Annotated in this window: 111 protein-coding genes and 1 tRNA gene (1 of these 112 only partly in view); 57 read left to right on the plus strand and 55 right to left on the minus strand. The window is 50.0% G+C overall.

Going from position 1 to position 114,129, the window contains the following annotated elements; all coding sequences use genetic code 11:
- The coding region (locus tag ACTJJS_RS28445; protein WP_440666901.1) for a non-ribosomal peptide synthetase at positions 1-2,586 on the minus strand (2,586 nt) is incomplete at its 3' end.
- A gap of 730 nt (positions 2,587-3,316) precedes the next feature.
- Positions 3,317-4,366 (minus strand): DUF6340 family protein, encoded by a 1,050-nt coding sequence (locus tag ACTJJS_RS28450; RefSeq protein ID WP_440666903.1) that lies wholly within the window; start codon positions 4,364-4,366, stop codon positions 3,317-3,319.
- Positions 4,367-4,461: 95 nt separating this feature from the next.
- On the opposite strand from ACTJJS_RS28450, the gene ACTJJS_RS28455 reads away from it, so the two are divergent.
- Entirely contained in the window at positions 4,462-4,860 is a 399-nt protein-coding gene (locus tag ACTJJS_RS28455) for a DUF5946 family protein (RefSeq protein ID WP_440666905.1), read from the plus strand.
- A 75-nt stretch (positions 4,861-4,935) separates the two neighbouring features.
- Here ACTJJS_RS28455 and ACTJJS_RS28460 read toward each other — a convergent pair whose 3' ends face one another.
- The gene (locus ACTJJS_RS28460; RefSeq protein WP_440666907.1) at positions 4,936-5,391 is read right to left on the minus strand and encodes an N-acetyltransferase family protein; all 456 of its coding nucleotides are present in this window, start codon (positions 5,389-5,391) and stop codon (positions 4,936-4,938) included.
- Between the two features lie 115 nt (positions 5,392-5,506).
- Between ACTJJS_RS28460 and ACTJJS_RS28465 the strand changes: the two genes are divergently transcribed.
- Together ACTJJS_RS28465 and ACTJJS_RS28470 are read left to right on the plus strand one after the other, a co-directional pair.
- A complete protein-coding gene (locus ACTJJS_RS28465; RefSeq protein ID WP_440666908.1) occupies positions 5,507-6,103 on the plus strand; it encodes a Crp/Fnr family transcriptional regulator in 597 nt (198 codons plus the stop codon).
- 60 nt (positions 6,104-6,163) lie between these two features.
- Positions 6,164-6,532 (plus strand): DoxX family protein, encoded by a 369-nt coding sequence (locus ACTJJS_RS28470; protein WP_440666910.1) that lies wholly within the window; start codon positions 6,164-6,166, stop codon positions 6,530-6,532.
- 373 nt (positions 6,533-6,905) lie between these two features.
- Here the strand turns inward: ACTJJS_RS28470 and ACTJJS_RS28475 are convergent, their stop codons facing one another.
- The 5 genes from ACTJJS_RS28475 to ACTJJS_RS28495 all read right to left on the minus strand — a co-directional run bounded on the left by ACTJJS_RS28475 (position 6,906) and on the right by ACTJJS_RS28495 (position 9,877).
- Entirely contained in the window at positions 6,906-7,667 is a 762-nt protein-coding gene (locus tag ACTJJS_RS28475; RefSeq protein ID WP_440666912.1) for a PIN domain-containing protein, read from the minus strand.
- A 13-nt stretch (positions 7,668-7,680) separates the two neighbouring features.
- A complete protein-coding gene (locus tag ACTJJS_RS28480) occupies positions 7,681-7,998 on the minus strand; it encodes a DUF6804 family protein (RefSeq protein ID WP_440666914.1) in 318 nt (105 codons plus the stop codon).
- A 402-nt stretch (positions 7,999-8,400) separates the two neighbouring features.
- A complete protein-coding gene (locus ACTJJS_RS28485) occupies positions 8,401-8,787 on the minus strand; it encodes a hypothetical protein (protein ID WP_440666915.1) in 387 nt (128 codons plus the stop codon).
- Between the two features lie 132 nt (positions 8,788-8,919).
- Positions 8,920-9,549 (minus strand): hypothetical protein, encoded by a 630-nt coding sequence (locus ACTJJS_RS28490; RefSeq protein WP_440666917.1) that lies wholly within the window; start codon positions 9,547-9,549, stop codon positions 8,920-8,922.
- Positions 9,533-9,877, minus strand: coding sequence for a hypothetical protein (locus ACTJJS_RS28495; RefSeq protein ID WP_440666919.1), 345 nt, complete (start codon positions 9,875-9,877; stop codon positions 9,533-9,535). Before ACTJJS_RS28495 ends, ACTJJS_RS28490 begins: the two co-directional genes overlap by 17 nt.
- A gap of 605 nt (positions 9,878-10,482) precedes the next feature.
- Between ACTJJS_RS28495 and ACTJJS_RS28500 the strand changes: the two genes are divergently transcribed.
- On the plus strand, positions 10,483-11,976 hold the full coding sequence (locus ACTJJS_RS28500) for a P-loop ATPase, Sll1717 family (protein ID WP_440666920.1): 1,494 nt from the start codon (positions 10,483-10,485) through the stop codon (positions 11,974-11,976).
- Positions 11,977-12,365: 389 nt separating this feature from the next.
- Here ACTJJS_RS28500 and ACTJJS_RS28505 read toward each other — a convergent pair.
- The 3 genes from ACTJJS_RS28505 to ACTJJS_RS28515 form a co-directional block, all read right to left on the minus strand.
- Positions 12,366-12,438, minus strand: a tRNA-Lys gene (locus ACTJJS_RS28505).
- 93 nt (positions 12,439-12,531) lie between these two features.
- Positions 12,532-13,275, minus strand: a complete 744-nt coding sequence (rluF, locus tag ACTJJS_RS28510) for a 23S rRNA pseudouridine(2604) synthase RluF (protein WP_440666922.1) — start codon at positions 13,273-13,275, stop codon at positions 12,532-12,534.
- A 27-nt stretch (positions 13,276-13,302) separates the two neighbouring features.
- Positions 13,303-14,217, minus strand: coding sequence for an SAM hydrolase/SAM-dependent halogenase family protein (locus tag ACTJJS_RS28515; RefSeq protein ID WP_440666924.1), 915 nt, complete (start codon positions 14,215-14,217; stop codon positions 13,303-13,305).
- 105 nt (positions 14,218-14,322) lie between these two features.
- Between ACTJJS_RS28515 and ACTJJS_RS28520 the strand changes: the two genes are divergently transcribed.
- The 4 genes from ACTJJS_RS28520 to ACTJJS_RS28535 all read left to right on the plus strand — a co-directional run bounded on the left by ACTJJS_RS28520 (position 14,323) and on the right by ACTJJS_RS28535 (position 17,701).
- Complete coding sequence (locus ACTJJS_RS28520; RefSeq protein ID WP_440666926.1) at positions 14,323-15,192, plus strand: hypothetical protein; 870 nt, start codon at positions 14,323-14,325, stop codon at positions 15,190-15,192.
- A 140-nt stretch (positions 15,193-15,332) separates the two neighbouring features.
- A complete protein-coding gene (locus tag ACTJJS_RS28525) occupies positions 15,333-16,286 on the plus strand; it encodes a quinone oxidoreductase family protein (RefSeq protein WP_440666928.1) in 954 nt (317 codons plus the stop codon).
- Positions 16,287-16,377: 91 nt separating this feature from the next.
- A complete protein-coding gene (locus ACTJJS_RS28530) occupies positions 16,378-16,866 on the plus strand; it encodes a DinB family protein (RefSeq protein WP_168873803.1) in 489 nt (162 codons plus the stop codon).
- 115 nt (positions 16,867-16,981) lie between these two features.
- A complete protein-coding gene (locus ACTJJS_RS28535) occupies positions 16,982-17,701 on the plus strand; it encodes an SDR family NAD(P)-dependent oxidoreductase (protein ID WP_440666930.1) in 720 nt (239 codons plus the stop codon).
- Positions 17,702-17,765: 64 nt separating this feature from the next.
- On the opposite strand, the gene ACTJJS_RS28540 is transcribed toward ACTJJS_RS28535, so the two are convergent.
- A complete protein-coding gene (locus ACTJJS_RS28540; RefSeq protein WP_440666932.1) occupies positions 17,766-18,380 on the minus strand; it encodes an NADPH-dependent F420 reductase in 615 nt (204 codons plus the stop codon).
- Positions 18,381-18,467: 87 nt separating this feature from the next.
- Complete coding sequence (locus ACTJJS_RS28545; protein WP_440666934.1) at positions 18,468-19,052, minus strand: Crp/Fnr family transcriptional regulator; 585 nt, start codon at positions 19,050-19,052, stop codon at positions 18,468-18,470.
- 244 nt (positions 19,053-19,296) lie between these two features.
- Between ACTJJS_RS28545 and ACTJJS_RS28550 the strand changes: the two genes are divergently transcribed.
- From ACTJJS_RS28550 to ACTJJS_RS28560, 3 genes are all read left to right on the plus strand, one after another.
- A complete protein-coding gene (locus tag ACTJJS_RS28550; protein WP_440667443.1) occupies positions 19,297-20,019 on the plus strand; it encodes an AraC family transcriptional regulator in 723 nt (240 codons plus the stop codon).
- Between the two features lie 73 nt (positions 20,020-20,092).
- On the plus strand, positions 20,093-20,473 hold the full coding sequence (locus tag ACTJJS_RS28555; protein ID WP_440666936.1) for a VOC family protein: 381 nt from the start codon (positions 20,093-20,095) through the stop codon (positions 20,471-20,473).
- A 103-nt stretch (positions 20,474-20,576) separates the two neighbouring features.
- Positions 20,577-21,068 (plus strand): hypothetical protein, encoded by a 492-nt coding sequence (locus ACTJJS_RS28560; protein WP_440666938.1) that lies wholly within the window; start codon positions 20,577-20,579, stop codon positions 21,066-21,068.
- 53 nt (positions 21,069-21,121) lie between these two features.
- On the opposite strand, the gene ACTJJS_RS28565 is transcribed toward ACTJJS_RS28560, so the two are convergent.
- A complete protein-coding gene (locus ACTJJS_RS28565) occupies positions 21,122-21,673 on the minus strand; it encodes a GNAT family N-acetyltransferase (RefSeq protein ID WP_440666939.1) in 552 nt (183 codons plus the stop codon).
- 86 nt (positions 21,674-21,759) lie between these two features.
- On the opposite strand from ACTJJS_RS28565, the gene ACTJJS_RS28570 reads away from it, so the two are divergent.
- Complete coding sequence (locus ACTJJS_RS28570; protein WP_440666941.1) at positions 21,760-22,908, plus strand: tetratricopeptide repeat protein; 1,149 nt, start codon at positions 21,760-21,762, stop codon at positions 22,906-22,908.
- On the opposite strand, the gene ACTJJS_RS28575 is transcribed toward ACTJJS_RS28570, so the two are convergent.
- Together ACTJJS_RS28575 and ACTJJS_RS28580 are read right to left on the minus strand one after the other, a co-directional pair.
- Complete coding sequence (locus ACTJJS_RS28575) at positions 22,890-24,086, minus strand: exo-beta-N-acetylmuramidase NamZ family protein (protein ID WP_343746025.1); 1,197 nt, start codon at positions 24,084-24,086, stop codon at positions 22,890-22,892. The genes ACTJJS_RS28570 and ACTJJS_RS28575 overlap by 19 nt on opposite strands.
- A gap of 176 nt (positions 24,087-24,262) precedes the next feature.
- Positions 24,263-25,267 (minus strand): lipase family protein, encoded by a 1,005-nt coding sequence (locus tag ACTJJS_RS28580; RefSeq protein ID WP_440666944.1) that lies wholly within the window; start codon positions 25,265-25,267, stop codon positions 24,263-24,265.
- 188 nt (positions 25,268-25,455) lie between these two features.
- Here ACTJJS_RS28580 and ACTJJS_RS28585 point away from each other — a divergent pair, with 188 nt between their 5' ends.
- Positions 25,456-26,091 (plus strand): hypothetical protein, encoded by a 636-nt coding sequence (locus ACTJJS_RS28585; protein ID WP_440666946.1) that lies wholly within the window; start codon positions 25,456-25,458, stop codon positions 26,089-26,091.
- A 17-nt stretch (positions 26,092-26,108) separates the two neighbouring features.
- Here the strand turns inward: ACTJJS_RS28585 and pdxR are convergent, their stop codons facing one another.
- Positions 26,109-27,557: a MocR-like pyridoxine biosynthesis transcription factor PdxR gene (pdxR, locus tag ACTJJS_RS28590; RefSeq protein WP_440666948.1), complete on the minus strand. Its 1,449-nt coding sequence runs from the start codon at positions 27,555-27,557 to the stop codon at positions 26,109-26,111.
- Between the two features lie 116 nt (positions 27,558-27,673).
- On the opposite strand from pdxR, the gene ACTJJS_RS28595 reads away from it, so the two are divergent.
- The 7 genes from ACTJJS_RS28595 to ACTJJS_RS28625 all read left to right on the plus strand — a co-directional run bounded on the left by ACTJJS_RS28595 (position 27,674) and on the right by ACTJJS_RS28625 (position 37,362).
- Entirely contained in the window at positions 27,674-28,141 is a 468-nt protein-coding gene (locus tag ACTJJS_RS28595; RefSeq protein ID WP_343746021.1) for a cupin domain-containing protein, read from the plus strand.
- 31 nt (positions 28,142-28,172) lie between these two features.
- The gene (locus tag ACTJJS_RS28600; protein ID WP_440666950.1) at positions 28,173-29,063 is read left to right on the plus strand and encodes a dihydrodipicolinate synthase family protein; all 891 of its coding nucleotides are present in this window, start codon (positions 28,173-28,175) and stop codon (positions 29,061-29,063) included.
- 221 nt (positions 29,064-29,284) lie between these two features.
- Complete coding sequence (locus ACTJJS_RS28605) at positions 29,285-29,854, plus strand: RNA polymerase sigma factor (RefSeq protein WP_440666952.1); 570 nt, start codon at positions 29,285-29,287, stop codon at positions 29,852-29,854.
- Between the two features lie 118 nt (positions 29,855-29,972).
- Complete coding sequence (locus tag ACTJJS_RS28610) at positions 29,973-31,142, plus strand: FecR family protein (protein ID WP_440666954.1); 1,170 nt, start codon at positions 29,973-29,975, stop codon at positions 31,140-31,142.
- A 342-nt stretch (positions 31,143-31,484) separates the two neighbouring features.
- Positions 31,485-34,823 carry a TonB-dependent receptor gene (locus ACTJJS_RS28615; protein WP_440666956.1) on the plus strand — a complete coding sequence of 1,113 codons (3,339 nt, stop codon included), beginning with the start codon at positions 31,485-31,487 and terminating at the stop codon, positions 34,821-34,823.
- Positions 34,824-34,841: 18 nt separating this feature from the next.
- Positions 34,842-36,635: a RagB/SusD family nutrient uptake outer membrane protein gene (locus tag ACTJJS_RS28620; protein ID WP_440666958.1), complete on the plus strand. Its 1,794-nt coding sequence runs from the start codon at positions 34,842-34,844 to the stop codon at positions 36,633-36,635.
- Between the two features lie 19 nt (positions 36,636-36,654).
- The gene (locus ACTJJS_RS28625; RefSeq protein ID WP_440666959.1) at positions 36,655-37,362 is read left to right on the plus strand and encodes a DUF3823 domain-containing protein; all 708 of its coding nucleotides are present in this window, start codon (positions 36,655-36,657) and stop codon (positions 37,360-37,362) included.
- 163 nt (positions 37,363-37,525) lie between these two features.
- Here ACTJJS_RS28625 and ACTJJS_RS28630 read toward each other — a convergent pair whose 3' ends face one another.
- From ACTJJS_RS28630 to ACTJJS_RS28655, 6 genes are all read right to left on the minus strand, one after another.
- Positions 37,526-37,927 carry a hypothetical protein gene (locus ACTJJS_RS28630; RefSeq protein WP_440666961.1) on the minus strand — a complete coding sequence of 134 codons (402 nt, stop codon included), beginning with the start codon at positions 37,925-37,927 and terminating at the stop codon, positions 37,526-37,528.
- A 30-nt stretch (positions 37,928-37,957) separates the two neighbouring features.
- Positions 37,958-38,770, minus strand: a complete 813-nt coding sequence (locus ACTJJS_RS28635) for a ferritin-like domain-containing protein (protein ID WP_440666962.1) — start codon at positions 38,768-38,770, stop codon at positions 37,958-37,960.
- Positions 38,771-38,804: 34 nt separating this feature from the next.
- Complete coding sequence (locus ACTJJS_RS28640) at positions 38,805-39,515, minus strand: ferritin-like domain-containing protein (protein WP_440666964.1); 711 nt, start codon at positions 39,513-39,515, stop codon at positions 38,805-38,807.
- Between the two features lie 149 nt (positions 39,516-39,664).
- A complete protein-coding gene (locus ACTJJS_RS28645; RefSeq protein ID WP_440666966.1) occupies positions 39,665-40,465 on the minus strand; it encodes an anti-sigma factor in 801 nt (266 codons plus the stop codon).
- A gap of 1 nt (position 40,466) precedes the next feature.
- On the minus strand, positions 40,467-40,964 hold the full coding sequence (locus tag ACTJJS_RS28650) for an RNA polymerase sigma factor (RefSeq protein WP_440666968.1): 498 nt from the start codon (positions 40,962-40,964) through the stop codon (positions 40,467-40,469).
- 217 nt (positions 40,965-41,181) lie between these two features.
- Entirely contained in the window at positions 41,182-42,444 is a 1,263-nt protein-coding gene (locus tag ACTJJS_RS28655; protein ID WP_440666970.1) for a hypothetical protein, read from the minus strand.
- A gap of 360 nt (positions 42,445-42,804) precedes the next feature.
- Between ACTJJS_RS28655 and ACTJJS_RS28660 the strand changes: the two genes are divergently transcribed.
- Genes ACTJJS_RS28660 through ACTJJS_RS28670 form a run of 3 tightly spaced genes read left to right on the plus strand, consistent with a single transcriptional unit; the run spans position 42,805 to position 43,989 of the window.
- A complete protein-coding gene (locus ACTJJS_RS28660; protein WP_343746011.1) occupies positions 42,805-43,128 on the plus strand; it encodes an ArsR/SmtB family transcription factor in 324 nt (107 codons plus the stop codon).
- 6 nt (positions 43,129-43,134) lie between these two features.
- Positions 43,135-43,602, plus strand: a complete 468-nt coding sequence (locus ACTJJS_RS28665) for an SRPBCC domain-containing protein (protein ID WP_440666973.1) — start codon at positions 43,135-43,137, stop codon at positions 43,600-43,602.
- Between the two features lie 6 nt (positions 43,603-43,608).
- Complete coding sequence (locus tag ACTJJS_RS28670; protein WP_440666975.1) at positions 43,609-43,989, plus strand: DoxX family protein; 381 nt, start codon at positions 43,609-43,611, stop codon at positions 43,987-43,989.
- Between the two features lie 75 nt (positions 43,990-44,064).
- On the opposite strand, the gene ACTJJS_RS28675 is transcribed toward ACTJJS_RS28670, so the two are convergent.
- The 5 genes from ACTJJS_RS28675 to lpdA form a co-directional block, all read right to left on the minus strand.
- Entirely contained in the window at positions 44,065-44,697 is a 633-nt protein-coding gene (locus ACTJJS_RS28675) for a class I SAM-dependent DNA methyltransferase (protein ID WP_440666976.1), read from the minus strand.
- Between the two features lie 78 nt (positions 44,698-44,775).
- Entirely contained in the window at positions 44,776-45,831 is a 1,056-nt protein-coding gene (locus ACTJJS_RS28680) for a linear amide C-N hydrolase (protein WP_168873775.1), read from the minus strand.
- Between the two features lie 61 nt (positions 45,832-45,892).
- Complete coding sequence (locus tag ACTJJS_RS28685; protein ID WP_440666979.1) at positions 45,893-46,981, minus strand: DNA alkylation repair protein; 1,089 nt, start codon at positions 46,979-46,981, stop codon at positions 45,893-45,895.
- A gap of 1 nt (position 46,982) precedes the next feature.
- Positions 46,983-47,885 carry a hypothetical protein gene (locus ACTJJS_RS28690; protein ID WP_440666981.1) on the minus strand — a complete coding sequence of 301 codons (903 nt, stop codon included), beginning with the start codon at positions 47,883-47,885 and terminating at the stop codon, positions 46,983-46,985.
- A 40-nt stretch (positions 47,886-47,925) separates the two neighbouring features.
- Complete coding sequence (lpdA, locus tag ACTJJS_RS28695) at positions 47,926-49,332, minus strand: dihydrolipoyl dehydrogenase (protein WP_440666983.1); 1,407 nt, start codon at positions 49,330-49,332, stop codon at positions 47,926-47,928.
- Between the two features lie 420 nt (positions 49,333-49,752).
- Between lpdA and ACTJJS_RS28700 the strand changes: the two genes are divergently transcribed.
- Positions 49,753-52,428, plus strand: coding sequence for a hypothetical protein (locus ACTJJS_RS28700; RefSeq protein ID WP_440666985.1), 2,676 nt, complete (start codon positions 49,753-49,755; stop codon positions 52,426-52,428).
- A gap of 54 nt (positions 52,429-52,482) precedes the next feature.
- On the opposite strand, the gene ACTJJS_RS28705 is transcribed toward ACTJJS_RS28700, so the two are convergent.
- Positions 52,483-53,613 carry an RtcB family protein gene (locus ACTJJS_RS28705; protein ID WP_440666987.1) on the minus strand — a complete coding sequence of 377 codons (1,131 nt, stop codon included), beginning with the start codon at positions 53,611-53,613 and terminating at the stop codon, positions 52,483-52,485.
- A 155-nt stretch (positions 53,614-53,768) separates the two neighbouring features.
- On the opposite strand from ACTJJS_RS28705, the gene ACTJJS_RS28710 reads away from it, so the two are divergent.
- Positions 53,769-54,344 (plus strand): Crp/Fnr family transcriptional regulator, encoded by a 576-nt coding sequence (locus ACTJJS_RS28710; protein WP_440666989.1) that lies wholly within the window; start codon positions 53,769-53,771, stop codon positions 54,342-54,344.
- A 66-nt stretch (positions 54,345-54,410) separates the two neighbouring features.
- Positions 54,411-54,755 (plus strand): darcynin family protein, encoded by a 345-nt coding sequence (locus tag ACTJJS_RS28715; RefSeq protein ID WP_168873768.1) that lies wholly within the window; start codon positions 54,411-54,413, stop codon positions 54,753-54,755.
- On the opposite strand, the gene ACTJJS_RS28720 is transcribed toward ACTJJS_RS28715, so the two are convergent.
- The gene (locus tag ACTJJS_RS28720) at positions 54,756-55,538 is read right to left on the minus strand and encodes a hypothetical protein (RefSeq protein ID WP_440666992.1); all 783 of its coding nucleotides are present in this window, start codon (positions 55,536-55,538) and stop codon (positions 54,756-54,758) included.
- 103 nt (positions 55,539-55,641) lie between these two features.
- Entirely contained in the window at positions 55,642-56,232 is a 591-nt protein-coding gene (locus ACTJJS_RS28725; protein ID WP_440666994.1) for a hypothetical protein, read from the minus strand.
- A 126-nt stretch (positions 56,233-56,358) separates the two neighbouring features.
- On the opposite strand from ACTJJS_RS28725, the gene ACTJJS_RS28730 reads away from it, so the two are divergent.
- The 5 genes from ACTJJS_RS28730 (at position 56,359) to ACTJJS_RS28750 (ending at position 61,284) form a co-directional block, all read left to right on the plus strand.
- A complete protein-coding gene (locus ACTJJS_RS28730) occupies positions 56,359-58,350 on the plus strand; it encodes a tetratricopeptide repeat-containing sensor histidine kinase (protein WP_440666996.1) in 1,992 nt (663 codons plus the stop codon).
- A gap of 75 nt (positions 58,351-58,425) precedes the next feature.
- Positions 58,426-58,830 (plus strand): ester cyclase, encoded by a 405-nt coding sequence (locus tag ACTJJS_RS28735; protein ID WP_168873764.1) that lies wholly within the window; start codon positions 58,426-58,428, stop codon positions 58,828-58,830.
- A 4-nt stretch (positions 58,831-58,834) separates the two neighbouring features.
- Positions 58,835-59,179 (plus strand): YciI family protein, encoded by a 345-nt coding sequence (locus ACTJJS_RS28740; protein ID WP_440666998.1) that lies wholly within the window; start codon positions 58,835-58,837, stop codon positions 59,177-59,179.
- Positions 59,176-60,447, plus strand: coding sequence for an RNA polymerase sigma factor (locus tag ACTJJS_RS28745; RefSeq protein ID WP_440667000.1), 1,272 nt, complete (start codon positions 59,176-59,178; stop codon positions 60,445-60,447). The genes ACTJJS_RS28740 and ACTJJS_RS28745 overlap by 4 nt, the downstream gene beginning before the upstream one ends.
- A 45-nt stretch (positions 60,448-60,492) precedes the next feature.
- Positions 60,493-61,284 (plus strand): hypothetical protein, encoded by a 792-nt coding sequence (locus ACTJJS_RS28750; RefSeq protein ID WP_440667002.1) that lies wholly within the window; start codon positions 60,493-60,495, stop codon positions 61,282-61,284.
- 2 nt (positions 61,285-61,286) lie between these two features.
- Here ACTJJS_RS28750 and ACTJJS_RS28755 read toward each other — a convergent pair whose 3' ends face one another.
- Positions 61,287-62,366 carry a DUF1266 domain-containing protein gene (locus tag ACTJJS_RS28755; protein ID WP_440667003.1) on the minus strand — a complete coding sequence of 360 codons (1,080 nt, stop codon included), beginning with the start codon at positions 62,364-62,366 and terminating at the stop codon, positions 61,287-61,289.
- A gap of 131 nt (positions 62,367-62,497) precedes the next feature.
- Positions 62,498-63,781: a TCR/Tet family MFS transporter gene (locus ACTJJS_RS28760; RefSeq protein ID WP_168873759.1), complete on the minus strand. Its 1,284-nt coding sequence runs from the start codon at positions 63,779-63,781 to the stop codon at positions 62,498-62,500.
- 23 nt (positions 63,782-63,804) lie between these two features.
- Between ACTJJS_RS28760 and ACTJJS_RS28765 the strand changes: the two genes are divergently transcribed.
- Positions 63,805-64,236 carry a hypothetical protein gene (locus ACTJJS_RS28765; protein ID WP_440667006.1) on the plus strand — a complete coding sequence of 144 codons (432 nt, stop codon included), beginning with the start codon at positions 63,805-63,807 and terminating at the stop codon, positions 64,234-64,236.
- A 61-nt stretch (positions 64,237-64,297) separates the two neighbouring features.
- On the opposite strand, the gene ACTJJS_RS28770 is transcribed toward ACTJJS_RS28765, so the two are convergent.
- Positions 64,298-65,206 carry a hypothetical protein gene (locus tag ACTJJS_RS28770; protein WP_440667008.1) on the minus strand — a complete coding sequence of 303 codons (909 nt, stop codon included), beginning with the start codon at positions 65,204-65,206 and terminating at the stop codon, positions 64,298-64,300.
- A gap of 177 nt (positions 65,207-65,383) precedes the next feature.
- Here ACTJJS_RS28770 and ACTJJS_RS28775 point away from each other — a divergent pair, with 177 nt between their 5' ends.
- Both ACTJJS_RS28775 and ACTJJS_RS28780 read left to right on the plus strand, forming a co-directional pair.
- Positions 65,384-67,321, plus strand: coding sequence for a sensor histidine kinase (locus tag ACTJJS_RS28775; RefSeq protein WP_440667010.1), 1,938 nt, complete (start codon positions 65,384-65,386; stop codon positions 67,319-67,321).
- The gene (locus tag ACTJJS_RS28780) at positions 67,318-67,941 is read left to right on the plus strand and encodes a response regulator (RefSeq protein ID WP_440667012.1); all 624 of its coding nucleotides are present in this window, start codon (positions 67,318-67,320) and stop codon (positions 67,939-67,941) included. The genes ACTJJS_RS28775 and ACTJJS_RS28780 overlap by 4 nt, the downstream gene beginning before the upstream one ends.
- A 33-nt stretch (positions 67,942-67,974) precedes the next feature.
- On the opposite strand, the gene ACTJJS_RS28785 is transcribed toward ACTJJS_RS28780, so the two are convergent.
- The gene (locus ACTJJS_RS28785; RefSeq protein ID WP_440667014.1) at positions 67,975-68,406 is read right to left on the minus strand and encodes a VOC family protein; all 432 of its coding nucleotides are present in this window, start codon (positions 68,404-68,406) and stop codon (positions 67,975-67,977) included.
- 113 nt (positions 68,407-68,519) lie between these two features.
- Between ACTJJS_RS28785 and ACTJJS_RS28790 the strand changes: the two genes are divergently transcribed.
- Entirely contained in the window at positions 68,520-69,497 is a 978-nt protein-coding gene (locus tag ACTJJS_RS28790; protein ID WP_168873754.1) for a GlxA family transcriptional regulator, read from the plus strand.
- A gap of 21 nt (positions 69,498-69,518) precedes the next feature.
- On the opposite strand, the gene ACTJJS_RS28795 is transcribed toward ACTJJS_RS28790, so the two are convergent.
- From ACTJJS_RS28795 to ACTJJS_RS28810, 4 genes are all read right to left on the minus strand, one after another.
- Entirely contained in the window at positions 69,519-70,007 is a 489-nt protein-coding gene (locus ACTJJS_RS28795) for a hypothetical protein (RefSeq protein ID WP_440667016.1), read from the minus strand.
- A gap of 247 nt (positions 70,008-70,254) precedes the next feature.
- The gene (locus ACTJJS_RS28800) at positions 70,255-71,658 is read right to left on the minus strand and encodes an OmpA family protein (protein ID WP_440667017.1); all 1,404 of its coding nucleotides are present in this window, start codon (positions 71,656-71,658) and stop codon (positions 70,255-70,257) included.
- A 502-nt stretch (positions 71,659-72,160) separates the two neighbouring features.
- Entirely contained in the window at positions 72,161-73,147 is a 987-nt protein-coding gene (bioB, locus tag ACTJJS_RS28805; protein ID WP_168873751.1) for a biotin synthase BioB, read from the minus strand.
- Between the two features lie 37 nt (positions 73,148-73,184).
- On the minus strand, positions 73,185-73,796 hold the full coding sequence (locus tag ACTJJS_RS28810) for a hypothetical protein (RefSeq protein WP_168873750.1): 612 nt from the start codon (positions 73,794-73,796) through the stop codon (positions 73,185-73,187).
- Between the two features lie 239 nt (positions 73,797-74,035).
- On the opposite strand from ACTJJS_RS28810, the gene ACTJJS_RS28815 reads away from it, so the two are divergent.
- Complete coding sequence (locus ACTJJS_RS28815; protein WP_440667020.1) at positions 74,036-75,529, plus strand: PLP-dependent aminotransferase family protein; 1,494 nt, start codon at positions 74,036-74,038, stop codon at positions 75,527-75,529.
- Between the two features lie 51 nt (positions 75,530-75,580).
- Here the strand turns inward: ACTJJS_RS28815 and ACTJJS_RS28820 are convergent, their stop codons facing one another.
- Positions 75,581-75,853, minus strand: coding sequence for an RNA recognition motif domain-containing protein (locus tag ACTJJS_RS28820; RefSeq protein ID WP_168873748.1), 273 nt, complete (start codon positions 75,851-75,853; stop codon positions 75,581-75,583).
- 231 nt (positions 75,854-76,084) lie between these two features.
- Between ACTJJS_RS28820 and ACTJJS_RS28825 the strand changes: the two genes are divergently transcribed.
- Positions 76,085-76,462, plus strand: a complete 378-nt coding sequence (locus ACTJJS_RS28825) for a glyoxalase superfamily protein (RefSeq protein WP_343746116.1) — start codon at positions 76,085-76,087, stop codon at positions 76,460-76,462.
- Here the strand turns inward: ACTJJS_RS28825 and ACTJJS_RS28830 are convergent, their stop codons facing one another.
- The 8 genes from ACTJJS_RS28830 to ACTJJS_RS28865 all read right to left on the minus strand — a co-directional run bounded on the left by ACTJJS_RS28830 (position 76,463) and on the right by ACTJJS_RS28865 (position 83,791).
- A complete protein-coding gene (locus ACTJJS_RS28830; RefSeq protein ID WP_168873746.1) occupies positions 76,463-76,831 on the minus strand; it encodes a YccF domain-containing protein in 369 nt (122 codons plus the stop codon).
- Between the two features lie 40 nt (positions 76,832-76,871).
- A complete protein-coding gene (locus tag ACTJJS_RS28835; RefSeq protein WP_440667023.1) occupies positions 76,872-77,648 on the minus strand; it encodes a hypothetical protein in 777 nt (258 codons plus the stop codon).
- A 54-nt stretch (positions 77,649-77,702) separates the two neighbouring features.
- Positions 77,703-78,374: a GDSL-type esterase/lipase family protein gene (locus ACTJJS_RS28840; RefSeq protein WP_440667025.1), complete on the minus strand. Its 672-nt coding sequence runs from the start codon at positions 78,372-78,374 to the stop codon at positions 77,703-77,705.
- 63 nt (positions 78,375-78,437) lie between these two features.
- The gene (locus ACTJJS_RS28845; protein ID WP_440667027.1) at positions 78,438-79,598 is read right to left on the minus strand and encodes a T9SS type A sorting domain-containing protein; all 1,161 of its coding nucleotides are present in this window, start codon (positions 79,596-79,598) and stop codon (positions 78,438-78,440) included.
- A 210-nt stretch (positions 79,599-79,808) separates the two neighbouring features.
- Entirely contained in the window at positions 79,809-80,894 is a 1,086-nt protein-coding gene (locus tag ACTJJS_RS28850) for a Gfo/Idh/MocA family protein (RefSeq protein WP_440667029.1), read from the minus strand.
- Positions 80,894-82,258, minus strand: coding sequence for a Gfo/Idh/MocA family protein (locus ACTJJS_RS28855; RefSeq protein WP_440667030.1), 1,365 nt, complete (start codon positions 82,256-82,258; stop codon positions 80,894-80,896). The genes ACTJJS_RS28850 and ACTJJS_RS28855 overlap by 1 nt, the downstream gene beginning before the upstream one ends.
- Before the next feature lie 11 nt (positions 82,259-82,269).
- A complete protein-coding gene (locus tag ACTJJS_RS28860; protein ID WP_440667032.1) occupies positions 82,270-83,160 on the minus strand; it encodes a sugar phosphate isomerase/epimerase family protein in 891 nt (296 codons plus the stop codon).
- Positions 83,161-83,299: 139 nt separating this feature from the next.
- Positions 83,300-83,791, minus strand: a complete 492-nt coding sequence (locus tag ACTJJS_RS28865; protein WP_440667034.1) for a hypothetical protein — start codon at positions 83,789-83,791, stop codon at positions 83,300-83,302.
- 133 nt (positions 83,792-83,924) lie between these two features.
- Between ACTJJS_RS28865 and ACTJJS_RS28870 the strand changes: the two genes are divergently transcribed.
- The 11 genes from ACTJJS_RS28870 (at position 83,925) to ACTJJS_RS28920 (ending at position 94,743) form a co-directional block, all read left to right on the plus strand.
- Positions 83,925-84,500 carry a DUF1579 domain-containing protein gene (locus ACTJJS_RS28870; RefSeq protein ID WP_440667036.1) on the plus strand — a complete coding sequence of 192 codons (576 nt, stop codon included), beginning with the start codon at positions 83,925-83,927 and terminating at the stop codon, positions 84,498-84,500.
- Between the two features lie 185 nt (positions 84,501-84,685).
- On the plus strand, positions 84,686-85,192 hold the full coding sequence (locus ACTJJS_RS28875; protein ID WP_440667038.1) for a hypothetical protein: 507 nt from the start codon (positions 84,686-84,688) through the stop codon (positions 85,190-85,192).
- A gap of 153 nt (positions 85,193-85,345) precedes the next feature.
- Positions 85,346-85,774 (plus strand): hypothetical protein, encoded by a 429-nt coding sequence (locus tag ACTJJS_RS28880; protein WP_440667040.1) that lies wholly within the window; start codon positions 85,346-85,348, stop codon positions 85,772-85,774.
- A 144-nt stretch (positions 85,775-85,918) separates the two neighbouring features.
- On the plus strand, positions 85,919-86,662 hold the full coding sequence (locus ACTJJS_RS28885) for a LytR/AlgR family response regulator transcription factor (protein WP_168873735.1): 744 nt from the start codon (positions 85,919-85,921) through the stop codon (positions 86,660-86,662).
- A gap of 10 nt (positions 86,663-86,672) precedes the next feature.
- Positions 86,673-88,571: a tetratricopeptide repeat-containing sensor histidine kinase gene (locus tag ACTJJS_RS28890; protein WP_440667042.1), complete on the plus strand. Its 1,899-nt coding sequence runs from the start codon at positions 86,673-86,675 to the stop codon at positions 88,569-88,571.
- 282 nt (positions 88,572-88,853) lie between these two features.
- On the plus strand, positions 88,854-89,642 hold the full coding sequence (locus ACTJJS_RS28895; RefSeq protein ID WP_168873733.1) for a hypothetical protein: 789 nt from the start codon (positions 88,854-88,856) through the stop codon (positions 89,640-89,642).
- Positions 89,643-89,659: 17 nt separating this feature from the next.
- Positions 89,660-90,463 (plus strand): PhzF family phenazine biosynthesis protein, encoded by an 804-nt coding sequence (locus ACTJJS_RS28900; protein WP_440667044.1) that lies wholly within the window; start codon positions 89,660-89,662, stop codon positions 90,461-90,463.
- 92 nt (positions 90,464-90,555) lie between these two features.
- Positions 90,556-90,975, plus strand: a complete 420-nt coding sequence (locus ACTJJS_RS28905; protein ID WP_440667045.1) for an SRPBCC family protein — start codon at positions 90,556-90,558, stop codon at positions 90,973-90,975.
- A 38-nt stretch (positions 90,976-91,013) separates the two neighbouring features.
- A complete protein-coding gene (locus ACTJJS_RS28910) occupies positions 91,014-91,502 on the plus strand; it encodes a MarR family winged helix-turn-helix transcriptional regulator (protein WP_440667047.1) in 489 nt (162 codons plus the stop codon).
- 355 nt (positions 91,503-91,857) lie between these two features.
- On the plus strand, positions 91,858-93,675 hold the full coding sequence (locus tag ACTJJS_RS28915; protein ID WP_440667049.1) for a hybrid sensor histidine kinase/response regulator: 1,818 nt from the start codon (positions 91,858-91,860) through the stop codon (positions 93,673-93,675).
- Between the two features lie 93 nt (positions 93,676-93,768).
- Entirely contained in the window at positions 93,769-94,743 is a 975-nt protein-coding gene (locus ACTJJS_RS28920; protein WP_440667051.1) for a terpene synthase family protein, read from the plus strand.
- On the opposite strand, the gene ACTJJS_RS28925 is transcribed toward ACTJJS_RS28920, so the two are convergent.
- Positions 94,737-95,873: a cytochrome P450 gene (locus ACTJJS_RS28925; protein ID WP_343745979.1), complete on the minus strand. Its 1,137-nt coding sequence runs from the start codon at positions 95,871-95,873 to the stop codon at positions 94,737-94,739. The two genes, ACTJJS_RS28920 and ACTJJS_RS28925, sit on opposite strands and share 7 nt — an antisense overlap.
- 328 nt (positions 95,874-96,201) lie before the next feature.
- Between ACTJJS_RS28925 and ACTJJS_RS28930 the strand changes: the two genes are divergently transcribed.
- The gene (locus ACTJJS_RS28930; protein ID WP_440667053.1) at positions 96,202-97,170 is read left to right on the plus strand and encodes a hypothetical protein; all 969 of its coding nucleotides are present in this window, start codon (positions 96,202-96,204) and stop codon (positions 97,168-97,170) included.
- A 166-nt stretch (positions 97,171-97,336) separates the two neighbouring features.
- Here ACTJJS_RS28930 and ACTJJS_RS28935 read toward each other — a convergent pair whose 3' ends face one another.
- Positions 97,337-97,927 (minus strand): thioredoxin family protein, encoded by a 591-nt coding sequence (locus ACTJJS_RS28935; RefSeq protein WP_440667054.1) that lies wholly within the window; start codon positions 97,925-97,927, stop codon positions 97,337-97,339.
- An 87-nt stretch (positions 97,928-98,014) separates the two neighbouring features.
- Here ACTJJS_RS28935 and ACTJJS_RS28940 point away from each other — a divergent pair, with 87 nt between their 5' ends.
- The 7 genes from ACTJJS_RS28940 to ACTJJS_RS28970 all read left to right on the plus strand — a co-directional run bounded on the left by ACTJJS_RS28940 (position 98,015) and on the right by ACTJJS_RS28970 (position 104,419).
- Positions 98,015-98,923, plus strand: a complete 909-nt coding sequence (locus ACTJJS_RS28940) for a LysR family transcriptional regulator (protein WP_440667056.1) — start codon at positions 98,015-98,017, stop codon at positions 98,921-98,923.
- A 21-nt stretch (positions 98,924-98,944) separates the two neighbouring features.
- Complete coding sequence (locus ACTJJS_RS28945) at positions 98,945-99,424, plus strand: hypothetical protein (RefSeq protein WP_440667058.1); 480 nt, start codon at positions 98,945-98,947, stop codon at positions 99,422-99,424.
- A 120-nt stretch (positions 99,425-99,544) separates the two neighbouring features.
- Positions 99,545-101,992: a TonB-dependent receptor domain-containing protein gene (locus ACTJJS_RS28950; RefSeq protein WP_440667060.1), complete on the plus strand. Its 2,448-nt coding sequence runs from the start codon at positions 99,545-99,547 to the stop codon at positions 101,990-101,992.
- Positions 101,993-102,010: 18 nt separating this feature from the next.
- Positions 102,011-102,502 carry a MarR family winged helix-turn-helix transcriptional regulator gene (locus ACTJJS_RS28955; protein ID WP_440667061.1) on the plus strand — a complete coding sequence of 164 codons (492 nt, stop codon included), beginning with the start codon at positions 102,011-102,013 and terminating at the stop codon, positions 102,500-102,502.
- Between the two features lie 158 nt (positions 102,503-102,660).
- Positions 102,661-103,065, plus strand: coding sequence for a hypothetical protein (locus tag ACTJJS_RS28960; protein ID WP_440667063.1), 405 nt, complete (start codon positions 102,661-102,663; stop codon positions 103,063-103,065).
- Positions 103,066-103,068: 3 nt separating this feature from the next.
- Positions 103,069-103,611: a hypothetical protein gene (locus tag ACTJJS_RS28965; RefSeq protein WP_440667065.1), complete on the plus strand. Its 543-nt coding sequence runs from the start codon at positions 103,069-103,071 to the stop codon at positions 103,609-103,611.
- A 1-nt stretch (position 103,612) separates the two neighbouring features.
- Complete coding sequence (locus tag ACTJJS_RS28970) at positions 103,613-104,419, plus strand: hypothetical protein (protein ID WP_440667067.1); 807 nt, start codon at positions 103,613-103,615, stop codon at positions 104,417-104,419.
- A gap of 55 nt (positions 104,420-104,474) precedes the next feature.
- On the opposite strand, the gene ACTJJS_RS28975 is transcribed toward ACTJJS_RS28970, so the two are convergent.
- The 5 genes from ACTJJS_RS28975 to ACTJJS_RS28995 all read right to left on the minus strand — a co-directional run bounded on the left by ACTJJS_RS28975 (position 104,475) and on the right by ACTJJS_RS28995 (position 112,576).
- A complete protein-coding gene (locus tag ACTJJS_RS28975; protein ID WP_343745972.1) occupies positions 104,475-105,614 on the minus strand; it encodes an efflux RND transporter periplasmic adaptor subunit in 1,140 nt (379 codons plus the stop codon).
- A gap of 60 nt (positions 105,615-105,674) precedes the next feature.
- Positions 105,675-108,947, minus strand: a complete 3,273-nt coding sequence (locus tag ACTJJS_RS28980) for an efflux RND transporter permease subunit (RefSeq protein ID WP_440667069.1) — start codon at positions 108,945-108,947, stop codon at positions 105,675-105,677.
- A gap of 65 nt (positions 108,948-109,012) precedes the next feature.
- Positions 109,013-110,407, minus strand: a complete 1,395-nt coding sequence (locus tag ACTJJS_RS28985; RefSeq protein ID WP_168873716.1) for a TolC family protein — start codon at positions 110,405-110,407, stop codon at positions 109,013-109,015.
- A gap of 178 nt (positions 110,408-110,585) precedes the next feature.
- On the minus strand, positions 110,586-111,896 hold the full coding sequence (locus ACTJJS_RS28990) for a sensor histidine kinase (protein WP_440667072.1): 1,311 nt from the start codon (positions 111,894-111,896) through the stop codon (positions 110,586-110,588).
- A complete protein-coding gene (locus tag ACTJJS_RS28995; RefSeq protein ID WP_440667074.1) occupies positions 111,893-112,576 on the minus strand; it encodes a response regulator transcription factor in 684 nt (227 codons plus the stop codon). The genes ACTJJS_RS28990 and ACTJJS_RS28995 overlap by 4 nt, the downstream gene beginning before the upstream one ends.
- Positions 112,577-112,898: 322 nt before the next feature.
- On the opposite strand from ACTJJS_RS28995, the gene ACTJJS_RS29000 reads away from it, so the two are divergent.
- Positions 112,899-114,129: the 5' portion of a Na+/H+ antiporter gene (locus ACTJJS_RS29000; RefSeq protein ID WP_168873713.1), read on the plus strand. 8 nt of this gene lie beyond the right edge of the window; 1,231 of the gene's 1,239 nt are visible here — the first part of the coding sequence; it begins with the start codon at positions 112,899-112,901; the stop codon falls past the right edge of the window.

Raw genomic sequence — 114,129 nt, forward strand, 5'->3', positions numbered from 1 at the left:
CTTCACCTGGTCGTCTATACGGCCCAGGTATTCGATGTTGCCATCAGGAAGCCAGCGCGCCAGATCGCCCGTTCTGTACAGCCGGCCACCTGACCCGTTAAAGGGATCTGTTATAAACCTTTCCGCCGTCAGTTCAGGGCGGTTCAGGTAACCGCGCGCCACCTGGACGCCACCTATATGCAGTTCACCCGCAACGCCCACCGGCAGCAGCTCTCCGCGCTCATTCAGGATGTGTATCTGTGTGTTCGATACCGGTTGACCTATCGGTATAATATTATTCTCAACATGACGCGGGGCATGCCAGCAGGTAACGTCTATCGCGGCCTCCGTTGGGCCGTAAAGGTTATATAACTCCGCACCGGGTATACGTAACTGCACATCGTGCACCTGCTGCGGCTTCAGGGCCTCGCCACTGCATATGATCCGGGTGAGCGGTAACGTTTCTGCATCGCCTACGCTGTCCAGGAAGACCTGCAACATGGATGGCACAAAATGGACAGTGCTGATATCATAACGCCGGATTGCTTCTTTCAGGTAATCGGCGTCTTTTTGTCCCTGCGGGCGCGCAAACACCAGACGGGCGCCGGTGATCAGCGGCCATAACAGTTCCCATACAGATACGTCAAAACTGAAGGTGGTTTTCTGCAGCACCCCTTCCCCTTCCTTCAAACCAAAGTAAGACTGTTTCCATAGCAATCTGTTTACTATGCCTCCGTGCTCATTCATCACTCCCTTGGGCTTGCCGGTGGAACCGGAAGTATATATCACATAGGCCAGGTGATGGCGCTGAAGACCGGCATCCATTGCAGTTGTCGGGAAACTGTCCAGCAGGTCCCCGGATTCATCCAGCAACAATATCTCCGGTGATATGTCCATTTCCCTGAGCGCCGCTTCCTGCCGGCTATCTGTTAGCAACAGGTTTGCTCCTGTGTCGGTTATCATAAACCGGATGCGCTCTGCAGGATAGTCAGGGTCTACCGGTACATAGGCACCGCCGGCCTTCAGGATGCCTACTATGCTGATGATCATATCCGGAGAGCGTTCCAGGCAAACGGGCACCAGCACGTCCGGCCCTACGCCTTTGGTGCGCAGGTAATGCGCCAACTGATTGGTACGCTTATCCAATTCCCGGTATGTCAGCACTTCTTCTTCAAACAGCACGGCGGGCGCATCAGGCGTCCGCAATGCCTGTGCAGCTATCAGATCTACCAGGGTAACATCTTCATACGGTACGGCGGTCCCGTTAAAACCATCCAGTAGTCGATGTTCCGCTTCCGGCACAACGTTTATATCGCCTACCTTGCAGTCCAGATGGTCATTGAATTGCTGCAGGATGAAAAACAAACGTTTTATCAGCAGCTGTATATCTTCCGCGGTAAAATATTGCGTATTAAAATCTATTCTGAGTTGCAATGGCTGTTGCTTGCCATAGTCCCGCCACCAAAGCTCCAGCGGGTATCTGCCATAACCGGTTGGTATGTCATAGGTTGATGCCTGTACATTATCGCCCAGGTCAAGCTCCAGGTTCAGCGCCGCATAGTTAACCACCACTTCCAGCAGATGATCGTCTGCCGCGTTGATTTTAAAATGGCGGCTCAGGTCTCCTATAAGATATTGCTGGTGGCGGTAGTCTTCCCGCTGGGAAACAGCGATCTCCCGGATCATTTCCAGGACAGTAAGGTCTGGTTTGTATTCACTTTTATAAGGTAATATGCTGGCAAACATCCCTATGATGCTCCGCAGTTGTTTGTTTCTGCGTTTATGCAATGGTGTTCCAACAAGCAATTCTAAAGCGCCGGCTGTACGGGCGAAATAAACCATTAAGGCCGCAATGCTGATCTGTTGCAGACTGCAGCCGGTTTCTGCGAGCAGTGAATCCAATGCCGTTATCATACCGGCATCGGGGTCTGTTATCACAGTACCGCTTTTATTGCCAGCTGTTGTTTGCAGCTGGTATCGTGGTTGGAATAATTTTCGGGGAACGGCTGTTATTTTGTTTTTCCAGTATGCAGCATCTTTTTGATAGGCATCGCTGTGATAGTAGCTATCTGCCCTGATGGCCTCTTCTCTGTAGGAAGGATAATCAAACGATATCTTCCTGCCCGCCATCAATGCTTTGTACTGGCTGCTGATATACTGATTTGCAGCGGAGATACCGAAACCATCCGTGATAAGATGATGGTATTTAAAGTAGTACCAGTATTCATCCTCTGATATTTTGAGGAGATATTGTTCAAACAGCAGGCTATTTTGGCTAATACTGAAAGGCGCATTTGTACGTGCCTCCATCCATTTCAGCGCGGTGCCACTCCCTTCATCGCTAAAATCCAGCATGGCCAGGTCCGCCTTACGGAAGTCATCGTCAAAACATACACCGGAAGCCTCCTGTGAGGGATCAAAACGCATACGGAACGCGTCAAATACTTCAGGCAGGGAACACACAACGGCAGTGAATTTTTCAACATCAAGGTGTCCCGTTATTTTCGTGTAACCACCAATGTTATAATAAGTGCTTTCTGTATTAATCAGCTGATCTTTATATACATCATACTGAGATGGATGTAATGGGCATAATACTCTTGTCATGGCTTTCTTTTTACGATCGAAATGGCTGTAAAAAAGTGATTGTAACTTGTGACAGATAGGAAATAGTAACGCATGCGGCATATTTTCCGCAGTATCAGAATGGCTATTTTGAGTTGGTGACGGTAAACAAATAGAGTTATTTCTTCAAATAGGCGATTTAGTTTTTATCAGATATAAGATATGGTTTTTATGCGCGGAGCTGTGCTGCTGACAAGCACAGTCGCCGTTTTCATGGCATGCGCCATCCATTTCCTGAATGGATACACCTCTCGCAGCAGTTTTCATAAGCGACTGCAACTATTTCAGCCAGCCGACTGAATAGCATAGTTGCCGGGCTCCCTGACAGTTAGTATCAGCGTATAACAAGTAACCTTCGTATCGTGTCATTTAAATGGGTCCCATTCAAGTCTGCTGCTGACCAATGGCGGCACATCCATGTATTAAAAAGCTGCAACCAATTTTCTAATCCGGCAGCATCGAATGCAGTAGGTACGAGCGTGAGAAAAGTGCTGTATCATTTTAGAAACGGGTATCTCTTTCATAAGACTGCGGTAAAGCATATTTAAATTAGATTTAGTTTCCCTTCATCTCCAGCGGCACCGGAGCTGGTGCATAATCTCTAAATTCCCTGCAAAATAAATTATTCAAAACGCAATGTAACATCAGTGAGAAAAAGTTCCACAATAAAATTCAGCGCCACGGATTGCAAAACAAACGAACTACCGCAATGCTACTCCCCCTCCTGCTGCTTCAGCACTTCATTGCCGGCCTGCCGGTTCTTCAGTAACCGGATATAGTTCAGCGCAAGCCGGTTATTATATTCCTCGTAAGCCTTCTGCGACCATTTAATCGCCAGGTCCAGTTCCCCGTTGATCTCACAGATGATAGCCATATTATAGCATGCCCTGCCGGCTACCGTGCGGTCAGGGTTTGTAGTTTCTTTTTTCCACAGCACCGCTGCGCCGTCCCAGTTGCCGGTTTGTGCTTTACGCCGGGCTATCCTGAAATTATCAGAGCCTTTCACATAGTAATCCCGGGTCACCCTTGTCCGATAAGGGATAATTCGCATGCCATAATTTTGTCCCGCCTGTATGCCCACTGTTTTTACCGCCTCTTTACGGTTGATCAGCGCCCCCGCAGCTGCCACGGGGTTAATGCCTCTGCCGGAGAATGTAAGTTCCCTGTTAAGAGCGAATTCATCCACAATATTCCTGCCGGCGGGATCATAGATGCGCCAGCCCGTTTTTACGCTTGTCAGCATGCTGGCCCGGTGCTCTATACCAGGCACATTACCCAGTGGGGTTTTCAAAGAAACCGGAATTGCCGCATAGCTGATCTTCGAGTCGGTATCAAACAGCTCCAGGGAAAAAAGGGCGTCCACCTGATATTCCCGGCATATTTTATCTACGGTTTCCCAGGAAAGCGGTGCAGAAAAAAGTCCTGGTGCATTGGTGGTCAAGTCCAGCTCACCCAGCGCTTTTACCTCATTGAAACGGTTGTTCTTCCGTAGTTCGTCTGCCAGTCCGCCTACGCTGCTCTGTGCCCCTTCTTTGTCCAGCTGTGCTCCTTCCAGGCTAAATATCCTGTCCACGACATCTATTGCTTTGTTTTGCGGGTTAATGGTGGTCCTGTTCACTACACCGGCAGATTTCACATAAGCCGGTATGGTTACGGGCGCAGGCTTCAATACGTTAAGGTAAACCAGCTCGGTAGTAGCTTTGCAGGAAACGAAGGTGGCGGCTGCCAGCGTGATGAGCAGCAGGTGTGTTTTTGTAGGCATAGGATCGTGGTTGTCTCTCGTGTTGCTAGTATTCGGGGATGAATTTACATATAAAAAAATATTTATGCTATTTTTAATGCGTTATTGTACTTAAAATGGAAAGAAAGATCACCATAGAAGAATTGTGGAAACAAAAGTTTTATGATTGCCTCACAATTGAATTTTCCATTCCAGCCTATTTTGAAGTGCATCATTTGCTTGTCATCACCTATATGTTGCAGGCAGATGGTTATAGTCCTGCATATTTTCCCGAAGCAGTCAAATTACTGGAAGGTTTTCTTTATGAAGAAGTATCTCCGAAACAGTTGATTAAAACGAATCAAAGCTCCGCCGGCGGCATTGAAAACAGGCAGCAAAGAAATTTGGACCGATTTGACTGGGAAACAGATATACTGAGTATAAGAACGGAGGATGCCACCTCCTACTGCCAGGATGTTCGAAATTGGGCTGAGAATGTTTTACGAATAATAAAAAGAACAAACTCAAAAGTATAAACGGCTCTGCAAGGGAACATTTTTCCCGGCGTCGCAGATGCATCGCCGCTGAGTCTCATAGTAGCCCGTGCTGTGTCATAACAGCTTACGATACACTATAAAGCCCGACTGTTCGGCCAATTTATCATACAACCGCCTCGCCGTATGGTTTGTTTCCTGTGTTTGCCAATAGACCCTGGAACACCCGTTTTCCTTAGCAACGTTATACACCGCTTCAATGAGTTTTCGGGCAACGCCACTCCCCCGGCATTCCTGCGATACAAATAAATCCTGCAGATAGCAGCTTGGTTCTACAGTTATAGTACTGCGATGATAAAGGAAGTGCGAAAGCCCTATAAGCCTTCCATTAGTCTCCGCAACCAGGGCATGGACCGGCTCATAAACATCAAAAAAACGGGTCCATGTAGTCCGGGAAATCAGCGGGTCCAGCATTTTATCTCCCCCTCGCCCATAAAATTCATTATAGCCTTCCCACAAGGCAAGCCATTGTTCAAAATCTTCCTGATACAGGTTTCGTATAGTAAATTCCATAACTAAAGATAAATAAATCGGTTAAACGATTCCGTTTGATGCGATAATTTAGCGGATGTTTTCTTCCTTCCGTTTCTGACGTGTCTATATAAACTTATGGTTTAATTTTACTACTATGCAAGCTCCGATTTACGATCCGCACCTGAATGATTTTTTTGATGTGATTAAAACGTTCATCACGCTTTCCGCCGACAGCAAACTGTCGATGGCAGGCATTCTTAAAAAGGCTTCTTTTCCCAAGGGCCACCATCTGCTGGAAGCTGGATCGGTATGCCGGCATGTGTATTTTATAGAAAAAGGGCTTACCAGGACCTACTACACAAAAGATGGAAAGGATGTAACCGACTGGATCAGTGTAGAAAAAACCTTTGCCACATCTATCGTCAGTTTTATTACCGGTTTGCCGGACATACGCAGTATAGAACTGCTGGAACCAACGGTATTATGGACCATTGGTCATGATGATCTGCAAAGATTATATGATGAAAACCATGAAATAGAGCGTTTCGGACGATTGTTGGTAAGCTACGGGCTGGTACAAATGCAACAACGTTTTGACGATCTCCACTTTGCCACCGCCCGGGAGCGCTACCGGAAACTGATGGAACAAACACCCTCCATTGTACAGCGGGTGCCACTAGGGATGGTGGCTTCCTACCTGGGCATTACACCAGAGACATTGAGCCGTATCCGTGCGGATTATACTATTTGATAAATGTCAAGAGAAAAAAGCTGTGAAGTACCAAACTTTGTGGTATAAAACTAAAAGGTTATGAACACGCTTTTATGGATCGCACAAGGCTTACTGGCAGCCGTTTTCGGCTATTCCGGCATTATGAAATCCACCCAAAAAAGAGACAAACTGGTGCAGATAGGTCAAACGGGGGTGGCCAGCTTATCCTATCCGGTTATCCGACTTATTGGTATTACGGAAATATTGGGCGCGATTGGTGTCATCGTCCCCGTGGCCATTGGTATACTGCCATTGCTGACTTCTTTTTCCGCCTTGGGTTTTGCAGTGATCATGATGATGGCTGCTCCCATACACTACAAACGCAGCGAATACGCTGCCATGGCTTTTAACATATTCCTGCTGCTACTATCACTGGGGGTGATGGTACTACGTTTTCCAAAGCACTGATTACGTTAGCTATTTTTAAGCTGCCGCGTTATAATGGACATTTTGTTTCTTGGTAAAAGCTGATTAACCTCTATAAAGTACGGGAAAGAAATCGAGGTTATAAAAGGAACTCAACCAAACGCTTGACTAAAAACTGCCGTTTTATTTTAATATTTTCTGGTATCAAACAATCGTTGTAATAGCTTATCTCGTTTCTAGATAAAAAATTAAAATAGAACTTAGCCGTCTATTTCATATTATCCATTCTCATTAAATTTAGTTGTTCGAGAGTAAATTCTATCAATAGATAATTATGTAACTTTTAGTATCTCGTCTGATGACCAGTGCAAAGAAAAGCAAGGTTCGATAGTCGCCACGCAGACTTACCAAAACATTAATAGAACTTTAGAAGTGTGGCCACTATCTCATCCGGATTGGACATTATTTTTAATCCTAAAAGTTTCCATATCTCTTCTTTAGCCCGATTAAAATCCTGGTCGAAAGTTAAAAAATAGGTACATCCGAAATGTTCTGCCACTAATAAATGCATAATATCTGCCATTCCAATCTGATATTTCGAGAGTAATAGGATTTTTCCAATTTTATCTCGGTCTGTTAGTGAAAAATTTACAATATCAACTAGTTTACACCCCTCTATCCATAGTTGATCGCCACCACAACATTCAGGCAATACTCCAAACAATCTCATTCCAAGATTCCACAATACCGAATCCAGGCTTTCGTCTGGATCTTCCATGAAATCACTATAAATTCCCCTGGCCATTCTTCCAAGCTCTTTTGAGTTAGTCCGCTGCGCCCGCCTTGCACTGGTAGCCTCAGACAGAGCACCTAGCAGGCCTTCCCTAGTTTTTACTTCAACGTACTCCATGGTACATAGGGTGCTATAGCATAGTCCCATGTAATCTAGTTCAAATGCCTTCTGGGCAATCTTCAAAAGCTGTCGGGTTTTACCACGACTATTATTGCAATATTTTCGGACAATATCTGTTTCTGTTAATCGACTACTAGAATTATCATGAAGCGACGACAAATATTCTGCCTCTGAATCTTCCAGTTCCATCAGGAAAGATGTATCACAATAAGATGTTGGACACCTGTCTTCAGCCGCTTTTTCTTCAAGATCTGATATATGCATGCTATAGTTATTTCTAGTTTCCCCTATTAATGTTCCGAAGATCGGCTAACAGCGATCCTAATATAATCACGATCCAGACGACATCGACAAAGTGCCATAACGCTCTCCCCAGTACTGGCTTTATCCATGGATTAATGAGCAGCGCCGAAACTGCCCAGACAATCCCTAAATTAGTATGTCGTCTAGCAAAAGCGTCTAGACAAAACAATAGGAAAAGGATAAAGGAGACGTACCTAAACAAAACATAGTACTGATAAGGCATTCGAAGTAAACAAATGCCACATAAAACAATCAGTATTAGCTTGAGTAACCAAATCAGGTACCTGCTCACAATTTATTATTTTAGCGGTATAAATAATCCCCGATCCTTATCATATAGCTTTATCTCCAAGGGAATACTAACCGCCTTACCAACCCGTAGTATGTACTCCTGTAGAGAGCTAGACAGTGCAATGAAAGGCAGTACCACATACAAATGATCAATGTGGATCTCCCTCTCCCAGAAAGCATAATCGACTAGCTAGCCAATCACTTTCCGGAGCGCTGTTCTAAGGTCAGCCCGTGTCTTAATCTCGTATATATCATAGCGATTCCTCTCTTTTTTCACCACAACATCTACCAGCCTTCCCAAAGCTTACATTATCGCAGCCAATGTTATTCTTGTGAATCCCTTTTGTAGCAAATACTCTACAACGCCACTTCCATATCATTATGCACCCCTCTACGCTGGTCACTATTGCAGAAGTCTCCCCCTTGTAACCTCTCCTCCATCCATAGGGGGTAGATAATTAAATTGGAACGCTACAGGACCACCAGCAACTTCCAGCAATTCTCGTAACTCTGGGATAATCTTCATGGCAAGGGATCTCCTATAGCTGCCCGCAAAGCAGTCACTATTCATTAATACAGGTTGAGCAAACAGCTCCTTATCGGTCACTTTAAATCTGACGTTAGGCAAAAAAGGCCTTCTCTTTAGGTAAGTATAGTCAGTTCCATCTCCGTCGCCTGGTCGCTGCCAAGATCCATTCCTAGCAATACGCGCCGCAATGTCGCTAGCAGATAAGGCTACCGGAGCAGCTTTGGTAGTTTCGGCGATGACTTCATGTAATTTATTCTGCATGACGGGTCATTGGGATTTTGCTGATTTTCTACTCCCGACAATATAAACATTAATAGGCAGAGATATTAACCACCAGTACCATCCACTTTGTTCAGTTTTCATATGGAATTCAGCATGATATGAATTTTCCTCTCACTTCGCCATATGCTTGCTATAATAGAACCAGATGGCGTTATCTAATTCGTTTACCTGGTTTACCGGCCATTGTAACCTTTCCATCATCTGGATATACTCACTATAAAACGTACTAAAGGGAGTTTCCCGCTTATGGAAGTGCCCCTTTCTCTTAAGGATTATCTGCTCCATAAATTGATTCACCCGGCCGTCTAAAATGGGATATTGGGAATTAAGCTGATGAAATACCTTTGTGGTAAAAGAATAAGTCCCCCGATCTATTTTATCATGTAATAACTCGCGGAGGTGCTCCACCTTCTTGGTATCTACTTTACCGCCTTGTTTTTCTTTTTTTAAACAAATTTCCTCGTCATCCCATGCCGCTTCCAAGACTTTGGCAATGCGAATAATCACTTTACCCCAGGTATTGAGTGTTCTCCGGTCTTGATTTACGGCAGCTTGTAATCTTGTACTATAGAAATAATTAATACAGCTGGTAAATATGATAAAATTATCCTCACTGGGCGTTTGCCGTATATCTTTTACCAATCTTGCCAGTACCATATCGTTAAGCTTCCCAAGCCGGCATACATCTGAGTCACTATATTCGTTATAAGCCTTGTTTAGTTGGTTAATTAGTCTTTTCATAGAAATTGGGTTCAAAGAATATATGCTGCTGTCTTACCAGGCTTTCAGAAACAAAGTAGACGGCTATACCGAGGGATTTCAAAAGATGAGCAACTTGCTCAATTTTCTTTACGTGATCTTGGTTATCCGGTAGAGCAATGGCGTACCTAACCCATCGGCTGCTATTGTACAGTAAATTCATTTGTTTCAAGCAGGGGATTACCGTCACGGCAATGTGCTTTTTTGCTTGGTCCGAAGAAAAGCCTTTTTCAAACCGAGCACTTCCTCCTCTGACACTGGTCGCGCCCTTGACTCCAATATAAAGCTCTTCGTTATCTAGCTCTGCCACTAGATCTATCCCTTTCCCTTCTGTAAGGCATTACTCTTGATAACATACCTTAGGTTCACTAAATAACCAGCCAGCAAGTCGACGATCTCGTTTTCGTTAAGCATCGATAAACATTTAAGTGTTAAACATAAATCCTGTCACACCATCTTTCCTCCCTTATGCTTTAGCGCTGTATCGTAATATCAATTGAAAAGGCGAACAGGCAATAAACAAGAAGTTTATTAAAAGCGCCAACAAACCCAGGCCATAGCTATTGTGGGTAATGGCGCAATAGCAGCTGATTATAGCCTGAATTAAGGGGAAGATCAAAAATGGCAAAGGACACCAAACGCCGCAAAGTCTTTTTCATAGCACAACCTTTCCTATGAATATACAAAATACATTGAAATAAAATAAACATAACGAAAATAAATAATACATAAAGAATCCAAATAGAAGAAAGACAAGGAGTTTCAGATTCTTCTATTATTAGAAGAATCTGTGATCAAACAGAATTTTTTCAGGAAAGTTAACTTTATGGTCACAATAGCATATATTTATATATCTTAATAGTTCCGTAAGCATATTATCAATTCGCTCATATTATTCGCCCTGAATTAAATAACATGCAATACACCCAAACTCAACCAATCAGTTTTACAGACGAGATTGTACAGCAAATTTTTGGAAATGAGGCTGCAGAAGATGAAACATTCGACAGGCTTCAGTCATATTACTTAAAAGGAGACACGCACGAAAAGGTAGTCGCCGACTTACCTTTGAGAATTGTTGTCGGGCATAAAGGAATTGGGAAATCTGCAATCTTCAAAATTGCATTAAATGAAGACCTACAAAAGTCGCGACTGGCCATTTTAATTAAGCCTGACGATATTGCAGATTTAGGGAAAACCACTCAAGATCCTTTACAAACTATAAGAGACTGGAAAATAGGGCTAAATAAAATCATAGCGACCAAGGCTCTGGAATCTCTTGGAATGATGGATGAAACAGAACTCATGAGTTCCACCCTAAATTTAACTGGCAAATTATTGTCTTTTTTGACTGAAACATTCAAAAAGAAAATTGCAGAAAACTTGGACATACTTCCTACCCAAAGGAAAATTGTTGAAAAATTTTTACGTCACTCTAAGATCGTTATATACATTGATGACTTAGATCGTGGATGGCAAAGCAGAAAAGAAGACATAAATAGAATATCTGCTCTTTTAATTGCTGTTCGTGATATGAGTAGTGAGACACCGGGAATAAATTTCAAAATATCACTCCGCTCAGATGTTTATTACCTAGTTCGAACCTCAGACGAATCAACGGATAAAATCGAAAGTTCTGTAATATGGCATAAATGGACAAATCAAGAAATATTAATTCTTCTTATTAAGAGGATTGAATCTTTTTTCAATCGTAATGTTAATCTTGACATATTAAAACGGACTAAATCAAAACACCTAGCTCACTATCTTAATCCAATCTTTGATCCGCGTTTTAATAGTTCTGGTAGGTGGGAGAATATTCCAACATACAGAATGCTAATGTCTCTTATTAGACAAAGGCCCAGAGATTTAGTTAAACTATGCACGTTAGCAGCAAGAGACGCATATAATAAAAAGGACTCGCTTATTAGCACTATTCACTTTAAATCAATTTTTGAAGAGTATTCGCAAGGTCGTATGCAGGACACTATAAATGAGTATAAGTCTGAACTGCCTGCCATAGAGCGACTATTATTTGAAATGAAGCCAAGCGGTCAACAAGTAAAACAAGGAAAATGGTTCATATACAACACAAATGAACTGAGATCAAAACTGAGTAATATAATACAACATGGCACATTTACTTTTGCAAACGGTAAGCCTGCAATCAATACGGAATTAGCACAATTTTTATATAAGATAAATTTCATTACTGCAAGGAAAATTGTATTCTCTGATGACGGTATGCAAGAGATCAATAGAAAATATTTTGAAGAAAATAGATATTTGTCATCAAAATTTGTGGATTTCGGTTACGATTGGGAAGTACATCCAGCCTTTAGATGGGTATTGCAGCCTACTAATGTTTTGGATTTAATAAACGAAATAGGCAATTATAGTGATGATTAAAAATCAATTTTAGTTGATTATTGACACCGAAAATTTTAAGTAAAAGGCAGCAATTATTATATAGATAAGTTAATCCAAATAAAACATGTCAACACGAAACGAAAATTCGTACTTTGATAGACTTGCCAATAGACCCAAAAGAGCGTTGGAACCGTCCAGTGATCATTGTGGTTCCAACAGCAAAAATTGTTTTCCCTATTTCTTTACCTAATCCCATAACAGTGATTGAGTGTGTAAACCTCAATACGTATATTTTGTATCTTAGTAAAAGCTGATTAACCTGTATAAAATACAGAAAAGAAATCGGGGGTTATACAAAAGGGACTCGACTAAACCCTCAACTAAAAAAGCAAAACCCCGCGACTAGCGCGAGGTTTCTAAGTTGTTTGTGATCCCGCTGGGACTCGAACCCAGGGCCCATACATTAAAAGTGTATTGCTCTACCAACTGAGCTACGGAATCTTTTGCTGTAAAGCGGGTGCAAAAATAGGAATTAATTCTTCACTTCCAAATTTTCAGCAAAAAAAAATTTCAACTAACGCGATAGTATACACGCTATTCGTCCATTCCGCCGCTGTTGTCACCGGGGGCAGTTTTACTGCTGGAAGCCACCATGGCATTGATACTGGTGATTTCTTCCTTGGTGAAATAACGCCATTTGCCGGGCGCCAGATCTTTCAGCGTCATATTCATGATACGCGTCCGTTTCAGGGTGACTACCTTATACCCCAGCACTTCGCACATGCGGCGGATTTGGCGGTTAAGGCCCTGGGTGAGGATAATACGGAACCTGTCCGTTCCCTCTTGCTGCACGAAACACTTCTGCGTAACGGTGCCCAGTATCTTCACGCCGTTGCGCATGGCTTTGATAAACTCCATGGTGACGGGCTTATCAACGGACACGATGTATTCTTTTTCATGCTGATTACCGGCGCGAAGGATTTTATTCACGATATCACCGTCGTTCGTCAGGAAGATCAATCCTTCGGAGAGCTTGTCCAGCCGGCCGATAGGGAATATCCTCGACGGGAAGTTCATAAAGTCGATGATATTGGTTTTATCTTTCAGGTCGGTGGTGCAGGTGATGCCTTTCGGTTTATTCAGCGCGATGTATACGGTCGTTTTTTTCTTCTTCAGCGGCTCTCCGTCAACTTCCACCACATCGCCGGCCTTCACACGGTTGCCTTTGGACGCGATGTTATCATTGATGGTAACGCGGCCCTGTTCTATATATTTATCAGCCTCCCGCCGGCTGCAGAAGCCGGTCTCACTGATGTATTTGTTGATACTGATATCCATAATGGGACGCAAATTACTTAAAAGGATTTAATTCCGTTTAGGAAGCAGTTTCACGGCTACGCTCCAGTCGCTGCCGCTGCCGATATGGTATGCCGCTGCGAGGTTGCCCATATTCAGCGCAAAAGACAGCTGCATCAGGCTGTTGAGGTATGCGAGCGGCTTGCCTTCCGGCACCGCGCCGAAAGTCTCGCTATAAGGCGCCTGCAGGGTGGTCACGGCCTGCTGATGGTGGTAAAACGTGACTTCCATCATATCCCCGTATTTCGGCCGCAACTCTTCCAGCAAAGCGGCGTCGATGTTCGTCCACACGTTGCCGTATTGGATATCCAGGATGGGGATATTGCCTTTTACTACCTGTCCTTCGCGGACGGCCTTTTGAAACGGCAGCGTCACCACGCTGGCGGGCAATACCGGGCCAACCTGCTCAAAGGTGATAGTGCCGGATGCCAGCCGGGCGGCGGTATAGGCGTATACATCGCGGCCATGGAAGGTGTATGACTTACCGGAGCCTTTCCTGCGGTTGACCGCTTCGTTGATCTCCCGCAGCTCGGAAACACCCTCAGATGCTGCCACCAGCGTCAGGGTACCGTTATCGGGGGTGACGATAAAATGGCCCTTGCGTGTTTTCAGGACGACCGACTTGCGGCTGGTGCCTACGCCGGGGTCTACGACAGACACAAAAACCGTCCCTTCCGGCCAGTAGGGCACGGTCTGTTCCAGGCGAAAAGCGGCTTCCCATATGTTGTACGCCGGTATCTCATGGGTCAGGTCGTATAGTTTGAGATCGGTGGATACGCCGTTGGCCACGCCTTTCATGGCGGAAACGGCGCCGTCTTTTAACCCGAAATCAGACTGGAACACGACGATCTTATTTTGTGCCTGTACCGCCTGCGCCAGCGATAGCGCTACCAGGGCCAGACCATATACATTGATTTTTTTCATGGGGAGATCATGCTTATACAAAACAAATTTAATAGCTTTCGGGACAAACTGGTGCATCAGCATGACTACTGAAAAGATGTAAATTCAATGCTTACCCGACAGACCATGGAAAAACAACCACGTGATTACAGCACCATCAGCCCCTCCGCCAAAGCATTACTGCTGATGAAAGGGTTGACAGATATCCCTTTTGCCCGCGAAGCAGCACAACTGATGCTGGCACCGGAGCCCTATGTCCCTGATTATGATAAAAAAGAACCGTGGTACTGGGGACGGGTGGTGCATTTTGAAAACCGCTACCACAGCATCGATCAGCTGCTACAGGGAATAGCGCACCAAAATATCCTTGAACTGTCTTCCGGCTTCTCTTTCCGGGGACTGGCCGCGGTACAGCAACAACTCATACATTATATCGATACCGACCTGCCCGATCTGATCGTTACCAAACAACGGTTCCTCCACGATCTGCTGCTGCACCTCCCGCCAGCCAAAGGCCAACTGGACACCCTCCCGCTGAACGCGCTCGATGAGCAGCAGTTCATGGCCGTCACCAGCCGCTTCGCGGATGGCCCCCTCGCTATTGTGAACGAAGGCCTGCTCATGTACCTCGATCAACAGGAAAAAAGCCTGCTTTGCAGCCTGATACGTAAAACACTGGAAGCACGCGGCGGATACTGGATAACGGCAGACGTCTATATAAAACGCAACTACGAGTCTGACCAGGCTTCCGGTACGGAAGATCAGCTCACCAGCTTTTTTGCCCAACATCGCATCAACGACAATATGTTTGATAATTTTGACGCCGCCGCCGCTTTTTTCCATGAAGAAGGCTTTGAGATAGATAAAGAAGCCCGGACAGACTACAGCCGGCTCACCACTTTTAATCATCTGCTGAAAAACACCGACCCGGCCATGCTGGAGAAAATGCGCCAGCGCGGCAAAACTCAGGCCACCTGGCGGCTACGCCTCCGATAACACGCTAAAACAGATCTCCGGACCATAAAAGGACGGCGCTAAAGAAAATCTGACGAAAAAACAAGTCCCTTTCATGGATGAAACACATGGTGTGGCATCAGGCACGATGCACCATCTTTGTATCATCTAAACAAAATCACATGAAAGCAGTTACCCTTAACGCTTACGGCACGCCAGAAGTGCTGGAAGTGACTGAACAGCCCATGCCTGCTCCCGCTCCGCATGAAGTGATCGTGAAAGTACAGGCCGTGGGCGTAAATTATGCCGACCTCCTCGTCCGCCAGGGCATATACCCTTTTATCCCGCAGTTCCCGGCCGTATTGCCCGGGGAAGTCAGCGGCATCATTGCCCAAACTGGCACCGAAGTACAGCACCTGCGACCTGGTCAACGGGTAACAGGCTACGCTCCTGCCGGATACGCTGCCTATGCCGCTATCCCCGCGGCCGGCCTCACCCTGCTGCCAGACCGGATAGCGCCGGCTGCCGGACTGCTCACCCATTCCCTGACAGCGCAGCACCTGCTGGAACAAACCAGCGGATACCGCTCTGTGGTGATCACTGCCGCCGCCGGTGGCGTAGGCTCCCAGGCCGTACAACTGGCAAAGATCAAAGGAGTGCCACAGATTATCGCACTTACCGGCAGCGAAGCCAAACAGGCATATGTCCGCTCCCTCGGCGCCACCCATGCCATCAATTACCGTGATACGGACTGGCTCCGGCAACTGACAGACATCGCCGGCCCGCAGGGCGTAGATCTCATCCTGGACGCGACAGGCGGCAATACGCCGGCTCAACTGCTATCGGTCCTGGCCGTTAACGGCACACTGATCGTTTATGGCAACAGCTCCGGGCAACCCACCTCCATTAATCCGCAGGAACTCATCATGAAATCCGCCCGCATTGTCGGGTCAACAGTATATAATATTCCGCCTGCCCAGCGACAGGAATGGAGCGATTACCTGGTGAACCTGATCGCTACCGGCCAGTTGCAGGCGCAGATCAACAGCTATCCGTTTACCGACGCAGCCCGCGCCCACAGCGACATGGCAAACCGCCGTAACACCGGCCGGACCGTTCTTTCTTTCCCGGAATAAACTTTTTTTCAACCCTGCTGACATAAGGTTGTCACTCCCCCCTGTTATCTTTGGACCATCAACATTATAAACATCTAAAGAAAACAGACATATGGAAAACACTATCATCGCGAAACCATTGACAGCCATTTCCAGCGCCGATCTGCTGGACCACTACCAGGGACACCGCCGCCTTACCCGCCGCCTGCTGGAAGGTTTTCCGGAAGACCGCTTTTTTGACTACTCCATCGGCGGCATGCGCTCTGTGGCAGCATTGGCCATGGAACAGATCAACGTTTCCGGCATGGGCGTGACCGGCGCGGCCACCCGCAACTGGAATACTATCGCTAAAAAAAATCAACCTGCCACCAAACAGGAAATCCTCGATATGTGGGACGAAAATACCCGGTTGATCAATGAATATTGGCCGATGATCACCGAAGAACGTTTCCTCGAAACCGATAAAGCATTCGGCATGTACGAAGGCGTGGTGATCAACCTGGTACTGTATTTTATCGATAATGAAATACACCACCGCGGACAGATATACGTTTATTACCGTTCCCTGGGATTGGAGCCGGCGCCCTTCTATGAGCGCTAAGCGACATTGAAAGGATGACAGGATTTTTCGCAGGCGTTTTGACTTACCGTCAAAAAACAGGAACTTTGTGTTCGTTTTAACCCTCCTGCGAAAAATCCTGTCATCTTTATTACATATGAAACAAGTCCTTATACTGGGCGCCAATTCCGATGTGGCAAAGGAAGCGCTCAAAATGTACGTCAGCCGGGGTTATCACGTAGTGGCTGCGTCGCGCAGCACGGCAGCTCTTGCGTCATTTGTGCAGCAGGAACATCTTCCGGGCCACCTGGTAACGGTCCGCTATTTTGATGCGACCGACTTCAGCAGTCACCGTGCCTTCTACGACAGTCTGCCCGCCAAACCCAACATTGTACTGTACGCCGCCGGTTACCTGAAAGACAACACCGTTGCCATGCACGATTGGGAAGGCAGTTTCAATATGATGCAGGTGCATTATTGCGGAGCGGTGTCTATACTGAACATCATCGCTACGGACAATACCAACACAGGCCTGGAAAGGATCGTAGGCCTCTCTTCCCTCTCCGGCGTTCGCGGCAGGAAAAGCAATTTCATCTATGGCAGCACCAAAGCAGCCTTTACACAATACCTCGCAGGGCTAAGGCAACACCTGTTCACCAGGCGTGTAAGCGTTAACGTGATCGTGGCAGGTTATATCCGCAGTAAAATGACGGCAGGACTGTCTTTACCGGAATCATTGATGCTGGAACCGGCTTTCATTGCCGGTTCGGTGGTCAACGCAGGGAAACGCTTTACCATTGTGCCGGGATTTAAATGGAAGATGATCTACCAGGTGTTACGGCTTATGCCGGAAAAACTGGTGGCCAGGCTGCCCTGATCACCGATCGTCTTTTTTAGCTGTCGAAGGGCCGCCTTCTTTTGGCAGACGGCCCGTTTGCCAACTATGCCTGCTCCGGCACCTGCACCAGGTGCAACCCCGCCAGCGGGCCTCCGGGGAAATGCTGCATCACGCCACCCTGCACCAGTCCGCCCAGGTCTACGCCGGCGAAACCGATGCGGTCCACTAACTGGCCCACACGTTCCTTGGCAGCCTGGTCATCTCCGGAAAAAAACACCACCCGCTTTCCTCCCTGTGCGGATTGTGGCGCCTGTACCAATGCAGGCGGCAGGGTATTAAAAATTTTCACCACCGCGGCACCGGGCACTTTGGCGGCTACCAGCTCGCTGGACGTTTTACCGCCAAGGTCGGGAATAATAAATTCAGGAATGATCACCGGATTGAGGGCATCCAGCACTATTTTGCCGGAGAGGTCCGGCAGGCCGGCCGTAGCCGCTTCAAGGAACTGCCATTGCACAGACAACAGGATGATATCAGCAGTGGCCGCAGTAAGCCGGTCGGTGGCCGTTACACCTGGTATACCGGCCGCAAATGCTGCTAACGTCTCTGGTCCGCGGCTGTTACTGATCATCACCTCATAGCCTGCTGCTGCGGCGGCTGTAGCAAAAGCACGGCCAATGCCGCCAGCGCCGATAACGCCTATCTTCATCGTTTTCATAAACATTGATTTAAATGATGCCACAAAATTAGCGGCACAGGCAGGCGGTCACCAATGACAAATGATAAGAAAAAAACATGACAAACATCAAGACTTCCGGCGGGCCAGCGAGGCACGGATACGGCTCAACGTTTCGGGCGTAATGCCCAGATAGGAGGCAATCATATGTTGGGGCACACGTTTTATCAACCCGGGATATAGTTGTGCAAACTGCTGGTAGCGTTCTTCGCCGCTCAGGCTGATAGCGGCTTGTATGCGGTTGGTGGCGGCCATCAGGCTACGGTTCAGTAATGTCTCCGCCATTTTCTTCATCTCCGGCAAGGCCTCCAGTAAATAGTTAAAATCATCCAGGGTAAACATCACCAGGGTGCTGTCCTCCAACGCTTCGATATTGAGCACCGAAGGCTGACCACTGGTAATACTTTGCCGGTCGCCCGCCCACCAGTGCTCCGGAGAAAAACGCATGATACGCTCCACTCCCTTGTCGTCCACAAAGTATGACTTCAGGCAGCCTTCACATACGAACGCATAATGTTTCCATGACTCACCCTGCCGCAACAACAGCTGGCGACGGCGCAACTGCCGTACCATGGCGCGCGACCGTATCGCTGCAATGTCTGCTGCTGTAAACGTTCCCTTGCTATGGAGGTAATCAACAAATACCCCAAACATGTAGTTATATTTTGATTTACGGATTTCGAAATTTTTTGATTTCGAACTTAAAGTGCGAAGATCAACATTTATCTTACATATTAAATCAAATAGCCGGACCTTCGTTTGATAAATTCAAAAATCAAAAGATTTCAAAATCCGTAAATACAATAACCAAATAAAAAAGTATCCAAATAGCCCAGTATACCGGCCGCTGCAACCGGCCATCCACCCGGAGCGTGACAACGCCTCCTACCAGGAGCGCCTGCCATCGCTTCCGCTGGCCCCGTATATCTGTTGTTACTGGCAGCTGGCTTCGCAGCCCTCACTGTTACACCCTTTTGTGTACCGCGTGGTGGCCGACGGCTGCATAGATCTTTTCTTCCATACCCGGCAGCCACAGGACATCTATGTGATGGGCTTCTCCACCACCTATACCGAATTTCCACTGGACATCCCTTTCAACTATATCGGCGTCCGTTTTATGCCGGCAGCGTTCCCCCTGCTTTTTGGCGTGAATGCGGCGGCGCTGACCAACCGTTTTGAACACCTCCGTGACGTGGTACCGGCGTTGGCCGCAGAACTGGCGCAACAGACGGCCGGTCTTGACAATCTGCAAGCGCTGCAACCGGTACTCAACCATTATTTTGAAAAAATACTGGCTGGTCTTTCAGCAGATGCGGACAGCAGGCTGCTTGAGGCCATGGACCTTATTTTACGCACCGGTGGCAATATCCGGCTGGAAACGGAGCTGCATAGCGGCGTTAGCCCGCGGCACCTCCGGCGACTATTTGATTTTTATATCGGGGAATCACCTAAAACTTTCAGTAAGGTGGTACGCTTTCAGCAGCTGTTGCACGCCATACCTACGGCCGACAGCCTGCGGGCAGACAAAATGTTTTATGATGCCGGCTACTACGATCAGGCACATTTTATCAAAGAGTTCAAAACCATGTACGGCCTGTCTCCCACTGTGGCGCTACGCTGAGTTTGTCCGTTTTTTACAATACCGTCCCGGTAAATTCTTTCACCTTTGTGTCATCATCAAAAAGAAGCACATTATGAAAATGAATGCCGGTGTGATCACCAGTAGAATAAAGGAAAGCAAAGACTTCTATACCGGAGTGCTCGGTTTCGGGGTAACGTTTGAAAATGATTTTTATCTGCTGTTGCATACCCCGGGCCATGAAGCCGAAATCAGCTTCCTGCTGCCAGGGCATGCAAGCCAGCAACCGCTTTTCCAGTCTGCCTTTCAGGGCAAGGGCGTGTATTTTACAATAGAAGTGGAAGATGTAAAAAGCAGCTACGCGGCCATACAGGCCAAAGGTGTTCCTATTGAGATAGACCTGCGGCAGGAACCCTGGGGAGATCATCATTTTGCTATTATCGATCCTAATGGCATAGGTATCGATATTGTGCAGTACGCAGCGCCGGACAACTGAATAACGTTCCTGGTCCGTCTGGCAGGATTATGACCCATTGTATTTTGTCGCTTTTTTCCAAAGCCGGAGGCCTTCGCGGCTGTTACCTTTGTATCAAAAGATCATGAAAAAGAGATGGCATATGGCTTTGGGCATCCTGTTGCTGCTTTCCTTTCAGACAAAGGCACAAACCGAAAAACCGACAACCATGGCATTACCTGCACAAACATTAAGCATCACTGTGCTTCGTCCGGCAGACGACGTGTATGCGTTCCTGTCAGCACCCGCCAACTTCGCCTCCTGGGCTGAAGGCTTCGGCTCCCGGCTGAAAGAAACAGATACGCCCGGCACCTGGCGTTTTATAATGGCCAATGGCCAAAACGCTACTGCTAAGTTCACGGCGCCTAATCCGTTCCGCATCGCAGACCACTATGTCTATCCCGGCAACGGTCAGGAGGTATATGTGCCTATGCGCGTGTTAGACAACGGGCCAGACAGTGAAGTGCTGTTCACGCTGTTCAGGCAGCCGGGCATGACCGATCAAATGCTGGCGAATGATAAAGCAGCGGTGCTCAGGGACCTTGGCAACTTAAAAAAGGTGCTCGAACAACGATAACCGGGCATCAATGTCTTCGGCCCGGAGAAACGGGCTTCCCCGGGCCGGAGACATTACAAGTCATATGTCATATAAAAAGCCACTTCTCCCGGGCACCATACCGGGTCATACAGTTTCAGATGAACACCCGAGACGCGGAAACCCTGCTTCTTATAAAAACTTACCGCAGGCACGTTGGTGTTCTGCGTTTCCAGCTCCAGTAAACGCACCTTCAATTGTTTTGCATGCGTTATCAGTGCAGCCATCAGTTGCTCACCTATGCCTTTCCGTCTCTCAGCAGCCGCCACTGTCAGTTGTGCAATATATAACGTGTTGTTCCAGTCCCGCTTCTCCCCGATGATAAACCCTCTTAACCGGCCCTGCTCGTAGGCGCCCAAAGAATGCCCCTGCTCTATGGTTTCATTCAACTCTGCCAGCTCTTCGTCACTGGTATGCCAGGTCTTTTGTTTGGGCGATGCCAGCGTTTCCAGGCGGAAGGCGAAGACCGTGTCCTGCTGGTCCGGCTGTTGTACCGGCATCCAGGCCTGCGTAGAGGTGTAGCCGTTATGGCCCAGCTGTAGTATGTCCATGGCCGTTAGCCCACTGAGCGGTGATATTGTTACCATAAACTGCTTCCGTTTTGCCCGAAATTAACAAAACTATATTTTTAGTTTTAAAACTAAATTCTTAGTTTTATGTAAATACTTTCACTATGCGAAACTTTATCGGAGCCATGGGATTGTTATGTTTGTCGGGTGTCGTCCAGGCACAGGGCATAGACAGGAACAGGGTCATGGAATACCTGCAGGACCAGCAATATGAAGAAGCCGTCACCTATCTGCACCCCAGGGTAAACACACAGGAGCCGAAGGAAATGGCGCTGTTGGGCTATACCTATTATCAGGGAGGGAAACTGACTGACGCCGCAGACACCTATGAAAAGGTGCTGGCGCTGGACAGCACGCTGATACCGGCTTTGCAGTACCTGGCCTCCATCCGTTCGCAGCAGGAACGTTACCCGGACGCAGTAACGATTTACCAGCGCATCGTGCAGCTGAGGCCCGCCAGCGCCGCAGCCTGGAAACAGCTCAGTTTCGCCGCTTTCATCGCGCAACAGCCGGACTCCGGGTTTGTATGGCTGCAACAGGCCTACCAGCTCAATCCGCTGGATGCCCGTGTAGTGTCCCGTACCGCAGAAGAATGGATGGACCGGAAAGTTTACCCCCGCGCGGACTCCATCACCCGCGCATTCCTGGCAAAAGACTCCACGGTGCCTGCCGTGCTGATGACAGCCGCGAAAACAACCTATATGGTAAAAGATTACAAACGTACCATCAGTATCGGGGAACAACTGCAACGGCTAAACGCAGTAGGGCCCAATACCTTCATCTACGTAATGGCCGCCAACTATAACCTAAAGAAATACCAGGCCTGTATTGATATTTATGGGTATCTGCTGGACCGCAACGCAGCCTCGGAAAACATCACCTACTACGCGGCACTGGCTAATACCGCGTTGCGGCAGTACAAGGAAAGCAATGACCTGCTGTTGCGTTGTATAGACATGGCCAAATCATCCAGCCTGGAAGGTTACTATAACAGCATGGCCACCAACTACGAAAGCCTGCGGCAATTCAAACCTGCGCTGGCCAGCCTGGACACATCCTGGTACCTGTCACACAAGCCCCTACGGCAATACAGCATGGGCCGCATATACGAAACCGGGCTGCATAACGACAATACAGCGATGAAATACTACAAACGCTTTATGCAGTTATACAAGCCCGATTCACCCGAGGACGAGGCCGTAATATATCAGTACCTGAAATCCAGGATCAAAAATCAGGGATACAACAAATAACGGAGACGCATCTTTTTATAGTTGCTGAGCCCCGGCTCCCAGCTGCGGCGGATGTCCGCTTCGCTTTTACCATCGATGATCTGCTGACGGAAAGCAGTGGTGCCGGCCAGCTTATCGATGCTGCCCATCTGTTTACTGTAAGACTGGTCAAAGAACCTGGCCTTATCAGGATAAGCTTTATACAGCTCAATCATCCAGCTGAGATTGATCCTGCCCGCCTTACGCAAAGGCGCGGTATCAAACTTGCGCAGGTCCAGCCCATAGCAGGCCTGCCCCATATGCAAAGGCGATTCAGACTTACCGGGAATGCTTTCCGGCGTAAAGGAAAATTCATATTGCCCTTTCAGCGCCGGGCTTCCCAGTACAGTAAAAGGCATATAAGTGCCTCTGCCCTGGCTGATAATCGTTCCTTCAAACAAACAAAGGGACGGATACAACAAGATCGATTGTTGTGTGTTCAGGTTGGGAGAAGGACTTACAGGCAACGTATAGTCCATACCGTGCCTGTAATTTTTTAGCCGGATGATCTTCAGTTTGCAGCGCTGTTTATCTTTCAGCCATCCCTCACCATTCACCATCTGCGCAAATTCACCCACCGTCAGCCCGTGCGTAATGGGAATAGGAAACTGGCCGATACCGGACTTCAGCTTCATATCCAAAACAGGGCCGTCCACATAATCGTTGGGATTGGGACGGTCCAGTATGATCAGCTCCTTCCCCGCTGCTGCACAGGCATCCATGATATCACGCAACGTATTGATGTTGGTGTAAAACCGGCAACCTACGTCCTGTATATCGAAGATCATTACATCGATAGCCGCCATGTCCTGCGGCGGTGGCATCTTGCGGGCGCCATACAGGGAAATGACCGGGATACCGGTAGCGGAATCAACTTCATCGGCCACATGGGCGCCATTGCTGGCATTGCCCCGGAAGCCATGCTCCGGGCCAAAAATACGGGTGATCTTCACCCCCAGCCTCAACAGGCTGTCTACCAGCAAATGCCCTCCAATAACGGCTGTAGGATTCACTACCATCCCAACCCTTTTGCCTTTCAGGTAAGGCACATACAGGCTGGTTTGTTCTGCGCCGGTAACAACCGGCTTTGCAGGCGTGGCGCCAACTGCCACCCCACCCGCCAATAACAACAAAAAGAATACGCGGAATACAAATTGCATAGTTAATTACGAATTACGAATTACAAATTACGAATTAGAGGCCACTTTTTGGAGCGGTTACTTATTGACCCGTCCATAAGACAGCCCTCCATTCGTAATTCGTAATTCGTAATTCGTAATTCGTAATTCGTAATTCGTAATTCGTAATTCGTAATTTGTAATTTGTAATTCGTAATTTATATCATGCTACTGCGCGCCAGCAATGCAGCATCCACCTCAACGCCCAGATAGCCGGCGTATTTCGCCAGCGCATGTTGTGCGCCCAACTGGTTAAAATAATCAGTCAGCGTGTTATGCAGGTTCCGGGTGTCTAAATAAGTGTTGAACAGTACATAATGCAGCGCCTGCTGCATATAGCCCAGGCTGTACAACAGCCCGGTCAGCAGCAGATAACCATCGCGCAGGCTCATCTGGTAACCATCGTAGATAATCATGATATCTTCCGATGAAGGAGACGGAACATACAACAAGGAAGCCATGATCATGGTAGACACGACGGGAAATTTGGGGATCACATCGTTCACATTTTCGTAGTGCCAGGCATTGGGCACTTTATTGTCAAGGTCTGTGGCAAAGGCCATATCCCCTGCTGCCGGCGCAGCAAAGGTGAACAGGTAAGTGCCGTCATAACGAATACCTTCGCGCTGAAGGGCTGTCACAAAATAAGAGGTATACACATTGGCAATGTTACCTCCCAGGCTATGCCCGGTGATGATCAGCCTTTTGTTCTGCGATACGACCCGCGTCTTCAAAAAATTGTAGATACCGGAAGAACCGGAGCGGAGCCTGTCTTTCATGCTGGCCACATTGTTAAACGCCCTGTTGGCGCCGGCACTGATGCTGGCCATACCATAAGTCGTATAATGCCAGGTGGCCAGGGAGATCACGTCCAGATCTTCCAGTATCCAGTTGGCAAAAGCATCCCAGTTTTTAAAAATACCGGAGGGTGGCAGCGAGCCTCTGAAAGCCAGTCCATATAACTCTCCGGTAGGATCTGCGGCAATAAAACCGAAATTACCGTCCACGGTTTCATAACCCTCCCAGAGCAGGTTCCAACCAGGCAGATGTTTGTCCAGATCGGCTTTGACATGTGTACTGTAGGCGATAGCGGATAATAACACCGCGGTTTTGACATGTGCAGGCACAATGCCCAACGCTGAAATAGTTTCTTGTAATTCCATACGGTTTCGGGGTTTGAGGTAAACAATTGCGGAGAGCAAATAACAGATGGGGCGTTGCGGGGAGTCTCATGGCCATCTCCGTTTCTCTAATGTACGGATTTTTAAAGTACGGTTCTTTGATTTGGCACCGGGCATGCGGGTTTCCTTTAAAAAAATCGTAAATTAAAAAATCTGTAATAGATAAATATATGAAATGGACACTTCTTCCTTTGTTTTGGCTGTTGAGTAACAGTGCCCATGGTCAACCGCGGCCAACCGACTACCGCATTAGCTTTCAGCAGGACTCCGCCCTGCGCAAATGGACCGGCAGTATCCCCGGCTTCACGCCGGATGCGTTTATATATGAAGCCACCAGTGATTTCGATCAGTTTTCACCAGATACGCTCTCCGGCAAAGACGCTGCCACGTACTTCAACACCTATGGCGGGTTGCTCAATTTCTCTCCTGATAAAAAACAATGGCTCGACTTCTACAGCTACCAGGTTGCACTGGAAAAAGCTCCCGGAGGCCGTTACCACGCTTATATTGAAGCAGACCAGGCGCTGCTGCTTGGCAACGCGGCTGCCCATACACACCGGCGCATCGCTTTTATGGGCGCTTCCTCCTGGATAGAAGAAGCATTGTGGATCAACAACCATACATTTGTGGCAGTGGGGGTGACCAACGTCACCAAAGGACTGCAACCGTTTATTTATATTGGGGATACACGTGTCAGGCAACTATATCGCTACCACCCGTCAAACGACCGCTATAATCGAAACCCTGACCATAAGTATGTGTCCTGGCAATGGGCTAAAATGGCATCCCGGATTATTGAAGAATAGAACGCAGCAGACACCCGCTATTTTATAACGGCAGCGAGTGTACGAACTCCCTCTTCCAGCTCTGCAGGCGTCAGCGAAGCATACCCCAACCGAAGCGCGTTCAGGGGTTGTCCGTCAAAACAGAACAACTCTGTAGGCATCACGGAAACGCCTTTCTTCAACAGGCGTGCTGCCAGTTGCCCGGTATCTGTCGGTTTAACAAACCTCACCCAGAACGCCAGCCCGCCCTCCGGTTTTTGAAACACGACCTGTTTATCAAGGTACTGATGTAACAGCTGGTCCATTTTCTCTCTTCTTTCTTTGTAGATATTAAATGCCCTCCGGGCATGACGGTTAATGGCGCCGTCTTCCATCAGTCCGGCTACCGCCAGTTCCATGATGGGATCACCCTGGCGGTCTATCAGTCTTCTCAGTTGCGCCAGCGCCGCCACAAAAGCAGGCGGGCCGGTCACATAGCCAATGCGCACCGCAGGGGCCACCAGTTTACTCAGCGAACTGATATAGATCACATTGCCGGCGCCTTCATGGCTGGCCAATGGCAGCAGGCTTTTAGCACTGAAATGGAATTCATGGTCATAGTCATCTTCAATAATGGCAAAGCCATACCGGTTAGACAGTTCCAGCAGTTTAAGCCGTCGTTCCACTTTCATGCTCACCGCCGTGGGAAATTGGTGGTGTGGTGTTACATACACCGCTTTCAGCGTGGTGGTGCGGCATACCTGCTCCAGTATGTCCGTCACCAGCCCTTTTTCATCTACCGGGATGTGGACCATATGGGCGCCTGCGTTCACGAAGGTCTGCCTGGCAGGCAGGTAGCCCGGTGACTCTATGGCCACCACGTCTCCCGGCTGCAGGAGTGTTTGTGCAATAAGATACAACGCCATCTGGCTGCCGCGGGTGATACAGATCTGCTGCGGGTCGGTGTTCATGCCCCTTTTAAAAGACAGCATGGCCGCTACGGCGGCACGCAGCCGCTCATCGCCTTGTTCATGGCCATAGCCCAGCATGCGCCAGCGTGCTTTCTGCTGGAAGATGCGCTTGTAGGCTTTGGCCAGTTCATCAAGCGGTGCCAGGCGCACATCGGGCCAGCCGTCATTGAAGACGATCAGGTTGGCCGCTACTTCCTGCGGCACCGGCGCCAGTCGCTCATGACGATTAAAAGTGAAGCTGGCCCCTTTTTTTGTCCCCTGCGCTTTCCTGTCGGGCAGCTCCGCTGAAACGAAAGTGCCGCTTTTGTCGGCTGTCTCCAACCAGCCTTCTGCTGTTAGTTCTTCATACGCCAGCACCACTGTCTTCCTGTTAACCCCCAGATCGGCCGCCAGGATGCGTGTGCCGGGCAGTGGCGTCCCCGGTTTCAGCCGCCCTTTTTTTATCTCTGTTACAATACCGTCCGCAATCTGGCGGTATACAGACAAATGCGGATCGTCAAAATCAAGGGTAAGTATCGTTTTCCAAGGCCTGAGCATCTGGACCATCTATTTTAGTTAAAACTGGATTATCATGATCATCCAAAAATAGACAAATTTTGTGGCATCGAAATCAGCTGATGAATTTATTCTCTCACACTTAAATCAATGTTAATATGGAAAAGGTAAAACAACCGGCAACATTTTCTTCCAACGATTTTCACCGCACCTATGCACGCCCGCAGTATGTGAAACCTGCAAAGCTGCTGCATAAGAACGTAGAGCAGGCAGGCGAACATGACCAGTTTTCTGCAGAGCGAAAACACCCGGTGTTCTTCGTGGACCTGCCTACCCGCAATGTAAGCATGACCATCGGCGGACTGCTGCCGGGGCAGCTGACCAACCGTCATCGCCACACCTACGAGACGGTGCTGTATGTACTGGAAGGCAAAGGATACACAGAAGTGGAAGATGAAAGGGTGGAATGGCAGGCCGGCGATGCGGTATATATTCCCAGCTGGGCATGGCATCGTCATCAGAACCTGAGCGATAAGGAACCTGCCCGTTACATCGCCTGTGAAAACGCGCCACAGCTGCAAAACCTCGGTGTGGCACTCCGGGAAGAAGAAGGCAGAGACCTCTGAATCAATTACGAATCACGAATTACAAGTTACGATGACCAAGCATACCTTCAGCGGGATCATAGCGTATCCCATCACACCATTTGACAAACAGGAAAGAGTAGATATCCCGTTGTTTAAAAAACTGCTGGAACGCCTTGTCCAGTCAGGCTCCCACGGCATAGCGCCTTTAGGCAGCACCGGGGTAATGCCTTATCTCACCGACGACGAAAAGGAAGCCGTCACCGAAGCCGCGCTGCAACAGGTAAAAGGACGTGTGCCCGTTATCGTAGGCGTGTCCAACCTGACGACGGAACGGACCATCTACCATGCGCAGTTTGCCGAAAAAGCGGGCGCCGATGCCGTCATGATCATCCCGATGAGCTACTGGAAACTGACAGACGACGAGGTTTTCCGTCACTATGAAAAAGTGGCGTCCAGTATATCCGTTCCCGTTATGGCATACAACAACCCGGCAACAAGTGGCATCGATATGTCGCCCGCACTGCTGAAGCGGCTGTTGAAAATACCTAACGTGACCATGATCAAGGAAAGCACCGGCGATGTGCAGCGCATGCACTACCTGCGCCGTGAGCTGGGCGAAGACGTTGCCTTTTACAATGGCTCCAATCCCCTCGCCCTGGCGGCTTTCGGGGCCGGCGCCACCGGATGGTGCACCGCCGCGCCCAACCTCATCCCTGATCTGAACCACCAGCTGTATGAAGCAGTGCAGGCTAACGACGCTGCCCGGGCAAGGACCGTGTTCTATCAACAGTTCGACCTGCTGCGTTTCATCGTGGCCAAAGGACTGCCTAAAGCGGTCCAGGCCGGACTGAAGATACAAGGGATTGACGCCGGCCATCTCAGAAGCCCGCTCTGTGAACTGGATGCGCAGGAATATGCGGAACTGGAGAAGATCCTTCCAGCGGTGGAAGCGTTGGACTAACATTGGGCAGCCCCTGCGGAGGATGTGTAATATAAAATAACTACAGTCCACAACGCTAAGCATCATCATGGCTGTAAGATTAATAGGATTGCATGTAAGAACTGCCCCGGGCCTCTGCCCGGGGCTTCAGTGCTGGCAACACGCGCGCAGGCAAACGATAAAATACCATGCGTATTTGGTTATTTCCTGAATTTTATTTTCCTTGGCAGCCGTAAGACGATATGCAGGAACTGGAAGACATACAACTGTTGCACCAACTCCGGGAAGGAGATGAACATGCTTTCACCACGATCTACAAGCGTTACTGGAAACTGCTGTTTAGCGTAGCCGCCAATAAGCTGGATAATCTGGAAGAAGCGGAAGAACTGGTGCAGGATATTTTTTCAGACCTGTGGGACCGTCGGGAGACGCTTGCGCTGACAGGCGCGCTGCCAGCTTATCTGGCCGTAGCCACCAAATACCGTGTCATCAATCTTCAGGCACGGAAAAAAAGGGCAAAGGCTTATTCTTCCTATGCGCGGGAAAACACATCACCCGAAGACCATTCTACTGAACAATGGCTTCGTTTTGAAGACCTCAAAGGCCTGCTTTCCGGTCTGGTGGCGGCTTTACCCGAACGTTGCCGGCTCACGTACCAGTTGAGCCGCGAAATGGGCCTCTCCCACAAGGAAATCGCTCAACGGATGAATATCTCTGAAAAGGCCGTGGAGCATAATCTCGCCCGGGCCGTAAAAACGTTGAAGTCCGGTTTAAAACACCTCTCCGCATTATTTTTCACGGTATTGCCCTGATACAATTTTCCCATTTATTAATTTTTATTATTGAAAGACCGATAATTTTTAATTTTTTTTTAGAAATATATGGGGATTGGTCCTTTTCGATTGACTTAATACAAAAGACCTCTTTTGTATGAGCCAGGAAAAAGGACATAGCCGGTATGAAGAACTGGCGGAAAAATGGCTGAAAGGCACCATCACACCGGAAGAAGCGGAGGAATATGCAGCATGGTACAACGCCGGCCAGGATGCACCGGTGGATATACCGGCATCTTTCGCCGCTAATGAGGCTGAACACGAAGAAAGAATATGGCGTAAAATAACTGCCCGGACAGGCTTCCGGGACCATACGGCAACGGCTGCACCTTTGCACCGGCGCCGCTGGTGGGTGGCCGCCGCGGTAACAGCCGCCATTGTTACCGCCGGCTACTGCTGGCACCATTGGCAAACAAAAGCGCCACGGCCGCAACAACTGGCTACCGTCAGGCCCGACGCCCTGCCAGGATCGGACAAGGCGGTGCTCACGCTGGGCAACGGCCGGCAAATTATCCTCGACAGCGCCGGCAACGGAGCCCTGGCGCAACAAGGCGGCGTACACATCGTAAAAAAAGCCGACGGCTCCATCCTCTATGTGGATGATCATTCCGGCACGGTAACGGATACACTGTATAACACCATGACCGTCCCCAAAGGCGGCCAATATAAACTCACCCTCCCGGACGGCTCACGGGTATGGTTAAACGCTGCCAGCTCCCTGAAATACCCTGTGGCCTTCAGTCGCCAGGAACGTGCCGTGGAACTGGACGGCGAGGGTTATTTCGAAGTGTCAGCCACCGCAGCCAGCCCCTTCCGCGTGAAAGTACGCAATACACAAATCGCCGTGCTGGGCACCAGCTTCAACGTAATGGCCTATCCCGATGAAACCGGCATTCAAACGACCCTACTGACCGGCGCCGTGAAAGTAAAACAAGGAAACAATGAAAAAATAATCTCCCCCGGACAACAGGCCGTCGTGAACAATGAAAACGGCCACATCTCCGTCGGGGAAACAGAAACAGCCCTCGCCACCGCCTGGAAAGACGGCCAGTTCCGCTTTTCCGGCAACAACATACCCATGGTGCTACGCCAGATCAGCCGCTGGTACAACATCGATATCGTTTACCAGGGCAGCATCCCGCAAGGCCATATAACGGGCAAGGTACCACGAAACATGAAACTGTCCGGCGTTATCCGCATACTGGAGCTCAGCGGCGTACGTTGCAGACAGGAAACAGGCAGGCTCCTCATATTTCCCTCATCCTGAATTCCGCCAACATTTTATTCACCTTTAAAAACTACGGTATGACCAGTCATTATTAACCAAAATCATCAACGTTATGAAAAACGCGCTGTAAGCCGCGCTACACGGTATCCCATAAAAAAACCAGGTGCGCTTGGACCCGCCCCTGGCTATATGTCCGGGTTACCGTAAAACAACATCCGACTAAGATTATTGATCTCTAAACCCAAACACTGCAAATCTATGCAATTGGATTGTTATGTTAAAACCGTGCCCGTAACACGGTTTTTGTTCACCAGTCGCCACAGTAGGCGACAGGCAACAACGCCCCAGGGCCGTTGCCTCCGTAATAAAGTCATCAGGGTTATGAAGCTGACCGCTATACTGCTCACACTATTCTGCATCCAGGTATCTGCCGGTGTATCTGCACAAGAGATCACCGTGTCGGTAAAAAACAAACCGCTCGAAAGCATCTTCGCGCTCATAGAGCAACAAAGCCGCTACACCTTCGTGTACCGCGATGAATGGCTGACCGGCACCAAACCTGTCAACCTCCACATCTCCCGCGGCAGCATCGACCAGGTCATGAAAGCGGCGCTCCATCAACAGCCGCTCTCCTATGAGATCATTGACAACACCGTGATCGTGACCCGTAAAGCCGCTGCCGGCAATATCGCCCCCGCCGCGGTAGTGGCCACTATCAGCGGCCGCATAACAGATGAAAAAGGAAACCCGCTGGCCTATGTCAGCATCGGCATCAAAGGCACACAAAAAGGCACCCACTCAGATGAAAACGGTACCTTTAAACTGGAAGCCCGGGAAACAGATGTGCTGGTGTTTTCCCTCGTGGGCTACACGCCCCGCGAAATACCCGCCGGTAATCAGGCTACCTTGCAGGTAACGCTGACGCAAGCCATCAGCGACCTCAATCAGGTGGTGGTGGTGGGTTACGGCACACAGAAAAAAGTTAATATCACCGGCGCCGTAGCTGCTGTAAAAGGACAGGAAATCGCCAAATCACCGGTAGCCAACATCAGCAATGCACTGGCTGGCAGGCTACCGGGCATCCGCGCCGTGCAGAACAGCGGCGAACCCGGTAAAGACGGTTCCCGCATCGACATCAGAGGCTTCGGCGACGCCCTCGTGATCGTGGACGGCGTGCCTTCCACCTTCGATCAGCTCGACCCCTCAGAGATAGAAAGCATCTCCATCCTCAAAGACGCCGCCGCCGCGGTATACGGCATCAAAGCAGCCAACGGCGTAGTGCTGGTCACCACCAAAAGAGGAAACCTGTCCAGGCCAAAAATCACCTACAACACCTACTTCGGCCTGCAAAGCAATGCCCGCTACCCCCGCTATGTGAACGCGGCTGAATTCGCAGAACTGACAGATGAATCGCAGCTCAACCAGGGCCTCTCTCCGGTATATGGCGCCGACAAAGTCCAGAAATACCGCGAAGGACAGCCCGGCTACGAAAGCACCGACTGGTATAAAGCCGCCATCCGCCAAAACACTCCGCAGCAATATCATAACATCAATGTAAACGGCGGCACCGAATCCACCCGCTACTTCTTCTCCCTCGGATACCTCAACCAGCAAGGCATGTGGAAGAGCGGCGACACCCGCTTCAACCGCTACAACTTCCGCAGCAACATCAGCACTAAAATCAACAAAAGACTGACCGCAGAACTCAACCTCGGCGGCCGGCTCGAAAACCGCCACTACCCTGCAGCAGAAGCGGTAACGCTGATGGACCAGGTGCAGCGCGCCTATCCCACCTACCCGCTGTACGCCAATAACAACCCGGATTATTATGCCGTGACCAACTTCAGCCACAACGTGCTGGCTTCCATGAACAGTGACTATTCAGGTTATTCCGCCCAGCAATACAAATACCTCAGCGGCATCGCTTCCCTTACCTACGACATCCCGTTTGTAGATGGACTGAGCGCCAAAGCGCTCTACTCCTATCAGTCCGGCACGGCCAACAACAAAAAATGGGTAAAACAATTTAACCTCTATAACTATAACGCCGCTACGAATAAATACGACGTTGGCTATATTGGCAACTCCCCCACCAACCTCAAACAGGACCAGCAACAGGAAGAGAACAGCCTCGCTCAGCTGTCGCTCAGCTACGTCAGAACTTTTGCCCGTGACCACCACGTGAAAGGTTTACTGTTGTTTGAACAACGACAGACCATCGGCAGCCAGTTCGAGGCTTACCGCGAGTTTATGCTTGATGCGCTGGACCAGCTTTTTGCCGGCGCCAACACCAACAAAAACAATAACGGCAAAGCCAGCGAAGCCGCCTATATGGGCTACGTAGGCAGGGTGAACTATGATTACAAAGACCGCTACCTGCTGGAGCTGGGCTTCCGTTACGACGGGTCTTACAAACTGGCGCCGGACCACAGGTGGGGCTTCTTCCCTACCGTGTCTGCCGGCTGGAGAATGAGTGATGAGGCCTTCTTCCAAAACATGGCCCGTGTGGTCAATAACCTTAAAATCAGAGGTTCCTGGGGCCAGATGGGCGACGACGGCTCCGCCAATCCGTTCCAGTACCTCACCGGTTACCGCTACCCGGAAGGCGGCTACATCTTCGGGAAAAATATCGTAGGCGGATTAACACCATCAGGCCTTCCTAACCCGCTCATCACCTGGTTCAACGCCACCACCGCCAACATCGGGTTTGAAGCCGGTTTCCTGCAGAATATGTTCACCGTGGAGCTGGACTTCTTCTCCCGTAAGCGTACCGGCCTTTTCGCACAAAGAGTGCTTTCCCTGCCCGGCACCTATGGCGCAGGCCTGCCGGCCGAAAACCTCAACAGTGACCGCACACAGGGCTTCGAGCTGGCACTGGGCTACAACAAAAAAATCGGCAACGTGGTACTCAACGTATCTCCCAATATCACCTGGACGCGTACACGTAATTTGTACCAGGAACGCGCCAGCTCCACCAACGCCTTCGCCAACTGGAAAGACAACTACAACAATAGATGGAGCAACATGATCTGGGGATATAAAGCCGCCGGCCAGTTTAAAGACCAGGAAGAAATTGCCGGTTGGGCCATACAGGACCGTAAAGGCAATACCACCCTTAAGCCCGGCGATATCAAATATGAAGATCTCAACGGCGACGGTATCATTGACAGCAACGACCGCACCGTTATCGGTCGCGGCAACACACCGGAACTGTTCTATGGCCTGAACCTCGCCGCCACCTGGAAAGGCTTCAGCCTCTCCATGCTGTTCCAGGGCGCCGCCAATTACAATATCCTGATAGACGGCGCTATGAGAGACCCGTTCAGCAACGGCGCCAACGCGTTCGCCTATTTCACCGACCGCTGGCACCGCAGCGATCCATACAATCCGCAGAGCGAATGGGTGCCGGGCAAATACCCTTCCACGGTGGCCAATGGACAGGACAACAACAAAGGGGTATCTTCCTTCTGGCTGAAAGATGCGTCCTACCTGCGTCTGAAGACAATAGAACTGGGCTATTCCCTGCCTAAGCCCATGCTGTCAGCAGCAGGAATTGAACAGGTACGGTTTTACTTCTCCGCACAGAACCTCCTCACGTTCTCCAACCTGAAATTCATTGACCCGGAAATGCCGACCAACGACGATACCAATGCCGCCGGTAACGGTAAGTACTATCCGCAGCAACGGGTACTCACACTGGGCATGAACCTGCAATTCTGATCTTCTTAATTATTTGTCATGAGAAAACTACATAAACATATATCCTTTGCACTGATGCTGACCTTGTCGGCCTCCTGCAACAAAGACTTCCTGGAAAGGAAAGCACAGGACATCATCTCCGATGATGCCGCCTATGGCTCTGTGTCTGGCATACAGGCGCTTACCGCCAACCTCTATAATAATATGCAGACCGAAGCCTTTGACTATTGGGTGGAAGGAAACCAGGCGGCTTTCCCCAGCCAGGCCAGCGATGAAGCCGTACGATCCTACAGCTGGGGCGCTACGCTCGATCCCATCCTCGGCGATGAAATGTTTGGCTGGTGGCGATATGACGTGGTAAGAAACGTGAACGACTTTATCGAAAAAATCCCTGACGCCAAAAATATATCTGAAGAACAGAAGACCCGCTTTCTCGCTGAAGCCCGCTTTGTCAGGGCATTCTATTACTTCTCCCTGGTAAAACGGTACGGCGGCGTCCCGCTGATAACGAAAGTACAGCGCTACAACGGTAATATCGAAGACCTGAAAGTGCCGCGTAATAAAGAACAGGAAGTATATGATTTCATTGCCTCCGAGCTGGACGCCATCATGGGCCAGCTGCCGGAATCCTACAATGCCGATGAACGCTACCGTGCCACACGTTATGCCGCCCTCGCCTTAAAATGCCGCGCGATGCTCTATGCCGCCTCCATAGCGAAATACGGCGCGGTGCAACTCGGCGGCGCGGTTGGCATCGCTGCTAACGCTGACGGCTATTGGCAGAAAGCCTACGATGCGGCACAACAAATCATCAACTCCGGAAAGTTTCAGCTGTTCAACGGCTACAGCGATAAAACGGCCAACTTCCAGCAGCTGTTCCTGACCGGCGCCGATCTCGACAAAAACAAGGAAGTCATCTTTGTAAAGACATATCAGTCGCCCGATCTGGCCCACGGCTTCGACTTCTACAACGCGCCGCAGAGCTTTAAAATCGACTATGGCTGCGCCACCAATCCCACCCTGGAACTGGTCGAAAGTTTTGAGTATGCCGACGGTACCCCGGGCAAACTGAAAATCAATGACGCTGCCGGCAATCCCATTCTTTATAAAAACACCGCCGACCTGTTTAAAGACAAAGACCCGCGCTTCCTCGCCAGCATCCTCTACCCCGGCGCTCCCTGGCAGGGCGGTACCGTCGAATTAAGAAGAGGCGTGATAGACAATGGCGTACAGTTTACCTCCGCTAACCTGACAGACACCTACGGCAGCGGCGCAAACAGCATCCCGCGCGTGGGCAGGGACGGCCCGCTGCTTAGTGGCGATCCCACCAAAACAGGCTTCTATGTTAAAAAATTCATGGACCCGGTGAACAGGCTGGCAGATGGCCGCTCCACCACGCCCTGGATAGTGTTCCGCTATGGTGAAGTACTGCTGAACTACGCAGAAGCGGCCATAGAACTGGGTAAAACCGCCGATGCACTGAATGCCGTGAACCAGCTACGTGAACGCGCCGGCATTAAACTCCTTGGCAGCATCACCCGTGACCAGGTAAGACATGAAAGGCAGGTAGAACTGGCCTTCGAAAACCACAGATGGTGGGATATCTGCCGCTGGCGCACCGCCACCGATCTGCTGAACAACACGCAGTTCCACGCATTATACCCATGGCTCATGTGGGAAAACGGCAAGTCACCTGCCGACATGCAATACAGCTTCCAGATCGTGCCGGCGCCTAAAAATACCCGCACGTTCCTCTCCCGGATGTACTACCAGCGCATCCCTACCGGTGAGATCGATAAAAACAGCAACCTCGTGCAAAACCCGGGTTTCTAACTAAAACAACAGACAACACATGAAACAACATATCATCAACAGCTGTATGGCGCTCCTGCTGGGCAGCGCCGTACTGACCAGCTGCAAAAAAGACAACTATCCCGCTCCTGATGCCAGTATACAGGGGCGGCTGACCGACATCAAAACCAATGAAGCCGTGCCCGTACAGGCCTTCAATGGTGCCGTGCTCCGTTACTATCAGGTAGGGTACAGCAGCAGCAATCCTAATCCCATCAACACAGCGGTGCATCCCGACGGCTCCTATAACAACAACCTGCTCTTCACCGGCAGGTACCGCATCGTGGCGGAAGGACCGTTCTACTACAAAGACACCGTAGTAGTGGATATTGCCGCCAATACACAAAAAGACATTCCCGTGACGCCTTTCCTGAAAGTGACGGCTGCCATCAGCAACGTCACCAACAACAGTGTAACGGTGAAGTACAGTGTAAAACACAACGACAACACACAGAAGATATCCAGGCTGGCTGCTATTATCGGCTCCACCGAAGGAATCGATGTAAACAGTTATACGTTGAATGACATACAGGATGTACAGAACGTACCAGACGAAACAGTAGAAGCTACTGTCTACGAAAAAACATTCACCGGCCTCAAAACCGGCACGGTGTACTATATCCGGGCTGCGGCCCGCATCGGCGGAGCAGACAACCCCGCCGGATACTTTAATTATACGCCCGTTATCAAAATAACGACGTCAAAATAATTTTCACCCCAATCCGCTAAAGGCAGGCCGGCAGTAACTCACGTCATCCACGGTACCCCGGCTGTCTTTATATCATAATGAAGGGCTAACCAAAAGCACAACTGTCTTTTGGTATAGCCCTTTTCTACGGATTGCTCTAAAGAGACAATGTGGCACCGTTCCCTTAAACATTCACCCACAGCGTCCAATTGCTGTCGAATTTATACCATTTGCCATCAGAGCCTTCCCATTTCCATTCCGGCACTTCTGACCACGATTTTCCGTCAGTGCTCCACACCAGCTTATGCTCGTGAATCTTCAGCCATTTACCGTCTTTGTCGGTCCAGGCGCCGTCTTTGGCGGCCAACCATTTTTTGCCGTCTTCACTCCACCAGAGACCTCCTTTTTTGTCCAGCTTGTACCAGATCGTCTTGCTGTCTTTCATTGCAGGCCATGTGGCTGTCGTGGATTTGGTCCAATCCCTTACAACCATGTAATCGTAATGATTGTGCGCAGGAGCTGCTGTGACAGAGAGCTGCATGGCCACCGGCAGACATATGGCCAGCAGCATAATTGTTTTTTTCATGATTGATTATATTAAGATGAAAAATGTTGTTTACACGATAAATGGTTTTACGATAGCCAACACCTGATCGGCGGTAAGCGGCTCATCAAAACTTTCGCTGGCAGCATTGATACTGGCGAATTTGGTAATGTCCACGCCGGCCTGAGTGGTGAGCTCTTCTCCATTATAGCTGGCCTGCACCGCAGCGCCTATTCCACCGGTATCCTTGCCGGTAATCCAGGGTTTCAGGCTGGCGCCCCGTGCCTTCCGCATCTGCCGGATATGAGAGGCGTGCCTTGCTTCCACGGCGTGTATCTGAAGTGCTGCCGTGAGCACGGCATGATTACTGATCAGCTCTGCCGCTCTTCCTTTGTAGGCCCTTACGCCTGTGTCCTCAAATGTTTGTGCCACCGCCAGAAAAGTATCATAATTGGTGAATACGTCCGCAAATGCTCCGCCTGCGGTAAAATCGAATGTAGGTTTGGATACAGGAGTAGTGCCTATTGCATTGAGTGTACTCTTCAAGAACGCAACATGCGCATTTTCGTGGTCCCGTATGGTGTTAATAGCGCCTACCGCAGGGGTACCTGCCGGCACCACACCGGACGCGGCCCCTTTTGTATAAAACTCAGCCTCCAGGTATTCGAGTGTGAGCGCATAGTTGAGCACCGCCGCGACACCGCTTCCTGCAGACTGGCCATATGCTTTTTTGAATAAGCCGCCCAATGCAAAAGGCAAAGCCGTCAAGGCAATCCGGCCGCCCCAACGCGCAAGATGCTGCATCGTTCCCCTGCGGCTGTCAAGACGATCATATACTTCCGGGTCGATCTTTTCTATTTCGGTGATAATATTTTGAATGTTCATGTTTTGATTTTTTTGAGATACAGAAAAATATAGCTCACACCATAGGTAAATTACCGGCATACAATACCGACTTCAGAAAAGGTTTGGCAGTCGTCAATACATCAGCAGGTTTACTTGCCAAATCCAGTCCGTTGGCATTTATCACCGTACTGTCTGCAAAAGACCCGTTACTGATCAGGTCACGGATATAGGCGGCATGGCGCGCCTCAACGGACACAATTTTACCGGCGAGCAACAGATACGCCGGATCTGTGATCAATTGCCCTGCGCCGTTATAGGCAGAAACACCCAGGTCCTCAAATGCTTTGGCAGTCCCCAGTACGCTGTCACGGCTCCCGAAGTTGACGGCAGAAAAGTTCACTTCCAGACTGACGATCGCCTTGGTCCCTAAAGCCGCTTTAAAAAATTCCCGATGGGCCACCTCGTGATCACGGATATCCGTCAGCAACGCCAGTTCACCGGCAGTAATACCGGAATACGGACTGGCTACTACCTGGGTATAAAAAGCAGCTTCCAGCTGTTCCAGGGCATAAGCGTAATTAAGAATGCCGATATCGCCGGAGCCCAGATCTATACTGCCTGCAGGAGGCATATTGTTATTGTCATTGTCTTTTTTGCAGGCGGAAATAGTGGCAACGGAAGCGGCCAGCCCGCAATAGGAAAGAAATTTCCTTCTGCCGAATTTTCCGGGCAACAGGTCTTCATGATTGCCTGTTGGAGGCAATTCCGGATGTAGTTTTTCCATAAAATAATTGTTAGATAAATTAACGAAATGAAGATTATAATTAGTTATCCTAACTACATTAAAAACACATGCATATACCAGATACGGGAGTTTATCCTAAAAAGTTTGACGACCAAAAAAATTCCGGAAGATAATAAGAGATAACCTGCTCAGATGCTCACCTTGCCCAGCACAAACATCTGGTCCATAGTCGGGGCAGGGCTGCCACCGGCTTTTTCCAGCGTAACAGCAAATGCTTCCGCCTGCTGTACAGGTGCTACAGCACACAGATCGCTGCATGCGTTTTCCAATAGCCCGGCAGATACCGGTTTTCCGTTCACCAACGCCCATAGCTGATATTGCTTGCCTTCTGGGGGGACCGGCAGATGATTAATGGTCAGGTAAACATTTTTCGTACGTGTGTTCCAGTAAACCGTTACCTGGCTGTCATTTCTGCCGGGCACGCCGGAGAGTAAAACTTTCAGGGTGCCGGGCGCGGTGACAAGCTGCAGCTCGTGCGTCATGGCAGCAAAACGCGCCTGATAAATCTTGTTGTCAGCTGCCATCATATCGTGCTGAGATTGCAGGCGGACAAAATCCTGGCTGACATTTCTGTACCGGTTGTAAAAGTAGATGTTCAATAATCCGCTGATACCCAGCAGCAGCAATAGTACAGCCGCTGCATACCTGAAAATATTTTCGCGGCGTATAGGCAGCACCGGTACCTGCTGCTCCGGTTCCGTGAATTCATCCTGCAAATGGTCTACCAACCGTGCTTTCAAACTGTCAGGCACAGTTACCGCATACTGGTCTGATACATCATGGAGCCATTTCTCGCAATGGAGAACAGCCGCCTTCACTTCGGGATACGTCCGGCTCAACTCCAGCAGTTCAGACACCTCCTCCGGCGCTGCGAGCCCGAGAACATAGCTCTCAATGATACCACTCTCTATGTATGCCTTGATGTCCACGTTAACTGTTTATCTTTTTTTTCAATTGTAAAATAGCGGCCCGGAGCCTGGTTTTGACAGTACTCACAGGAATCTGGAGCAGCTGTGCGATTTCCTCCTGTTTATATCCCTGGAAGTAAGATAATTCCAGTACTGCCCTGTGTTCCTCTTTTAAAGTATGTACTATTTTACGCAGGCCAAGCTCATCTGACGGTAGTTTGGTTGTATCCGCCAGTTGATGGCTGCCTTCTGTCAGAGCGCTGTTCCGCAAATTATTTTGCCAGGTTTTGCTTCGGACATGATCAATAGCCATCGTTCTGGCGACGGTAAACATCCAGGTATACAACCTCGCTCTCGAAGGGTCATAACTATCTATCTGCCTCCATATTTTGATGAATACGTCCTGTAAGATGTCTGTTGCGGTGTGTATTTCAGGGATGATATTAAGGATAACGCCGTTTAATGCAGCGGCATAATGATCGTACAAATAGCTAAAAGCATCTTCCCTGCGTAATTTCAACGCAGCAATCAGTTCTTGTTCGGTATATGTTTGCGGCTCCTTCAATACGTTTTCCGGTCAGATGGTATAGATACGGGAGGCTTTTTAAAAAAGTTTTACTTCTTCCATATTTTTTTCTGTAGATACCGGCTTCCGCCGTTCGTTGCTGATAGCCATAAAAAAAGCTGACCTGACGGTCAGCCTCTGCCTGCTTTCAACGAGAATTACAATAAATAGCCTATATCAGCCGCTTTACCCGGAACACCCCGTCTATTTTGTGTTCCCGGTAAATGACATGATCGCCTTCCGGCTTCTGTGAACTGGCACGGTCCATACGGAACGTACCGGTCATATATCCTCCTGCTGCCCCCACGCTGGCTACATCAAGATACCCCGGACTTGGCAGCGCTGTTTGTCCAACAGTATAAAAACTCATGAAAACATGGCTGCCTGCGCGTTGCATCTGAAAATGCGTTTCCACTGACCAGGAGCGGCGCCCTTCGGGAGCGCCTATCCAGAAAACACTGCATTCGGGAAATGAACCCTCCCAGGGCAGACCACCTATGCGGGCCACACCGTTGCTGCTGCTACCTGTTGCGGCACCCAGCAGTTCCCAGGCGCCACCATCTATCCTCAATGCAATACCTTCCGGCATCACGAAAATATTGGCAAGCACCAGCCCTATGGCGCCGTTCTTTAGCTTGATCCGCACGCTGACGGTAGCAGGATTGGTGGCAGGGATATCACCCGGCGCCTGGTACACCGCATGGCTGCCGGCCGGTGATAATTTACCCGCGCCTGCCAGTTCCCATTTTTCAATATACTTTAAAGGGAGATCGTTTTTCGGGCTGTTGATATAGGTCTCCACGCCTTCCTGCGTAAGCGGCGATAACAGGTCCTCCATACCTGCGCTGAAGTAACTTTTGACAGACAGTTTTACCGTGCTTCCGGGATCGACAAACTGTATTCCCGGCTCAACAAAAACAGCTTCAAAGAAGCTCCAGTCGCTAAAGTGCGTTATTTTCACGCTGACCGTTTTCATTTCCTTGTTCAGCTGTACACCGCCTACAGCCTTCCATTTGCCCTGGCTGTCCTGGTAAGCAATGCCCAGCGCTTCTGCAAAAGTATGCCCCAAGTCACCGTCTTCATAGTGAACGGTGATAGTAGCTGGTTTCATCAGCGGCTGATGGGGCGTGATGCGGAAAGCCTTGCCCAGGCCGGCAATATTGGTATTGGTAATGGGTTGTATAGAGAAAGAAGTTGCTGCGTTCACCGCACCAGCAGGAATCTCGACAGCAATACGGTTATCCGTTGTGGCAATGGTACCGCCGGCCGGCCCGATCTCTTTCGTGACCGGTGTTCCGTCTATGATGCCTACCGGCACTACCACGCCGCTGTTGTTATTATCTCCATCAGGAAGAGGTTGCGGATCAATTTTCTCTTTTCCCTGGCATCCGGCCAGGAGTATGGCCAGCAGGGTGACCTTCCAAAAATATTTCATGTTCAGCATTTAACGTCAGGGGTTATTTGATTTGACGGCACAAAATTACCCTGCGCTGCTGTGGAAGGCCTCAGTATTACTACGGAGAAAAAAAATTACGTTATTTCTTGTCCAGGTCGGTAATGAGTAGTTTTCGTTGAGGGAATATTACGCTGCTGCTATTTTCACAAACGAATCCAGATGCGCTTCAATATAATTTCTGAAACGTTTCACTTCTTCATCCGGTGAATAAAAGGGCGCTTTTATCATGTTGATAATCATCATAAATGAAAGTCGCCTTTGTCTTTTTTTTCAAAAACATCAAAAAAAATTTGCGTAGCCAAATAACTACACATATATTTGTAGTCAAATAGCTACACAATGAATTTACGAAGAGATGTATTTCAGGCCATTGCAGACCCCACGCGGAGGGCCATACTGGTATTGGTAGCCACGCATGCTATGACAGCCGGCGCCATCGCAGCCAACTTCGACACCGCGAGGCCAACAGTGTCCAAGCACCTGGCCATACTCACGGAATGTGAACTATTGAAGCAGGAGCAAAACGGCAGAGAGATCTATTACCATTTAAACCCTCATAAAATGAAAGAGATAGCAGACTTCATTGAACCGTTCCGTAAAATGTGGGACGACAGGTTTAACAAACTGGAAGACATCATGAAAAAATATCAAACCAAAAAATAAGGACAGATGGAACTGAAAACAAAAGTACACGCCGAAGAAGGCAAACAGGAACTGATTGTCACCCGCGAATTCGACCTGCCGCTGGAACTGCTTTTCAGGGCATATACAGAATCTGAAATCCTGGAGGAATGGATGGGCACCAAAGTATTGAAACTGGAGAACAAAAAACACGGCAGCTGGCAATTTGAAACCACCGACCCGGCCGGCAATAAACACGGCTTCAGCGGCACTATCCACGACTTCGTTCCCGAAGAAAAAATCACCCGCACATTTGAAATGGAAAACAGCGGCTTTGGCGTGCAACTGGAATTCCTCGAGTTCGAAAAACTCACCGAAGACACCAGCCAACTCCGGATGCATATCATCTACAAAACACTGGAAGAAAGAGCACAATACCTGAAGATAGGCATGGCCCGCGGCATGGGCCTGGCACACAACCGCCTCGAAAAAGCAGCTATCAAATTCAAAAAATAACACATCATGTCTAAAAGAAACAAAATCATCTACTGGATCGCCACCCTCTGGCTCGCGTTAGGTATGACCTCCACTGCCATTGTACAACTGTTGCAACTGAAAACTGAAAACGATTTTATCACCCACCTGGGTTACCCTGTCTACATACTGAAGATACTGGGCGCCTGGAAAATATTGGGAGTGATAGCCATCCTGGTACCGAGGTTTCCACTGGTGAAAGAATGGGCCTATGCAGGCTTTTTCTTTATGATGACGGGCGCACTCGCTTCACATCTCATCTCCGGCGACGCGATGAAAGACATTTTCCCATCCCTGTTGTTGCTGGTCCTCACGGTGATATCCTGGTACTTCCGTCCGGCAGACAGAAAAGTGCTGGCTGCCGCCTGATCCCGGGGTGAATGTTCCTTTGAAAACTACAACTGCACTCCATCTCTACCAGGTATGCTTCTGGTGTTCCCATCACTATAGACTGGCAATCAGGATTAAATCGGTCACCGGCGTACCATCCCCGTTGGCAGAGGCGATCCGCTGCTCATGGACCACATGGAAACCATGTTCCTGCAACACTTGCTGCAGCCACGCGCCCTGATGAAAGTACTGGTAGTAATCATCACCGGTACTGGACTTCCGCCAGCCCGATTTCGTATAGTCGTCCTCCATGGTACTCAGATACAACACGCCTCCGGGCTGCAGCATGCTGACTGCGTCCCGGACCAGCTTGACCGTTGCCTCCTGAGAAAGATAAGGCAACAGGAAACCGACCATGATACCATCATATCGGTCTGGCAACGTTGTCATATCGGTGCAGTCCAACAGCTGGAAGATAGCGCCAGGATTGTTCTTACGCGCAAGGTCCAGCATATCTGGCGAAAGGTCGGTGCCCAACACCCGGAAATCGGGCCGCTGGTGCAGCAGGTAGCGGGTAATATTGCCCGGACCGCAAGCCAGCTCCAGGATGTTGGCCTCCTGGCGGGGAATATGCCTGCAAAACACGTCCAGGGCATTTTGGTAGCCTTGCGTGTCCATGAATTTTTCTTCATAGAGGCGGGCGTTTTTGCCAAACAACTGTACGACTAACGCGGTTTTGTCATCCATGGGAAATGTGATTTACATAAAGATAAAAAAAAGCTACCAGCAAACGCTGGTAGCTTTATCCAATACAATACCCGTCTGCTATTGCGGGCCCAGAAATTTAAAGGGGTTGCTTCTTTTAAACGACCCGGCCACATTGCCGGCGTATACTTCTCCTTTGGTCAGCGAGAGTTTCTTTACACCTCCCTTAGGCGAAAAATTCACATCGCTGAAATCCACCCAGAAAGTATTGGGCGTGAGCGCAGACTCAAAATAATAAATCATGTTCTTTTGGTCTGACACGGTCCTCCAGCGGGTGGAAGAAATATTCGGCTGGTCAGGCGTACTGATACCGTAAGGCACAGAGCAGTTGCGGATCACGCTGAACACGCTGGCAGCGGCCAACCGGTAATCCTTTGTTTTAGGAATAGCGGTCGTATAAAAAGAAGCACGCACAAAACGGTCGGCAGCCCTGTTGGTGCCCGGCAGCATGGTAGTGCCGCCAATCTCTTTCCAGTACTCGTTCAGCGCCAATTGTTTCTCGTACACAGGGGAGTTGGTCATCACCTGGTAAGCGGCATCATGATGAATCACCAGTTTACCTTCCACATATTCAAAGATGGCGCTGTCGCCGGTGGCATCGGAAATAGAAAGATGCAGGGTCGCCAGTCTGGCCTGTCCGGGCACATTGTCGGACACAATGGTGAAACGTTCCTGCTGCAGCTCGTCCACGGCCTCTTTTACGGTAGCAAAATTGTCGAGCACATATTGCACCCAGGCAGCGATGCTCAGGCCCGGCTTCTGACGGTCCCAGTCAGGGTATTTGGATTCGGCCAGCCAGAGCAGATTGGCCACCAGCCCTTTTTCGTTCATCCCATCGGTGCTGCAAATATTGTACGCAGCAGCTACTACGCTGCCATATTTGGATTTCCATTTAACGGTCTGCGCGCCGGTTTCCCCGTTGCGGGACATGCCCCTTGGGAAAATCCAGAGGTCGGTTTGTGTGTCCTCCTTCCAGTCCATTGACCGGGCGGTGAGCAACAGGCCGTCAAGACCTTTGTAAACAACACGCGTGCAGGCTCGTCCGGGGTTGATAACAGCAATGGCTGCAAGTGACACAATAATTGTGAGAGCGAGGGTTTTGAAAGTTAACTTCATAGTGGTTTAAATGTTGGGTTACAAACCACTAATAAACGATTTTTTCGCCAGATTGTTCACCTCACGAGGTTATCTTTAATTGAAAAGCCTGTTCACCGTATATTTTTCCGTTCACCTGGATACTGATCAAATGCCTCCCCTTATAATGTTTGCGGGTGGTCATATCCTTAAATACCTGCTTTTTGGTGAAAGTCAATTGTTCTCCCGGCTGTAACACCACCTCTTTCAGTTTAAACACTTTCTGTGACAGTTCCCCCGAAGATTTCGGATAGTGCACCACGTAGTCTATCACCAGTTTTTGGGGAGACGTTTTTTCGCTTTTCAGCAGAAAGGTGAATGTCAGCGCATCGCCGAGGCGGATGGAAGGGGCGCTCAGTTTAAACTGTGCCAGCGATACTTTCACCTGCTTCTCGAAGTTAAATACGCTCAGGGAATCCTTATCGCCTTTTTTGATCAGCGTGCGGCTGGCATGTTTAACGATCCATCCGGTGTGCGGATGCTGCGTGTCCCACCCTTTCACCAGTTGCAACATATAGGCGCTGTTGTCTTTGGAGATATCATTCAGGTGGTTGGCCACGGATTTTCTGACATACAGGGTATCATCGGTTTTGAGCGATTCCAGGATGTCCCGCGTCAGCGAAGGATCTTTGATGACGGCATCGAGCTTAAACGACCAGGGCAACCGGGGACGGCTCCCTTCAGAGGCCAGCCTCCTGACATGATGATTGTCATGGACCGCCCACTGCTTCATCACCGTAAGGGTACGGTTAAAATCCGCTTTGAGGAACGTCCTGATGGCGAACTCCGCGGAACCCAGTGTGGTAAAGTATTCCAGTGCTTTCATGGAAAGATCGAAATGGTCTTTGCCGTATAACGCCACAAAATCAGGCAATACCAGTGCGGTATAACCGGTCTTCAGCGAAGGGGCTGCCTTTATTAATACGTCCACCGCTTTTTTATAATCCTGAGGCAGATGTTTTCCCAGCATTACGGCAGTATGGCGCAAACGGTCGTTCAGTTCGCGGGTTTCCAGCGCATCGGTCACATCTTTATAAAAACCATGACGGTCAAATTTTTTATCCGCAGCCGCAAAAACACCAGCAAAATGCCGGTAGAAATCGCGGTTGAACATCTCTTTCAGTGGTTCCATACTATTTAATATTACAAACTACGCTGACCGGCCAGCTTTGGTTCATGTCAGATGTCCCCGCCTTCAGGTCGGACACCATATTATAAAAACGTTTCCGGAGTGATTCCAATCCGCTAACCGTGCCACGGACAGCAGTGTCATTTAATCCTTCCACGACGGCCAGCGTGCCTACTTTTATCAGCTGCTGCCGGCAAACGGCCGCATCGCGGTGTGTCAGGCCAAATTTACTCAGCCCGAAGAAACACTGCTGTTCACCACCAAGGTACTGCCATATCCGTTCTATGCCCGGCTGCATTTTTCTGGTGGTAGGGATATCATAAAAAGACAGGATGGTGCGGCCTAGCAGCTCACAGTGATGAAGATCTTTTTCAGCAGGTATTGTTGCTCCATAGTAAGTGAGGGGTACCATCATGTATTCGCAAACGCCGCGCTGCTGGTGTATTTCCGCGCAAAGAGCCGCCATATAATGACCATCTTCTAACTGAAACGCCAGTACGTCGTTGGGTTGAAAATAGAAACGGGTCACCTTGCGGTATTTTTTTCTGCTCCTGATTTTCTGGTTAGGCCGACTGATTTTTTTCCAGTAGCGGTCCAGCTCTTTTTGCCTGGCTTTCCCGTCAGGCCCGTCAGCATCCCATGCTTTAATGAAAGCGCCTTTAACAATAACAGACCTGATGAACGTCAGTTTATGAGCGTCCATCAGGCCTATTTCCCACAGGGCAAGCCCGCAGGCAGTCACATATAGTTCGTGGTCCAGCGCGTCGGACCGGTATTCTTCGTTGTCCAGCGGAAACGCTGCTTCAATGGTTGGCAGGTCTGCTCCACCGTCGTACAGGTCCATGATACCGGAATAGACATCATGCGCTGTGTCGCTGTCAATAATCTTTATGCCGTCAATTGCCATTACAGTACAGGTGTTTTTTTGCAACGGCAAGTTAAGTAAATTAGATATTGATCGCACCCTGGCCGGTAGCTATCAGGTAAGCGTCCTTGAGCGCTTCCGCATAGGTGGGATGCGCGTAACAGGAGCGGATCATTTCTTCAGCGGTCATCTCCTGCTCTATCGCCAGTACGGACTGTGCGATGACGTCTGCCGCGCGCGGCCCGATGATGTGTACGCCGAGTATCTCTCCGTATTTCGGTGATACCAGTACTTTCACAAAGCCGTCTGTGTCCATGGAGGCACGGGCGCGGGCGCTGGCCATGTAAGGGAATTTGCCCACGCGGTATTCTACGTTCTGTGCTTTCAGCTGTTCTTCCGTAGCGCCTACGGCAGCTACTTCCGGCCACGTATATACGACACCGGGCACCAGGGCATAATTGATATGCGGATGCATGCCGTGTATGGTTTCCGCAGCAAATACGCCTTCCTCTTCCGCTTTGTGGGCCAGCATGGGGCCGTCTATCACATCACCGATGGCGTAAATGTTAGGCACATTGGTTTGAAGTTTATCATTGACTTTTATCTTACCGTTTTTCTCTGTCTGAATACCAATGGCGGCCAGGTTAAGCCCGTCTGTATAGGCTCTTCTGCCTACCGCCACGAGGCAGTAGTCGGCCGTGATCTCCTGCTGCGCGCCTTTATCATCGAGGAATTTTACGGTGGCGGTGGCGCCGTTATTGGCGGCCGACTGTACCTTGCTGCCCAGCAGCAGGTTGATTTTCAGCTGGCGGAGCGACTTCTGCAAGGCTTTGCCCAGCTCTTGGTCCATGCTCGGTATCAGGTTGCTGGTATATTCTATGATGGTAACGCTGGTGCCTATACGGGCGTATACAGAAGCCAGTTCCACTCCTATCACGCCGCCGCCGATAATAACCATGGAGGCCGGTTTCTCCGGCAGCGAAAGGCTTTCCGTGGAAGTGATGATGCGCTTTTTATCGATAGCCACTCCCGGTATGGTGGAGGGTTTGGAGCCGGTGGCGATGATAAAGTAACGGCTGGTCACGGTGGTCACCGTGTTATCTGCGGCAGTTACTTTCAGATGGGTGGTATCGGTAAAGCTGCCTACGCCGTGATATACCTGTATCTTGTTTTTCTTCATGAGATACACCAGCCCGGAAGTGTTCTGTGACACCACTTCGCCCTTGCGGCGGATAAACTGCTCGAAGTCCAGACTGATACCGCCGGTGTTAATGCCATGCGCTTTAAACTGCACTTCCGCCTGATGGTAATGCTCAGAGCTGTCCAGCAGGGACTTGGCAGGGATACAGCCTACGTTGGTACAGGTGCCGCCAAGGGTGCTGTATTTTTCCACGATGGCTACCTTATATCCCAGCTGGGACGCACGGATAGCCGCTACATAGCCGCCCGGGCCGGAGCCGATGACAATAACGTCAAATTGATTTTCCATATACTTAAGATTGATCTGGACGACAATATTACGAATTATATACCAATCGGTATTTTTAATTTTACCAGTCACCTTTATTTGCGTCTTTTACAATAACGATAGCTGCTATATGTCTATATGTAGAAACATATTTAATAAGTTGCGGCAGCAAAAACAGCGTGACATGATCCTCTCTTACTGTTGCAAAATCATAGCAGTAGGCATTATCAGGTTAAAGCAGCATCCCAGGTCTGACTATTCAGCCGAAAAAAATCTTGCAAATATGTATATATGTATATACATTTAAACGATGAACTTTCTGCCTGGCCACGTTATAAACCAAATGCCGGACATTAAACAGTTGAACAATGGACCTGGGTGTTGAAACAACCGGTGTACTTCCTTTCAGAAAGAGATCATCGTGTTTCAAAATTTTCTATCGTGAAAAGCACAAATCTTGTATTGCTACTGATGGTCGTATCAATAGCTGCTATCAACGCGCAACAGCGCGACACAAAACCTGTCAACCCCAGGGTGACTGACATATGGGTGGTGTTTAAGACCCACTTCGATCTGGGTTTCACTGACTTGCCGGAAAACGTGTTCAAACGTTACCGCGAAGAAATGATGACCAATGCATTGACCGTCATGGAAAAAAATGCGTTGTTGCCAAAGGAAAAACGTTTTGCCTGGACGGTTTCAGGATGGCCCTTGCAGGCACAAATACTCGGCCCTCAGCAAACTCCGGAACGGAGAACAAGAATAGAACATGCAATAAAAAACGGCACCCTGGCGGTGCATGGACTCCCCTTTACTACCCATACGGAATCATTGGACTATGAAGATCTGGTGCGGGGCCTCGGCTACTCGTCAGCGATCACGCGGAAATACGGACTACCTATGACCATCAGCGCAAAGATGACGGATGTTCCGGCGCATTCATGGGTAATGCCCACGTTACTGCAACATGCCGGGATCAAATTCCTTCAGTTGGGCTGTAACCCCGCCAGCCAATACCCACGGTTTCCGGAACTGTTCTGGTGGGAAGGCCCGGATGGTTCAAAAATACTCTGTAACTACACGGCTCTTTATGGGTCTGATATCAGGCCGACTGAAAACTGGCCATGTAAAAATTACCTGGCCATGCAAATGACAGGCGATAATCATGGTCCGCCTTCTTCGGAGGAAATTGAAAAGCTCCTCGCCTATGCGGCAAAGGAAATGCCGGGCATCAGGATACATTTCGGCACGCTGGACGATTTCGCCAGAGCAGTCCTCGCTGAACATCCGTACCTCCCAACTGTCAGGGGCGACTGCCCCGACACCTGGATACACGGCATACAATCCAACCCAAAGGAAACCAAAATCGCCAGAAATATCCGTCCGCTTGAATCTGCGCTGGACGGCCTGCATACGCAAATGCAATGCTGGGGAATCCCTATGGCATTTATTTCAGACAAACTGGCAAAGGCATACGAACAAAGCCTCCTGTATGGCGAACATACCTGGGGAATGAACGCCGAATACGGCCCTCGCTACAGTTATGGCGAAGATTGGAAAAAATGGATGGACGAAGCAGCCGCAGAGCCCCTGCCCGCAAATGGCAATTATGCATTGCTGAAAAACAGCGACGCGCACAACACAGCTACAGGCAGCAAACGAAAATGGCTTCACTCTTACGATGAAAAACGTCAGTATATCCTGAATACAAACGATATTATCAGCCACGAATGCAATCAACATCTTCGCCTGCTTGCCTCTTCTATCAACAGAAACGGTAAACGCATGGTGGTATATAACCCCCTTCCATGGAAAAGGTCGGGTATGATTGAAAATCCCTGGAAAAAGGGAAGCTATTGTTATATAAAAGATGTGCCGCCATCCGGCTATGTTTCCTTCTCCCCTGGTGAACTAACAGCTCAAAGCACCTTCCATGATCAACAACCCGTGTTGAGTACCCCTTACTTCCAGGTGACCTTTGACCTTGTAAGAGGTGGTATATCTTCACTGATCGAAAAATCAACAGGCCGTCAACTTGCGGACACCACTGCGACCTACGTCATTGGCCAGTTTTTGCATGAACGGTTCAGCACCCGCGAAGTGGACAAATGGTTTAATGCCTACAGCCGTATAAAAGACGGTTGGGGATTAAATGACCTTGGTAAACCCGGAATGATCGATGCTGAAAAAGCGCCCTATCTGGCTTTCACGCCCGGAGAATGGAAAATTGATGTTGCCCATAGCAACGTAGCAGATATTGCTACTCTGACAGCAACCAACCCTGAAGGCCATGCTCAGCTGTACTCGCTGACGTTTACGTTCCCCCGCCAGGCAGCATATGTGGATGTTATGTGGTCTGTAACTGCCAAGACACCGGACAAACAACCAGAGGGAGGTTGGCTCTGTTTCCCGTTCAACGTGAAAGAGCCCACCTTCACAATCGGCCGCCCGGGAGGGACCGTCAACCCGGCCAAAGACATTGTACCAGGCAGCAACCGGTACCTGATGGCTGTCAATTCCGGTGTAGCAGTCACTCAGCCCGATAAATCCGGTATGGCATTATTCTCTGCAGACGCACCATTGATCAGCCTGGGTCAACCCGGCCTATGGCAATATTCCCTGGACTACATCCCCCGGGTACCCACCGTTTTTGTCAATCTTTATAACAACATGTGGAACACCAATTTCCCGTTGTGGCAGGAAGGTTCGTGGACAGAAAGCGTCCGCATATGGCCGGTGGGCAAAGGCAGTTCAACCATAACCGACCTGGTGCAACACTCATGGGAAACCCGTTTGCCGTTATTAACAGCAACCGCAGAAGGCGCACCGGGAAAATTGCCATCTCTAAATGAGGGAATAAATATTTCCAGACCAGGTGTACTCATCACAGCATTCGGCGAAAATCCGGACGGAGAGGGAACTATTTTGCGCTTATGGGAGCAAGCCGGCATTTCAGGAAAATGTACCGTGAAATTTAATGACAATAAAAACGTAAAAGCGTTGTTGCCACTTGATTTGCGCGGAAATAAAAAAGGAGCGCCTGTTGCTGTAAAGAATGGAACATTTACCTTTAACCTGAACAAATACGCTCCTGCATCATTCCGGCTGATCTATTAAAGGCTTCCCCTTCATATAGCCCGGGGATAGAAGCCCCCGGGCTATGGGGGATTATTAAATTTCCGTGTATTTAACCGTCACCACCGGTGTGGTCTGCGTTACCTTTTGCAGGTAAGGCTGGAGCCTGAAAACATCAGAGGCGTCCTTGTAAGCGAAATCAAACTCCTGGATATAGCCGGAAGGGAAATTACCGGACCTGTCCAGCAGTTCACTGAACTGCTCCTTATAAGCCCTGCGTTGTTTTTCCTTCAGTACGGTCTTCCAATATTTCATCGCTTCAAAACGCGACAGTTTCCTGCCTGCTCCATGGGAGCAGGAATAAAGCGCATCCGCCGCACCAGGCAGATAGCCCGCTTTGGCCAGCAGGCTGCCCCTGGACATCGACAGCGGAATCACCGCGGTTTTGCCCTGCTGCAGTTCTGTGCTGCCTTTCCGGTGTATAATTTCTTTCCCGGAGAAACGCAGGTGGTTGTGAATGGAATCTTCCAGTATATACGGTGTTCCATGTAACACACCTTCCTCCTGCTGGTCGCGGTAGCTGTGCGTCAGATAGCCTTTGTCAATGGCCGCTTTATTGCAGACCAGGTAATTGGCGTTCTGCAAAAAGATCAACGTCTTGATGCAGAAGTTTTTCCGCCGCTCATAGCCAAACTGCAGGATGTCCTGATAATACCGGATAAAATCCGGCTGTACAAAATCGCGGTGCACATAGTCCACATCGCGGCCGTATGCCTGCGAGAAATCACGGGTGAGCTGTATACAATGCTGATACAGCGCAATGCCCCTGTCCCGCGTGCCGGTATGGCAAATAATATATACGGCCTCGTTATCCTCTTCAATAGAAAGGAAATGGTTGCCGCCACCCAGGCCATCATCGGTCATCTGGGTATGCGCCTGCGCAAAAGCGCGGTAGTGGGCGTTTTTATCGAACGGCCGCAGCCAGTATTGTTTATCTATTTTAAGATACATCACGCCGCAGCCAATGTCTTTACCCGTGATCAACGGGTAAAAATAATCAGTGGTTTTAAAAGCCACGCCCACAGGCAGGGCCTTCTCGGCGCAATAATGAATGTCTGTAAACGCACAGATGTTGTCAACAAACGGTTTTTGGGAATACTGCTGCAACTGCTCCATAGCGTTATCTTCAACACTATGTGCATCACAATAGAATGCAATAGCTCGCATGTTCTTTAATTTGGGTAAAAAAGATTAGTTCGTGGGGCGTGGGTAGGTACATCTGCCCCTTACAGAGATGTCAGCAGCGGTGCAAAGATAAAAAAAAATATTTAAAACAATAAACCAATGTTTCATTCGTCCTCATTTTTATAAGAAGACATACTATGGAATCGTTCCGTTCTTTCTTTGAACAACTCTACCCTTTAAGGGAAACCACCTGGCAACAGGTCATTCCCCTGTTCTCACCGGCCACGCTGGACAAAAACAGCTTCTTCATACGCGAAGGTGAAATCGCCAGGACCATGGCTTTCCTGGAAAGCGGCATCGTACGCGGCTTTTACCGGAAAGAGAACGGCGAGGAATACAACAAGGTCCTCTTTTCCGCACCCACCTTCTTCGGAGACTATGCCTCCCTGGTCAGCGGCCGTCCTGCCCTGTTCTCCCAGCAGGCACTGACCCGGGCACGCATATGGGTGGCAGACTACCGGCAGTTTATCCAGTTATACGATACATGCCCCGACCTGGAACGTTTCTCCCGTAAATGGGCGGAATCGGTCTTCGTGCAGAAAGAACAAAGGGAAATAGAACTGGCATTGTATGACGCCACCCATCGCTACCTTAATTTCCGTAAAACTTTTCCGGACGTGGAACAACAGGTCCCGCAATACCATATCGCCTCCTGGCTTGGCATCTCCCCTACGCAACTGAGCCGCATCCGTCGTAAATTATCTGCCAGCTGATTTCTTTACCTATGTCAACGGGTTTCAGCGACGCCGGGAATAGCTTTGTGTTTCAATTTTACCATCATGCATTACACAATTATCCTCACAGCAAAAGCCACTGCGCAATGGCTGACAAAATCCCGGCCCGAACGTGATCACTTCGTGGAAACAGAAGTAAGGCCTGTTCTTGACAAGTTTGCAGATCAATGCAGCGTCCGGCTGTTTGATTGTGATTTTACCCATGCACAGGTTTCTGATTTTATGATCATCGAAACCGACAACCTGGAACACTTTGGTTATCTCATAGGATATCTGCGCGAATCCAAAACGTTCGCCGCTCCTTACTTTGATGTAAAGGATATTATCATCGGTGTTCCTAATAATTTCAGGGGACCGATGAATATCGATGATATCCGGAAGGCAGGTTAACTAATGCCCCGGTATGATCTGTAGTCCGGCAGGATCTTTTACGGCAGGATGTTCCAGCGCCCATACTTTGGCAAACTGGCGGCCATTGTCACGGATATACAGGTAATATTCGTAGTCGTTGCGGAAATAGCTGAACATCGCATACGTGGGACGATACTGTTTCATAAACACTTCCAGCGCTGGTGATTCAAGACCTGTGATCTTTTTCACCAGCGCCTTGTTAAAACGATGGTCCACATATTTTTCCTGTTCATCGCGTTCCAACAGCTCCCGGAAAGCCTCCATGCGCTTTACTTTTTTCGCATTGAAGATCATGTCCAGGTTGATACCTACGCCTCCGGGACCGCTGGTGCCGCCAAGTAACGATGGCGCATAATCGAATACCTTCCGGTATTCGTCCCGGAATGCTGCGGAGTCTGCGGAATAGTCCTTTAACCGGTTCGTGGAAACCACTACGGTAGGCAATGTGGTCACGTCCACATGCAACTTCATATCAAACGGCCTGTTAGGATGGATCTCGTTGACAGGGAACTTCATAGTGGCTTTGCCCTGATAGGAAAAACTGAGGGAATCTGCCAGGGTGAGACGAATGCTGTAACGCCCCATGGAATCAGTGACAGTGCCGGCGCCGGAAGTGCTCATCACACTGACGCCCGGCATACCGAAACGGCCGGAGCGGTCGTATATCGTTCCGCTCACACGTAACTGCGCGCTCGCCGCCTGGTGCAGCAGGAACAGTAACGGGAATAATATCAGCCATCTAACCGGGTAAAAAGTGCTCATTTCCAGCTCAATCTAAGACAGGATCAAAACATAAGCAAACATCCGGCAAATATTAACAAAACGTTGTATCCGACGGCAGGCTTGCCAGGCTTGCATCTGTGCCCTATTTTTTGGGTTTTCGATCTATCTTGTCCTGAAGGGAAGCAATCAGTGCAGTGCACTCTTCCAACCGCTGCGTATGAACACTGCCGTCTACGGCCAGATCTTTTTTAGTGACTTCTGCACCATCCAGGAAAGCTTCCAGGAAAGAAAGATAACGGGGTTGCTGCCCATACAGCGCCTCATACATTTCTTCATTCAGCTTGTCTCCCTCTTTGCGCAGATCATTGCTCACCAGGTCGTTCACATCCCGCATGTGGTTCATGACAGCGCTCATTTTTGCCTTCAGGTCTTCCAGCCGGTCCGGGTCCTTTTTCCCGGGGGTGATATTATTACGAAACAAACTGTCGGACAGTTTTTTCCGGGTCTTCATATATACCTGCAAATCCTCCTTCAGTCCTTTGAGGTGCAGGCTCAGGTCCTCTCCTTTCTCAGGCTTATAGTATTTATCAACATCATTATTTAAGTGTTTGACCCAGGTCAACAAGCCGGTGGTCACGTCCATTACAGGAGGAGTAGTCTGTGCAGATGCATGTCCGGCCACTGCCAGTTGCAGTACCAGGGCCAGTCCTGCGCAAATTTTGTTGATCGTCATATTTATTTCGGGTTGTTCATTTGTTTTACAAGATAGTAAATCTGCCGGTTTATGGCCACCTTAACCGCTCAACGGGCCAGACAAATCGCTTTTTGCCTATTTTTATACCCTGAATGAACCACGCTCATGCGAACCATCCTTATTCTTTGCTGTATCTTTTTCACCGCAGCGCTGAAAGCGCAAAGTCCGACCGATACAAGGTATATCGACAGCCTCGGGGCCGTTTTTTCCAAAGCGCGCACGGACAGTGAAAAGATAAGGGCCGCAGTACAGCTGTCCGGCTATTGGGTGTATACTGATACCGTTAAGGCCATGGCCATACTGGACAAAGTAGCTCCCCTCGCCCAGGGCAAGCCCTACTACGAAGGCCTGCTAGCCTCCGTTCGTGCCAACGCCAGCGTATTTGTGGATGATTTTGACAAAGGACAACAACGGCTGATGGACGCGGAGCGCATCTTTGAAAAGCTGTCTACGCCCGCCGCCTACGGGCAACGGGCACGCCTGTGGTACAACTATGCCTTTATAGAACAACGCAGGGGCCACGATAAAGAATTCCTCCGCATCATTCTGGAACGCTGCATTCCCTATGGCGAAAAATCAAAGGAAAACGGGCTGCTGCCCCAGTACTACTCCGCGGTAGGCGTAGCGTTCATGAACGAACGCGAATACGACAAAGCCATCCAGTATCAGCAAAAAGCCATCAACCGTTATAAAGAAGAAGGACAGAAAGATGATTTTATTATCTGGAACTATCTCCGGATGGCCAGCTGTTATATCTATAAAAAAGATCTGCCGAAGGCAAAACAAAATCTCGATATTATCTCCGCCATGCCGGAGTCCAGAGAAGAAAGGGCCTACACCTCCCTCTACTATACAACGGTGGCGCAGTATTATGGCGGGATGAAACAATACGAGGCCGCACTCGAAGCGATAGACGCCGGCATGAAAGCAGCCCGGCATCTGAACCAGGGCCACCGCTACAGCGCCCTGCTCTACGAAAAATATTCCCTGCTGAAAGACATGAAACGGTACAGGGAGGCCAAAGCCATACTGGTGGCCCTGTCAGACGACAAGACATTTACCGGTCATGAGAAAAATCAACTTACGCTGAAAAAAGAAATGGCTGAAACCATGGCCGGACTGGGAGATTATAAAGGCGCCTACGACATGATGGTGGCGCATAATGAACAGAACGACACCGTGAATAACCAGGCGGTGCGCCGACAGGTGGAGGAACTGGAAATCCAGTACCGCAATGCAGAACACGAAAAGAAAATAGCTGTACTGGAATCCGAAAAAAAAGAAGCTGCCGCCAAAGCCAGGAACCAGCGGTTGTTCAACGGCCTGCTGGGCGCCGTGGCCTTTATCCTCCTGATACTGGCAGCCTTCTCCTGGCTGTTTTACCGCAACCAGAAAAAACTGTCCGTTCAGGAAGAAGTCAACCACCGTCAGCAGGTAAAGGAAATGCAGCAACGGCAACAGCTGGTGGCCACGGAAGCCATGCTGGAAGGCGCCGAGCGCGAACGCCGCCGCGTGGCCCGCGAACTGCATGATGGCCTCGGTGGCCTGTTATCCGGTATCAGGATCAAGTTGAGCGGCGTGTCAGCGGCCAGTGATGAAGTGGAAAAAATTATCCCGCAGGTAGACAATGCTGTGGCGGAAGTACGCCGCATTGCCCATAATATGATGCCGGAAACGCTCGCCCGCTTCGGCGTGGAGACAGCCCTGCAGGAACTGTGCGATTCACTGCAGTCTCCCCGGACAGCCATTCATTTTGAAGCCTTCGATATGCAGAAAGACATGCCCGTTTCCGCTCAACTGGCCATCTACCGCATCGTACAGGAAGCGCTTTCCAATGCCCTGCGTTATGCGGAAGCCAGAAACATCCTGGTACAATGCAGCCAGAACGGCCACATCTGCTTTATCACCGTGGAAGACGACGGCAAAGGATTTAATCCCGAAAGACCACAACGTATTGGCATCGGACTGTCCAGCATGGAAAACCGTGCCCGCTATCTCAATGGTAAACTGGAACTGGACACACAACCCGGAGCCGGCACCACCATTCATGTGGAACTGGACCTGGAAGCCAGGATCAACGAAATCAATGTTTTATAATAATCTCAGCATTTTTTTTCTGATGATGTCCAAATCGGGGTAACCCGCTACGTCATAGTTACAAAATCAAGTATTATGACAAACAAAGACATCGTAAAAAAGTATTTTGAAAGCATCAATAACAATAACTTCGATGCAGTCCGCCAACAACTGGCAGAGGACCACCTCTTTTACAACCCGGCCACCGAACAACCGCTGAACACCGCCGGCCACCTCGTTATGATGGAACGCCGGTCTGCAGCTTTCGACGGGCATTACTTCCTGGAACTGGTGCTGGAAGAAGGAAATTACGTCACCATCAAAGGTCGCTGGGAAGGTATCCATAAGGGTGAATTCGCGGGTATTCCGGCCACCGGCAACAAAGTGGTTTTCCCCTGGATAGACCTGCTGGAAGTAAAAGACGGGAAGATCGCCGCTGAACACATCGCGTTCAACCCCGCCAGCATCACAGGACAACTGAAAACACCTGAAAAAGTATAACCACATGCAGGAATTTTTATTGATCATCCGGGGTGGAGAAGACCTGGGAAACGCCTCGCCGCAGGAAATGCAGCAAACGCTTCAGCACTGGCAGAAATGGATGGGCGACCTTATGGCGTCCGGCAACTACATCGGTGGCCAGAACCTCGAATCAGAGGGACTGACAGTGCTCAACAGCACCACCGTCACCGACAGACCGCTAGTAGAAGGCAAGGAACTCGTGGCGGGATACATCCTGTTACGTGCCAACAGCGCAGCTGAAGCCGCTGAAATGACCAGGGGTTGCCCCGGCCTTGCCCGCGGCTGCACCATTGAAATACGCGGCATCAGGCAGCTTCATCATTCATGAGTGCATCCTCCCATATTGATCAGGCAGTCAACCATCTTTTCAGACAGGCGTCCGGAAAGATGGTGGCTGTATTGGTGAAAATATTCGGTCCGGAAAACTATACCCTCGTGGAAGATGTGGTACAGGACGCACTGCTCAGCGGCCTGGAAACATGGAAGTTCAACGGTATCCCCGATAACCCCGAAGCCTGGCTTTTCCGCGTGGCAAAAAACAAAGCCATTGATATCATCCGCAGAAAAAAACACCAGTACTACATTGACTTTTCCAGTCAGGTGGAACTGCCGCCCGCTGCGGGATATGCGCAGGCGGACAATTTTGACCAGTACTGGCAGGACCAGGCTATCAACGATGATTTTCTGGGGATGATGTTCGCCTGTTGTCATCCCGATATCTCGCCGGAAAACCAGGTTACTTTTATTCTGAAATCACTGTGCGGTTTTAGTACCCGCGAAGTCGCCCGGGCTTTCCTCACATCTGAAGACACTATTTCCAAACGATTATATCGGACAAAGGAATTTTTCCGTACCAATCATATCAGGCCCGTCATCCCGCCACCGGCACAGCTTTCCGGGAGACTGGACGCCGTGCTCAACAGCCTTTACCTGCTCTTCAATGAAGGATACAGTGCCACGCAACATGAACAGCTGGTACGGGAAGATATTATCGCGCAGGCGATTTACCTGTGCCAGTCGCTGCTGGAACATGAACATACCAGGCGGCCGCGTACCAGTGCGCTCATGGCATTGTTCTGTTTCCATGCCGCCCGCATCCGCAGCAGGCTGCAGGCCGACGGCACCATCATTCCCCTGTCGCAGCAGGACCGCCGCCAGTGGGACAAAGCACTGATCGCTTCCGGCAACGAATGGCTCAACAAAGCCGCCAGTGGCACTACCCTCTCTCCTTTTCACCTGGAAGCGGCTATTGCGTATGAACATTGTATGGCACCGGACTATGCAGCCACCAACTGGAAGATGATCCTCTCCTATTACGACGCGCTGCTGCAACTCACCAAAGACCCGGTGATACTGCTCAACCGCAGCGTGGCACTGCTCGAATATGCAGGCGCTCCCGCAGCCCTGCAATCTCTTGAAGGGGTGCAGCATCACCGCCAGCTGAACCGTTATTATCTGTACCACGCCGTACTGGGTGAGATATACAAACGGATGAACGAGAAAGACAAAGCAGTGGCCTGTTTTGAGCAGGCCCGCCAGTTAACCGCCGCACAACAGGAGCAACAATTCCTCACCGCCAAAATCGCAGATACCTGATCATCGTGTCTTTCTCCATCAGCCGGCAATTCATTAACTTGCTATATGACTTTAACAGAAGCATTGGTCACAGCGGCACGCCGCTATTGTAAGGAACATCATGGGCGATGGGCGAGGCGCTATGCGAATGAACGTACCGGCGCCAACAATCCTGTTTATTCCTACAGTGATCAGGATTACAATCTGTTTCCCCGCTACCAGGTATTGGCGGCCATCTCAGACAATGTCGAAAAACTGGTAGGTAAAACGTTCCCTTCACCGGAGGCCTGTCGTGAAACGTTGTCCCATATAGGCTTTACCGCCCAGTCATTGTTCACGGAAAGCGATCACCCAATCGCCATAGCAGCCATGCAGGAAGAACGGGAGCATTTTGTGCAGTACCTGCAAAGCCTGACGCCGGAGGCATTGGCACAGGTAGTGCCGCTGCCCTATCGCAGGCGGCTAAACGAAGAAGAAAGCAGTGCTGTCCGGCAGCAACTATTGGAACGCTGGCATTATAATGGTGGCTACTGGGCGCCGCTAACAGGCAATATACCGTCTAATACGTTATTTGTTGCACAATCTGCACTAACCCCGGCAAACCGAAGCGCTCTCCGTAATTATATTTGCCAACACGCCATGCCGCACCTGTTCGAAATAACAGAAGACCATACCGATGCGGAAATCACCTGCAGCGAACTCGATACAGACTGTTATGAAACTGTTTACTGTGATGAAAACTACAACTGGTTAATATACGGCTCTCATGAGTCAACACTCACTTTTGCAGGCGAACAGTTACTCTTATTTGTCCGACAACTGTTCACCGGACGGGAACAGGAGCTAAATAAATTTTGAGATCAATTCAGTCCTCCTGGTTGCTGTTGCATGCTTTTAGCGATGGCCAGTTCAGTTGCATAACCGGTAGCCATAGCGGCAGGAAGCGTTACACCTTTAGGCGCAGGCCATGGCAGTTGCTTCATGGGCCAGTCGCATTTTTCCAGGAAGTTTTCGTAGGCAACGGTCCTTTGGTTGGACACTTCATAGGCATTGCTCCAGAAAGCGTTCCCGAGGCGGTAGTTATTATTGAAATCTTCAAAGTTGTCGAATAACTCATACACATAGTCGGCTGCCTGCAGGATATTTTTCCAGGCTTCTTCTGCCGTAATATGCCCGGCCATATAGGCGTCCCGGGAGATCACGATGAGCCGCCAGCATTCGTAGCCCCAGATCAGTTTAGGCGGGCGGCCGTTGGACCGGTGCTCGAGGCAGGACAGGATATAGGACTCCGGCAGATTGGTCAGCGCCGCCAACCGTTTACTCACTTCATTATCGGCATTCCGCAACGACATCGTCATGGTAAAAGACTCTGCATGATATCCGGTCGTCAGCAGTTGTTGGGCCACTTTCCGGTAGTTTTCCGTTGTAAGGATGCCCCAGCTCTGATCGAGGTCTTTTTTATAGAGGTTGGCATCAGCCGGCCGGAAAGTATGGTATTTTTCCGGTCCCTGTAACGCCGCCAGCGGATAGTATTCCAGCGTTTCGCTCCAGTAGCCGCCGCGGTAAATATCGACGAGCTCCAGCCGCAGCGCCTGTCTTTTATCTTCACTCAGCCAGGTGGCGCCGGTAGCTTTATAGTAGCGTTGTTGTTCCCTTACGGGCAGGTGGCACATGTACCAGGCTATTACCAGGAAAAGGCTGGTCAATGCAACAAAAGCGATGACCGCTATCCATTGCGGACCGGTGAGGGGCGCCGGTTCTTTGATCAGCTTCTGTATCAAAAGAACCACGAAAAAGAAATCGAGCGCGGCAAAGGAGAACAGCAGGATGGCAAAAGCATACAGGAGAGGCTGTTGTGTTTTGAATTGTTCAAAGTTTTTCCACTTGGCCTTGACAGGGAAATTAAACTCACGAGGGTGGTTCTGTAACAACGGTTTCATTATATATAAATCTTTCTGTCTACGAAAGTACAATAACTTTTAAGGTTTTAACAGTACAGCCACTTTTCTTAAAAATAAAAAGCCGTTTCCCTGTGAGGAAACGGCTTATCAGACGAATAATCATTATGATATCAATGCATTGGCGTTTCCCCTACCGGAGCAGAACCTTTGATGACACTGGCCAGTTCGGGGTTCTCTTTCTTCTCGCGTGTCAGCACTTTGTAAGTGATGATGACGCTGAGCATCATGCATACGGCCCCGATCAGGAAGTGCATGCCGGGGAAATAAAATGGCGCCCGGGTGGAGGTGAAATAGGCAAAGGTGCTGTTCATGATCAGCGGGCCTACCACGGTGGTGAGGCTCATAAGGCTGGTCAGCGCGCCCTGCAGCTCGCCCTGCTGATTGGGCGGCACATGGCCGGAAATCACCGACTGCAGCGATGGTCCGCAGATACCGCCGAGGCAGTAAGGGATCAGGAAGGCAAACATCATCCATCCCTGTGTGGCGAATGCGAAAAGCAATAAACCAAGGGCGTATAGGGAGAGACCGAGGTAGATGCTTTTTTCGTTTCCGATTTTAGGGTTGATGACCCTGGTGAGCCCTGCCTGGACGGCACCCACCAGTACGCCTACCACGGCCAGGGAGATGCCCACCATTTTCTCGCTCCAGTTAAAACGGTAGATGGTGAAGAAATTCCAGTTGCCCTGTACCGACTGGCTGCCCAGGTAAATCAGGAAGAAGCTGAATGCCAGTCCCCCGATTTCCGGGTGACGGGTCAGGAACTTCAGGGAGCCGAAAGGATTGGCCCGCTTCCACTCAAACGGCCGGCGGTTTTCTTTGCTCAGCGATTCGGGGAGCAGGAAATAACCGTAGAGGCAGTTGAGCAGACAAAGCACAGCTGCCGCATAGAACGGTGCCCGGATGCCCCAGGTGGCCAGCAGGGCACCCAGTGCGGGGCCAAGTACAAAGCCCAGGCCGAAGGCAGCGCCAATAAGCCCGAAGTTTTTGGCTTTGGAAGTTTCATCGGTGCTGATGTCCGCGATATAGGCCGTAGCGGTGGTAAAACTGGCGCCGGTAATACCGGCTATCACCCGGCCTATGAACAGCCACCAGTAATGGGGCGCCAGGGCTAGAATGATGTAGTCAATACCGAAACCCAACAGGGACAGCAGCAGTACCGGACGACGACCATAACGGTCGCTCAGGTTGCCTACTACCGGTGCAAATAAAAACTGCGTGATGGCAAAAACAGATAACAACAGTGCGCCGTAGGTGCTGGCTTCGTTGACCGGAATGTGTTTCAGCTGGGCAATCAGATCAGCCATAACCGGAATGATCAGTCCCCAACCCATCACATCGATCAACAACGTGATAAAAATAAAGCTGATAGCAGCTTTTTTGGAAGTGGTATGCATAGTAGTGAATTGCAAATAAACAGATGTTGTTTCAAAAAAAGGGGAACAAAAAATACGTTGCAGGCCGGAAAAGAGAATACTGCTTCCCTTATTCCAGGGTCATCACAGGCGCGGTAACAACGATACATATTTTTCCTGCCGGTATTCCTGCAGATAATTTACTAACGCGGAAAAGACTACATGGTTCATCTCTTTCCGTTGGCTTTGGTATTATTCGTAGATCATGGTTTCATTATTTTATCAGGCTTCCAAAGGTACATCCGATTAAATTATATCCGAAACATTTTCCGGCTGAAATACATACGACCATCGGTAAAAACCATCATTTCACCGGTAAAACCGATGCCAGCTGCTGCATTGGCGCCTGTCTGGCGAACAACCTTCTGCAAACCGGACCAGGTATACGCTGCCCTGAACGATCAGGAAGCTGTACAGCTAAGCAAACTCCTGGATAAAATAAGGACAGGCCGGCAACTTCTCAGCGCCGGCCTGCCTCCCTCTTATCCAAACAAATGATCACCTCACCATCGGCCGGCTTGCACTGCATATACGATTATTATCCGACAGCACCCGCGGCGCCACCGCGTCTGAATGCGGATCAATGGAGACTGTCTGCCCCGGCACATCCATTACCCGGACCTCTTTACAGTTACCACTCCAGTCCAGGGTAAAAAAAATCTTTTTCCCATCGGCAGACCATGCAGGGTACCACTCCTTTACATCGCTGGTGGTCAGCTGCCGCATGCCACTGCCGTCAAGGTTCATCACCCAGACATGATAGTTACTCGTAAACAGTACCGACGCCCCGTCAGGACAGACATCCAGCTGTCCGGGCACGTCAGCGAACCGGCTCACGTCTGCAATACGGGAAGCACTGGTCAGCTGCGGATTGCTCAGGTAAAAACCACCGGGCGCCGTCATCACCAACCGGCCATCCGGCAGCCAGGCATAATCTGACACCCCTTCAAAACCAGCTACCTGCTGCCCGCTACGGGTAAACACCGCCACAAATTTGCGGGGGTAAGTGCTGGCCGGCTGCCAGATAACCGCCACTTTACTTTTGTCGGGAGAAATCCGCGGAACGCCATTGACATACTGCCTCACCTGAAAGGAAGCCGCTACCTGCCCGCTGTTGTTATAAATGGTGAAGCGCACCTGGTCGGATGACAGGCTTTCTTCATAAGCAACTATTTCAGCGCCATCGCGACTTACATCAAAACGCTCCTGGTGCGACATACTGCCGATGTCTATCAACTGCTGCTGCTGTCCGCTGCGCAGGTCCAGTTTCATGAACCCCTTAAAGGCAGCATAATAAAGTGTTCCCTGCCCCCCGCCTCCGGCAATACCGCCGTTTTTGTCTTTTGAACAGGCCATCGGTAAAACCAGGAAACACAGCAGGATCAATGAAAGAATGGTCGTTTTCATATGGGTGACTTTGAAGGGTTAACAGCCAAAAGGAGCTGCGTTACAAATATCTGCCACCAGCCATCACCGGTCAATTCGTGGATGTACGGATTTTCATCTCCCTGATTTTACGGAATTTCTATGCCGTATGTCCACCCTCCCCGCTATATTTGTATTATTGCCCTCAATCCTCCGACCATGAAAAACTATCTAGCCCCGGTCATATTGCTTTTATGGTTAACCAGGCCGGCACTTGGCCGGCAGGCGCCGGACAGTCTGCGGCAGTTACTTCACCACAGCACTACCGATACCGGTCGCACCAGCATACTCCTTCAGCTGGCGGACATCAGTTCCCGGGCGGGTGCAGCAGACAGTGCGCAACAGTACGCACAGGAAGCAGTAACTGTCAGCCGCCGGGGCAACAGCCGCCTTTACCAGTCCAAAGCCGTTGCCATGCAGGGAACTGTACTGATGCGGTCCAATCATCTGGACGATGCCATTCGTTCTTTTGAAGAAGCCCGGCAACTACTGGACAACGATACCACCACCCTCGCACGCAGAACGCGCGCAAAAGCCACGGGCAACCTGTCAGTGGCCCTGGGCCGGAAAGGGCTTGCCGACCGTGAGCTGGCGTTGCTTACATCCCTGGTGCCGGAATTCGAAGCACTGCACGATTCCGCCGCGCTCGCAGTATGCCTGCACAACATATCTTCCAAAATGATCAACATAGGCCGCTATGAACAAGGCTACCGTTACATGCTGCGCAACATCGCCATGGCGGAACAAAGCGGCGCAAAAGAGAATACAGCCGGCTCCTATATCGATATGACCACGTTGTTGTATAAGATGGACAGTATCGCCGCCATGCCGGCGTACCTGCACAAAGCGCGGTTACTGCTCGATCAGCTTCCATCATCGCGGCAATGGAGCACCTACTACATCTATGCCGCCATGTACGCCAGCCGCACCCAACACTACGGCACTGCAGATACCTTGCTCGCGCAGGCCCGCACGGTCATCGATAAAATCGGAGACCGCCCCAACCTGTTCAATTATTACACCGCGCTGTTACAGCAACAAAAAGCGCAACATCAATGGAAAGCCGCGCTGGCCACCGCTTCCACGCTGCAGCGTATGGGAGAGGAAGACAAGCTCCCCTACTTCCGGCTCAATGGCCTGAAAGACATGGCCGAACTGGAAGACAAGCTGGGACATCCATTGCAGGCATTGGCCCTGTATAAACAATACCAGCCGCTCAAAGACAGCCTGCGGCAACAGGAAATGGACGTCCGTATCAATGACCTGGAAATCCGGCACCGGACACTGGAACAGGAAAAGAAAATACTGGCCCTGCAGGCCTCCGGTGAAGCACAGGAGAAAACACTGCAACAGGCGCGCAACCGTCAATTGCTCCTGGGCAGCCTCGCCGGACTGGTGTTACTGGGCGTACTGTTCTTTATTTTCTATTATCGCAACAAAAGAAAAATCATACGACAGGAACTGGAACAAGTGCGGCAGCAACAGCGCATCACCTCATATACCTCCATGCTGGAAGGACAAGAGCAGGAAAGACTACGGCTGGCGCGCGACCTGCATGATGGCCTCGGCGGCACGCTCACCGCTTTAAAGATCCAGCTGGACCAGATCACCCACCGCCCTTCCACGGAAGCCGTAGCTACTTCCGCCCGCAGACTGGAAACAGCTATCGCCGACCTGCGGCAGATTTCCAGGAATATGATGCCGGAAACCCTGTTACGGTACGGCCTCACAGAAGCACTGAAAGATTTCTTCGACACCGTGCGGCAGTCCGGTTTACAGGTCCGGTTCCACCACTATGGACTGGAACAGCTCACCAATAATACCACCCGGCTGATGGTATACCGGGTTATCCAGGAACTGGCCACTAATGTGGTACGGCATGCCTGCGCCACCGAAATGCTGGTCCAGGCCACTTTGGAGGAGGGCCTGTTGCTGATCACGGTAGAAGACAACGGTGCCGGCTTCGACACCGCTGCGGCCTATACCGGCGCAGGACTAACGAACGTTCGGGCACGCGTGGATTATTTAAATGGTAAAACCGAGATCATCTCCCGCAAAAACGGCGGGACAGTGATCAATATAGAATGCAGACCATGATCGATATCCTGATTGCAGACGACCATCCGCTTATTACAGAAGGGCTGCGCTCTTTTCTGCGGACCAAAGATGATTTCCGTATTGCCGGCACCGCCGCCAATGCAGCGGAAACCATGGCGATGGTACAACATACGCCGGCATCTATTCTACTGCTGGACGTAAACCTGCCGGACGGCAACGGCGTAGACCTCTGCAGCACTATCCGGAAAACGACGCCGGACCTGCGTATTCTGGGCTTAAGCAATTACAGCGAAAGAAGTGTGATACTGCGCATGTTCAACAACGGAGCTTCCGGCTATGTACTGAAAAGCGCGCCCATGGAGGAACTGGAAAAAGCTATCCAGATTGTGGCCTCCGGTGGTATTTACTTCGGCGAAGGCGTGCAACAGGTGCTGACCGGACTGGCCGCGGACGCGCTCACGGAAATGCCGCCCGTTACCCGCCGGGAAAAAGAAGTGCTGCAATGGCTTGCACAGGGACTAAGCTCCCCACAAATCGGTGAAAAGATTTTCATCAGTGCTGTCACCGTCGACAGCCATCGCCGCAGCCTGATGCAAAAACTGAAAGTCAATAATACCGTGTCACTGCTAAACAGAGCCAGAGAATGGGGGCTTATATAAAGCCGCCCTATTCTCTTTTTCCGGTGAAATAACTTAACTGTTTTGCGGGTAATTGTAATTCAGCATCCATTTTATGCCAAACTTATCTTCACACATGCCGAAATAAGCGCCCCAGAATGTTTTGTTAACAGGCATTTCCACTTTGCCACCGGCAGACAGGGTCTCGAACAACTGCTCCAGTTCCTGTTCTGAACCGGTATTGATCACCAGGCGTATATTGTTGCCCAACACCAGTTTCTGTTCCATGGATTCCAGGAAATCCGTGGCCATCAGCACCGCACCGCTTTTAGTCGTCAGGCTCATGTGCATGATTTTATTACGTTCGTTCGCCGGCATTTTTTCGGAGCCTGGCATATCGCTAAAACGGGAAAGTGAGGTGATCTCACCACCTAAAACCGTTTTATAGAAGTTCATGGCTTCTTCTGTGTTGCCCATGAAATTAAAGTAGGTGGTCATAGCCTGCATGGTGTTTTCTTTTTATGATACACAAAGGTAAAACCAAACACCATCTCTCTAAAGGGCAAATACGACAACCTTAGGCAGGCATTTGCGTCATTTGCAGTACTTATCTTTGCGGCATGGTCAACATATATATCCTTACGGTCCGTAATGCGCTGGTGGCGTCTATCGCCGACTGCCGGCATTTGTTTGATATGGTCAACGAGTTCCTGACAGAAAAAGGAAAGCCTGCCATCTTCGGGATACAGCTGGCCGGACTTACGGCTGAAGTACAATATGAACGCGGCGCTTTCTCTGTTCGCCCGGATGTATTACTGGATTCGGTTACCGACGCGGACCTGATCATTATTCCGGCGCTTACCGGCGATATGAGCACCGCCGTAATGCTCAACAGGGAATACATCCTCTGGGCGGCTTCACAATACAAGGAAGGCGCGGAAGTGGCCAGCCTGGGATCTGGCGTGTTCCTGCTGGCTTTTTCCGGTTTATTGAAAGGCAGGCAATGCACCACACACTGGTATTGCGCCAATGAACTGAAATACTACTATCCCGCTATTGAAGTGGTGGATGAAAGGATGATCACTGACCAGCAAGGCCTGTACTCCAGCGGCGGCGGCAACGCTTACTGGAACCTGCTGCTGCATCTGGTGGAAAAATATGCAGGCCGCGAAACAGCCATTTATACAGCGAAGTATTTCGCGGTCGATTTGGACAAGAACGTGCAATCCCCTTTTATCGTCTTCCATGGCCTGAAAGACCATGACGATGATGTGATCAGAGCATCACAGGCCCATATAGAAAAGCACTACCGGGAAAAGTTTACCGTCGATGAACTGGCCGTTCGGTTCAATATGAGCCGCCGTACGTTTGAAAGGCGCTTCAAAAAAGCCACTCGTCATACCGTGGCGGAATACGTGCAACACGTGAGGATTGAAGGCGCCAAAACACAGCTGGAAATCGGAAGACGGTCCATCCAGGAAGTGATGGTCTATACCGGCTATACAGACATGCAAACCTTCCGGGAAGTGTTCCGGCGTATCACCGGCATGACGCCTGTGGAATACAAAAATAAATATGCACACAAATCCGCCACCTAAAAATCTCTCGGCGGAAACCGGCTACAGTTCTTTGCGGATAGGAAGCGGGGATGCCAACAAACGACTGGTCTGTAGCAGCACCTCGTACACATATTTCCGGACAGGCACCGGCAACGCGCTTGTATCTGAATCAATCTGGTAATACAGTGATGGCCGGTTATTAAATCCCAGCTCTATCAAAACGGCGGGCTGGTCATGGCAATACAGACATCCCCATCTGGCCGTATGGCCGGCAGTGAACAACAGTTCAGGAATACTATCGATGATAAAACGGCTTCGCTGCCATTGTTCAGTTGATTGCTTTACCACAGAGGAATCAATACCAGGACCATTGGTGTCCAGCCGGCAGCGTACCAGTTCGTGAGCGGTGATTTTATAGGTGGCACGTACGTTCATAGACATGACTCCAAACTTTACCCAAACCGGGGAATTAACGGCGGATATTGTTTGTGCTGATACCCAGCGGGCTACTGTCAGGAAGCTTAAGAGGGCAAACAAATACTTGTTCATATATACAATTTAGGGGCGTTCTTCTGTCAGATGAGGATATGGGCCTGTCTTTACTAACGCCTGCGCCCAGGTCCAGCAGCAGGTTTAAAAACAACACACAGGTCAGCACAGCATAAGCTTGTTTATCTCTTGCAATGGTCATAGCAGCAGGAAACAATGTTTTTTACAAGGTACAAAAAAAGCTGTTCCGTAACAGGAACAGCTTTTTACTTTGAAGGCAAGTTAAAAAATGGATGTTATAAGAAGATTAGTACAAAGTAAATTCCACTCTTCTGTTCTGTTGACGGCCTTCGGCAGTCTTGTTGGTGGCGATAGGCTGCGTAGAGCCGTAGCCGGTAGCTTCAATCCTGGAAGGGTTAGCGCCTTTTGATACCAGATAAGATTTGATGGCTTCTGCACGTCCTTTGGAAAGACGCATGTTGGTGGCTGCAGAACCGGTGTTATCGGTATGACCGGCCAGTTTCAGGCTGAAGTTTTTCTCTACCAGCAGGTTGGCCACCTTATCAAGGCTGGAGAAAGAGTTAGGACGGATGGTGGCTTTACCCAGATCAAATTCCAGGTTGTCGATCGCGTCTTTTACCACTTTTCTGTCAGCTTCCGTTACGATAACTTTTTCTTTCACCACCTGTACAGGAGCCGGCAGCGGGCAACCAGCGCCATCTACTTTTGTACCGGCAGGAGTATTCGGGCATTTGTCCAGGTAATCAGGAACGCCGTCACCATCAGTATCACGTTTCATGCCGTCGATTTCATCTTTCAACTGGCCGATGGCAGCCTGATTACGGGCATCGCTTTCTGCCAGGGAGGTTTTCAGCGCCGCGTTTTTGGTCCACAGGTCTTCTGCCAGTTGCGCAGCAGGGTTTACAACAGCCAGCTGTGGTTTTCTTTTCCTGCCGAGGGCAAATTCAAGGCCCAGTTTAGCAGTGGAAAACTTGTCTTTGTTACCGCTGTTCACACCGTCGAACACTTTGCTGTTCACGAAGTTTGTGTTATAGGCCAGGTCAATGTTTACGCCCGGGGCCACTACAAATTTGGCACCTACGCCAACGGGGATGAACATTTCAGTATGAGTGGATTTGCCACCGCTTGTTTTTACAGCTGTTTCTGTGCCGTCTGCTGCTGTAACGGTAGGTTTGAAGGCCATCGCACCGGCACCAACCGATACGTAAGGAATCACAAAACTCTGTTTGTTGATCCAGTTAACAGAACCGAGGCTGAACACACCGCTCAGTGAGGCAGACCAGTCAATGTCTGTCTGGAAGGATTTGATGCCGCCAGCTAACGGAGCACCATTGATATCAGTCAATGTTTGCGATGCTTTGGTAGCGCCTTTCACCTGTCCGCGCATGAAGTCTGCCTGCAGGCCAAAGTTGTGAAATATTTGTTTTTTCACGTACGCACCATATACAAAGCCCACGTTTTTAAAATCGAAATTATTGAAGTAGTAGGGACCGCCAAATGGGCCAAAAGCTGCGGAACCACCGCCCCACGCACCTACAGACCACGTACGATAATCTTTTACGCCATTGAAGGGAACAACACGATCTTTTTTCAGGGTACTGTCCTGGTCCTGCGCAAAAGCAACGCCAGATAATGCAAGTACAGATGAAGTCATCATGACAGACTTCCCAAATTTCGTAAACATCTTCATAAACAATTAGTATTGGGTTAAATTATTTAATCTGTTCTATGTATAACACGTCTAAAGTTGTTAACAATCAAGGTACCTTTGTTAGAACAGGCTGGCTATTTGCAAAGTCTGTGCCAAGAGAAAAAAACGCCCTTCGTTCACCCCTCCAAAACAAGCCACTGCACTACATTTGGAACGAATATAAAAAAATCTGCTACACCCCTTTACCTTATCTACTGGCTTATCACATAATATTTTTTCAAACTAAATAAATATCGTTTATACGTTTTAGTTATACCCCTACTTTTTTGTACTGAAATAACCAAATAAAAATCCCTTTCGGCAGTTGCCGGAGAAATGAGTTCCCATACATTCATACCTGGTGAAACGATAATGAAACGAATTCAGGTTATTGGCTTTTGTACCGTTAAAGGATATACGAATTTGCGGCAGTCAGGCATATAAATCAAAAAGCCTGTGCGTAGTGCACAGGCTTTTCAGGTATGGTTATCCTGCTATATTTTTAGCAGGCAGATACTTCTTTTTTGTTGGGCATTGGCTGCAGGCCAAGGTTTTGCAGCATTTGCATATCTTCCGTCACGCCGGGGTTTGGTGTGACCAGCAGGGTTTGCCGCTCACCGGTGAAGATGGAATTGGCGCCTGCCATAAAGCACCAGGCTTGTTCAGATTCTGTCATTTCGATACGGCCGGCCGTAAGGCGCACGGTGGATGCCGGCATAACGATTCGTGCAGTAGCGATCATCCGCACCATGTCCCAGGCGTCCACTTTGGGATTGTCTTCCAGCGGCGTGCCTTTTACGCGGGCCAGCGCATTGATGGGCACAGATTCCGGATGTTTGGGCATCGTGGCCAGCGTGAGCAGCATGGAGATGCGGTCGCGGTGTGTTTCCCCTAAACCGATAATACCGCCGGAACACACGGTGATACCGGCTTTACGGACGTTGTTGATGGTATTGATGCGGTTATCAAAGTTGCGGGTGGAAATAATCTCTTTATAATATTGTTCTGAAGTGTCCAGGTTGTGGTTGTAGGCATGTAGGCCGGCTTCCTGCAGGCGGATGGCCTGTTCTTCCGTAAGCATGCCGAGCGTGCAGCATACTTCCAGGCCCAGGTCGTTGACGCCTTTCACCATGTCGATGACGCGGTCAAAGTCGCGGTTGTCCCTTACTTCCCGCCATGCTGCAGCCATACAAAAACGGGTGGAACCGTTGTCTTTGGCCTTCTGTGCATGCGCGATCACTGTCTCTGTGGGCAGCAAGGCCTGTACTTTGATATCAGTGTGATACCGGGCTGCCTGTCCGCAATAGGAACAGTCTTCCGGGCATCCGCCTGTTTTGATGGACAAGAGGGTACACACCTGTATTTCGCGCGCGGAGTGATATTCGCGGTGAATGGTAGCTGCCTGATAAACCAGGTCCAGCAGGGGCTGGTCATAGATGGCCTGGATTTCTTCCAGGGTCCAGTCGTTTCTGATAGCTGTTGCGTTCATGCTTCCTGATTGAATTTAACTCGTTATGTAAGTGTCTTTATGCGTATTGCGCCAGTTCCTGCCCGATGGCGGCCAGCCAGCCGTCAAACAGCTGCTGTTCCAGTCCTTCCACATGCCGGGCATGTACTTCCCAGTCCGGTGCAAAATCCTGTAACTGGCGGATCATTTCTTCCAGGTGGCCTTCTTCTTCCATGATAATGGAGCGGACCATCACCTTACTGCCGGCTTTGTCCAGTTCGGCCTGGTATACCGGGTACAGGGCATCGGCCCGTACCTCTATGGCATAGGTCACGAAGAGGTAGGCGGCATATTTGAGCTCACTGCCATGCAGCCCGAAAGTATTTTTCAGATAGCGGCAGGCCTGCATGTCCAGCTGGTGCAGGTAATGCCGTGTCTGATGCGGCGCCAGCAGCTCGTGCAACTGGTAGGTCTTACAAGTATCTGCGCTTACTTTGGCAATTTGTTTTTTCAGGTAATAGGCATGGCGGTGCTCTTCTGCCGCATGTTTCAGCTGGATAAAATCCACCAGCGCAGGATGCTCGCAGGCCGAGATCTTGCGGGCGCCCGCATTCTCCATAAAAGAGAGGGTGTTCAGCCATTTAGCGTGCAGGTCGTTGTGCCCAACGATATGTTGCAGTATATCTTGCATATGTCATTCGTTTCCAGCCAAAAGTAACCGCTTACCGGATGATTCAACTGGGCCAGTTTTGATATGATAGCTAGTCCGGTCAAATACATCATCGGGCACCCGGCGTCAAAAACAGGATCAATCATCTCCCTATAGACTAAATATCATCTTTATAAATATTATATAAAATAATATAAATAGATAATAAAGCGGAAATAAGATAACTTGCCGGACCATTTAATAGTAATATTTCTACCAGCATGAGCAGTCCGGTCCCTTATAGGAGTTTTGTGCATATTGACAGGCAGTCGACGACCGCCATCTACCTCCAGATCGCGCACCAGTTGATCAACGCCATTCAACGCGGTTACCTGGTGACTGGCACCAAGCTGCCCGGCACCCGGCAACTAAGCGAACTACTGGAAGTGAACCGCAATACCATTGTGGCAGTATACGAGGAACTGGACACCCAGGGCTGGATAGAAACGCGGCCCAACAAAGGCACGTTTATCATCGGGAAAACAGCCGGCCGGCCACAGAAAATACGCAGTACGCCGGACACGCCGCTGGCACGGTACCCCAAAGAAACGGGCTTCGACTTCCGCAAGTCCAGCCTGCTCGACAATCCCTTTGAACACTCCTCCTGCGAGTATGTGTTCAACGACGGCACGCCAGACATCCGCCTTACGCAGGTAAGCCACCTGTCCAGCCTCTACAGCGGGCATCTCAAACGAAAAAGCAACCACCGCAAACTGGGCTATTACAACCAGGATGGCAGTGAGTTTTTCAAAAAACACCTGTCCAATTACCTGAACCAGTCCCGCGGCCTGCACATATCCAAAGACAACATCCTCATCACCCGCAGCACGGAGATGAGCGTGTACATTACTTCGGAAATATTGTTGTCTCCCGGAGACACGGTACTGGTGGGGTCACTGAGCTACTTTTCGGTGAACATGATCTTTCAGAAATCCGGCGCCCGCATACTCCCGGTACCCATAGATGAAGACGGCATCGATGTAGACGCTGTGCGCCGCATCTGCGAAAGGCAACGCATCCGCATGTTGTACATTACGCCACACCATCACTACCCTACTACGGTGACGCTTAGCGCAGAACGCCGCATAACCCTGCTGCACCTGGCCTCCGAATTTGGTTTCGTCATCCTGGAAGATGATTACGATTATGACTTCCATTATGACAACAGTCCGGTGCTGCCCCTTGCCAGCGCCGATACCAACGGCATGGTGGTATATACCGGCGCCTTCGGAAAGTCGCTCGCACCGGGCTTCCGCACCGGTTTTATCATAGCTCCGGAAAACCTCATGACCGAAATGCGCAAACATCTCGGCATCATCGACCGGCAGGGCGATGTGCTCATGGAACAGGTGCTCGGCGAAATGATCGAGTCAGGAGAGATCCACCGGTACCTGAAAAAATCCCTCAAAGTATACCGCGAGCGGCGCGACCATATTGTAACGGTGATGCAGGAAGAACTACAGGATTTCATGGAACTGCGCAAGCCGGCAGGCGGGCTCGCCGTATGGACACGCTGGAAACGCCCCATTAACCTGATGCAGCTGGGGAAAGCCTGCGCCCGGAATAATCTCTTTATTCCTAAAACACTGTTGTATCAGCATAAAGACCTTACCGCCATGCGGCTGGGGTTTGGGCATTTTACCCAGGAAGAAGCAGCAGAAAGTGTACGGATACTGAAAAAAGGAGTGCTGGACGTGATGGGAAAAGGGCAATAAAAAATGCCTGCCCCAGCGCGCCGGAACAGACATGCATTCACTATAAAAATACTATCGAAAGCGCCTTGTAAACGTCTTTTGTTTCGGAGGCTGTGCTTCCGTAACACTGATTACATGACCATCAATATCTTTCCCATGAAGGGCAAGGATCGCCTTTTCCCCTTCTGACCTGTTTGGCATTTCAACAAAACCAAAACCTTTGCTTCTGTTGGTGTATTTATCTTCGACAATTGTCGCAGATGAAATCACACCATATTCGATAAACAGGTTGACCAAATCCTCAATCTGGTAATCATATCCCAGATTGGATACATAAATATTCATTGGAGTTAAAATTAAACGTTAAAACTATCTGAGAAAAATGCAGTGTAACACAAAATAACCCGGCAGGAGCATGGCAGCTTACATTAGCGATAAAACTCAAATTCCGTTAAAGGTACGTTTTATTTAGTCATTTCCGGGAAAAGATAATTCCTGGTGCGATACAGAAAATATGGCGGCCGGCAGTGGCAGGTAAAAAACGCCTACCCCACTTTATTTTTTGTATATTTAAATATCAATCAGATACTTATGTCACGCATCATTCCCATCTTCCGCATGTTTGATTATGCCCGGGCCATACAGTTCTACGTTGATTGGCTGGAGTTCGAAATTCTTTGGGAACACAAGCCCGAAGGCGCGCCAATTTATATGCGCATTGCCAAAGGCGATGTACAAATCGATCTGTCTGAGCACCATGGCGACGGCACGCCTGGCTCCCGGATCAGCATCACCGAGTTTAAAGGTTTAAAAGCCTTCCATGCGAAACTGGGCGGGAAAGACTATAAATACATGAACCCCGGCCTGGAGCGGGCCGACTGGAACCCGGAGGTACTGTTGATGACCGTGATCGATCCGTTTCAGAACACCATTATCTTCGAAGAATCTGCCTGATTAAAGAATCTCTTTCCCAAAAGGCGCGAAAGTAAGGCTCATCAGCTTAAAATGCTGCCGGCCCCAGGGAGCGCCAATAATGGTGATGGTCAGTAATACGCCGAAAAACAAATGGCAAAGGGCCACCCAGATCCCACCCGTAAATATCCAGATAATGTTGAACAAGGTGGAGAGGCAACCAGTAGAACCGGCGCCGTCACGTACCTCACGCCCGAAGGGCATGAGCGTGAACAGCCCTATTTTAAAGCACTGTATCCCGAAAGGAATACCAATGATAGTGATACAAAAAAGAAAGCCGGATACGATGTAGCCGAGTGCTGCGGCCAGTCCCCCAAAGATCAGCCAGATAATATTTCCGATTAAGTTCATAGGTGTAATATTACAGAAAAATACATACTTTCCACAGCAGTTATACCGCAATCTGCCGGCGGTGACGGTAATGGGCAATGGAGACCTCTATCAGCGGTATGGCCAGTATGAGCAGGAAGGTATAGAGAATGCCGCGCTGCAGCCCTTTCAGGAACTGGTCTACCTGTATCACCGCAATGTTGACAAACAGATTGCCGTTCACTAATTTCCCCAGTGAGGTATGCACCACTTCGTTACTGGCACCATCTGTCAGCCCCAACTTATCATGCAGTAAATTATAGACCGCCTTGTGCATCATCCCCGCGATAGCTTTGCTTCTGGTGATCTGCAGCAGCAGGGAAGCCATTTTCCCTTTGACGCCCTGTGTGCTGCCCAGCTGTTGTTCCAACGTACTGCCGTATACGTTATACACCACCACCGCCGTGGTGTCTATGATCTGGTGCGTGCTGAGCGACGACACGCGTGCATTGCCACCGAAGAGGGAATCGACTGCTTTCAGCGCTGTTTCGCTGAAAACCGGTGGTACATGGGCTGCATAAACGTCGGTATGTGCTTTGATGTCTTTTCGCAGGCTGTGGAAGAATCCCCATTTCATGCCAAAGAAACCGGCCAGCAGCGGCAGCGCCACCATATAAAGGTAAGCCAGCACTTTCAGCAGCTTGTGGGAACGGGGCACGAGAATGTATTTGCGGAGCGCCAGTACAAGTATCAGTGCCGCAAAGAAAGCAATCAGGCCGGAAATAACAGCACCGGAAATAAATCTGTAGGGGTTGGTGAACTCGCCCGCCAGTTGGAAATAGGTAACAATGGTACGCATAAGGGTAAACAGTAAAAGAACGCAGCCAACAGGTGGCTGCGTTCGGACAAAAAATTATTTGGATGATTTTTTAACCAGGTAGGGTTTTATGGCTTTACGCCAGATGGCGTAGCCCTGCGCGTTCATATGGAGCATGTCGGATACGAACAGTTCCGGGCGGGGCTGGCCCTGTTTATCGAGCATTAATGAAAAAACATCAATGAAATGAGCGTTTTTTTCTTTTGCCAGGAAGGCTTTGATCAGCGCGTTGGCTTCGGCGGCCGTTTTCATATACTTCACCCGCGAAGGACTTGGCTTCAGGGAAATATATTCAACAGGCACCAGGGGCAAACGGGAGCGGATAAGGCTGTACAGGCGCTGAAAGCGGTTGTAAACGCTGTCGGCCGTAGCGCCTTCCGGCAGGTCGTTTTCACCTACATAAATCACCACCTGGCGCGGATGGTAATCAAAAATAAGCTCCTGGGCAAAGTGGGTGATGTCATTGGTCACGGCGCCGCCGATGCCTCTGTTCATCGCCACTTCATCAGCAAAGGTACGCTCGAGGTCGTCCCACTTACGGATAGAGGAACTGCCCACAAACAAGACCGGGTTTGCAGGAGGAGCATACATCTGATCAAACTTTTTGATCGTCCGCACATCCTCCTGATAATGCACCTGCTCCTGTGCCAGCAGGCCATTGGCCGATATTACCAGGCCTAACAAAAAAGGAAAAAACAATTTGGTCATCGGCACAAAATAAAAAAGAATTACGAAACAGGAAACCCTTTATCGTAATTCTTCTTTTTCCGGTTATTGTTTGGTGACCATTTTAGTATATACTTTACCGTTATGGGTGAGTTTGATAATGTAGGTGCCGGCAGCGAGGTTTTTGGTATCTAGCGCCGTGCGGTGATTGCCCGGTTGCAGGGCGGTATTGAGCAACAGCCCTACTCTCTTCTGTTGGGTATCGAATACTTCCAGCATGGTATTGCCGGCTTCTTTCACGTCCAGGTCAATGTAGGTGATCTGAGGAAACGGATTGGGAAATACATTGATCGAGATGTTATCATGTGTGGCAGGCACTGTTGCCGCCGGCGGCGTTTCGGAAGTAGCTAACATGGGACTGCCGCAGGTAGCGCTGCCTTCCGCGATGCAAAAGTCGGCAAAGCGGACCTGTTCATCCCGGATGCCTGTCGCCAGCTTACGGTAGATGCCCCATTTAGGGCGGCAGAAGGTGGTGCCGTCACGCCACATGTCGATGTTGTTATTGCTGTAGTTTAATAACGTGGTGCCATCGCTGACTTTTTTGATGATGACTTTATAGGAGCCTGTTGTGGAGAAGGTGATTTTCTCCTCTACTTCCACCCAGTTGCCTTTAAAGGAGGATAGCGGCGCGCTGGCTTTCTCACCGCCACCGGCGTCACCACTGCCTGGTGTATAGATCACCTGTAGTTTCTGAGGTGAACCGGCACGGGGCGTAAGGGTGATCAGCGGCGCACCGTCGTCGCCATCACCGGCTTTTATCTGATGCAGGTGGCAGAAACTGGTGGTGGGAATGAAGCCGGCATCGATCTTAAATTTCCAGCGGTAGGTGACTGTTTCGCCATAGGTGGCTTTCACATTGTCGGGAGAAGGGCCGAAAGTCTTGATCTCGTTACGCTGGCGGTCCGTGTTGGGGCCGCAACGGTCGTTGTCCGGTGTGGCATGGAGGAAAAACACGAACACGTTTTTGTTGAGCGAGGCGTCAAATTCTTCCGTGATGTGGCGGCCAAACGACGGATGCGCACAGTCAGGCACTTCGCCGGCCGTGCCGTTGCCCAGCACACTTTCAATCAGTTCGTACGTGTTGCCCGGGCCGTTGGCTGACAAGGTTACCTGGGCATGAAGCATGGCGGTACAAAGGATGCCTGCTGTTGTCAGGAAGGCGGGTTTCCAAAATTTGTGCAAAGGTTTGCAGATAAGCGGTTTCATAAGTAATACATGTTTTGAGGGTTTTTGGATTCAGATTTCGGTGAATAATATGCAATCGATTTCATTGCATACATAATTTAATATTTTTATTTGACAAATAGGCTTTCTGTGGGAAAATTATTTTTGGGGATGTATTAAAGAACTGGTTATCAGCGCCGGCCGCTTATGCCGGAGGAACACGGCAACGAAGAGATAGTGGAAGGATATGGGTCACAGCAACACCTTCTTTCCGGTGCGGGCCGACTCCTTCGCAGCTTCGAGGATACGCAGCACCAGCACATTATTGGGCAGGGCATACAAGCCGTACGGCGGCGGCGTTTCTTTGCCCCTGATAACAGCGGCCAAGTAACTGAACGGATCTTCGTAGACGGGCATATCCGCTGCCGTTATATGTCTGGCCACCGCTGGTGCCGACTCCCGGTTGCGCAGCAGTAGCGTGTTTTTGTCTGCCGCCATGATATACCCCTTCTCTCCGTATACTTCCATGTCTTTACGGCTGAAAGGCCAGTTCCACGAAGCCTGGATAATACACTGTGCGTCCGGGTAGTCTACAATGATGGTGGCGTCGTCATCTACTTTTGGGTAACGGTCAGGCTTATATTGCCGCGTTACCGCGGTAACGGCAACGGGCATACGGTTTTTCATCAGCCTGGTCATCAGGTTGGCGCCATAGCAGCCAAAATCCATCAGGGCGCCGGCGCCGTTGAGCACCGGGTCTGTCAGCCAGGCCAGGAAAGCGGGGCTGCAACCTATCTCCTGCGGCCCCTGATGCCCGTCATGGACCACCACTTTACGGACATGGCCGGTAAAACTGCTGTCTTCCACCAGTTGGAAAGTCTTTGCCACCGTAGGGTACCAGCTGGTTTCGTAGTTGGTCAGCAGTTGTATGCCGTACCGCCGTGCCAGCGAGTCCATTACCAGCGCATCGGCGAGGCTGGCCGCCAGCGGCTTCTCCACCATCACATGGATGCCCCTTGGCGCACATGCCTCTACTACTTCCCGGTGACTGTACACCGATCCGAATGCGAGCACCGCCTGTGGTTTTACGGCGTCCAGCATCCGCCCCAGGTCGTGGTACACCTGCTGTTGCGGGATATGGTACTGCCGCGCCACCTTGCCGGCCAGGGCGGTGTCTTTTTCGTATATCCCTGCCAGTTGGACATCGTCGTGTCGGCCCCGGCCCAGTATCCAGCCGGAATGGCCATGCGATACACCGGCAACGGCCACACGCACTGCCTGCGCCGAAGCGCAGGCCTGCGTCAGTATTAAAAACAAAAGGAGATACAGTCGTTTCATTACAGTTTAAATACTTTGCCTCCCACCATTACCTCCTGGGTAGCTTCATCAAAAGTTGCTTTCATGCCCGTACGGTAAGCGGCGTTGCCCATGATGAGGGCAATGGAATGGGAATACGCGGCTTCTATCGGTGCATTGGGCTGTTTACGCTCACGTACGCTGGTCATCCAGTTACGTACATGCGCACTGGTGAGCGGATCGCCACCGGTATTGGCGCTGGTCTCTACTTTCTCCTGCGAACTGAGCGTCATCGGGGTCAGCAGGTTCGCATGCATGCCCATTTCTGCAGCTTCTTTTTCGGTAAGGCCGCCGGTGCTGCTGATTTTGTTGGTAGACATATCGATGGTGCCGCCATTGGAATAATAGATCTCTTTCGTGCCCCCGGCAGAGTTATGAAAGCGGCTGCTGTACATTACCTGGAAACCTTTTTCCGGTTCGTTGGAGGGACCGTAGTCAAATACGGCTGTGAGCGTGTCCGGATTTTTACGGCCGTCATGCCACATATAAATACCGCCGTTGGCCACCGCGCTGCGTGGGTGTTTCAGGCCGCTGAACCAATGCACAGTGTCTATCTGATGTGTCATCCATTGTCCGAAAATACCGGAGGAATAAGGCCAGAACAGCCGGTACTCAAGGTATTTGCGCGGGTCCCAGCTATCGTTAGGGCGACCGGCCAGGAAACGTTTCCAGTCCGTGTCCGACTCCCGGATGCTCTTCACCAGGTCGGGCCGCCGCCAGCGTCCCGGCTGGTTTACGTTCCACGTCATTTCCACCATGGTGATATCGCCAAACTTGCCTTCCTTAATGAAATTGGCCGCTGCGTGGTAACTGGTGCCGCTGCGCCGCTGCGTGCCCACCTGCATGATCTTCCCCGACTCTTTTACGGCTTTCAGCGCGTTACGGGCATCTTCCATGGTTTCAGCAAACGGTTTTTCGCTGTATACGTCGCACTTGTTCTTCACCGCTTCAATGGTATGATAGGCATGCTGGAAATCGGCTGAGGCAATAAAGACGGCGTCCAGGTTTTTAACCCGGTACAGTTCATCGTTGTTGACACAGGCCTGTACCTGGTGCCCTGTCTTCTGCTCCAGGAAGGCTTTGCCTTCTTCCCTGCGGCGGTTCCAGATATCGGAAACAGCGATCAGGTCGAAGTTCAGTTCTTTGTTATGGCTGAAGAAAGAAGGCATCAATGCCTGCCGGGCACGGTCGGAAAAACCTACCAGTCCCACATTTACCCTGTCATTGGCGCCCAGGATGCGGGCATAGCTGCTGGCTGGCATTCCCATAGCCGTAATCGTTAGTCCTGCTCCTGCCATCAGGGACTGTTGCAGAAATTCCCGCCTTGTCTTTTTAGTGGATGTCATTGTACAAGTATTTATTTTTTTCCGGAGATATGATATACTTCCCTGAGTTGCCCTTCCAGGTACGCCACCGCCGGCGCATATTCCCTGGCAGGATCTGTCCATTTGCATTCCATCATGATCCGTCCTTTATAACCGATGTCCCGCAGCGCTGCCAGGTAGGGCCGGAAATCCTGCTTCTCCGTGCCGGGCGCGGAACGTTTCTCCCGTTCTGCTATGTGGCAGTGCGCCAATATCCCTCTGGCTTTTGCAATATTGGCTGCCGGCTCATTTTCCCGCAACATGTGATAGATGTCGGCCGTAAGCCGGAAATTAGGATGGTCCACGGCCGTCACGACTTCACAACCTTCCGCCAAAGTGTTTACAAAATTGGTTTCGGTAGCGTTCAGATTTTCCATGGAAATGAGGCAGTTATGCTTCGCAGCAATACCGGCCATTTTGCGGGCCAGCCGGATAAACTGCCCCTTCGCCGCTGCCCTGTCAACCCCTTCCGGAATTTTCCTGGCCTCTCCGCTGCCTAATACAATCAGCCTGATACCCGCCTTCTCCGCCCGCTGCATGACAGTGTCCACATACCCCAATATCCATGCTTCGTTGACATCCGGCCCCATTAATTTGAGATACCCCGGTATGAACAGGTTGCAAGTCTGTATATGGCAACGGGCACGCTTTAATTGCTGTAAATAGGCGGCAAAGGCTTCCTCACTTACCGCGGGCGCCAGTATCCTTTTGACGGTTTCCTCGAGGTACTCAAAGCCAGCCGCATTAGCCAGACTGTCACTGTCCACCGAGGCAGTAATGCCCAGAGAAGGCATAGTACCCCTATTACCCGCAGGCGATTGTGCATTCGATTGCAAAAAAGTAATGAAACCCAGGAGGAACAGGCCTGTCAGTGCGTTTTTCATAATGTGGAAAGCCCGGAAAAGAAAAGGCTATGGAAAAAGTAATCATTATCCGGGAAAAATCATAATCATTTTGATATGCGGTTATTTTGACGCTTAGCCATTAAAACAGCCCGCATCAAAATAGCTAAATAACCAGATATCAAAATGTCTTCAGTGTTTCCAGCAGGGGCTCTACCTGCCGCCGGAAATCATGTTGCAGGTCTTCATGCAGCCCCACTACCACCTTCACGATCTTTTTCAGCTGGGCGGCATAAAGATTATGCAGCACCGTGCTCTTATGCCGCAACAGGCTGGAATCCACCAACCGCTCACAAAAATAAATCAACAGCTCCGCCTCTGCCGGCTTGGAGCCCATGTAACGGATATGTTTGTTGACCAGCCGCAGTATTTTACGCAACCGTTTTTTGGCGTTGTGCAGATTGCTGCCGGTCATCTCTTCAAACCCATTGTCCACCTCCGTTTTCACCGCGTTGATGTAGCCCTGTTCATCGTCAGCGTCGAACAACAGGTAAGTCAGCAGTTCCTTGTTTTCCTTTTTATATTTGGCCAGACGCAGGCATAAGGCCGCCAGCTGCGCCGGAGGCACGGAGGCCAGCTCTTTCTTCAACTCATTAATGGACGCTGTCTTCATCTTGGTTTTATTGCGGCATCGAAAATACAATTAAATAGGATGGTACAACACCTATGTCCGCGCCACATGGCTTAATTAGTTAAATTGCAATGCTTCGAGAACCCCATTTACTCACTCTAAACAACCTCTGACTATGAAAACACGCTATGTGTTGGCTGCCGCTATCGGTTGCCTGTTAACAGTTAACACTGTCTCCGCCCAGATGGACTCCGCTGCGGCCCACAAGGCATGGATGGCCTACATGACGCCCGGGCCCGAACATCAGCAACTGGCTAAAACCGAAGGTGACTGGACCACCGACATGACCTTCTGGAAAGGTCCCGGTGCCGCCCCTGAAAAGGCTACCGGCAGCTGCTCCAACAAAATGATCCTGGGCGGCCGTTACCAGGAAAGCCGCTTTACCTCCGATATGATGGGCATGCCCTTCGAAGGTCTCGGTACCACCGCCTACGACAATGCCAGGAAAATGTACCTCAACACCTGGATCGACAATATGGGCACCGGTATGATGATGATGGAAGGCAAATGGGACCCTTCCGCCAACGCTATTGTTTACCGGGGAAAATCATTTGATCCCTCCTCCCAAAAAACTATGGAGCTGCGCCAGGTGATCAAATTCCAGGATGCTGACCACTACTCCATGGAAATGTACCGCATGGCCAATGGCAAGGAATTCAAAGAAATGGAGATCGCCTTCAAACGGAAATAAAAATTATAAAGGTTTCCGGCACCAACGGCCCCTGCTCTCCAGGCACGGGCCGTTGCCGTTTCCCCCATCTTACTTAAAACCCTGTTAAAAAGCCCGCCGGCATTTGATTTGTTGGGAGGTTGCCGCTATTTTTGAAACGATCGCCAGTAACACCCTGGCGTCTTGAATCACAAAGTCTCCCTGATATGAAAACACTCCTGACCACCCTCCTCCTATGCCTCGGGCTTTCCGCCACTATGAGAGCGCAAACCGGCAAACAGCTGCCTGCTGAGATGGTACAGTTCTTCCTTGGCAACTGGACCGGCGAAGGCGCGTTCGCCAGCGGCAAAAAAATTGCCGCCGACCTCAGTTTCAAACTATCGCTGGACAGTGCCTGGATCATGTACGAACATACTGACAAAGCCCCCAACCGTTACAAGGCCCTTTCCATGTGGGGCGTTGACAAACAAACGGGCCAGTTGACAGACTACGTCTTTGACAACTTCCAGGGGCACCGGCAATTTTTCGCCGATGGCTGGCAGGAAGGCAAACTCACGCTCACCCGGCAGATCCCCCGGCCAACCAACAATGTGCTGTATGAACGCTTCCGCTACGAAAAGCTTTCTTCCCAATCATTTAAGATGAGCTATGAGACCAGCACAGACGCTAATACCTGGAAACTGGTAGACTATCTTACGTTTACCAGGAAGTAAAAAGCCCTTCCAGGTGGGCTGCAACGAAACACATAATTATCAAAACGAATATAAACAAAACCCGTACGGATATTAAGTCATGCCCGCAGGGATAATAGCTGGCGTTATCTTTGAAACGTCCGCTATTTATCCGCCAATTGAACGAAGGTCCATATGAAAATCAGCAACTCTGCCTCTAAAAGCGCGGAACAGATCTTTTCAGAAATACAACGGCGTTTTCCGGGTGCCCGGTTATGGAGACCATTAACAGGTACTCCTGTGATCGCAGTACAGCATCGGGGCTTCCGTTTTTTGTTGCGCTATAAAAAAGACCACCTGCGGCTGGATTTTCTTCCGCCGTTGTTATGGCTGGCAGGCGGCGTGCTGACGACTTTTGTGTTGTCCACGGCAGCAACGAGCCTGATCTACCGGGAGTTGACCATCAATATTGGCGGCATCATTCCGGTGATAGCAGGATTCCTGCTTATCAGGATGTTGTTCAAATCTTCCCGCAGGGAAACATTTGAACGCTTCCAAAGTGAAATAAACGTTCTGGTGAACACCGTGGCAGCACCGGCTTCTACATTGTTCAGTCATATATAGTTTGTTCTCCGGAAGACCCTATTATGTTTAAGCTGTTATGTCGGCCTTTTATTCTTTGTTGATAACCTTGCAGGTATTACCACCCGGTAATACCTGATTTTTTTCTACTTTTAACAACATGAGCGATAACCCATATCCGAGACCATGATCCGTACGTTGATTATTGATGATGAACCAGCCATCCGCAAAGACCTGGAATGGCTGATGAAACGATACCCCGATTTCCTTGTGCTGGGCAGCTGCGGCAGCATAGCCGAAGCCAGGGTGATCATCCCCAATACGGAACCCGAACTGTTGTTGCTGGACATTGAACTGGCCGACGGCACCGGATTTGACCTGCTACAGGAGTTTCCCGACAGAAATTTCCGCATCATATTTATTACTGCATATAACGAGCATGCGATCAAGGCCATCAAGTTCGGGGCTTTTGACTACCTGCTCAAACCGGTGGACGAAGAGGAGCTGATGGCCACGCTCAAAAGGCTGTTGTCTGAAACGCCCGTCAACACCCGCACGCAGATGGATATTACCGACAGCCATCTGCAACCCAAAAAAACAGGGCTGCAGAACCGGATCGTGCTTCGCTCCTCGCAGTACCTGCAGGTAGTGCCTTTCGAGGAAATCCTCTACTGCCAGGCCGATGGCAGTTACACCACCTTCCACCTGTCCGATAAAAGAAAGGTGATGGTTTCCCGTCCTATCAAAGAATACGAGGAACTGTTGCCCGAAAGCTGGTTTATTCGCATCCATCAGTCATATATCGTCAATCATCACTGTATTGACCGTTTTCTCAAAGATGGTATCCTGGTCCTGAAAGACGGCACCGAGATCCCTGTTTCCGCCCGTAAACGGGAATATGTCCGGCAGTTCCTGATGGGCGACCATTAACAGAATGTACATGCATATAGGCCGACAAGCGATTTTATTATTTATATGTCTGTGCTGCACCTTCTGCGCGTGCCGCCCCAAATCTGCTGACCAGCAGCCATCAGGCCCCGCTGACATCGCTGCGTCACCGGTAGTAAAAGAACTACAGCACCTGATTGACTCCGGCGCAAACTGGGACGGGCCACAGGCCATGGACCGGCTGGCACGGCTCAAAGGCAGCGCCTTGCAGGCTGGTCCCATTGCCAGCGGCTATTATTATTACCTTGAAGGCATGCATTACTGGTATGCCGACAGTAACCAGGCGGCCATCAGCAGCTTCACGCGCATGCTGCCGGTCAAACCGACGGACACCAGTCAACTGGCAGACCTGGTCATTCTGCAGCAACTGGGGCTGCTACAGGTACGGCTGGCCAGCAAAATCGATGACAGCACTTTCACCCGCCTGTTCCATCTCATTGCCCTGGCAGAAAAATACCAGTATCCCGGCAGCTGGCGCGTATATGACCTCGCGGCAGAAATTTACTTCCGTTTCGGCGACTACGACAAGGCAGAGACCTATGCCGCTATGGCGCGGGACAGCTACCCGGTTGCCGATGACTACTTCCGGCTCTCTCTTTTTATGGAAGAACGGTCACGCATCTACGAACGCCGGCATCAGTACCGGCAGGCGCTCCAGTACCAGGACAGCGCCCTGCAATACGCCCTGCAACAGTCCGACACTGTTCGCCTGGCCACCGTGTACAGCGCGCTGGGCGTGCTGTACGAGAAAACAGGCGACAAGCCGCGGGGACATGCCCTGATGGAAAAAGCGTTTAACATCAAAGAAAAAATCAATAAAGTCAGTTTCCAGGAATATATCAATTACGGGCAGCTCCACCAGGAAAAAAAGGACTACCCAATGGCCCTGCAATACCTGCACAAAGCCCTTGAAAAAGCCCGCCAGGCCAATAACAGCGGTAACCTGAGCATTGCCTTCAACGGCATCTACCAGGTTTATTATGATAAAGGCGATTACAAAAACGCCGTCCGCTACCTCGATTCAGCCGCCGAAACGGCCCTTGCAGAGCAGGAAGACAGGCAGCTCAGAAAAATTGTGGAGATACAGGCCCTGAACGAACTCAAAGTACAACAGCATAAAACGCAGGACCTGAGCCGGCAGTATAACAACCAGGCCATCATTGCCCGCCAGCAGCAGGTCATATTACTGATCATCATTATCCTGCTGGCACTTGGCCTGCTGATCACCTTCCTGCTGATACGGCAGCGTAAACTGGTGACCCAGAAAATGAGCATCGAGCTGGAACAACGGCTGCTGCGCAGCCAGATGGAGCCGCATTTTATCTTCAATACCCTGTCCGTATTACAGAGCTTCATCCGCCGGGATGAAAAAGAAAAGTCAGTCAAATACCTCAATAAATTTGCGCGGCTGCTGCGGCTTAACCTGGAGAACTCGCGCCACAACCTCGTGCGGCTGCAACAGGAAACCGAAGCGCTGGAAAACTACCTCAGTCTCCAGGCCGTCCGTTTCGATAACCTCTTCGGCTATACGATCCACGATATTCCTTCCGAAGAAAGCAGTGGTGTCTGTATCCCTCCCATGCTGCTGCAACCGTTTGTGGAGAATGCCATCCAGCATGGCATGCGCAACATTGCCCATCGCGGCCATATTGCCATTACCCTGCAACTGCAGGGCGACCTGCTGCATTGCGTTATAGAAGATAACGGCCAGGGCCTGCAGCCGGCCAAAAACAAGGAGAAGAATTCCCTGTCAAGCATTATTACGCAGGAACGGCTGAAAATACTGAGCATACAGACCGGCAAACTGGCCTCGCTGACCATCACTGACAAAGCCGGCGAAGGACGTACAGGCGTTCGCGTTACCCTTATCATACCCACGCAACGTTGCTAAAATCCATGGTGGCGAAAATAGCAACAGCCATGGCGATTGCGCCATTACTGCATTAAAAAGGGATTATTTTTCCGCCAGAATGAACCAAATACCAGGTTTACCACTTATTATTAGTAGCTGTTGACAGCGCAGGCAGCGGACAGAACGGAACACGCCCCAAAAACATTGTTTATCAGAGAAAAGTGTAGTATCCTTACAACTGGTTACAGTGAGCCGGTATTACAGTCCGGACAGATGATTTTTGTATGCTGATAGTATCAAACCCGAAACAAACATTCACACATGGGCAACAGGACCTATTTAACCATCAGGACCGCTCCTGATCAGCAGGAAGTATTGTTTGAAGGCAACAACAGCCTGGCGTACTTCTGGTTACTGTTACTGAAGAGGAAAGATATAGAGCAGGTGCAGCCGGCTTTTCAGACCTTGTATGCCGGCGGGGACGACGAAGAAGACGATAATGCGCCCGAAGACAGCTATGTAGACACCGATATCCGGATACCGCTGGACGAGGCCCTTCATAATGCCGCCGCCCACCGCTCCTATGTAGAGCGGGTGTATCCTGCCCTGTTGCCGCTTTATGACGACTGGCGGGCTTATCTTGCCACCGTGCCGTCCCATGACAACATGCTGTATATCGACCTGGAGGAATTCAGCGGTTTTTATGTCAACGTGAACCAGTTCATCGGCGAGCTGCTGGACTTCTACACGCATGTATCCGGCAACAAAGCCTACTTCAGGCCGGCCATCCCTGACACCACCGGCTGGGAAGCCATTGGCCGCAAGCAGTTTTATGACTATTCCGGGCACTACCGCAATACGCCGGAAATAGTGGACTACCAGCAAAAGAGCCGCCCCGACCGGCCGCTCCCGTTGGGCTATAAACTACTGATCGGCTGCTGGGTGGTTTTCAGTTTGCTGCTGCTGGGAGGCGGGTTTTATAGCCTTGGCTTCTTTCACTCCGTATGGCTGCAGGCGTTAATGGCGCTGGTCATACTGTTGCCCATTCTGCTGATTATTATCGGCGGGCTGGTATGGCTTATTAATAAGGGAACACAAAAGACGAAGTAGTATATATATAGGAGACCATGCAATTACCACTTTACCAGATAGATGCCTTCACCGACCGGCTTTTCGGCGGGAACCCCGCCTGTGTGATGCCCCTGGAGGAATGGCTGCCAGATGAATTGTTATTACAGATAGCCCGCGAGAATGCCGTTGCGGAAACGGCTTTTTTTCTGCCGCAGGGCAATGGGTATGCCTTACGGTGGTTTACCCCGGAGATAGAAATGGACCTCTGTGGCCATGCCACGCTGGCTACCGCCCATGCCATCCGTACCCTGCATGCCTATGCTGGTGATACGCTGCATTTCCATTCCCGCAGCGGCCTGCTGAAAGTTACATTTGAAGGGGAACGGTACGGGCTGACGTTCCCGGCACGCCAGCCCGTGCCCGCGGTGTTGCCGCCGGAGATAGCCGAATCGCTCGACCGTATGCCCGTGGCCGTTTTACAGGCGCGGGACTATGTGCTGGTATATGAAACGGAAACGGATATACGACAGATACAGGTCAACCGTCAGCTGCTGGACCGTATCAACCTGGACCCTGGCGGCGTGGTGATCACGGCCCGGGGACAGGACTGCGACTTTGTGTCCCGTTTCTTTACGCCGCAGGCTTCCATTTTTGAAGACCCGGTGACTGGTTCCGCCCATTGCTCGCTGATACCCTATTGGAGCGAGCGCCTTCATAAGAAGGAACTGCTGGCCCGGCAGCTGTCGGACCGTGGCGGCACCCTGTACTGCACAGATGAAGGCGACCATGTGAAGATGGCCGGTTACGCGCGCACCTACTTCACCGGACAGTGCGAAGTGCCCGCTAACAGTCATTTCTAAGAGATGACCACTTGATATTCTTATCTTGATTCAAAATTCATTTTGACATACTAAGTATACTTATTATCTTTGCACTTATAATAACAATCCATATGATACAGCATTCCTATTCGCTGACCACTACCGCCGTTACACAGGCACAGATCTGGAAACTCATATCTGACATTGACAATTGGAAAAGCTGGGATACCGGCGTGACCTCCTCCCTGCTGCATGGCCGTTTTGAGACCGGCCAGTACTTTACGTTGCAGCCGCAGGGTGGGCCCAAAGTACGGATACAACTGGAAGAAGTGAGGAACAACGAATATTTCCGCGACCTCACCCGATTTCCGCTGGCTAAAATGTACGGGGAACATTGGTATGAGGTAACACCGGAAGGATTAAAGCTGACAGTCACCATGACGATGAAAGGTTTACTGGCCCCGTTGTGGAACAAGATCGTCATGAAAAATATTGTGGCCGGCCTGGAGGAAGATGTACAACGGCAGATTGAAGCTGCCAGAAAGCTTTGATGGCTTTAGTTTTGAATTGGCGGTTAAAAATCTTTTCTTTGAACAGCGAACTACCGGTAAGTATGAAAACAAATGACAGCGCCTTTGGCGTAGAGAAAGCAGAAGACAGCTCCGGATTCCTGTTATGGCAGGTAACCACTTTATGGCAGCGGGAAATCAGGGCTATCCTGGCCCCGCTGGACCTTACCCACGCGCAGTTTGTGTTGCTGGCCACGCTCCTTTGGCTGTCGCAACACCAGGAAAGCGTTACACAGATAGACATTTCCCAAAACAGTAAGGTAGACCCGATGACCACCTCAACAGTGTTGCGGACGCTACAGACGAAAGGACTGATTGTACGCAGGGAGCATGCTACCGACACGCGGGCCAAGGCAGTGGCGCTGACACCGGCCGGTCAACAGCTCACTAAACAGGCCGTTGCCGTGGTGGAAAAGTTTGATCTCGCATTTTTCAGCAGGCTTGGCGGCGATCTTAAGGCGTTTAACCGGCAACTGCATCAGTTGATCATGCCTGGTCCGACCACCTGAATTTGTCGCGATCTTCCCTTTATCGTGTGTAAAATTTCACCCCGGCAATAACCAGGCTACCGTTACGGTGGCCTTTTTTATCTCCCTAAATTAAAAATAAAAATCTGGTTTTCAGTTTATTACAATAACATATTGTATTTTTACCTCAGATTATCCGGGATCAGCGGCTAACTTTACAAGAGGCTTTTGTTAATCTTTAAATATGTAGAAATATTTATCATTTATTTAACAGGTTTTTGTTAAATTTAGCTAAATGCAGGATGGAAGTTCATCATCGGCTCCAATCCAATGCCACCCAGGGTAACCATTAATGACATTCTCGAGTGTAACCTCACCAGAAAAACTTACAATCCAGATGAAAGCAATTGTCGTCTTTATCAGGTCGCTCGCTCATTTAGGGAGGAGTAACTTCTACGAAAAAGAACTCAATTTCCGGATCTCCAAGATCAATATTGTCACCTTATTGCTGATCGTATTGGGTACAGGCTTTGGCCTTACATATTGGCTTAACTCCGGATACCTGAGTATTCTGATAGCGACATTATTGGGCAATGTACTGTTTGGACTGGTCATGTACCTCAATAAAAAGCGGAAACATGTGGCGGCGGGCATTATGCTTCAGATAACGATTAATTTATCGACACTTTATTTCGGCAGCATCCTGTCAGTAGCGGTGGACCCCATCTGGCTCACGCTTTTTCTGTTGATTTCCTGCCTTTCATTTATTAAAGTAGGGCCTGCACAGACCTATTGTCTGGCTATTTCAGCGGCCACCCTGCTTTTCCTGGAGCTGAACCGCGCTTTTCACCTGATACCGCCCAAGGACTTCAGCCCGGAAATGCTTAGCCTGATCTACTATTGCACGGCTTTTACCGTACTAACGCTGACGTCTATATCATTAGTCACCCTGGTACATTATAATGCCAAACTGTTTCAGACCATCAAAGTGCGCAACGAGCAACTGACCTCCCTGAATCAGGAGTTGCATGCCAGTAACACAAGACTGGAACATCAGGTAAAAGAAAGAACGGCCGATCTGGAAAAAGCGGTCACTGCTAAAAATATTTATGTTCGGGAACTGACCCATGAACTCAGAACACCGCTGAATGCCATATATAGTATTGCGCAACTGAAACTGTTGTCCGGTAAAGACAAAGCCAAAAGTGAGCAAAAGGTGGACGAAGACCTGTTCGTGGCATGCCGCAACCTGCAAACCCTGATCAACAACACGCAGGACAAATGCAAGCTGGACACCGGCAATTTTGACGAGGTCAAAAAAGAGCCCATCCTTCTCTACAGCTGGATCAGCAACATCGTGAACATCTACCAGTATTTCGCCAATGAAAAACGGGTTAAAATAGAGCTGGAGGTACAGGAGTCTTTCCCGACCGCTATCGTGGAAGACAGTATCAAACTGACGAAGATCGTTAACAACATCCTGGTGAACGCCATTAAGTTCACCCGCAGCAATACGTCCATCTTCCTGCGCCTTTACCGGGACGACACACACTGGCACATCGCTGTGAGGGACCAGGGAGCGGGCATTTCCCCCGACAGGATCGCGACGCTGTTCAAGGAATTTACCCGCACCACCATCAATTTTGCGGAAGGCAGCGGGCTGGGACTCAATATTACCCATCACCTGGTGCGTATACTTGGCGGCAATATCCAGGTGCGCAGCGAGATGGAAGACGGAACGGAATTCGTGGTGTCGTTACCGTTAACACCGTTTACCGGGGAGATAAAATCCGCTACGGTGGAAGTCAAAGAAAACAACCTCATTTCTTTTGAAGGTAAAAAAATACTCGTGGTAGAAGATGATGTGATGACCCAGCGTTATCTGTCGCTTCTGCTGAGCAAACGCGGCTTCTCTATCATGCATGCCGACAATGGCCAGGAAGCCCTGCTCAAAGCCCACAACCATCCGGATGCCATCATTCTTGATATGAGCCTTCCGGGAAAATCGGGCAAAGATGTACTGATGGAATTAAAATCAAATCCTGCGTTGAGACATATCCCTGTTATCGCCGCATCCGCAGATACCGATGAAACAAATATTGATGAAATAATGCTGGAGGGGGCCAGCGCTTATATGATCAAGCCAATCGATTTCCATATCCTTGTTGATGTGCTGGTCAAAAACCTACTTACAGGAGCAATCGTTAAAAATTAGTTTTAAGCAGATATCAACCGTTTTCCGTTTCTATTTTCGCACCTTACCAGTGCGACTGGTACCCTTTTGTTTATCACCGTTTGCACATTATTTATGAATCAAACCGAAACTGCTAAGATTGTCATTCCGAGGCTGTATTGCCCATTCCCTACCAGGGTTAGCCCATATGTGGAACTGGTAGCGTCCAACACCTTTGAATTCCTGCACAAATACCAGCTGCTTGACAGTCCGGAGGAAGAGCGCCATTTCGCCCGGTACAAAATGGCCTGGATGACCTGCCGTACCATGCCCGAGGCAGGATTTGAATTGTTGTGCTGCATCGACAACCTTTATAGCTGGCTCTTCGTGCTCGACGAGCAGTTGGACCATGTTACACCGTCGACGGCCTACATCCGGGAAGAGAACTATCTGCAACAGCTGATAGACGGCTTCTCCTATGTGCTTAAATACAAGGTGTCCCCTGTTGACAACAAGTTTTTTCATGCGCTGGCTGACATCTGCGTGCGACTGGACGCACTGAGCAGGCCCAGCTGGCAATCGCAGTTCCTGATCAGCGTACAGGCCACCTTCGAAGCTGCCATCTGGGAAGCCAAAAACAACAAAAACAGGGAAAGGCATCCTACTGTAGCACAGTACATGCATATGCGCCTGTTTTTCTCCGCGGCCAATATCGGCACCGATATCAATGAACTGGCCACGGGCGTATGGTTACCCATGTATGTGCTGCAACATCCGGACATGGTACATCTTACGTCGCTGGCCAGAAGAGTGGTATGCTGGGCCAACGACCTGTTCTCCCTCCGCAAGGAACTGGAGCATGGAGATGAGCATAACCTGGTGATGATGCTCAAACACCACCACAACACTACCCTTGAAGAGGCAGTGTTGATGGCGGCATCTATTCATGATGATGAAATCAGAGAGTTTGTATCCTGCAGGGCGGCATTTCCTGACTTTGGGGAAGAACTGAACAAAAGGATACAGATCTATGTGGATGGATTGGAAACGATGGTTGCCGGCTTCTTTTACTGGAGCATCACAGATACTCCGAGATATAACCCTTACTGATATACGCCCACGGCTGTAAACGTGACCGGTAATCCCGTAAAGCCTGTGATAATCGTACTTGGCGTCATCTCAATCCGGGCCCCCTCTTTAATCCGGAGCTTCCTGATACGGGAGAACACTACCTTTAATGCAATTTCAGTTTCCATCTTGGCCAGCGGCACACCAAAACAATAATGGATGCCGTGCCCGAAGCTCAGGCTGTCTGCGTGGTTAGGCCGGCGGAAATCAAACTTGTCCGGTTCAGGGAACACCGCCGGATCATGGTTGGCCGCAATCAGCCAGATATTCAGGTAGTCTCCTTTTTTGATTTGCTGCCCGCCCAGCTCCAGGTCGTGCTTAGCGACGCGGGTCATGGATTTGGCGGAAGGCAACACCCGCAATACTTCATTGATGATGTTATCAAAATCTTCCGGGTGTTCCAGGTAATGCTCCAGCACCTCCGGATGATTGGAGAAAGTATAAGCGATGTTGCCCAGCAAAGAAGACGTTGTTTCAAAGCCCGCGAGGAACATGCCTACTACCGTGCCCAGCAGATCTTCGTTATTGAGCCGCTCTCCGTTCACCTCCGATTGCAACAGGTGAGAAATCAAATCATCTTTAGGTTCTACCCTGCGCATCTCTATCATCTTATCGAGATAGTCCGCGATTTGTTTCTGTGCAGCGAAAGAAGCCTGCATTTCTTCCATGGTGTTTACGTTGGTCACAATGGTAGTTACCCAGCGATGCACCTGCGCATGGTCTTCTGCCGGGATGCCCAGCAGTTGAGCGATGACACGGTTGGGCAGCGCGATGGCAAAATCATGGATAAAGTCCATCTCCCCTTTTTCCAGCCATGGTTCTATTATTTCTTCACACTGTTGCCTAATCCAGTCAGCATGTTTGGAGATCACGGACGGCACAAACACTTTCGCAACGAGCGAACGCAGTTTCTTATGGTCCGGAGGATCGCTCTGGTTCAGGTTTCTACCCATGATATTCTGTCCCAGGTTAGGGATAAACAAATTGGAGAAGGCGTTGTAATCGCCGAGCGCCTGTTTGGCCTCTTTATGCGAAAAGATCTGCCATGCTCCTTTAACGCCGTAATAAAAAACAAATTCCGGATCATACACGACCGGGTTTTCAGATCTCATTTTTGCAAACCAGGGAATTGAATTAGGAGAAATCATAAGTGACAATCGTTTGTGCGGCCATCATATGCAGTGGCCGCTGGTACAAGAAAACGGTGATAAAAGAAGAAAAACGGTGATAAACAGTTTATCGGTACAATAAACAAAATACAACTTGTATTGCTATCTATCGCTTCACCTGAGCACTGTTAACCGAGCGTTAATCATACACCCTTTACGAGTAATCCCTGTTAAGCGCATGTTATGCTGATTTACCGCTGATCGTAATTGACAACCATCATATAATTTAGGTGTTATCTTTCAGGTATTGTTTACACCTACCTCCGCATCTATGGTTAAGAGAAAAATCAGAAAAACCGTACCATTGCCCAACGCACTGGAAAACATGTTGCACGAACTGCTCCAGGAAGCCGCCACACTGCAGGCCACAGATATCCGGCTGGCTGCCGACAAAACAGCCGCAGCATGGGCGTTGGTGCCAGCTCCCCGATTTAATACCAACTGTACCCTGATGGTGCTTAACGACCATCTGCTGCGTTTGCTGGATGCCGGCCGTATACAGGAGGCGAGCAATATCGCGGGGCTCTGGGTGGCGGACATAGAATCCTGCACGGAACCGGCGCATGAACCCAGGCCTTACATCCTGTTTGCCGCTTCTTTGCTTTATCTGCGTAAGCCTGCAGAAGCCAGGACCATACTGCGGATGGTCCGTAATTACGGTGCACGCAAATGGGACTTCAAAGGGCTGGCGCCATTTTACTGGGACCTTTTTACCAATCCGCAGATGCCTGATGCCGTGGTGATGGAACGTTTTCAACAGGAAGTATTGCAGCCTGCGCAGCAGTACCCTGCACCGGAACCGTTTGAACTGCATCCGTTCATTATAGATCATATGCAGCCGCTGCTTCAGCAGGGCCACAGCGCCTTTGCCGCCGGCAACTATGAAAAGGCCGCCCGCGCCTGGATAAGGGCATTGAAACAGATTCCTGGTCCGCAAACGGTATTTGGCCAGAGCCTTACTTTAAATGCCGCCATCGGCGATGCCTTTTTTCTGATGCGGGACTACCAACAGGCATTGCCCTATCTCGAAGCTGCCAGGGCCAATACAGCGGAAGACGGACAAACCAACGCCTTTGTACTGATGCGCCTTGGAGAGGTGCTGCTGGAGCTGGAAGAGCACTGGGACGCCCGTGAATACCTGCTGCGCGCGCATATGCTCGGTGGGGACAAACTTTTTGAAAACGAGGAACAACCTTATCTGGATTTTCTGCAATCCTGCCTGAAACCAGCCCGAAGATGAATTAGGAATTACGAATTACAAATTACGAATTACGAATTACGAATGAAGGGTTGTTTTATGGGATGGTTGCTTTGTGACCATACAAGCGTAGGCGCTTCTCCGTTAGCAACGGAGAGGCGCCTACGTTTTTGGCGGCATACAAGGTTATGCCGGGAAAGTGTTCGCGTTATGCAGGGAAGGTATCTGCCCGTTCGGCCCAGATAGTGCCCGGGTACGTTTCCCGTAACTCACGCCAATAGGGTACCAGCGCGTCGAACGATTTGCCTTCGGCAAAGAAGGCAGCCACCCCCAGCCAGTACAATACCTCCTGATGCAGCGCAGGGTGCAGGTCTTCAGAGACCATCCCTTTCAGCAGGGTGATACCGTCTGCCGGCTTGCCGCGGCGCATGGCCAGCAATGCCCTGCCAATCGTTAGTTCCGACAGCAACTGGTGTGGCGGCAGATAACCGGTAGCTTCCCGTAGCACATTACCATCCGGTGCATACATGAAAAAAGCGGGTGCCCATATCAGCGCCCGCGTCAGGTATTTGGTAGTGAATGCCTTGGTCACTTCCTTCACATTGAATTTCACCAGCACGTAATGTTGTTCCAGGTAATCGCGTACCTGTTCATCTTCGTATGTCACCGCGTCCATGCGCTGGCACCCTTTACAACCGTCTGCCCAGAAATCGATCAGCAATGGCCGCTGTGTGGCCTTTGCCAGTTCAAATGCATCCTCCACCTGTTGCCCTGTAAAATGTTTGATAGCTGTTTCCATATACCTATGAATTTTGTTGATCAAAGGTAGTCACCGGTTCAACATGAGAAAAATGAATACTTTTCTTACTTTTGATGAAAACTATTCATGATCACTACAAACGATCTTCAGCTGGTGTCCCATATCGTAGCAGAGGGTTCGCTTACCCGGGCCGCCGGGAAAATGTACCTGACACAGTCGGCCCTGAGCCATCAGTTGAAAGACCTGGAAAAAAGAACAGGCCTGCCGATGTTTGAGCGGGTCAACAAAAAGCTGTTGCTGACGGCTGCCGGTCGCAGGGTGATGGAGAGCGCCACCAATATACTGCCGCAGCTGACGCGCCTGCAGGAAGACATACAGGCTTATCGTAAAGGCAAATTACAGACATTACGTATCAGCACGGAATGTTACACCTGTTATCATTGGTTGCCGCGGGTGATCACCGAATTAAAATCGAAGCACCCGCACGTAGAGATCAGCATTGTGGCGGCAGCTACGCAGAAGCCGTTGAGTTATCTGCTGAACGGGGAACTCGACGTAGCGATTATCAGTGACAACGCCGCTCCCGCCGGCGTACACACGCATACGCTTTTTCACGATGAAGTGGTGGTGGTGCTGCCGCGTAACCATCCGTTCGTTGGGCATAAAAAATCGCTGACGGCAGAAGACTTTGCCACAGAGCACCTGCTCTCCTATGATGTAGCAGAAGAAGCCGGCACCCATAATATGATGCGGGACTTTTTCCGGGAGTCGCGGCCTAAAGCCATCACCCGGCTGCAGCTCACTGAAGCTATTGTGGAGATGATCCGGGCAGGCATGGGGATTGGCATTTTTGCCACCTGGGCCATTGCGCCTTATCTACAACACCGGGACCTTATTACGCTGCCTTTGCAAACGCCGATGCGCAAGCGGACCTGGAGAGCTGCTTGCCTGGACAAGAACAACCCGTTGATACGGCAGTTTGTGGAGCATATCCGGCAGTATTTCAAAGCCGCAGACCAGAAACAGTCCAAATAGCGTATTTTAGATTTAAAAAAGATGCGCTATCTGTACCTGGCCCTGCCAGCCCTTTTTGTTGTTAACGCCTTGCAGGCCCAATCTGAAACTTCCGGGGTGAAACAAACCATCGATAAGATGTTTACAGCCATGCATAACAGCGACAGCGTGGCGCTCCGCGAATGTTTTTCCCCTACTGCCGTGTTTCAGACCATCGATGAGCATAAAGGCGGCACTACGGTAAAGAATGTATCAGTAGAACGTTTTGCCAGCATCATTGCGGGTACGCCCAAGGGTGACCTCGACGAGCGTATCACCTATGGCCCTATACAGACAGATGACCACCTGGCTTCCGTATGGACGCCCTATCGCTTCTATCACCAGGGCAAGTTCCATCATTGTGGCGTCAACTCCTTTCAGCTGGTGAAGCTGGGAAAAGAATGGAAAATCCAGTATGTCATTGATACCCGCCGCAAAGATAACTGTGTGGAAGACAATACCACCCCTCCCCCTGCACAATAGTCCGCCGGGAAATTCACTGAAATTTACAAAACAGCTCCATCCATCAAGGCCGGCGACCGGCAATAAATATTTATGTAAGTAGTTACTATTATCTATGTTCTTTTGCCCCAAAAAACCCCAATGAGACTGTCATCTTTGTTTACTTTTATCTTTTTAATTTACGTTACTACTTACGCAAACAAAACGTTCAGCCAGGCTGGCGGCGTATTTTACAGTATTAAAGGCACCTTCGCCACGACGGACAATACACCCGCGCGGGATGTGGTGGTACAACTGTTGCAGGCAGCAGACAAGAAGCTGGTCAAGCTCGAATACACCGACGCACAGGGAACCTTCTCCTTCGATCATCTGCCCGAAGGGCAATACCTGATAGCCACCCAGAGCATGGCCTATGCACCCTGGCTGTCGGCCACTGTTACACTCAACAAAAACACACTACTCGGCACGCTTCGGCTTCAGGCCACTACCACCACGCTGCGCGAAGCCAATGTGACGGCCGTCAAACCATTCATACAGCAACAGTATGACAAAACCACCCTTAACGTGGCCGGTTCCATATCCGCCGCCGGCAGTACCGCGCTGGAAGTACTGGAAAAAGCGCCCGGCATCACGATTGATCAGAATGATAATATCGCGATGCGTGGCAGACAGGGCGTGCTGGTAATGATGGACGGCAAACTGGTGCCCATGTCGGGGCAGGAACTGGCCAACCTGTTGCGCAACCTGTCGGCCAACCAGATAGAAAAAATAGACCTGATCACCAATCCATCCGCCAAATATGATGCGGCCGGCAACGCCGGCATCATTGACATACGGCTTCGCAAAGGCCACCAAAGCGGCACTAACGGTAACGTATCCCTCAGCTACGGACAAGGCGTGTATCCTAAAATAAATCCATCCGTCAACTTCAACAGCAAGATGAAAAAGGTCAACCTGTTCGGTTCCTACAATTACAACTACCGGCAGTTTATGAATGACCTCACCATCGAACGGCAGTTTTATGATGCCGCCGGCCATTACACAGGGGGCATCAACTACGACAACTTTTTCCGGCTTGGCTTTAACACCCACAATGCCCGGCTCGGCGCGGACTATAACATCACACCGGACATCACCGTCGGCGTAGTGGCCAACGGCATCTTTAACAATGGCGACATCACGTCCGACAGCAGGGCGGAATCCTTCGACATACAACAACAAAAAACCGGTTCATTCACTACCATCGGAGATAATCATCCGCAAAGAAACAACGGAAGCATCAACCTGAATTATAAACACCGGCTGGACACCAGCGGAAAAGAGTTGTCCGTAGATCTCGACTACGCGCGTTTCAGTAACGATGAACTGCAAAATTACCGGACGTCTTACTTTGACCTGCAACAGGGGCAGTCGAAACCCGATTACCGGCTGTTCGGCAACCTCTCCGGAGAGCTCAGCATCAAGTCCGTCAAAGCAGATTATACCCAACCCCTGAGAAGCCTGGGCGCGCGGCTGGACGCCGGCATCAAAAGCAGTTGGGTTAAAGCGGACAACGATGTGCGTTTTTTTGACCGGAGCAGCGGAACAGACATACTGGACACCGGTAAAAGCAACCGGTTTGTATATGATGAAAACATCAATGCCGCCTATCTCAATGCTTCCAAAAAGTGGGCGCGCCTGAGCATACAGCTGGGCCTTCGCGTGGAAAACACGATCGCCAAAGGATTACAGGTCACCAATAAGGAAAACTTTGACCGCAACTATACACAGTTCTTCCCCAGCGGGTACGTTGGTTATGCGTTCAACAAAACACATGATCTCGGCATATCACTCAGCCGTCGCATCAACCGGCCTTCCTATCGCGAGCTGAACCCGTTCAAAGTGTTCCTCGATCCACTGACCTATTCTACCGGTAACCCCTATCTGAAACCGGAGATCACCAACTCCTTCGAGCTGACACATACCTTCAAAGAAAAATACATCACCAAACTGGGCTTTAGTACCACCACCGATAATATCCTGGTGGTATTGTCTCCCGACAAAGAGCCCAACAGCGTTATTCAAACCGGTCATAACCTCGCCCGGTACAATTATTACAATATCAGTTTCAGTGTGCCCTTCACCGTTGGCCGGTGGTGGAACAGCACCAACGAAGCACTGGCCTACTATGGCGAATACAAAGGCGATCTGGCCAACACCCATCTGAATGCCAGCAGGGTTTCCTTTAACCTCAACAGCATCAACAGTATCACCATCGATCCCAATACCACGATGGAACTGACCGCCACCTATAACAGCCGCACCTATTATGGTTTCCTGGACGTGAAAGGCGTATGGTTTATGGGCATCGGCGCGCAACGGCAGTTATGGAACAAAAAAGCATCGGTGAAACTGAATCTTTCCGACGTGTTCTTTACCAACTACACTAACGCCGTCACCCGGTTGACCGGCTACGGTGAAACCTTCTTCCAGCGCAGGGACAGCCGAGTATTCACCATAACGTTCAACTACAAATTCGGCGGTAATGGTTCCGGTGGCGGCAATAAAAAGACCGGTGGCGCCGAAGAGGAAAAACGCCGGGCGGGATAATTTTGCTAAATTGGCTGCATGAATCTGGTAAATGAACTGGAAGAACTGGCGCTGGCCACACGGCTTAAAAGGCTCAGCGAGCGCCTGTCCCAGGATATAAGCAGGATATATAAGGAGTCCGGACTGGACTTTGAAGCGCGGTGGTTCCTGATACTGGAACTACTGGTGCGGCAGAAGCAGTTGAGCGTTACTGAAATATCCGAAGCCTTGCAGCTTACCCACCCTGCCGTAGTGCAGTTTGTAGATCAGTTGATGGCGCAGGGACTGATCAAAACCTCCGCCGACAGCCGGGACAAACGCCGCCGGTTGATATCGTTGTCGGCCGCCGGTAAACAGATGCACCGGAAGATCAGTCCACTGTTGGACGCCATCCGGGAAGAAAACCGGAAGTGGCTGGAGCAGGCCAGTGCCAGTTTACTCACAGTAATGGGTGAACTGGAGCGCGCACTCGATGAAAAAAGTATGTACAAGCGGGTGAAGATCAGTCTGCTGGAGCGGTCTGAGGAGTAATGCTTTCGCTATAAATAAGTGATGCCCGGGTGCTGTGAGAGCACCCGGGCATTTGTATGTAGGGGTAGTCTGGTATTTGTTAATCCGTTTAAATTATGACGATTTAAACAAAAAATAAAAATTGAAAACTGATATTGCCGGTATCAAATCGACTGTAAATGAATCAAGACCCAGTGTTCGAGTTCAGCGAACATTTTGACGAAGCGCACTTTTATGGCCTATTTGGAAATGACATTGAGGATACTTTGATCTTATTCTACGAAATAAGCGAGCATCTTCCTGGCCAACTCAATGAAGCATCATTTTTTCTGACTGACGGAAACTGGGAAGGGGCCCAGTACGAGATACATCGACTTCGCGGCAGCCTGCGAATAATGGGTCAATACCAACAAGATGCCAACATCTTGCAGCTGCTGATGAAATTACGGGAAACTGACGTTAATGCCACGGAGGTAATTACCACCTTTAAGCAGGTACAATTATTTGTGTTCTCTTTACTACCTCTGATTAACGAGGAAATCAAAAGAATCAGGCTGTATATCAACACTCATTATCGCTCATAAAAAATGGAACTGAAAGTACTTTCTATTGTGACAACGAGCCTGACAACAATTTTCGCAATTATTTACGCCAGGCTCAGTAAACTAAAAATTCTCCGGTATAAAGAAGATATCACCCGGGCCAATGAGGCGCGTCGTGCTACTACCGAACTTTCCACAGGGAACATTGACCAACTGGGGGACGCACTTCAACAATATATCACCGTAATCCAGGAAACGAAGGATGAACTGCGGACATTAATTCAATTGTTCCATCTTACCAGTAAACAAAAAAGAAACGCCGAGCTTGAGTTGCTACGGCGAGAATTGAAGACTACCTACGCATCATTGCGTATTCATTTCGACAATACAGGATTTAAGGATTGTGCCCATTTCATTAAAAGCGATCTATTGGATATTATTATTAAACTACAGAAAAACGGACTGGATGATCCCGACCGATACCAACAAACCATCGACGCAGTAACCTTACGGCAGCATGAACTACGTACAGGCATCAACAGGATACTCTTTCAGATGCAGGGATCTCTTGCGCAATCTTATTCATAACATGCAGGTACTTTGTTTTGCCTCTATCACTGCCGGCAACCCATATATTGACAACCTTGAGCACAGATACCCACGTACATTACGGACCGCCGATTACCGGTCTTTCCTGTTGGAAGTTAAAGCCCATGCCTTTGACGCAATTCTAATTGGCTGCAATGACCGCTCGTGGAAGGAGGTATTGCGGACGAGGCGTATGGCTACAATTGCCCGGAGCAGGCATCCAATCAGCCTGATTGTAATACAACGTTTTTCCGCCGGCCCGCTCCCACCCTGGCTTGTTCGTATTCCCCCGTCATTATATGACTTTCGGTTTGACAACTATCTTTCGCCGGCCTTTTTGCCTCAGGTAGTAACGGTACTTGCACACCGGCGGAAACATCTGCTGCGGCTACATCGGGATGTTCCCGGACTCAAAGGGATGATCGCCATGGACAGACTGATGGGCAGGGTACTACAGTCGACGCTCACCCAAAACCACCTGATAACTGTTCCTACTGAGGTAGATGATAATTTTGAAGCAAAATTCCGGCATCAGTTTCCCGACTTTGTGGTGTTGCATTGCCATAACAGTGATGGGGATTTCGATATTGTCAAACAGGCTACTCATACCATCAAAAGACTGCACCCCGGCTGCATCGTCTACCTCACCTGCGCTGATGAAGCGCTGGAATATTATTCATCCAGATATCGGTTCCAGGAGTATTTTTACGACGAGCTGCTTACCCTTCCGGTCACCGGCAAGCAGTTACTGACAAAGCTCATCAAGCATCTGTCCCATCGCTATCATATCGGCTTTCCTGTCTCATAAAAAAGCCCCCATGCATCGCATGAGGGCCACAATGTTCCAGTGAAATGCCGTGCTGTTACTTAGCACCTGCCACGTTTACGTGTTTGATCGCCGAGCTGTCTCTTATTTCCTCACTGGCTACTTTGATAAGGGTATCATTCAACGCGAGATCGCCGAATACTTCTGTCTGGTCATCTGTTTTACGGCCGGTTTTTACCGGTACCCAGTGGGCTTTGCCATCAATCACCTTTATCACAAACACGCCCTGTGTGGAGTTGAGCACCGCTTTGGACGGCACCACAAAGGCGCCTGCATGGTTGCCGGTGAGCGGAATGGATACTTCGGCCACCATACCCGGCAGCAGTTGTTTGTTATCATTGATCACGTCCATTTCGATGCTTTGGGAGCGCAACCGCTCGTCGAGTGCGCCGGACAACCTGCTTACTTTGGCAGTAAATGTCTGGTTGAGCATGGATTTGGTGGTGAATTTCACTTCGCTGTTATCGTTCAGATAACTATTATATGCTTCGGGGATGCTTACTACCAGACGCAGCTTTTTCTGTTCCTGCAAGGTGAAGATAGGCAGGTCAGAGCCTTTACCGGCAGGGCCTACATAAGCGCCTGCGCTCACGTTCCTGCGGCTGATCACGCCACTGAAGGGCGCGCGTATTTCGAGGTAGTTGCGGGTATCTCCTACTTCGCGGTAAGACGCTTTTGCCGCATCCAGCTGGGCCAGGTCTGACTTCTGTTTGGCGTAGGCGATGTCCAGATCATTCTGGGACACGGTGCCGGGTGTTTTGCTGGTTTCCAGCAAGCGGTCATAGGTGGCTTTGCTGGAAAGGTAAATCGCTTCCTGGGATTTGAGGCGGGATTCGGCGCCGGACAACTGTGAGTTCAGTTCCGGTGCTTCCATGGTCACCAGCAGTTGACCGGCTTTCACTTCGCTGCCCACGTCCACGTACAGCTTTTTAACAAAGCTGCTCACTTTAGCGTAGAGGTCTACCCGTTGAAAAGCCACCAATTCACCGGGAATTTTTATGGAAGTTGACAGTTGCCCTTCCTGAAGGGTGAAAGCTTCCAAAGCCGGCGCTGCTGCCGCTGCGCCTTCTTTGTGTTCTTTCTCGTCCTTAGCTTCTGTGGAGCTACAGCTCTGCAGGGCCATGGCAGACACACCAACTGATAAAAATATGAGGGCAAATTTTGATGCTGGTTTCATAAAATGATATTTATTTCCTGTAATTCTCATGGTAATATTTATGCTGATGCTTTTTCCGGTTTATCCTTTCATGGGAATATAATGTGTGCTTTCTTCATCTTCCGGATCAAGCGAAACACTTGTTGTTGATGTTTTCCCTTGTCCCCATGCAAATACCAGCGGTAAAATGAACAGGGCGGCAAAGGTGGAAGCGATCAGCCCTCCGATAACGGCACGGCCCAGTGGCGCCGACTGGTCACCTGCTTCACCCAGCCCGCTGGCCATCGGGATCATACCTACTACCATCGCGAGGGCGGTCATGGCAATAGGGCGCATACGCAGCGCGGCGGCTTCTTTCGCCGATACCAGGGCGTTGCCGTTCGTTTTCCTGATCTGCTCCGCATTGGTGATCAACAGTACCGCGTTGGAGATAGACACGCCCACTGACATGATCATTCCCATATAGGACTGCAGGTTCAGTGTAGAACCAGTCATCATCAACAGAGACAGGGAGCCGAGCAATACTGCCGGTACGGTGGCCAATACGATCGCAGAGACTTTAAACGACTGGAAGTTGGCCGCCAGCATCAGGAAGATCACCACTACCGCCACCAGCAGGCCACTTTGCAGACTGCCCAACGTATCTATCAGGGTACTGCTAAGGCCAATCAGGTCTACGCTCAGGCCGCGAGGCAGTTCACCGAGGGAGTGAATGGCTTTCTGCACCTCTGTGGACGCGCTGCCCAGGTCTTTGTTGTTCAGGTTAGCCGTTACCGTTAGCATCGGCATGGCGCCCAGGTTGTCATTCTCCCCATAGGTGGTTTCAGGAGTAATGGTAGCTACATCACTCAGGATAGGCCGGGTTGAATTCTTCAGCAAAGGTATTTCACCGATGTCATTTTGAGAAGTAAGTTTACTTTCCGGTACCTGTACCTGTACGTTGTAGCTGAGACCGGCTTTTTCATCCACCCAGATGTTTTTTTCTGTCAGGCGGGAAGAAGAAGTACTGGCGATCAGGGAACGGGAGATATCTCCCACGTCCACGCCCAGTTGAGCAGCCCTTGTTCTGTCTATATTGATATTCAATGCCGGATAGTTTACCGCCTGCCCCAGCTGCACATCGCGCAGGTAAGGGACCTGTTTGAGCTTGTCTACCATCTTCAGGGCATATTCCAGGTTCTGCTTTTTATTCCTGCCGGAGAAACGGACTTCGATCGGGGTAGGCGAACCCTGGCTGAGGATTTTATCCGTCAGCTCAATGGGTTCGAAAGATAACTTCATTACCGGATCAATCTTTTTCACCCGGTCACGGATTTTATCTTTCAGCTCATCGAGATTAACATGGTAGTCTTCCTTCAGCGCCACCTGCAATACAGACTCCTGCGGACCGGCCATCCAGAGGAAGATCGGTGCAGTGGAGAACAGCTGCGGGTGGGTACCCACAAAGGCAGAGGTGATAGACACGTTTTCCTTTCCTACGATATCATTCACTGCATTGATCACCTCAATGGTTTTCTTTTCCGTTTGTTCGATACGGGTGCCGTCCGGCTGACGAAGCCTTACCTGGAACTGACCGCTGTTTACTTTCGGCAGTACGTCGCGGCCGATGGTGTTCATCTGTAACGCCACAACGAGCCCGCAGATGACCAGGTAAGCTGCCACGATCACTTTGCGGTAAGGCATCATACGATCGATAAAGCGCAGATAACGGGCACGTATTTTTTCGAAACGGCCGACTTTACCGTCACGGTTGCTGTCTTCCCTTTCCACCAGCGCTTTCTTCTGGCTCCAGGTATTGCCTTCCTCACCGGCAGCGAGGCCGGCCGCTTCAAATTCCTCTGCATCGGTCATCACGCGGCCGTCTTTTTTATGGTGATGTTTGGATTTCATGATCCAGTTGGCCATCACCGGCACAAAGGTCTGCGCCAGGAAGTAAGACACGACCATGCTGAAACCAATGGCCAGGGCCAGCGGAAGGAACAGGGAGCCGGGGATGCCGCCCATGGTAAAGGCCGGGGCAAACACGGCGAGGATACAAAACAGGATCAGCAGTTTCGGGAAAGCGATTTCCTTACAGGCGTCCCAGATGGCCAGTGCCTTGGGTTTGCCGAGATCGAAGTGCTGGTGTATATTTTCGATCGTCACCGTACTTTCATCCACCAGGATACCAATAGCCAGTGCCAGACCGCTCAGCGTCATGATGTTGATGGTTTGCCCGAACAGGCTGAGAAACAGTATACCGGAGATGATAGAGGTAGGAATGGTGAGGATCACGATCAGCGCTCCGCGGGCATCGCCGAGGAACAGCAATACCATCAGACCGGTAAGGATAGCGCCGATCGCTCCTTCAGACAACAGGCTTTTAACGGAATTGATCACATAGGTGGACTGGTCAAATTCGTAGCTCAATTTTACGTCATCCGGCAACTGCGCCTGTATCCTGGGCAATGCTTTTTTCAGGTTCTGTACCACTTCCCAGGTAGATGCGTCAGCGGCCTTGGCGATGCTCACATATACAGAGCGTTTGCCGTTGATCAGCGCATAGCTGGTGCTCACGTCCGCACCATCTTCCACAGTGGCCACGTCCCGGAGGTAAAGGTTCTGTACCCCGCTTTTAAACAGGGGAATATCTTCAAAGTCTTTGATGGCTTTCAGGGTGGTGTTTGCCGGTGTGAGATAGTTCTTATCACCGATACGGACGTTACCGGAAGGAGCCGTCTGGTTGTTGAGCCGCAGGGCTTCCACCAGCTGATCGGGCGTCATATTGTGGGAACGCAGCAGCTCGGGGTCGGCTTTGATCACGACGGTACGCATGTTGCCCCCGAACGGTGTAGAGCCAACCAGACCGGGAATTGAGGTAAAGGAAGAGCGCACGTACACGTTGGCCAGGTCGAGCAGTTCATTGTTGCTGCGCTTGTCGCTACTGAGCACGAGCTGTCCTACCGGCAAGGTGGAGGCGTCGAAACGGATGATGAAAGGCGGGTTGGAACCAGGCGGAAAGATAGCCTGGATACGGTTGGAGAAGGCGCTCACTTCCGCGGCCGCCTGCGCCATGTTGGTACCGGGATAGAAGTTGATCTTGATGAGTGTGAGCCCCTGGATGTTCTTTGTCTCCACGCTTTTCACCCCGTTCACGAACAAGAGGATATTAATGTATTGTTTACCGAAGAAGGATTCCATCTGGGTGGAGGTATATCCGCCAAATGGGTGGGAAAGATAGATCACCGGCATATCCAGCTTCGGGAAGATATCAATTTTGATCGTGGTGACCGCTTTGATACCGAAGAAGAACAAACCAGCAACCAGCACCATGATGGTGATAGGTTTACGAAGTGCGAAACGAATAAGGTTCATACTATCTGTTTAATGTCATTGGCCTGGTGGCTTGCCGTTGATGGCCTGCCACCTATATCCATTCGTTAGAGTTCTTTTGCAAACATGTTAAAATCGCCGGAGGCGGAAGCTTTGAGCAACAGCGCCTGCCATACGTTGCTATACGCGATGTCGCGGTCTGTTTCCGCACGGATCAGGGCATAGAGCGCCTGTGTCACGTCTACCAGGTTGGTGAGGCCGTTGCGGTACAGGACGGATTTCTGAAGATATGCGTCAGACGCGGCTTTTACCTGTGATGGCACTTCGTGGTAGTTGTCCAGCGCGTTGGCGATCTTTGTGTCCGACAGTTGCATCTGTGCCCGCAGCTGTTGGTCCGCCAGATCGTATTCTGCCTGTAGCCCGGTGCTGATCTGCTTTTGGGCTTTCACCTGCCGGGAGATGCGCAGCGGCTGTGTGAGGTTCCAGGTAACGCCTACGCCTATCAGGTAATTGGTGCGGGTAGGTTTTACGCCGTCCCAGTAGCCATGCGTATAGGCGTTGAGGTTTTGTGCGCCGTAGGTGGCATCAAAACCGGAGCCCCTGGTCTGCAACACTCCTACCAGTGAAAAGGCAGGGTACATCAGTGTGCGGTAGTATCTGGACTGCTCATCGCTGAGGGCGATGCGGCTTTTATACCATTGCAGCAGCGGGTGGCTTTCAATAGCTGCCGTATCGTTCAGCAGCGCCGGCACGCGGGACACAAAAAACGTATCGAGCGTAAAACGGCCGGGAGGCACGCCCATCAGCTGCGCCAGCTGGTTGGCCTGCGTTTGTTCAAAATCGATGGAGCGGGTGAGCGCTATTTTGGCGCTGGACACTTCAGCATTGGCCTGTGAGGAGTCCACGCCGGCGCTCAGGCCATTTTTCACGCGGGTGACCACCACCTGGCGGAAAGTATCGGCCCGGCTCAGGTTCTTCTGGTAGGACAGCGTCAGTTTCTGCGCGGCCACCAGGTTTAAGTAAGCAGCTGCCACCTTTACTTCGTGCTGAAATATCTCTTGTTGCCAGTCTTTATTATCGCGGGCAGCAACTGCTTCTGCTGTTTTTATTTTTTCTTTGGCGCGGCCAAAAGCGAAGAAATCCCAGTTGATATTCGTCAGATACAGCCCACCGAAAGCGGCGTTCCAGTTCTGTTCCGGCAGCGGAGCGCCGGAAGAAGCGGCAGCGAGGCCGCCGAAGCCGTACATAGGACCATTTTGACCGTTGATGGTCCCGTAGTCCTGTTGCGCTGATACGTTGAGGTTAGGCAGATAGTCTCTCTTTGCCTGATCTATGCTGGTTTTAGAAGCAGCAGCATAGTTGGATTTAGCCTTGATGGTACCGTAATTATTAATCGCCGTTTGAATAGCATCTTTCAATGTAAGTACCTGCTGGGCTTTCACGGAAGTTGAATGAACACCAATCAGAAAAAGAAGGATCAGCCAGTATTTATTTCCAATCATGTAGGGAGAATTTTGCAGCATGGTATGAACTAAAGTTGTTAATCCGGATACAAAAAGACTCCATCATTTTGAAGCAATTTTGAAGTATTCATTTTTTTCTCCCGAAGGGAAAATAAAAATGGGCAAGACCAAAAGCCTTGCCCATGAATAATTTCAGCGAATCCAGCTGAATATATTGCTATGCGGTCACAACCGCCGCCGTTTCAAATTTATCTTGTTCTGCTTCGTTAATGACACTTCCCGGACAAAAGTCCACTTGCAAAATATGCAGCGGCGCCTTGTATTTATAAGACACTTTAAAGTCGCACACCTCGCAGATCTGTTTTACGATGGCCAGTCCGAGGCCCACGCTTTCGCTGCACTGGTTGCTTTTGCGGAAACGTTCGAACAGCTCTTCCGTCGGGGTTTCCGGCGGAAGACCGGTATTTTTGATGACCAGTTTTTCCTGCTTCAGGATGACGTGGATCATGCCGTCCTGCACATTGTGGCGGATGGCATTGCCCAGCAGGTTGTTCATCAGCATATCTGCCAGCACGGGGTGTATCCGGAGCTGAATATTTTTGTCCAGTTCCCTTTTTACCTCGATGTTTTTCATCTCCAGCCTGTCTTCATAGGCTGCCAGCACGTCTTTGGCCACGCGGCAGAATTTGATATGTTCCGTCACCGCAAATTCGTTGTTCTCCATTTTAGAAAGGAGAATGAGTGAACGGTTGATCTTCGACAGTTTTTCGATGGCGTGGTGCATATCTGCCAGCAGGGAAGCCTGGTCTTCATCGATATTGGTTTCGCTGAGCAGTTCCAGTTTGCCACGTATCACCGCCAGCGGTGTTTGCAGCTCATGCGACGCGTTCTCGCTGAACTGTTTCACCGCTGTATATTCCTCCACAGCCTTGTCCGTCATCTTCTTCAGGAAGGTGTTCAGCTCCTTGAATTCCTCTGTGTTCGTCTGTGGGAAGGTGATCTTTTTCTTCAGGTCGAAGTTGTGTATTTTTTTCATGGTGAGCCGCAGCGTATGCAGGATGCGTTGCGACAGGAAGCGCGCCGACACCGCCACACAGACAATAATCAGCAACAGCTTCCATGCAACTGTGTCCATGATGGCGTTCAGTATCTGGCGGGAAGCCGGGATATAGCTGGAGGTAGTGACTTCGTACGGTTTACCGTTGATGGTCATGAAAGTGCTCACTGTGAGGCGGCTTTCCAGGCTTTTGTGATTGCCGTCAGGGTCTGCATCTTTTCTGATGCGGAAGCTGTCTGCCGGCAGGGCCGGTAACAGCGTAAAGGTGGTGAAGGAAGCGTCCCGCGGTATGTTGACCGTCGTGCCATCGGCCATACGGGCCGCCGCTTTTGTATTGACTATTTTCAGGCGGGCAATCTCCACGTCATCGATCTTTCTCTCTATATTATTCAGACAGATATAAGAAGTGATGGGGGTGGTGATCACAATCACGCCCAGAAACCACAATGTAAATTTATCAACCAGTTTCATACTTTGGAAGCATTAAATTTATAACCCAGGCCATACACCGTATCTATATAATCTGCTCCGTTTGCCGCGCTGATTTTCTTGCGAAGGTTTTTGACATGCTGATATACAAAATCAAAATTAGCTAAATTATCGGTATAGTCGCCCCACAGGTGGGTGGCTATCGACTGCCGGGAGAGCACCCTGTTTTTGTTGACCACCAGGTACAGCAGCAGGTCGAACTCCTTTCGGGTGATGTCCAGCAGGATATCGTTGATGGTGGCTTCCAGCGTATCGGTATTGAGCGTGATCTCATTAAAGGTGATGATATTGCTGCCGGATAATTTTTTGCGCCGGTAGATGGCCCTGAGCCGGGCATGCAGCTCCGGCAGGTGGAATGGTTTGGTGATGTAGTCGTCCCCCCCACCCTCCAGGCCTCTGATTTTATCGTCCATGGCGTCTTTGGCGGAAATAATGAGCACGCCGCTCTGGATACCCTGATCTTTCATGAACTTCAGCAGCTCCAACCCGTTGCCGTCCGGCAACATGATATCTAGCAGTACGCAGTCATATGAATACAGCAACAATTTCTCCTGTGCTTCGTCAAAACTATATGCCAGCTCACAGATATATCCTTCCCTCACGAGAAAATCATGAATACTGCTGGCGATTTCTTTACTATCTTCTACTACTAACACTTTCATATAAAAGCTAATGTATATGGAGATTTTGAAGCAAATTTGAAAATTTGCTCTGGACTTTCCTGTTTACCGGGTTGCCGTCAGCAGCCGCGGTGGATGAAAACGTCTGTAAAAATCTATTGTTTCACATTACTACAAATTGATAATCAAAATCTATATAAAGATCATTAATTTTAATTTGTTATTATTTTATATAGATTTAAGCGTAATTGTCCGGTGAAACTGACCTGCAAAATTAACGCAAAATTTGTAGGGAACGATCGTTCCGGGCAGCGGAAGTTGGGCGGATTTCAGTATACTTATTGTTTCAATCAATCATCTCCTGATGGAAAACTACAGCATCATATTAGTGATCATGGCCATCATGATCGGCGTATCCGGTATTGCAGAGAAGATAAAGTTGCCCGTTCCCGTATTGTTGCTGGCAGTAGGCATAGCCATTGGATTTCTGCCCAGTATGCCCGGCATTGAACTGAACCCGGAGATCGTGATGTTGCTGTTTCTGCCGCCGCTGTTATATGACGCGGCCTTTAACATATCGTTCCGGGAGTTCCGGATCAATATCAATACCATCAGTACGCTCGCCATCGGGCTGGTGTTCATTACCACCGGCGGCATTGCCGTGGTAGCACATTACCTGATACCCGGCATGACTTGGCAGCTGGCCTTTGTGCTGGGCGCCATTCTTTCCGCCACCGACGCCGTGGCGGCCATCGGCATTACCAAAGGGCTTGGGCTGCCGCACAATACCGTAACGATCCTGGAGGGTGAAAGCCTCGTGAACGACGCCTCCGCGCTGGTGGCTTATCGTGTAGCCGTAGCCGCAGTGGCCGGCACCGCCTTTGTCACCTGGAAAGCGCTGTTGCAGTTCCTGCTTGTTTTGGGAGGCGGCTTTGTGGTGGGCGTGATACTGGCCAAAACACTGGCCTTCTTCATCCGTTTTTTCCGGACCAATGATATGGTGGTGATTGGCCTGATGCTGTTGATGCCTTTTGTGACATATGCCGTAGCGGAACATTTCCAGGTATCCGGCGTTATCGCCGTGGTAACCCTCGGACTGGGCATGTCGCGGTTGAGCCGGCAAAAATTCCCCGAAGAGCTGCGCAACCAGTCCAAACACTTCTGGGACGTGATCATCTTCCTGCTCAACGGCCTGATCTTTCTGCTGATAGGCCTACAGTTCCCGCTGGTACTGAAAAAGATGCAGGAAGCGCAGGTGTGGCCCTATATCGGTTATGCCGCCCTTATCGCCGTAGTGGCGCTGGGCATACGGCTGGTGAGAGTATACCTGCAGCAGTTCAACCTGCAAAAGGCTTTCCAGGGAAAGCGGCGTATCAGCCAGTATGCGCTGTTCGATTCCAAAACCAGTTTCATCATCACCTGGTCGGGCATGCGTGGTATTGTATCGCTGGCCATCGCCATCGGTTTGCCGGTGCTGCTGCAAAGCGGCGCCCCCTTTCCCATGCGCAACGAGATCATCTTCCTCTCCATCGCGGTGGTGCTGTTCTCCCTGCTGGGACAGGGCCTGTCCCTCCCCTGGGTGGTCCGGAAATTCA

Source organism: Chitinophaga sp. 22308 (genome assembly GCF_052045305.1).
In the GTDB taxonomy this organism is placed as follows: Bacteria; Bacteroidota; Bacteroidia; order Chitinophagales; family Chitinophagaceae; genus Chitinophaga; species Chitinophaga varians_A.

What these genes read in the sequence shown, in the direction of transcription:
- ACTJJS_RS28450 (WP_440666903.1), bottom strand. Translation starts at nt 4,366, where the DNA reads ATGCCTACAAAAACACACCTGCTGCTCATCACGCTGGCAGCCGCCACC.
- ACTJJS_RS28455 (WP_440666905.1), top strand. Translation starts at nt 4,462, where the DNA reads ATGGAAAGAAAGATCACCATAGAAGAATTGTGGAAACAAAAGTTTTAT.
- ACTJJS_RS28460 (WP_440666907.1), bottom strand. Translation starts at nt 5,391, where the DNA reads ATGGAATTTACTATACGAAACCTGTATCAGGAAGATTTTGAACAATGG.
- ACTJJS_RS28465 (WP_440666908.1), top strand. Translation starts at nt 5,507, where the DNA reads ATGCAAGCTCCGATTTACGATCCGCACCTGAATGATTTTTTTGATGTG.
- ACTJJS_RS28470 (WP_440666910.1), top strand. Translation starts at nt 6,164, where the DNA reads ATGAACACGCTTTTATGGATCGCACAAGGCTTACTGGCAGCCGTTTTC.
- ACTJJS_RS28475 (WP_440666912.1), bottom strand. Translation starts at nt 7,667, where the DNA reads ATGCATATATCAGATCTTGAAGAAAAAGCGGCTGAAGACAGGTGTCCA.
- ACTJJS_RS28485 (WP_440666915.1), bottom strand. Translation starts at nt 8,787, where the DNA reads ATGCAGAATAAATTACATGAAGTCATCGCCGAAACTACCAAAGCTGCT.
- ACTJJS_RS28490 (WP_440666917.1), bottom strand. Translation starts at nt 9,549, where the DNA reads ATGAAAAGACTAATTAACCAACTAAACAAGGCTTATAACGAATATAGT.
- ACTJJS_RS28500 (WP_440666920.1), top strand. Translation starts at nt 10,483, where the DNA reads ATGCAATACACCCAAACTCAACCAATCAGTTTTACAGACGAGATTGTA.
- rluF (WP_440666922.1), bottom strand. Translation starts at nt 13,275, where the DNA reads ATGGATATCAGTATCAACAAATACATCAGTGAGACCGGCTTCTGCAGC.
- ACTJJS_RS28515 (WP_440666924.1), bottom strand. Translation starts at nt 14,217, where the DNA reads ATGAAAAAAATCAATGTATATGGTCTGGCCCTGGTAGCGCTATCGCTG.
- ACTJJS_RS28520 (WP_440666926.1), top strand. Translation starts at nt 14,323, where the DNA reads ATGGAAAAACAACCACGTGATTACAGCACCATCAGCCCCTCCGCCAAA.
- ACTJJS_RS28525 (WP_440666928.1), top strand. Translation starts at nt 15,333, where the DNA reads ATGAAAGCAGTTACCCTTAACGCTTACGGCACGCCAGAAGTGCTGGAA.
- ACTJJS_RS28530 (WP_168873803.1), top strand. Translation starts at nt 16,378, where the DNA reads ATGGAAAACACTATCATCGCGAAACCATTGACAGCCATTTCCAGCGCC.
- ACTJJS_RS28535 (WP_440666930.1), top strand. Translation starts at nt 16,982, where the DNA reads ATGAAACAAGTCCTTATACTGGGCGCCAATTCCGATGTGGCAAAGGAA.
- ACTJJS_RS28540 (WP_440666932.1), bottom strand. Translation starts at nt 18,380, where the DNA reads ATGAAAACGATGAAGATAGGCGTTATCGGCGCTGGCGGCATTGGCCGT.
- ACTJJS_RS28545 (WP_440666934.1), bottom strand. Translation starts at nt 19,052, where the DNA reads ATGTTTGGGGTATTTGTTGATTACCTCCATAGCAAGGGAACGTTTACA.
- ACTJJS_RS28555 (WP_440666936.1), top strand. Translation starts at nt 20,093, where the DNA reads ATGAAAATGAATGCCGGTGTGATCACCAGTAGAATAAAGGAAAGCAAA.
- ACTJJS_RS28560 (WP_440666938.1), top strand. Translation starts at nt 20,577, where the DNA reads ATGAAAAAGAGATGGCATATGGCTTTGGGCATCCTGTTGCTGCTTTCC.
- ACTJJS_RS28565 (WP_440666939.1), bottom strand. Translation starts at nt 21,673, where the DNA reads ATGGTAACAATATCACCGCTCAGTGGGCTAACGGCCATGGACATACTA.
- ACTJJS_RS28570 (WP_440666941.1), top strand. Translation starts at nt 21,760, where the DNA reads ATGCGAAACTTTATCGGAGCCATGGGATTGTTATGTTTGTCGGGTGTC.
- ACTJJS_RS28575 (WP_343746025.1), bottom strand. Translation starts at nt 24,086, where the DNA reads ATGCAATTTGTATTCCGCGTATTCTTTTTGTTGTTATTGGCGGGTGGG.
- ACTJJS_RS28580 (WP_440666944.1), bottom strand. Translation starts at nt 25,267, where the DNA reads ATGGAATTACAAGAAACTATTTCAGCGTTGGGCATTGTGCCTGCACAT.
- ACTJJS_RS28585 (WP_440666946.1), top strand. Translation starts at nt 25,456, where the DNA reads ATGAAATGGACACTTCTTCCTTTGTTTTGGCTGTTGAGTAACAGTGCC.
- pdxR (WP_440666948.1), bottom strand. Translation starts at nt 27,557, where the DNA reads ATGCTCAGGCCTTGGAAAACGATACTTACCCTTGATTTTGACGATCCG.
- ACTJJS_RS28595 (WP_343746021.1), top strand. Translation starts at nt 27,674, where the DNA reads ATGGAAAAGGTAAAACAACCGGCAACATTTTCTTCCAACGATTTTCAC.
- ACTJJS_RS28600 (WP_440666950.1), top strand. Translation starts at nt 28,173, where the DNA reads ATGACCAAGCATACCTTCAGCGGGATCATAGCGTATCCCATCACACCA.
- ACTJJS_RS28605 (WP_440666952.1), top strand. Translation starts at nt 29,285, where the DNA reads ATGCAGGAACTGGAAGACATACAACTGTTGCACCAACTCCGGGAAGGA.
- ACTJJS_RS28610 (WP_440666954.1), top strand. Translation starts at nt 29,973, where the DNA reads ATGAGCCAGGAAAAAGGACATAGCCGGTATGAAGAACTGGCGGAAAAA.
- ACTJJS_RS28615 (WP_440666956.1), top strand. Translation starts at nt 31,485, where the DNA reads ATGAAGCTGACCGCTATACTGCTCACACTATTCTGCATCCAGGTATCT.
- ACTJJS_RS28620 (WP_440666958.1), top strand. Translation starts at nt 34,842, where the DNA reads ATGAGAAAACTACATAAACATATATCCTTTGCACTGATGCTGACCTTG.
- ACTJJS_RS28625 (WP_440666959.1), top strand. Translation starts at nt 36,655, where the DNA reads ATGAAACAACATATCATCAACAGCTGTATGGCGCTCCTGCTGGGCAGC.
- ACTJJS_RS28630 (WP_440666961.1), bottom strand. Translation starts at nt 37,927, where the DNA reads ATGAAAAAAACAATTATGCTGCTGGCCATATGTCTGCCGGTGGCCATG.
- ACTJJS_RS28635 (WP_440666962.1), bottom strand. Translation starts at nt 38,770, where the DNA reads ATGAACATTCAAAATATTATCACCGAAATAGAAAAGATCGACCCGGAA.
- ACTJJS_RS28640 (WP_440666964.1), bottom strand. Translation starts at nt 39,515, where the DNA reads ATGGAAAAACTACATCCGGAATTGCCTCCAACAGGCAATCATGAAGAC.
- ACTJJS_RS28655 (WP_440666970.1), bottom strand. Translation starts at nt 42,444, where the DNA reads ATGAAATATTTTTGGAAGGTCACCCTGCTGGCCATACTCCTGGCCGGA.
- ACTJJS_RS28660 (WP_343746011.1), top strand. Translation starts at nt 42,805, where the DNA reads ATGAATTTACGAAGAGATGTATTTCAGGCCATTGCAGACCCCACGCGG.
- ACTJJS_RS28665 (WP_440666973.1), top strand. Translation starts at nt 43,135, where the DNA reads ATGGAACTGAAAACAAAAGTACACGCCGAAGAAGGCAAACAGGAACTG.
- ACTJJS_RS28670 (WP_440666975.1), top strand. Translation starts at nt 43,609, where the DNA reads ATGTCTAAAAGAAACAAAATCATCTACTGGATCGCCACCCTCTGGCTC.
- ACTJJS_RS28675 (WP_440666976.1), bottom strand. Translation starts at nt 44,697, where the DNA reads ATGGATGACAAAACCGCGTTAGTCGTACAGTTGTTTGGCAAAAACGCC.
- ACTJJS_RS28680 (WP_168873775.1), bottom strand. Translation starts at nt 45,831, where the DNA reads ATGAAGTTAACTTTCAAAACCCTCGCTCTCACAATTATTGTGTCACTT.
- ACTJJS_RS28685 (WP_440666979.1), bottom strand. Translation starts at nt 46,981, where the DNA reads ATGGAACCACTGAAAGAGATGTTCAACCGCGATTTCTACCGGCATTTT.
- ACTJJS_RS28690 (WP_440666981.1), bottom strand. Translation starts at nt 47,885, where the DNA reads ATGGCAATTGACGGCATAAAGATTATTGACAGCGACACAGCGCATGAT.
- lpdA (WP_440666983.1), bottom strand. Translation starts at nt 49,332, where the DNA reads ATGGAAAATCAATTTGACGTTATTGTCATCGGCTCCGGCCCGGGCGGC.
- ACTJJS_RS28705 (WP_440666987.1), bottom strand. Translation starts at nt 53,613, where the DNA reads ATGCGAGCTATTGCATTCTATTGTGATGCACATAGTGTTGAAGATAAC.
- ACTJJS_RS28710 (WP_440666989.1), top strand. Translation starts at nt 53,769, where the DNA reads ATGGAATCGTTCCGTTCTTTCTTTGAACAACTCTACCCTTTAAGGGAA.
- ACTJJS_RS28715 (WP_168873768.1), top strand. Translation starts at nt 54,411, where the DNA reads ATGCATTACACAATTATCCTCACAGCAAAAGCCACTGCGCAATGGCTG.
- ACTJJS_RS28720 (WP_440666992.1), bottom strand. Translation starts at nt 55,538, where the DNA reads ATGAGCACTTTTTACCCGGTTAGATGGCTGATATTATTCCCGTTACTG.
- ACTJJS_RS28725 (WP_440666994.1), bottom strand. Translation starts at nt 56,232, where the DNA reads ATGACGATCAACAAAATTTGCGCAGGACTGGCCCTGGTACTGCAACTG.
- ACTJJS_RS28730 (WP_440666996.1), top strand. Translation starts at nt 56,359, where the DNA reads ATGCGAACCATCCTTATTCTTTGCTGTATCTTTTTCACCGCAGCGCTG.
- ACTJJS_RS28735 (WP_168873764.1), top strand. Translation starts at nt 58,426, where the DNA reads ATGACAAACAAAGACATCGTAAAAAAGTATTTTGAAAGCATCAATAAC.
- ACTJJS_RS28740 (WP_440666998.1), top strand. Translation starts at nt 58,835, where the DNA reads ATGCAGGAATTTTTATTGATCATCCGGGGTGGAGAAGACCTGGGAAAC.
- ACTJJS_RS28745 (WP_440667000.1), top strand. Translation starts at nt 59,176, where the DNA reads ATGAGTGCATCCTCCCATATTGATCAGGCAGTCAACCATCTTTTCAGA.
- ACTJJS_RS28750 (WP_440667002.1), top strand. Translation starts at nt 60,493, where the DNA reads ATGACTTTAACAGAAGCATTGGTCACAGCGGCACGCCGCTATTGTAAG.
- ACTJJS_RS28755 (WP_440667003.1), bottom strand. Translation starts at nt 62,366, where the DNA reads ATGAAACCGTTGTTACAGAACCACCCTCGTGAGTTTAATTTCCCTGTC.
- ACTJJS_RS28760 (WP_168873759.1), bottom strand. Translation starts at nt 63,781, where the DNA reads ATGCATACCACTTCCAAAAAAGCTGCTATCAGCTTTATTTTTATCACG.
- ACTJJS_RS28765 (WP_440667006.1), top strand. Translation starts at nt 63,805, where the DNA reads ATGTTGTTTCAAAAAAAGGGGAACAAAAAATACGTTGCAGGCCGGAAA.
- ACTJJS_RS28770 (WP_440667008.1), bottom strand. Translation starts at nt 65,206, where the DNA reads ATGAAAACGACCATTCTTTCATTGATCCTGCTGTGTTTCCTGGTTTTA.
- ACTJJS_RS28775 (WP_440667010.1), top strand. Translation starts at nt 65,384, where the DNA reads ATGAAAAACTATCTAGCCCCGGTCATATTGCTTTTATGGTTAACCAGG.
- ACTJJS_RS28780 (WP_440667012.1), top strand. Translation starts at nt 67,318, where the DNA reads ATGATCGATATCCTGATTGCAGACGACCATCCGCTTATTACAGAAGGG.
- ACTJJS_RS28785 (WP_440667014.1), bottom strand. Translation starts at nt 68,406, where the DNA reads ATGCAGGCTATGACCACCTACTTTAATTTCATGGGCAACACAGAAGAA.
- ACTJJS_RS28790 (WP_168873754.1), top strand. Translation starts at nt 68,520, where the DNA reads ATGGTCAACATATATATCCTTACGGTCCGTAATGCGCTGGTGGCGTCT.
- ACTJJS_RS28795 (WP_440667016.1), bottom strand. Translation starts at nt 70,007, where the DNA reads ATGAACAAGTATTTGTTTGCCCTCTTAAGCTTCCTGACAGTAGCCCGC.
- ACTJJS_RS28800 (WP_440667017.1), bottom strand. Translation starts at nt 71,658, where the DNA reads ATGAAGATGTTTACGAAATTTGGGAAGTCTGTCATGATGACTTCATCT.
- bioB (WP_168873751.1), bottom strand. Translation starts at nt 73,147, where the DNA reads ATGAACGCAACAGCTATCAGAAACGACTGGACCCTGGAAGAAATCCAG.
- ACTJJS_RS28810 (WP_168873750.1), bottom strand. Translation starts at nt 73,796, where the DNA reads ATGCAAGATATACTGCAACATATCGTTGGGCACAACGACCTGCACGCT.
- ACTJJS_RS28815 (WP_440667020.1), top strand. Translation starts at nt 74,036, where the DNA reads ATGAGCAGTCCGGTCCCTTATAGGAGTTTTGTGCATATTGACAGGCAG.
- ACTJJS_RS28820 (WP_168873748.1), bottom strand. Translation starts at nt 75,853, where the DNA reads ATGAATATTTATGTATCCAATCTGGGATATGATTACCAGATTGAGGAT.
- ACTJJS_RS28830 (WP_168873746.1), bottom strand. Translation starts at nt 76,831, where the DNA reads ATGAACTTAATCGGAAATATTATCTGGCTGATCTTTGGGGGACTGGCC.
- ACTJJS_RS28835 (WP_440667023.1), bottom strand. Translation starts at nt 77,648, where the DNA reads ATGCGTACCATTGTTACCTATTTCCAACTGGCGGGCGAGTTCACCAAC.
- ACTJJS_RS28840 (WP_440667025.1), bottom strand. Translation starts at nt 78,374, where the DNA reads ATGACCAAATTGTTTTTTCCTTTTTTGTTAGGCCTGGTAATATCGGCC.
- ACTJJS_RS28845 (WP_440667027.1), bottom strand. Translation starts at nt 79,598, where the DNA reads ATGAAACCGCTTATCTGCAAACCTTTGCACAAATTTTGGAAACCCGCC.
- ACTJJS_RS28850 (WP_440667029.1), bottom strand. Translation starts at nt 80,894, where the DNA reads ATGAAACGACTGTATCTCCTTTTGTTTTTAATACTGACGCAGGCCTGC.
- ACTJJS_RS28855 (WP_440667030.1), bottom strand. Translation starts at nt 82,258, where the DNA reads ATGACATCCACTAAAAAGACAAGGCGGGAATTTCTGCAACAGTCCCTG.
- ACTJJS_RS28860 (WP_440667032.1), bottom strand. Translation starts at nt 83,160, where the DNA reads ATGAAAAACGCACTGACAGGCCTGTTCCTCCTGGGTTTCATTACTTTT.
- ACTJJS_RS28865 (WP_440667034.1), bottom strand. Translation starts at nt 83,791, where the DNA reads ATGAAGACAGCGTCCATTAATGAGTTGAAGAAAGAGCTGGCCTCCGTG.
- ACTJJS_RS28870 (WP_440667036.1), top strand. Translation starts at nt 83,925, where the DNA reads ATGAAAACACGCTATGTGTTGGCTGCCGCTATCGGTTGCCTGTTAACA.
- ACTJJS_RS28875 (WP_440667038.1), top strand. Translation starts at nt 84,686, where the DNA reads ATGAAAACACTCCTGACCACCCTCCTCCTATGCCTCGGGCTTTCCGCC.
- ACTJJS_RS28880 (WP_440667040.1), top strand. Translation starts at nt 85,346, where the DNA reads ATGAAAATCAGCAACTCTGCCTCTAAAAGCGCGGAACAGATCTTTTCA.
- ACTJJS_RS28885 (WP_168873735.1), top strand. Translation starts at nt 85,919, where the DNA reads ATGATCCGTACGTTGATTATTGATGATGAACCAGCCATCCGCAAAGAC.
- ACTJJS_RS28890 (WP_440667042.1), top strand. Translation starts at nt 86,673, where the DNA reads ATGCATATAGGCCGACAAGCGATTTTATTATTTATATGTCTGTGCTGC.
- ACTJJS_RS28895 (WP_168873733.1), top strand. Translation starts at nt 88,854, where the DNA reads ATGGGCAACAGGACCTATTTAACCATCAGGACCGCTCCTGATCAGCAG.
- ACTJJS_RS28900 (WP_440667044.1), top strand. Translation starts at nt 89,660, where the DNA reads ATGCAATTACCACTTTACCAGATAGATGCCTTCACCGACCGGCTTTTC.
- ACTJJS_RS28905 (WP_440667045.1), top strand. Translation starts at nt 90,556, where the DNA reads ATGATACAGCATTCCTATTCGCTGACCACTACCGCCGTTACACAGGCA.
- ACTJJS_RS28915 (WP_440667049.1), top strand. Translation starts at nt 91,858, where the DNA reads ATGAAAGCAATTGTCGTCTTTATCAGGTCGCTCGCTCATTTAGGGAGG.
- ACTJJS_RS28920 (WP_440667051.1), top strand. Translation starts at nt 93,769, where the DNA reads ATGAATCAAACCGAAACTGCTAAGATTGTCATTCCGAGGCTGTATTGC.
- ACTJJS_RS28925 (WP_343745979.1), bottom strand. Translation starts at nt 95,873, where the DNA reads ATGAGATCTGAAAACCCGGTCGTGTATGATCCGGAATTTGTTTTTTAT.
- ACTJJS_RS28930 (WP_440667053.1), top strand. Translation starts at nt 96,202, where the DNA reads ATGGTTAAGAGAAAAATCAGAAAAACCGTACCATTGCCCAACGCACTG.
- ACTJJS_RS28935 (WP_440667054.1), bottom strand. Translation starts at nt 97,927, where the DNA reads ATGGAAACAGCTATCAAACATTTTACAGGGCAACAGGTGGAGGATGCA.
- ACTJJS_RS28940 (WP_440667056.1), top strand. Translation starts at nt 98,015, where the DNA reads ATGATCACTACAAACGATCTTCAGCTGGTGTCCCATATCGTAGCAGAG.
- ACTJJS_RS28945 (WP_440667058.1), top strand. Translation starts at nt 98,945, where the DNA reads ATGCGCTATCTGTACCTGGCCCTGCCAGCCCTTTTTGTTGTTAACGCC.
- ACTJJS_RS28950 (WP_440667060.1), top strand. Translation starts at nt 99,545, where the DNA reads ATGAGACTGTCATCTTTGTTTACTTTTATCTTTTTAATTTACGTTACT.
- ACTJJS_RS28955 (WP_440667061.1), top strand. Translation starts at nt 102,011, where the DNA reads ATGAATCTGGTAAATGAACTGGAAGAACTGGCGCTGGCCACACGGCTT.
- ACTJJS_RS28960 (WP_440667063.1), top strand. Translation starts at nt 102,661, where the DNA reads ATGAATCAAGACCCAGTGTTCGAGTTCAGCGAACATTTTGACGAAGCG.
- ACTJJS_RS28965 (WP_440667065.1), top strand. Translation starts at nt 103,069, where the DNA reads ATGGAACTGAAAGTACTTTCTATTGTGACAACGAGCCTGACAACAATT.
- ACTJJS_RS28970 (WP_440667067.1), top strand. Translation starts at nt 103,613, where the DNA reads ATGCAGGTACTTTGTTTTGCCTCTATCACTGCCGGCAACCCATATATT.
- ACTJJS_RS28975 (WP_343745972.1), bottom strand. Translation starts at nt 105,614, where the DNA reads ATGAAACCAGCATCAAAATTTGCCCTCATATTTTTATCAGTTGGTGTG.
- ACTJJS_RS28980 (WP_440667069.1), bottom strand. Translation starts at nt 108,947, where the DNA reads ATGAACCTTATTCGTTTCGCACTTCGTAAACCTATCACCATCATGGTG.
- ACTJJS_RS28985 (WP_168873716.1), bottom strand. Translation starts at nt 110,407, where the DNA reads ATGATTGGAAATAAATACTGGCTGATCCTTCTTTTTCTGATTGGTGTT.
- ACTJJS_RS28990 (WP_440667072.1), bottom strand. Translation starts at nt 111,896, where the DNA reads ATGAAACTGGTTGATAAATTTACATTGTGGTTTCTGGGCGTGATTGTG.
- ACTJJS_RS28995 (WP_440667074.1), bottom strand. Translation starts at nt 112,576, where the DNA reads ATGAAAGTGTTAGTAGTAGAAGATAGTAAAGAAATCGCCAGCAGTATT.